Origin of the sequence: Paenibacillus sp. FSL R7-0163 (assembly GCF_037969975.1) — a bacterium.
In the GTDB taxonomy this organism is placed as follows: Bacteria; Bacillota; Bacilli; order Paenibacillales; family Paenibacillaceae; genus Paenibacillus_AQ; species Paenibacillus_AQ odorifer.
In genome coordinates, this window is the sequence record NZ_CP150224.1 from 1,211,099 (window position 1) to 1,326,441 (window position 115,343).

The following is a 115,343-nucleotide window of genomic DNA, read 5'->3' on the forward strand; positions in this document are numbered from 1 at the left end:
ATCCGATTTCTCTGATTGCCATTTGTGACCCCCAGATTGAAGTCCTTAAACATACTAAATCCGCGGGAAATATGGACACGGCCCACGAGGTATATGATTTATCCCCTTACAACCTTTATGAGAATTTGGAGCATATGCTCGAAAAAGAAGAACTAGATGTTATTAGCCTTGCAGTACCTACGTACTTGCATGCTGAAATGGCTTGTTCGCTGCTGGAACGAGGGTATCATGTGTTCTGTGAAAAGCCGATGGCGAGACATTCCGCAGAAGCTTGGAAGATGGTAGCGGCGGCGCAAAGCAGCGGAAAAAAATTGCTGATTGGCCATTGTCTTCGCTTCTGGCCGGGATATGAATATTTGAAGGGGATCATAGCTAGCGGTGAGTTCGGTGAAGTGACAGAGGCTTATTTTTACCGGGGTTCCGGTGCTCCTAAAGGGTGGCTGGTCAATGATGAGCTAAGTGGTGGCTGTATGCTGGATATGCATGTACACGATACGGACATCATCCATCACTTATTCGGAAAACCGGATAAAGTATCAACGCTTGGGCGGAAGGTTTTACCGGGAAGTGGCTATGATATCGTCTCCACTCATTATTTTTATCAGGATGGAAAAGTGGTCAATGCCCAAGCGGACTGGACACTGGAAGGCGACTTTGGTTTTTACATGGGCTATCGGATTAATTTTGAACGGGGGAATGTAGTCTTCGATGGCGCGGAAGTTAAGGTGAATCCTAATTGTCAACCGGGGTTCATTGCGAAGCTTTCTTCGCATACCGGATATTACAGAGAGTTGGTATATTTCTTAAAAGTCATTCAGAACGATGAGCCAGTGACCCTATGTATGCCTGAAAGTGCGGCTCAGTCCATAGAAATCATTGAGGCTGAAATCCAATCGGCTGATCAGGAAGGTACCTGGATACGGATACGTTAAGTGCCATATTTTTAGTAAAGGAGACTTCACGATGTTGAAAATAGGTTTGATCGGTTTTGGATTTATGGGCCGGATGCATTTTGATAATTATGTGCGCTTAACGGAAGAGGGGCAGCCCATTGCCCTTAAAGCCATCTGTGATTTGCGAATTGAGGAATTAAAGGATGGAAAAGCAGCCGGGAATATGAGCACTGCCCAGGAAGTCTATGATTTGTCAGCTTACAATCTATACGATGATCTGGAGAAAATGATAGCCAGTGAGGAACTGGATATGATCGACATTGCGGTTCCTACTTATCTGCATGCGGAAATGACTTGTTCGCTGCTGGAACGTGGATATCATGTATTTTGTGAGAAACCGATGGCCAGAACTTCCGCACAAGCGCTGAAAATGGTGGAGACGGCAGTCCGCTGTGGGAAAAAACTGATGATCGGACATTGTCTCCGTTTTTGGCCGGGGTATGAATATTTAAAAGAAGTGATAGAGAGCGGGCAGTTCGGTCAGGTCACGGAAGGGTGTTTTTACAGGGGATCTGGTGCTCCTAAGGATTGGTTTCTTGATGAGACACTAAGCGGTGGAGGCATTATGGATATGCATATTCACGATACGGATATGATTAACTATCTGTTCGGCAGACCGGATAAAGTATCATCCTTAGGACGTAATGTCCTTCCGGGAAGCGGATATGATATCGCATCGACTCACTATTTTTATAAGGATGCAAAAGTAATTAATGCTCAGGTGGATTGGACGCTGGAAGGTGATTTTGGGTTTTACATGGGGTATCGGGTTAATTTTGAACGAGGAAATATAGTGTTTGACGGCAGCGAGGTCAAGGTCAATCCGAATGACAGGGCAGGCTATATAGCGGAACTTTCGCCGGATGTTGGCTACTATAGAGAGCTTGTATATTTTCTGAATGTCATTATCCAGGATAAGCCTATCATTATTTGTACGCCAGAGAGTACAGCGGAGTCTCTAAGAATCGTGGAAGCAGAAATGAAGTCAGCGGATGCTGAAGGCGAATGGATCGTGCTAGATTAGTTGTGTGCAGAGTGAGTAAGGACGTGAGCTGGAAGAGGATCATTCACAATGACCTTTTTCCAGTTCACGTCCTTTTGTCATCGCTGAAATTTGGTATTGTCTCTTGCATAATGGGATACTGATCCGTCATATCTTCTCAGCCGTACTTGTTCATCAGAGAACAGTTCAACAATTCCTGAAGCAACCTCTGAATACATTCCATCAGGATCAAGCTGTAGCGCAGAAATATAGGTTTGGGATAAGGCAGCTATAAAAAAATCAATGTTTTTCACTAGTGTTTGTGGCATGTTATTCCCTCCGGTGACATCTTGTACATGATGATATATTAAACCATAGGAGTTATTTTACCATGATTTATCGTTGAGTTTTAGGAAGAATTCTTTGGTAAAAGTCGAAAATATGAGAAATTTGGTTGAAAATGTATTTAAGATCATCTTTAATGAAACAAAGAGGGTAATTTTACCACTCTAAATAAATTAAGGGGATTACATAATGAAAGACTATGAAGTGCTGGAAATTAACAAAAAGAGTTTTTTTAAAACGACTATCTATTTTATGATCATTCCTACACTGCTATTGTTTATAGTAGGTTTAGGGATGGTGGTGGTCGGGCTTATCATTAAAGAGACGTTTATGGTTGTTATGGGTATCCCTTATTTGATTATGCCGGTTATTTTGATACTCATTTATGGTTTGGTGGGTATGCTGGTAGCGCTGGTATATAACAAGCTGGCGAAGAGATTCGGAGGACTAGAACTGAAAATAGTGGAGAAAACCCCTCCGGTTGAAGCAAACTATTTACCATAACCCAAAGTTATTAAAGGGCAGGTATTGCGATGATTTCGCTACCTGTCTTTTTTTATCTTTTTAATTTGAAAAGAAACCGGGGAATGGATATGATTTGGATAATGAAAGGATGATTGCCAGATGACGGAACAGACACAAAGAGCCAAGGAGCTGTACATTCAGTTTTTGGGTCATTTTTTAAATATGCATAAAGCAGGAGTGCTTAAGGAGTACAAGAGTTTTGAAATTCCAAGAGAAGTGGAGCTGGAATGGCTGCAGGAATGGGCCACGGAGCACGTCAAGCAGTTGTCGATACGGGACTGGGATGCGATTACGATACTGGAATCCATTTCGCGGAATTATCAGGATAGCTGGATTGTGGAAAAAGTGGCTTCTTTTGCTTCGCGGAATATTATGAGCGCCGATAGTTTGGTTAGACTGATTTATGCGGAAAAAATGCTTGAAATCATTCGTTCTCATAATCAAGTGATCACAAAAGAACTGTTATTTCAAGGATGTAAGGTTGCTGTTCAAATCCTCGAGGATGTAATCTCACAGCCGCTGGTCATTGATCCTGGACACGAACTTAAAGAACATAACCTTAAAGATAAACGTGCGTTAAACAGTCGAGCCCAACAAGGGATTGAAGAGGTAAAGGTACTAATTAATTCTTAGCTGCCAAAGTTGACATACTGTTGTCAAATTGGGTGTGCTACGATTTCCTGATAGAATCACGTTTGCTGATCTAAAGATGAAAATGAGGGATTATCGAATGGCTGAACCTTTAAAAGCAATGTACAATGAACAATTTCTGCGTGAGTTCGGCGAAAAGATTCGTGGCGTACATAGTGTCTTCGATACTGAGGCATTTGTAAGCTCAGCCATGACTGAACCGTGGGATACGCTTGAGCTGAAGGCAAGAATGCGGCGGATCACCGAGACGTTGGGCAGCCACTTACAGCTTCCTTATGAGGAAGCGCTGGCTATCCTATTCGCCATTGCTGAGGAATGTGTAGGATTTCCTTATTTAATTTTTCCGGATTTCGTTGAGGTATATGGCCAAGGAGACGAACATTGGGCGTTGTCTATGCAGGCGCTGGAAAGATTCACAGCGAAATCATCGGCTGAATTTGCAGTTAGGCCGTTTCTTTTGCGGGAACCAGAGCGGATGATGGCTCAAATGCAGATATGGGCGAAGCACCCTGATGAGCATGTACGTAGGCTGGCTAGTGAAGGCTGTCGGCCTCGTCTGCCTTGGGGACAGGCGCTCCCCATGTTCAAGCTTGACCCGGCTCCGGTATTACCTGTACTTGAGCAGCTTAAGGCGGATACATCCCTGTATGTGCGTAAAAGTGTCGCTAATAATTTGAATGATATTGCGAAGGATCATCCGGAAGTGGTGCTCGATACCGCTCGGCGCTGGAAGGGAACACATCCCGATACAGACTGGATTGTGCGGCACGGCTGCCGTTCTTTGATTCGTAAGGCTGAGCCAGAGATTATGGCTTTATTCGGATACGCAGAGCAGACAGACGAAGCTACTCCACTTATAACGAGTGCTTCAATTCTATTGGAACCTTCTATCCTGACCATTGGCGAAAGCTCTGAATTACAGTATAAGCTTCAAGTTCGTGAGGGAGCTCCGGCACGGATTCGGATTGAATACGGAATCTATTTCGTGAAAGCGGCAGGTCGAACCTCTCGTAAATCTTTTTTGTTATCGGATAAGACCGTACCTGGAGGTACAATTCTGTCAGGTAAACGGACACATCGTTGGGCTGATTTAACAACTCGGCGTCATTATCCAGGAGAGCACCGGATTGTGCTGCTGGTAAATGGGCGAGAAGTGGCGGAAGTGGCGTTAGAACTTAAAGGGAGTGCTAATATATGAAAAAAGAAGTTTTGATGTTTCTATCCAATGGCTACGCTGATTGGGAAAGCGGATATATTAGTGCCGAACTAAATAAGCCGGAGAGTGAATTTAAAGTAAGCACAGTTGCTTTAACTAGCGACAATGTCAAATCTATGGGTGGATTTACTGTTGTACCTGACTATACTTTAGACAGTTTACCTGTTCAGTATGAAATGTTAATTTTAATCGGGGGCACAGGCTGGAAAGATAATTCAGCTATTACTCCAGTGATTGAAAAATGTTTGCAGGAGAGTGTACCTATTGCCGCTATATGTGACGCTACAACTTTTTTGGCTGAACATGGCTATTTAGACAACATACCGCATACCGGAAATTCATTGGATTATTTAAAACAAAACGCTCCTAATTATAAAGGAGATGCAAATTATATAGAAAAACAGGCAGTTTCGAGTGAACATATCATTACTGCTAATGGTACGGCTGCTTTAGAATTTGCAAGGGAAGTTATGAAGAAGTTAGAGGGTTTCCCAATCGAAACCGTCGAGGGATGGTACAATTTTTTCAAAGATGGTTTTTATCAAGAATAAAAATGTATATAAAAAAGGTGGTCTCAAGTCTTAACGACTTCAGATCACCTTTTTGGGGTTGAAGCTTATTTTTTCACTTCTGTAACACCAGTTACTTTTCCTTGATCGGATGAATTAAAGGTGGATTTATATTGATCGTTTGCGAAGTAGACATTGCCTTCAACGGTTGCGTTCACCAGGGTAAAACCATCCGCTTCTACGTATACATCTCCAATAAAAGTGCCGCCTTGAATACGGGCGTTTTTACTCTTGATGGTCAATTTTGGAGCAGTCAGTTTGAAGGAGTTGGTGATGTTGTGATCCGCATCTTGTGTGTATAGAGCAATTTTTCTGGCGGGTTCCTCTTTATTCATGAATTCTCCATCCACGACGAGATCTTCGGTGAAGGTTAAGTCTTTAAGTGTGGCAGCAATCCAGGTTCCCTCTGGACTGATGGCGCGTTTGAAGGCTTCTTCATTATCTACTACGGAAGCTGAGGTTACAGCATCTGTGGTGTTATTTTGATTATTAGCGGTGCCTGCATTATTAGTGGTACCCGCGTTATTTGTGTTCTCAGGAGTGCTTGTTGCAGTAGCATTATTAGCATTATCTGTTGCATTTCCACATCCGACCATTAACACAAAAGCAAATACCGCAGCAACACTTGCTATCTTTCTCATCTGTATAACCTCCCTAAGTAATTGTACCGATATCCTTCGAGCTTACTATAGAGTGATTAGTTAGTAATTTACCAATCAATCTACAAATGGTAATATAGGCCTGGACATCTCTGGCGTATAGTATGACCTGAAAAATGTGATTTATCCGATGAATTCACGAGCAATATGGATTACAATAAGTACAGGCAGTAGAAAAGGAGCATTATCCATGGCCAAGCAGAAATATTATGTAGTCTGGGAAGGTAAACAACCGGGAGTCTATAGCACTTGGGCAGAATGCCAGGCACAGACAGATCATTATACCGGTGCAAAATATAAATCCTATGAATCCAAAGCAGCAGCTGATGCGGCATATAAAGCGGGCTGGAAGGGGAATTGGGGAACAGGGGCAGCTGGTGCAGCAAAGTCTAAGGGGACAAGTTCTTTTAAACGCAGTGCTACAGTAGAGACCTCTGAGGAGATTGATTACAACAGTATTTCAGTAGATGTGGGGACTCGTGGTAATCCGGGGCCTGTTGAATATAAGGGTGTAGATACACAAACGGGAGATATCATTTTCTCCTGTGGTCCGATCAAAAAGGGCACTAATAATTTAGGTGAATTTTTAGCGATTGTCCATGCCTTGGCGTTGTTGAAGAAAGAGGGAAGCGATAAAACGGTTTACAGTGATTCTGTAAATGCAATGAAGTGGGTGAAGCAGAAGAAGGTGGCAACAACCTTGCCGCGCGATTCTTCAACAGAGGAAATTTGGGTGCTTATTGATCGGGCAGAGCGTTGGTTGCAAACCAATACATATGACAATAAGGTGCTCAAGTGGCACACAAAAGAGTGGGGCGAGATCAAAGCGGATTATGGTCGGAAATAAAAAACTATATCGCTATGGTTTCGGTTAAAGGAGGAGTTTGGGGATGTTTGGCAACGATTGGGATGAGGTATTGCAGGATGAAATGCAAAAGCCTTATTTTTTAAAATTAATGGATGTACTAACAGAAGAATATAAGGAACATACCGTTTATCCGCCAAAAGAATTATTGTTCACAGCATTAAAACTAACGCCTTATAAGGAGACTCGTGTAGTTATTTTAGGTCAAGATCCTTATCATGGTCCCGGACAAGCTCACGGACTAAGCTTCTCTGTCAATCCGGGGGTACGTATCCCTCCGTCACTGCGCAATATTTATGCAGAGCTGAAGGAGGACGTCGGTGTGCCTGTTCCAAACCACGGCTCTTTATTGCACTTAGCAGAGCAGGGAGTGTTGTTGCTGAACACCGTACTGACGGTACGTGAGGGTGAGGCGGGTTCACATAAAGGTCTGGGCTGGGAGACATTCACAGACACCATAATGCAAAAGCTGAATGAAAGAACTACGCCCATGGTATTTATATTATGGGGGAGTCATGCGCAGAAAAAAGGTGCTTTCATCGACCAAAGCCGGCATAAGGTGCTGCAATCACCTCATCCAAGCCCTCTCTCGTCGCATCGTGGATTCTTTGGCAGTCGTCCGTTTTCGAAGGCCAATCAATTTCTAGAGTCGCAGGGTATGGAAGGAATAGATTGGTTCATTCCGGACTTATAATTTATGGAGTGATGCGAAGGGGAGGTAGCTATGAAGCATTGGGTAGGTAAACCCGTTATAATGTACTGCGGAGAGAAACCTTATACCATTATGAAGGGAATCCTGCGCAAATGGGACCTTTCCGCATCGGTGGCGGTCATTGGCCATCAGGAAATTGCTGTGCCGTTTCGGGATATTGTTGTTATTAAGGCTCTGGCTCCAAAAGAAAGAGCGCTGCCTCCAGTTCTCCATTCCGTGGGTTATGTGATGAGGGATCGGCAGCAATTTGACAATGCAGTGTATTTTAAATCGGCGGTCAGCGTCTGGAAAGAGGATCAGCTTATTGCCTTTAATACGATTATTACCTCACATACGAAAGGTTCAGTTACACTTCAGAACGGCCAAAACCTGATGAAGGGCAATCACATCTTTGTAGTTCGTTCTTTACGAGGGTGATTTCAGGAACCTGTAAAGAATAAAAAAGGGTACGACTCCGAGTGATTGGAGACGTACCCTTTTTTATTTTATAGTTAAGCTCCGCCCGTTCACGAAGTAGATCACAACCGTTATAGCTCCTCTTTTTTGATAGGCTCAGCTTCATCTTTACGGTCTGCAATAATAATCTCATACACACGCAGGAAAACAATTTTTATAATCATATAAACAGGGAGCGCAATAAGAACTCCGATAATACCGTAGAAGTCTCCACCTATAAGGACAAGGATGACCGTAGTCAGTGGATGAACATCCAATGATTTTCCGTAAATAATCGGTGAGAGTACATTATCCTGGATCTGCTGGGCAATGAAAATTATGACTAGAGACCATATGGCCATCGTCGGTGATTCAATGAAACCTACTATTATTACCGGAATCGCTGCTAAGAATGAACCCACATATGGAATGAAGTTAAGAGGCACTGAAATTACGGCGAGCAACAGGGAGTAAGGCAGTCCGATGATAAGGAATCCTATATATAACATAATACCGAGTACGACATTTAGCACCACACGTGTGACGATGAAGCTGCTTAAGGCGCTGTCGATATCTCCAAGCATCTCTTGGCCTTCCTTCCGATATTTTCTCGGAATTAAGCCTTGAAGTTTAGGCGATAGCTTATAGTCATCTTTTAGCATGTAGTACAGAATGATGGGCAAAGTGGCGATTAACACTACAATGCTGGAAACAACGCCAATCAAATTGGACATGGAATTGGTAACCCAGGTAATAGTATCGCTAAGAAATTCTGATAAACGGGCCGCGACGTCAGAATCCCCTTTGAAAAAACGGGACAGTGTCGGATTCTCCCTCAATGCATTGAACTGATCCTGCAAACCTTGCACGAGGTAGGGAGTGTTATCAATAAAGTTCTGAATTTGTTCTTGCAGTGTCGGCCAGACTAGAATCCAGAAGAGAACGAACAAGCCCGCAATCAGAAAATAAATGAGCAGGATGGAGAACGCCCGGTTTAATTTTCTTTTCTCTAGGATTCTTACTAACGGACGCAGCAGGTAGTACATAAACCCTGATAACATCATGGGAACAAGTAATAATTTGAAAATGGCACCTAGTGGCGCGAAGAGAAACATTACTTTGGAGCCTAAGTACAAAATCAGTAAAAAGGCGATAATAGCAAGGCTTGTCCGAAAATACTTCTGTTGTGGCAATAAAAACATCCCCCAAAATTCAAATTTATATCTATGTAGTTTAATAACCCTAATTTACAAGTATTGATTCAAAAGCGTGTAATTCCTTATAGGTAGTTCTTGGCATACCCATATAGAGGTTCTAGTTACAAAGGTTACGCCAAGTAAAAAGATCGCAATATAACAAGGGTATATCACTACTTCGCTGCTTTTTTCGTGGATTATCTTGACTTTCGTTTATGAGATTTTCTAGTGGATAAAGTGAAGATTTCAGGAACTACCTCCTCGCCTCCAGTTTCTTTGGTAACTTGTCTTGCTTTAACAAGAGATAAAAAGGAAAAAATCTCACCTAATGCTACAAGTCCAGCTGCGATGATCTCATAATCCTCAGCGCTAAGTTCTGCGGATTCCACTGGATTAGTGTTATTGGTGGTCCCATTCTTATTAGCATTGCTGTTACCGTTATTTCTCCCACGGTTTCTTCCATTGGCCATTTCTGATCACCCGCTTTTCCCGGTATGTATTATTAATATGTTATAAATGCCGTATATGAGATAGGCAATTGGGATGTAATTTTGCACTGTCTCTTTTTAGCACTTTACATAGGATGAAAACGCTGTTAAAATCATAAACGAGCACAAACGATCAATAACGGTCACATATAATCAATTAACGGTCAAGAAAATTCATAGATGAGCGCAAGGAATTGCACAGGTCGCGCTCTCACATAAAGGAGCGAGCCACGATGATGTTTGAGGAAGAGAGAAAACAAAAAATCGTGCTTTTTGTGGAAAAAAACTCAAGAGCTTCTGTACAGGAGCTAAGTCAGGAAATGGGCGTATCCGAGTCTACTGTGCGCCGTGATCTGAAGGAGCTGGAAGAAGCCAAGCTATTAAAGCGTACTCATGGCGGAGCGGTTTCCTTGCAGAGTGTCAATTTTGAGGCGGCTTATCCTGATAAGGAAGATCATTTATTGGATGAGAAGCAACGGATTGCCCGCAAGGCAGTGGAGATGATTCAGGAGGGTGACGCTATACTGCTTGATGCAGGAACAACAACACTGCAGATTGCCAGAGAGCTGAAGAACTTTTCGAATATCAAAGTCATTACGAACTCGATTATGGCGCTGAATGAGCTGCGGGATTGCCGCAATATCGAAGTCTCAATTACAGGTGGTATGCTTCGCCCGGATACGATGGCTTTTGTTGGACCGATGACAGAACGTTCCTTAGATATGGTGAGAGTGGATAAAACTTTTCTTGCTACTAATGGACTGGATTTGCGGGAAGGCATCACAACCCCGAACATGTTAGAGGCAGCTACAAAACGCAAAATGATCGCAGTCGCCAAGCAAGTTATTCTACTGGCAGATCACAGTAAGCTGGGGCAGGTATCCTTTAGCAAAGTTGCTGATGTGACGGAAATGGATCATTGCATTATAGATTCAGGAGCGTCTGACAAATTCATCCGTGAGATCACGCAATTGGGTGTGGATTTCACGCTGGTATAAATTCTATATAGGATAAGCAATTATGAATTACCGTGTGATCGTTTGGAGAAATTACAGATGCCGTATTTTTGATCGGTAATCTATGGCTTAGAAAACCAACATAATTGAGGGATAATCATGATCTATACTGTAACGCTTAATCCTTCCATTGATTATATCGTGGAAGTGGAAGATTTGAGACTGGGTGACTTGAACCGGATGAAACGTGATTTGAAGCTTCCCGGAGGGAAGGGGATTAACGTATCCCGAGTGCTTAAACAGCTTGGGGTTCAGAATAAGGCTATGGGATTCCTTGGCGGCTTCACCGGCCGATATATTGAGGATTGGTTACACGAAGAATCAATTTCAAGCGATTTCGTGTTTGTTTCTGATGATACGCGGATTAACATCAAGCTCAAGCATGGAGAAGAAACGGAGATTAACGGTGTTGGACCCGCCATTCTTGATCCGGAAGCCGATGCACTATTGCAAAAGCTGGCTGCTCTGAACGCGGAGGATGTAGTGATTTTGTCGGGAAGCGTTCCCCCATCACTGGGTGCAGATTTCTATGACAAGCTTATATCTGTGTGCAAACAGAGTGGAGCGGAATTCGTCATTGACACTACTGGTGCTGCACTTCAAAAAGCGCTGGCGTATCAGCCATTGCTGGTTAAACCGAACCATCATGAGCTTGCAGAGCTATTCGGCGTAACAATAGACACGAGGGAAGAGATTATTACTTATGGACGCAAGCTGCTGGATGCAGGAGCGAAACATGTACTGGTTTCCATGGCGGGTGAAGGGGCTTTGTTCATTACGGAGCAAGGGGTATACCACGCCAACGCACCAAAAGGTAAAGTGAAAAATTCTGTAGGTGCAGGGGATTCCATGATCGCTGGTTTTGTAGGGACACTGTCTTTGACAGGAGACTTGTTGGAGGCGTTCCGTGCAGGCGTTGCCTCGGGTAGTGCAACCGCATTCTCTGATGATTTAGCGGACAGAGAATTCATTGAACAGCTGAGACCGCTGATCCAAATCTCAGAAGTGTAAGCCGACAGCATTCAAAGTACTTAAGGGAGTTGAACATGATGAAAATAACGGATTTAATGATAAAAGAAACTATGATCATGGATCTAAAAGCTACAACTAAGGAAGCTGCAATTGATGAATTGATTGCAAGTCTTGCTGCTAGTGGCCGAATTAATGATCCGATCCTTTTTAAAGAGATGATTCTGAAGCGCGAAGAGCAATCCAGTACTGGGATTGGTGGCGGTATCGCGATGCCGCACGCTAAGACTAAAGCGGTAAATGAAGCGACGGTTGTATTTGCTAAGAGCGCAAAGGGAGTGGAGTTTGAATCCCTTGATGATGAGCCAGCACGTATCTTCTTTATGATTGCCGCTCCAGAAGGAGCAGGCAATATGCATCTTCGTACACTGGCCTCATTGTCCAGACTACTGATCGATAGCGAGTTCATTGAACAGCTTATGAATACTCAGACTCCGGATGAGGTATCAGCTTTGTTTGATGCCAAGCAGGCGGAAGGCGAAGCTAAGGAGAAAGAGAACGAAGCCGCTGAAACTGCCGCAAAGTCAGAGCCTGAACGTGTAATCGTGGGCAACCCGGATTCCCAAGCTTTTGTCGTAGCTGTAACTGCTTGTCCTACAGGCATTGCGCACACTTTTATGGCTGAAGATGCCCTTAAGAAAAAAGCTCTAGAAATGGGAGTTAATATCCGTGTAGAGACGAATGGTTCAGAAGGGGCCAAAAACGTACTCACCCCTGATGAGATTCGGCGTGCAAGCGGTGTAATTGTTGCAGCTGATAAAAAGGTGGAAATGGCCCGTTTTGACGGTAAACCTGTACTGCAAAGACCGGTAAGTGATGGCATCCGTAAGTCGGAAGAGCTTATTCGTAAAGCTATGAATGGGGAAGCGCCGATCTATCACAATGAAGGTCGCGGTGGCAATGACGAAGGGTCTAAAGAGAAATCTGGCAGTATCGGCAGTAAAATATATAAGGACTTAATGAATGGGATCTCCCACATGCTTCCGTTTGTAGTCGGTGGCGGTATTCTGCTAGCAATCTCCTTCCTGATTGAACAAGTAGGTGGAGCAGATCATCCGCTGTTCCAGTTACTGCAGACAATCGGTGGCGGAGATGGTGCCTTCCATTTCCTAATTCCAGTCCTTGCTGGATTTATAGCGCTTAGCATTGGTGATCGTCCGGCTCTGATGCCAGGTATGGTTGGGGGCTACATGGCCTTGAATTCCAATGCTGGGTTCCTCGGCGGGCTGGCTGCTGGTTTCTTGGCGGGTTATGTAATTATCGGACTACGTAAAGTATTTGCAGGTCTGCCTAAAACACTTGACGGACTGAAGCCGATCCTGTTATACCCGGTATTCGGGCTTCTAATTACCGGTGGATTGATGTATTACCTGTTCGATCCGGTCTTTAGCTGGATCAATGTCGGACTGATCGATTGGCTTAATGATCTTGGAACTGTTAATGCTGTTATTCTGGGCCTGGTTCTCGGTGGCATGATGGCCATAGATATGGGTGGACCTTTCAATAAAGCTGCTTATACTTTTGCCATCGGTGTATTCACTACCAGTGGCAATACCAACGGCTTCATGATGGCTGCTGTAATGGCGGGGGGGATGGTACCTCCACTTGCAATAGCACTGGCTTCTACTTTCTTTAAGAATAAATTCACGGAAGAAGAACGTAAATCAGGCTTAACGAACTATGTGCTGGGCTTATCGTTCATTACAGAAGGGGCCATTCCATTCGCCGCAGCCGATCCGCTTCGTGTCCTAACCTCTTGTATTCTTGGTTCGGCCGTTGCTGGAGGTCTTACACAGCTTTGGAATATCAACGTGCCGGCTCCGCATGGCGGGATCTTTGTAGCTGCCCTTTCAAGCCACGCGCTGTTGTTCCTGTTGGCTGTTCTGATCGGTTCGGTCATCTCCGGATTGATGCTCGGATTATGGAAGAAACCGCTTGAAGCAAAGTAACTTTATAAGTAAATTGAACTGCTGGGTGCCAGAATTTTCATTCTGGTGTCCAGCAGTTTTTGCATGGACTTTAATCTACCCCTTTCCTCGCCCATAGGTAGATTTATCTCCATAAATGAGGTTTAATTTTATATAATTGAAAATATATATAATCAGAAGGAAAAGGAGCGAGCGAGATGATATTACATAAGGGGGAAGTCTTGTTCCGCCAAGGAGACAGCTGTGATTTTTTATTTAAAGTAAAAAGCGGGCTGTTCAAGGTCACAAGACTTCATGAGAATGGGAACATGGTGTTATTTAACATCCTGTATCCTGGTGAGATGGTTCCCCATCATTCACTCATTTCGCCAAAGGAGGCGCATGGAACGGCAGTTGCGATGATGAAGAGCGAGGTGGAGGCAGTTCCATCAGCAGAATGGTATCAACAGCTGCGGGATGATCCTGGTCAAGCGATGGAAATCGCCAGACTGCTTCAGGAGAAGGTACGGTTTATGCAAACACGGCTGGATCATCTTACTGTAGGTACACCTGCAGAACGTATGGAATTGCTAACCCGCTGGTTTAATGACTATTCTCATGGCGCAGCGCTAACAGAGTTATTGACCCAGGAAGAAATAGGGCAATTGATCGGTGTAAGACGTGAAACAATCAACCGTTTGCTGCGGAGTACAGAGTGATTCCTGCTTTTTTCTGGCAAACTGTTTAGAGTAGGGTGGCTCCGTGGTATAATGTAAACAGAACTTATCAAATTAGAGAAAGGATCAGGATACCATGTGTCCCCGAAGGACGATTCCCCAAAGGACGATTTGGAAACGTTATGATCTGTCTTATACTTAGCTTCCCTGTAGAAGGTGCGTAAACCGTTGTTACTTGACGAACCGCCTCTGCGAGGGGAAGGAGTATATATATGCGAAGGAGCAATACCTCCGGTTTTACCCGTCGTAGAGGTTGGTGGGACGTCTAGCCGCCATATACGATAAGGGGAGACCTGTATGAGGAACCACAATTACGGAGTGAATGTACTGCTCCGATTGACAGTCATTTTGTTTGGAACATTTTTGCTTGCATTTACTTATTATCACATCAATTTTCAGAATCATTTGTCAGAGGGCGGATTCGTAGGATTATCGCTGCTCGGCAAATACGTATTAGGAATTTCACCTTCGATTTCAACTCTGCTTCTAGACGTTCCAGTACTCTTGATAGCATGGATGTTCAAAGGGAAAGCGTTCGTGTGCAACACTTTTGTTTCTGTAGGAGCTTTTACAATCTTCTATGGTCTCATGGAACGTTATTCCGGTTTGGTCATCAACTTGCAGGACAATTTGGCATTAGCAGCTCTTTTGTCCGGCGTACTGACAGGTTTAGGAGCGGGAATTATCCTGCGGAGTGGCGGGGCTAGCGGTGGAGACGATATTTTGTCGCTGCTGGTTAGTGAATGGAAGGGAATCAAAGTAGGTACGGTATTCATCATGATGGATGTAATCGTTCTGGCACTATCACTCTTTTATATGCCTGTTAAAGAAACGATGTATACAGTGATGGCTGTAGTCGTAGCTGGCTATGTAATCACTTTTACAACCTCTTTAGGCAAACCAAAGCTAGTGAAGTCGCCAAAGATTCAATCTACTTTGCGTAAACCTCATGATGGTACGGTAATGTGAATAAGGCTGTATAAACAGCTTATTTCGGGGATATACTACATTTAAGGTCAGCCAGAATTTCTGGTTGACTTTTTTTTGTTGGATATGACGTATTTTTAAAGGGTGCAGTCCCTAGGGGCGTTGTTCGGACGTTTCGCTCATAACAAAAGGTGGCGTACAGTGAAAATCCTGTACGCCACCTTTTAGTTAACTTAAGACTCACTTGTGCTCGTCTTTGAATCGTGTAGAGACATTTGCAACCAGCTTGTCTTTTATTTAGCCCACGGTATTCGTGATAGCTTCGCATTCGTCCGAACAATGACCACTGTGCTGTGTTTCACAGTCCTCACAGCAAATATGCTGAAGATGACAAGCATCATTGGCGCAATTGATAAATTGGTCAGCTGGCTGACCGCAGTGATGGCAACGTCCGACAACGATATCCTCATCGGTATGATTAATCTGTACGGAGATCCGCTCATCGAAAACATAACATTTTCCATCAAACAGTTGGCCCTGCACCTCAGGGTCTTTACCATAAGTCACAATGCCGCCATCCAACTGGTACACCTGCTCAAAGCCTTCCTTCATCATAAACCCGCTTAATTTCTCGCAGCGGATCCCGCCTGTACAGTAGGTCAGGATTGGTTTATCCTTAAGGTCGCTCATATTCTCGCGAATCCAGTCCGGGAATTCTTTGAAGCTGTCTACTTCGGGGCGGATGGAGCCGCGGAAATGACCAAGATCGAATTCGTAGCCGGTACGACCATCCAGAATCACCACATCGTCGCGCTGCATCATTTCGTAGAAATCTTTAGGCGCCAGATGCTCTCCGGTAATCACGTTAGGGTCCAGTTCATCCTCGACCCGGAACGTCACGAGTTCCTTTTTATAACGAACGAAGATCTTTTTGAAGGCATGAGCATCAGCCTCATCGATCTTGAAGACGATATCGCTAAACAGAGGGTTTGCGCGCAAATCCTTCATGTATTGCTCGGTTTGGGCAACCGTACCTGATAGTGTTCCGTTAATGCCTTCATCAGAAATGAGAATTCGTCCCTTTACATCAAGCTCTTTGCAGTAAGCCAAATGCTCCTGGGCGAATAGTTCTGCATCCGGCACTTTTACAAATTTATAGTATAGCAGAATTGCATATTCCGATTGTGGATTCATTCATTTCACCTTTATCATTAGAATTAGACTACTAAATAAACATTTAAGTATAAAAAGTATTGTAACATATTATCAAGTATTGACAAGAGATGTGGTACAGTAACCTGAAGAAAGCTGGTATAAATATCATTTTTCAGGGATACCAGGATTAAGGTCAGCCAGAACCTCTGGTTGATTTTTTCTGCAGGATATAGGCGGTTTTCATGGATAGTTATGATTAGCGAAACCGTGAATCGCAACGCACGTATATATTTTCATTCATAAGTCACATGATGACTTTAATTATAAGGAGGAACTGCGGGATGAGTGCTCATGAGATTGATTATGCCATTATGGGTGAGGAAATACAGTGTGTAGAGGTGCAGCTTGACCCAGGAGAGAGTGTAATTGCCGAAGCCGGGAGCTTCATGATGATGGATCAGGAAATAACAATGGAGACGATATTTGGTGACGGCAGCGGAGGCTCGCGTGGAAGTGGCTTGATGGGGAAGCTGATGGGCGCGGGCAAACGTCTGTTGACAGGTGAAAGCTTGTTTATGACTGTCTTCACACACAGTGGTTCTTATGGGCGTAAAAGTGTTACCTTTGCTGCTCCGTACCCAGGCAAAATCATCCCGCTCGACTTGCAGCAATACGGTGGAAAAATCATCTGTCAAAAGGATTCGTTCCTTTGCGCGGCAAAGGGCGTTTCAATCGGTATTGAATTTCAGCGTAAGCTGGGTACTGGCTTTTTTGGTGGGGAAGGTTTTATTATGCAAAAGCTGGAGGGTGATGGACTTTCATTTGTACACTCTGGCGGTTATGTTATGGAACGCACACTTCAACCGGGAGAGACGCTTAAGCTGGACACTGGCTGTCTAGTCGCTATGACGTCTTCGGTGGATTACAATATTGAGTTTGTAAAAGGGGTCAAAACCGCGCTGTTCGGCGGTGAAGGCCTGTTCTTCGCAACGTTGCGCGGACCCGGCAAGGTGTGGGTACAATCGCTGCCATTCAGCCGAATGGCCGATCGCATCCTGTCCGCTGCCGGCAACAGCGGTCGGAAAGAAGAAGGAAGCGTGCTTGGTGGGCTTGGTAATTTGCTGGATGGCAGATAAGTCTGCGTGAGCGCATTGCATAGTGTGGAAGTAGAGGATATATGGAATGTGGAGTGAGCGTGGAATTGCTGAGCATATGAGGCAAAGAGCGTATGAGATGTGGAGTGAGCGTGGAATTGCTGAGCATATGAGGCAAAGAGCGCGCGAAATGTGGAGTGAGCGTGGAAATGCTGAACATATGAGGCAAAGAGCGCGCGGAATATGGTGAGCGTGGAAAGCATATGAAGCAAAGAACGTACGAAATGTGGAGTGAGCGTGGAAATACTGAGTATATGAGGCAAAGAGCGCGCGAAATGTGGAGTGAGCGTGGAAATAGTGAGCATATGAGGCAAAGAGCGTACGAAATGTGGAGTGAGCGTGGAATTGCTGAACATATGTAGCAAAGAGCGTACGAAATGTGGAGCATACGAGGTATACAACATTACAAGAGGACGCATCGTTTCAGCGGTGGTGCTATATTGGGATGGTGAAACAAGGGCAGAAATGCCCTTGTTTTGCTGTAAAGGTTTAGTATCGCGCGAAAGAAGGGCAAAATTGCCCTTGATTTACTTCGAATTAGCTAGTGTGGCACGAAAGAAGGGCGAAAGTACCTTTGATTTGCTCGAATGAGCTAGTGTGACGCGAAAGAAGGGTAAAAGTGCCTTTGATTTACTCGATACTGCCAAATGAACGGTATAAATCCCGTAGAATAGAGCCGATCGAGCACCTATAGCCAAATGTACGGTATAAATCCCGTAGAATGGAGCCGATTGAGCACATATAGCCAAATGAACGGTATAAATCCCGTAGAATGGAGCCGACGGAGCACCTATAGCCAAATGAACGGTATAAATCCCGTAGAATGGAGCCGATGGAGCACATATATCCAAATGTACGGTATAAATCCCGCAGAATGGAGCCGACGGAGCACCTACGGCTATATGAACGGTATAAATCCCGTAGAATGGAGCCGATGGAGCACATATAGCCAAAAGAGCGGCACAAATCCCGTAGAATGGAGCTGACGGAGCACCTATAGCCAAATGAACGGTATAAATCCCGTAGAATGGAGCCGATGGAGCGTATACGGTCAGATGTACGGTATAAATCCCGTAGAATGGAGCCGATGGAGCGTATACGGTCAGATGTACGGTATAAATCCCGTAGAATGGAACCGACGGAGCACATTAAGCCAAATGTACGGTATAAATCCCGTAGAATGGAGCCGACGGAGCACATATAGCCAAATGTACGGTATAAATCCCGTAGAATGGAGCCGTTGGAGCACATATAGCCAAATGTACGGTATAAATCCCGTAGAATGGAGCCGACGGAGCACATATAGCCAAATGAACGGTATAAATCCCGTAGAATGGAGCCGACGGAGCACATATAGCCAAATGTACGGTATAAATCCCGTAGAATAGAGCCGATCGAGCGTATACGGTCAAATGTACGGTATAAATCCCGTAGAATGGAGCGGATGGAGTAGTTGCGGCCAAAGGAGCGGTATAATCCCATAGAATAGAGCCGATCGAGCGTATACATCTCTATAAGCGCTATATATCCACAGATAAGTTACTTCAACAAGCAATAAGTTACTTATGTTCGATGGGATATCAACGTTCGGCGTCTGCAATATCAACTCTAAATTGTCCTCCACTACCGTTATCGCTACCACCGCTGCCACCACCACTACCGTTATCGCTGCCACCGCTACCTCGCTACCACCACTGCCACCACCACTACTGTATTCTTAAACCAATTTATAGTTTGTTAAAGCCGTAATGGGCTATGCTCATTTACGGTTTTTTATGTTTTTGTAAGTAATGGTTGGCCGAAGTAGATGACCACTCAGGTAGGATTGGGATAGTTTAATTAATAACTATATAATACCAGTTCATGAGTAGCTGGTTCAGGTATGATGTGTTCAACACTAAATCGTACTTTGGAGGAATGTATATTGGTAATGGACGTGGAATTTGGCAAGGAAATTGGGAATGCTATTAGTTGGGCTAAAGAGCGGATGGGGTCGCAGGAGTATCCGCTGCGTTGTCTTGCTTTTGTTGAAGATGCATATGAAAGAAGCAATGGGATCGAAATGTGGGGAGGCAGCGATGCACGTGAATCCGCTGAGCTGTACGATGCGCACAAGAACACCGGGGCTCCGCCAGCTGGCGCGTTTGTTTTTTATGCTTGCTCAGGTTTGGTGGACGGTGAGCTTAAGGATTGGGGGCATGTAGCTTTGGCCCTTGGGAATGGCGAGGCCATTCATGCCTGGGATAAAGTAAGGATAGATCACTACATGGAAATTTGCCATCTGCAAGCTGCTCCAGGCTGGAGCCAACCAGAACTTATCGGCTGGGCACCTGTAGAGCGAGTTCTTGCCGGGATTCAGAAGAAACAATGGGACTAGTTGATATCCTCAAACATAACTTATCCAAGAACCTAGAAGGTGCCGTAAATAGGTGCTTCATGGGTTCTTTTTTCTTCCTTCTGATTTGACTAACCCTATGCACGGTGTATATATTATTTGGCAGACCCCCTTATATTGTTAAGGCTGGACCGGAGGTATGATATGTTTAAAATATTTATTATAGAAGATGACCGTGGACTTGTGGCTTTGCTGCAGGATTATTTACATAAGTTTGGATATGAAACGCAGGCGGTGAGTGATTTTGAGCGGGTCCGCACTCAGTTTGAAGCGTTCACGCCACATCTGGTGCTTCTTGATGTTAATTTACCAAAATACGATGGTTATTATTGGTGCCGCCAAATTCGCGGAATTTCAACCTGCCCTATTCTTTTTATATCTGCCCGCGATGGCAAAATGGACCAAGTAATGGCGCTGGAAAATGGAGCCGACGATTATATCACTAAGCCTTTTGATTACGAAATCGCGATGGCCAAAATCAAAAGTCAGCTGCGGCGCGCCTACGGCACCTATGCCGGAGGGAATAATGAACGCACACTGAACGTTGCGGGAATGACGCTGGATGTAGAGCGGCTAATCCTTACCCGAGGCGAAGCTAAAGTGGACTTAAGCCACACGGAAGCCAAAATACTAGATGAGCTGATGCAAAAGTCCGGAGTCATCGTTACCCGGGACAGGCTGCTCGAAAAAATCTGGGATGATCAAGCCTTCGTGGATGAAAATACATTAAATGTATATGTTACCCGTGTACGCAAAAAACTTGCTGCTCTCGCTATCACAGATGGACTACAAACCGTGCGCGGTCAAGGCTACCGTTTGATTCCGAATTGGGGGGATGAGGAATGAAGTTGTTTTTAAGGGAACAGTTCCCCCTGATCGTGGTTTATCTAGCCCAGCTAGTCCTGATCACATTAGTGTATCGGCTGGATGGAGGCAGCGGTCTGAATGTAAGTTTATATGCCGCGCTGCTCAGCACTTGTCTACTGATTGGCTACCTCGCTTACCGTTATGTCACCAATCGCACGTTCTACGAACGTTTGGAGACTACGCCCTCCTCTCTCGATGAGGCAGGTGGCCCTGCACAGGATTCTCCGCTAGCCGTAAGCTTGCGAGGTTTACTGGGGTCGCAATTCCGCCTCTACAAAAATGATTTGCACAGCTACCGCCACAAATTAGAAGAACATATTCACTTTATTAATCAATGGGTACATGGCATGAAGACGCCGTTGTCTGTCATTCATCTGATCATTCAGGATAAGGATGGCCCTCCTTTTACGGCAATTGGTGATGAACTGGATCGTCTGAAAAAAGGACTGGATACCGTGCTTTATACGGCCCGTCTGGATACTTTTGAACACGATTTCTATGTGGAACGGCTGAATTTGGAGACAATCGTGCGTGGTGTGACCTCTGAGCAGAAGCGGCTTTTTATTCGAAAAAGAGTTTTTCCAGCTATACAAATAGATGAGCAGATTACCGTAACTACGGATGAAAAATGGCTCACTTTTGTCCTTACGCAGCTGATTACGAACGCTGTACGTTATACGACTGAAGAGGGCAAACATGTTTTTTTTCAAGGGATGGTCACGGAAGATAAGCAGACTGTGCTTGAGATCCGGGATGAAGGAGTGGGCATACCAGCAGGAGATCTGCCGCGCGTGTTCGATGCATATTTTACCGGGGTGAATGGACGAACCTTCCAGGAATCTACGGGGATGGGTTTATATCTCGTGAAGCAGATCTGCGGCAAGCTTGGACATGAGGTGAGTATCCGTTCCGAAGAAGGAAGCGGGACCACCGTGCGGATTGTATTTAGGGAGCAGCATATAACAAACCTTACAAATGTGTAAGGGCATTGTAAGTTTCAGAAATAGCAGCCCATGTGTACACTTTGTATAATGAAGGCAATCCAGTCGAAAGAAGGAGAGGTAACACTTGCCCATTCTAGATGTTCATAATTTATCAAAAATATATGAGGGTAAAGTGTCCACTCAGGCGCTGAATCATATCCGCTTTTCTGTAGAAAAGGGGGAGTTCGTTGGCATAATGGGCCCATCAGGGAGCGGGAAAACAACGCTGCTCAACACGATTGCCACCATCGACCAACCGACCTCCGGTCAGATTCTGATCAACGGCCGAGATCCTAATCTGCTTAGCAGAAAAGAAAAGGCACTTTTTCGCCGTCATGAGCTAGGCTTCGTCTTTCAGCATTTTAATCTACTGGATACGCTCACTGTAGAGGAGAACATCGTATTACCTTTAACGCTTGCAGGTGCCCGTGTCCCAGAGATGGAGAGCAGGCTAAAAGAGGTCACTACCTTGCTTGGTATCGAACATTTACTGAAGAAGCGCACGTATGAGGTCTCAGGCGGACAAATGCAGCGGGCGGCTATCGCCCGGGCGATGATTCATCGTCCAGCGTTAATTTTGGCGGATGAGCCCACAGGCAATCTGGATTCCAAAGCCTCAGGGGAAGTCATGAATATGTTGACAGAGGTGAATAAGGAAGAAGGAGCTACGGTGCTGATGGTCACGCATGACGCAGTGGCTGCAAGCTTTTGCAACCGGGTCATCTTTATTAAAGACGGACGTTTCTATAGTGAAATGTACAAAGGCAGTAATAGAGGCGCTTTCTTCCAAAGTATTATTGATATGTTGTCTCTGCTTGGGGGAACCAGCCATGACCTTTCGGCAATTCGCTTATAGGAATGTAACACGTAATAAACGCAAATATGCCGCTTATTTTGTCGTCAGTGCTTTTTCGGTGATGATCTTTTTCGTGTGCGCTTTGTTTATTTACCATCCGGATATTTCAAAGAGCTTAATTTATAGTACGGCGGCTCATACGATGATGGTGGCAGAGGCAATTATTTATGTCTTTTGTTCTTTGTTCGTGCTCGTATCCGTTGGATCCTTCCTGCAGTCGCGGAAGATGGAGTTCGGAATTTTATTGATGCATGGAATGACGAAGAGACAGCTAAACACCATGGTTTTTCTGGAAAATATGATGATCGGCACCTCTGCCATCCTGACGGGTACCCTTCTCGGGTTACTTCTGGGCAAATTATTTCTGATGATCGGATCCACTTTTTTGGGAATTCCCCTGTTAACCTTTCATCTCCCATGGCAGGCACTTGTGCTTACGATCTGCAGCTTCGTGTTATTGTTTTTTCTGATATCGCTTTGCACCTTTGTTTTTATCGGCAATGAGTCACTGATGCGTCTGTTTCAGGGAGAGCGTAAGGCAGAAGAAGAACCCAAAGTATCCTTTGTATTATCTATTATTACTGCTGTATTGCTGATTAGTGGTTATTATTTGGCGGCTACTGCAAAAGCTGCTTCCGTAGAGAAAGTCATGTTTCCGGTCGTTGCAATTACGGTTATCGGGACGTATCTCTTTTATACCCAGCTAAGTATTTGTGTGGTTAAGCTGCTTAAGGACATTCGGCGCTTGTATTGGCATCGTACGAATATCATCACTTTATCGGGCTTGTCCTACCGCTGGAAAGAGAATGGCCGAATGTTTTTTATGGTGACGATTGTATCCGCAGTCTCCTTCACTTCAGTAGGGGTATTTGCATCGATACATACACTTTCCAGAGAGCTGAAATTGGATTATCCTGCAGCAGTGGGTTATGTAGCTAAAGGAAATCAGGCGGATGAACCCTTTGATCAGCATCTGAACGAAATTAAGGAAGAGCTCAAGACGCACGGACTCCCTTATGAAGCGCTTAGTATCCCGATTAAATATGCTGAGGTCGAAGCTCAGACTGGACCCGATCGCACTTTACGCCTTCCCTTGATTGCTTTTAGTGATTATAATCTCGCCCTGCAGCGTGCAGGTTTCACAACGGCTGAGCGTGCTCTGGTGGGCAACGAAGGTCTGGTGATGATTGGTTCACAGCGGGATCGCAGTTTAACAGAAGGCAGAGTAAAAGCGGTCTATTCCTTGCAGCAAGGACTTGCCATTAAAGAAATAGGTTATACCGCGCAAGTCCCCATTGCTGAATATTTATTGCCGGAGCTGGATGGTAGAGATGGCGGGGATTTTAGTGGTGTCGTGATCAGTGATGAGCTCTACAGCGCTATTGATCCCGTGCAGACGGATCTTTATACAGGTTTTTATGTAGAGGATTTTCCACAGACGGTAGGTATCGCAGATGATCTTGCCCATAAAGGCAAACAGTCCTATGAAAGTGATTCTCCGTATGCGATTGTGATCAGCGGCACGCTGTTTGAGCTTCAGAAAACATTGTATAACACAATGCTTTTTGCTTCATTGCTGGTGGGTACTGTCTTTTTTATCGCGGCAGGCAGCTTTCTTTACTTCCGGTTATATACCGATCTTGATCATGATCGCAATCAATATTCCACTTTGTCCAAGATGGGGCTTACGGATAAAGAACTCAATCGAATAGTCACAATTCAGCTCGCTCTATTGTTTTTTGTGCCGGTCGGAATAGCTATTTTACACAGTGTGTTTGCCTTTATTGCGCTTCAACGGTTGTTCTACTTATCTATCGCAACGGAGACAGGCGCGGTGTTACTCGGATATTTGGCTGTTCAAGGACTATACTTCTTTTTTATTCGCAGCCGCTATTTACGCAACCTGAAGAAGAACTTGATATGAGAAATGGGGGTAACAAGAATGCAAGCATGGATTACAGATTTTATGGAGCAGTTTGGTTACTTCGGTATTTTTCTGATGCTGGCCTTTGAAAATATATTTCCACCAATTCCTTCAGAAGTGATCCTGCCCTTTGGAGGATTTATGACCACTACGACGAGCTTAACGATCCCTGGTGTAATCATTGCTGCCACTGCTGGATCACTACTGGGTGCAGTAATTCTCTATTATATTGGCCGATTATTGGATGTGAGCCGGTTAGAGAAACTGGTTGAACGCTGGGGGGGCCTAATTCGCGTCACTAAAAAAGATATCCACAAGGCTGACGCCTGGTTTGATAAATATGGCTATTGGACTGTATTGTTTTGTCGGATGGTTCCTCTGGTCCGCAGTCTGATTTCGATTCCGGCGGGAATGTCAGGTATGAAATTTGGAGTATTTATGATCTTCACAACGATTGGCACATTGGGATGGAATTTGCTGCTTGTGCTTATTGGCGCGGCTTTGGGCGAATCCTGGGAAGACATTGCCATGTACATGGATGTGTACTCCAATGTGGTCTATGTACTAATTGCTGGCGGATTAGTTATTCTTGGGTTTCTGTACTTCCGCAAACGCAGCCGGAGAATGAACACTGAGGGCTAAGCGGGTGGAGGACTGATAATAGAAATGACTATTAAAAAGGAGGGAAACACATGGAGCTATTAACGATTATTAAAGCCATTATTTTGGGGCTTGTTGAAGGTTTAACCGAATTTGCTCCAGTATCCTCCACGGGTCATATGATTATTGTTGATGATATGTGGCTGAAATCACAGGAGTTATTTGGACAATATACGGCAAATACCTTCAAAATAGTTATTCAACTGGGTTCTATATTAGCGGTTGTTGTGATTTTTAGAAATCGATTCATTGATCTGTTGGGCTTAAGGCGTTTCAGCCGTAAGCAGTTGGATCCTGTAACAGAGAAGCTACCGCAGTTAGAGCAGGGCGGGCACCTCAAGCTGACACAGGTTCTGGTAGGGTTAGTGCCTGCAGGTGTGTTAGGTGTTCTGTTTAATGATTATATTGATGAGCATTTATTCTCTACCTCAACGGTGTTAATTGGTCTAGTGATCGGGGCTATATTAATGATTATTGCGGATCTGTTTGGGCCGAAGAAGATCAGAACTGAGAGTGTAGATCAGATTACATACAAACAGGCACTTGGTGTAGGTCTTGTACAGTGTTTTTCGTTATGGCCTGGATTTTCACGCTCGGGCTCGACGATTTCTGGTGGCGTAATCCTCGGGATGAGCCATCGTGCCGCTGCTGATTTTACGTTTATTATGGCAGTACCCATCATGGCAGGTGCCAGTCTGTTGTCACTGATGAAGAACTGGCAATATTTCACCATGGACGCGCTGCCGTTTTTTATTGCAGGCTTTATTAGTGCCTTCCTATTTGCGCTGTTATCGATGCGTTTCTTCTTAAAACTGATCAATCGTATCAAGCTCTTACCGTTTGCTATATACCGTATAATTCTTGCTGCTGTAGTATATTTCGTATTTTTCTAAGTCCGTTATAAGGAATCGATATAACAGAAGCCCCAGTAATCTATTGCAGATTGCTGGGGCTTTCACGTATGATGACATCAGATTAAGACACTCAAATGATGAATGATATCGGAGACAGGTGCTGACCGGAAAATAGTAATTCGGTAGGCTTAATAGGGAAATTCGGTTCGAAGCCGATGCGGTCCCGCCACTGTAACGGAAGAATCTCGAGCAACAGAGGTCACTGGCAATTTACTACTGCTGGGAAGACTGCTCAAGATGTTGACGCCGCTAGCCAGGAGACCTGCCTGTTTCAACAGCACTGCTTCACCTACGGAAGATAGGGAGGTGTTAGACGTTAACCATGGGTATATCATGGGCGTCTTTCCCTTTGACTTTTTTAGGGAAGGGCGCTCTTTTTTATAGGAAAGCAAGTAGTTTTGGAGTTTGAAATAAGAGATTGAAGAGGGAGTGTATCGAAATGACGAATAAGGTAAAAGTAAGCAATCTTGGATATCCGAGAATCGGAAAGAACCGCGAATGGAAAAAGGCACTGGAGGCATTCTGGCAGGGGAAAATAAATGAGGAGCAATTCCGCTCCGAAATGGCAGCAATCCAGCTGCAGCATTTGAAGACCCAGCAAGAAGCAGGAATTGAGCTTATTCCGGTAAATGATTTTACATTTTATGATCATGTGTTGGATGCGGCTGTTATGTTTGGAATCGTACCTCCACGGTATGCGTATGATGGCGGCGACATCGGGCTTGATCTTTATTTTGCAATGGCCCGTGGTAATGCTGAGGCTACTGCCTGCGAGATGACCAAATGGTTCAATACGAACTATCACTATATCGTTCCAGAGATCGGCACACAAACACCACGCCTGACTGAAAACAAACCTCTAGCGGCTTATCGTTTTGCTAAATCGCAGGCAGGGATTGAAGGTAAACCGGTACTTTTAGGTCTGTATACCTTCCTTAAGCTGTCCAAAGGTTACGCAGCGGCAGATATCGCCAAGATTGCTGCACGTTTTGTTCCAGTCTATGTTCAACTGCTACAGGAACTGAAGCAAGAAGGGGTAAGCTGGGTACAAATCGATGAGCCAGCGATTGTTACAGGCATAAGTAAAGAAGAATTAACACTGCTTAACTCGATATACACAGACATTGCCGGCTCCGTGCCGGGCTTGAATATTATTTTACAGACGTATTTTGAAGCTGCTGAGCCGCTGGAGGCACTGCTAGAGCTGCCTGTTCAAGGCTTGGGTCTTGACTTTGTGCACGATGGTGGAACGAATCTGGCTTCCATCGAACGTCTTGGCTGGCCGAAGGACAAATGGCTGGGTGCCGGAATTATTGATGGACGGAACATTTGGCGTTCCGATTTAGACGCCAAGCTGCAACTGGTAGAAAAGCTCAGCGTTCATGTACCGCTTGATCGTCTTATTCTTCAGCCTTCTTGCAGTCTGCTGCATGTCCCAGTCACCGTTCAAGGTGAAGTGAAGCTGAAGGCGACAGTTAAGAATGCGTTAGCCTTTGCCGATGAGAAGCTTAAAGAGCTTAGTCTGCTCGGAGCAGCCGTCGCAGATAAAGGAGAAGCTTCTCAAGCAGCGCTGGCCGCTAGTCGTGAAGCTATTGCAGCGTTCCGCGCACTACCTGAGCGTGGCCGTAAGGATGTGGCGGAGCAAGTGCTTGCACTTGCAGCTCTACCAGACCAACGCAGTCTGCCTTTTGCTGAGCGCTTAAAGGTGCAGCAAGAGAAATGGCAGCTTCCACTTCTGCCAACCACTACAATTGGTAGCTTTCCGCAGACAGTCGAAGTGCGCCAGGCGAGATTGAAATGGCGTAAAGGGGTCTGGAATCAGGAGCGTTATGATGGATTTGTTCGTGAGCAGATCGCGGATGCAATTACCTTCCAAGAAAAGCTAGGTCTGGATGTTCTGGTCCACGGCGAGTTCGAGCGTACAGATATGGTGGAGTTTTTCGGAGAAAAGCTGGATGGATACTTGTTTACTAGTAATGGCTGGGTTCAATCCTACGGTTCCCGTTGCGTTAAGCCGCCGGTGATCTACGCGGATATTGCATTTATACAGCCTATGACTGTTAAAGAAAGCGTCTATGCACAATCGTTGACGAAGCTTCCGGTTAAAGGAATGTTGACGGGCCCTGTTACTATCCTCAATTGGTCATTTGTACGTGATGATCTCAGCCGGGAAGAGGTAGCCAATCAAATTGCTCTTGCCCTTCGCCATGAAGTAAAAGCGTTGGAAGATGCAGGCATCGAAATGATTCAAGTGGATGAGCCGGCTATTCGTGAAGGACTTCCGCTAAAGGCAGAAGACCGTGAGCATTACCTGAACTGGGCAGTGAAGTCGTTCCGTGTTGCCACGAACCATGTGAAGGCTACGACACAAATTCATACGCATATGTGCTACAGCGAATTTAATGACATGATCGATTCAATATCGGCTATGGATGCTGATGTAATCTCCATTGAGACTTCACGTAGCCATGGTGAGCTGATTATCAGCTTTGAGGAGCAAGCCTATGATAAAGGAATCGGTCTTGGAGTGTACGACATCCATAGCCCGCGGGTTCCAGCTGTCGAAGAAATGACTGCGAATATCGATCGTGCGCTGCGGGTGCTTGACCCTGAACAGTTCTGGATTAATCCGGATTGCGGTCTGAAAACGCGTGGCTGGCAGGAGACAGAGGATGCACTACGTAACATGGTAAGAGCTGCTGCTATTGCGAGGGAAAAGACAGGGGTTATTGCTTCTAAATAGACTTAAATAAATTAGAGCCAGGGTAATTTACCCTGGCTTTTTAGTTCAATTATTTTTTTGTAATCAGCTACTTGATAATAATTCTCAATCTTGTTAGAATGAAAAAGAAAAAGAAGGAACCGTGGAGGGTCCCTTTAGGCATTTACTTATTTACTTTCGAAAGTTTTGCAATCTGTTTCTTCTGCGCGTTTTGGTTCTTGGGAGCTGTGGAAAGCTACGAAGATCGATTCAGCGCTGCATTTGTTCTCTTCTGCCCAGTGGGTGCAGGAGTTAACTTCACAAACTACGTCTTTTGCCATGAGGGTTCACCTCCCCTTTTAGTAATTGACAGTATCATTCAAAGAACGGCTCTGTTCAGCAAGGTGGAGCTTGTCTCAGCAAAGCCGTGTCACGCCCTCATTCATTATGAATAGAGGGTATTTGGATTTTTTTACTAGGTTAGACGTGGTAATTGTACCAAATAATGAGTTTGTAAGCAAATGAGTTCTTTAACTTTCAGGACCCCTCCCACATAAAAAATATGTCCAATAAGAGCCGCAGAAATGCGGCTTTTTGTGTATTTCAACATGAAAAACCAAAAGAAATTTACCGAAATTCCATATTCCAGTGCAACCTTCCAAGTTTTGGGGCGTCAAAGAAATGAGAGACGGAAGAGATCTGTATAGAACATGACATTCCGTAACGTTACAATGCTAGGGATTACCACTACATTTTTGGAGGAATGAGAATGCGCAAATGGGGTCTGCATTACTTATGTTTATTAATTCTTGCGGTGGTATTGGCAGGTTGTGGCTCGGGTGATAACAATTCGGCAGCTGACAAATTAGCTAGTGACGGCGGAAATACGAGTAATTCTGCTGCAGCAACCACTGAGCAATCTTCAAAAGCTACATTAGCGGATAAGAACACCTCAGCAGAGGCTGAGACAGCAGCGGGAGGCAACGAAGCCCCAGTTGAAAAAGGTTTGACACCAGAGAACACGGATCAAGCAAACGCGGGATTCACGGGCAGTGATGTCGTGGAAGGATTGAACAAGAAGCTTATCTATCATGCCAATCTGACTATGGAAGTAGAAGACTACGGTAAAGCTCAGACTGAAATTCGAAACATGGTAACGATGGCTAAAGGATATATTATAGAGTTTAACGAGAACATGTCGCAATATGAGCAAGGGGGGACGTTTATCCTTAAGGTGCCAGCCTCCGGATTCTCTCCTTTTCTGAATAATTTGGAAAAAGTAAAACACGAATCGCTACAGCGCAGCATTCAAGGTCAGGATGTCTCGGAGGAGTATGTTGATCTAGAGTCGCGTCTGAAGGCAAAGCAGTTAATGGAAGCTCAATATACTGAGTTTATGAAAAAAGCAACGAAATCAAGTGATCTGGTCGCCTTTGCAAACGAGCTTGGTTCGATTCAAGAAACGATTGAGCAGATCAAAGGCAGAATGCGATATATAGATCAGAACGTATCCTTTTCAACGGTAGAGCTTAGAGTGTACCAGACGGATGAGAGCTTAGCTGTGAAGGAAAAGGCAGAGCAAGGTCCATTGCTGGAACGCGCATCAGATGCTTTAAAAGGAAGCCTGAACGCACTATCTGTTATGTTTCAGTGGATTTTTGTAATTCTTGCAGGCGCATTGCCGATTCTAATCGGTGTGGGCATTATTTTAGCCATCGTTTGGTTTGCCCGCAAAAATATCCGCGTACGACGGGAGCAGCAGACCCAGCGGATACGGCAGGGAAATCGGGAGCTGAACAAGGAGGTACTCCCTGCACCAGCAGAGCCAAAGGTGAAAACCTCAATAAAGGATAAGAAAGCGAACGAGGACGAGAATAAAGAATAAGCTCCTATGAATTAAAAAGCCTCCAATTCATGGTATACCGTGAATTGGAGGCTTTTCTATAAGACAGTACAGTTTCGCACGTTATCGAAGATTAGGCATGCTGGAAGAGTACACGATACTCGCCATAGCCCTCTTTCTCCAGATCCTCTTTCGGTATAAATCGCAGTGCCGCTGAATTAATGCAGTAGCGCAGGCCGTTTTCCCCTGGACCATCGTCGAAGACATGACCTAGATGGGAATCTGCTACTTTGCTGCGCACTTCTGTGCGAACCATCAAATGGCTGAGGTCCGTCTTTTCCTTCACGACGTAATCGCGGATTGGACGTGTAAAGCTGGGCCAGCCACAACCGGAATCGTATTTATCCTGCGAACTGAATAATGCTTCACCAGATACGATATCTACATAAATGCCTTCTCCGTGGTGATCCCAAAAATCATTTCGGAAAGGTGACTCTGTAGCGCTATTCTGAGTGACTTCATATTGAAGTGGCGTCAGACGTTCTTTCAAGCTTAGTTTATCTTCTTTATGTGTCCAGTGGGTTTCGATAAAATCCTCTCGGCCGGAACCCTTACGGTAACGTTTGTAGTGGCCCGGGTTCTTACGATGGTAGCCCTGATGATATTCTTCGGCAGGATAGAAGGTTGCTGCCGGGAGGATCGGGGTAACAATCGGGTTAGCGAATCGTCCGCTTTCTTGCAAAGCTGCCTTGGAAGCCTCTGCTTGTTGCTTTTGCTCTTCAGAATGGGTGAAGATAGCCGTTCCGTAAGAGGTGCCGCGATCATGGAATTGTCCACCCGCATCGGTTGGGTCAATTTGCTGCCAGAATAACTCAAGCAGCTTGCTATAAGGGAAAATTTCTGGGTTGAACGTAATTTGTACCGCTTCAACATGTCCTGTGGTTTCGGAGCATACCTCTTCATAGGTAGGATTCACTGTATGCCCGCCAGTATAGCCGGAGACGACACTAATAATGCCTGGCAATTCCTCGAACGGCGAGACCATGCACCAGAAGCATCCACCTGCAAAGGTTGCTTTTTCCGCCTTGGAATTTATATGGTTAGTCTGATGTTCACTCATTAATATCCCTCCATTCATGTAATGCAATTAAATAGATCACAATCTAATTATAAAGCAAATAACCACAGCCTGCCAGCTTCCGCCAAATAAGCTCTCTGTTACCTAGTGTTTTTTTACTTCCTGTGAACTGTAACGAAAGCTTAGTCCGGCTATAATAAGCACAATGGCATAAACAACGATGGCTATAATCGCATTTCCAGGGTTCTGGAACAGTTGATCCCCAAGGAAGGCATACAAGGCGATGCCTGGGATTTTTCCAATAGCTGAGGCAGCTAGATAACTCCAGAAGGGCAGCCCGGCTGCTCCGGCATAGATGTTAACTGCGGTCTGCGGGATAATCGGCAAGAGACGTGCTAAGACAATAGAAGCAAAGGGCCGCCGTTCTATGCCTTTTGTGAATTTTTCAAGTAGGGGAATAGAAGTCAGATAAGCTCTCGCTTGATCTTGAAATAAGAACTTCACTACGCCGAAAAGGAATGCGGCAGCAAGGGTTGTAGCTACCCAGCAAATTAAAGCACCAGCCAAACTTCCGCATGCATAACCAAAAAATCCGATGACCGCTTTGTACGGTACAACTGGAAAGAGAGCCAGTAAAGTTGCGATCCCTATAGAGCCAAAAAGATTATGATCCTCTTTCATCCAGCTAAGGATGTCATATCTGTAGATAAACGCAAGGATTGTGCCCGAAACATAAAGAATAATCGAGAACCATTTTCTCATAGCTAATATACCCTTTCTTCCACTCATTCATCTCATCATACGGGATAAAAAGTAAATATTGAAGTGAAGATCATTGTCGGCGAACGCCAAGCAGGTATAATAGCATTTATAGAGAACAAAGAGAGAGATAAATTCTTGAATTATAAAGAGGGGAGTTAGATCAGTGATCGTTTCTGTACGCAAAAGAGTCGCCATCATCGGGATTGGCAATATCGCCCGCAAAGTATATTTGCCACTGCTCTCTCAGCATGGACAAGTTGAGGTAGTGGGGGTTCTCAGTCACTCGTCCACAACAGTAGAGCAAGCTGTTAATGCCTATCGCTTTCCTAAAGGTACGACAAATTTGGACGAGCTGTTGTCTTGGGATCTGGATGCAGTATTTGTGCATAGCCCAACGACGACCCATTATGATATAGTAACAAAATGTCTCGAACAGGGGATTTCGGTGTATGTAGATAAGCCGCTGTCCTATGATCTGGAAGAATCCATAAGGATGGCAGAGCTGGCAGAAAATAAAGGGCTGCTGCTAGGAGTGGGCTTTAATCGGCGTTTTGCCCCAATGTATGTCACCGCCAAGAGTTGGCTCGAGGAAGCTGGAGGCATTAGCCATTGCCACGCGATTAAACATCGCACGAAGCTGCAATTAGGCAGCAGCCGTGAGACTGTACATGACGACTTGATTCATATGCTTGATCTGCTGTTATGGTTATGTGGAGATCAGTATGAGCTGCTTCGCAGTAATCTTCAATCCAATGGAGAGGGGCGACTTGTCCAGGCATCTGGAATGCTGGGTTGGGAGCAAGGCTCAGTGGGGATGTATAGCATGGTTCGTGAGGCTGGTGTTGATTTGGAGAAGCTGGAGCTGCACGGTAATGGCCGTTCGGTGGAAGTGGCAGATCTGGACCAAGCCATCCTATATGAAAAAAATGCTTTGCCACGGACCCAGAGCTTTGGAAGCTGGGATACGGTGCTGGATAGAAGAGGTTTCGGTGGAGTGGTAGATCATTTCCTGAACAATATAAATACACCAGAGTTATGCAGTATTGCTGCTTCAGCAGTTCTGCCTAGTCATAGATTGGCAGCTCAGCTTGCTGAATGAGGTCTCTAAGAAAGGAGTAAAATATGGAAGACAACCGTAAATTAGTGGAGGAACAAATCATCGAAAGCTATAAGCGGGAGGAAGAGATGATGATCCTTGTATTCGCCCAGTGGTGCGTGAATCAAGGACTCGACCCGCACAGTTTATATTTGCAGGCTTATCCACAGCAAGAAGGGAATGAAGCCTTGCGAAAAGCGCTTGCCCTAACGGTTTCTGCGGAGGAAGCAGGGGATATTTCCGATGACACAGTTCTCGGCGTACTCTCCTTATTCGGAAATGATGACTTGGCGCAAATCGTGACAGAAGCGATTGCTCAAAGGGAATCTAAAGCACATACAGGGGATTGACAACGAGGATATAATGATAATGTCAGATGAACTTTTTTTAGTAAACGATGTTCATCAGGGATGAAATGTGTTAATATTATATATACTAACTAATAGTAAGTTTCGCTAGTGAGAGGTGAGAACAATGGAAGAACATCAAATTTCGATGTGTCCCAGATTTGAGACAGCCTTCTCTTTCTTAGGCAAACGTTGGAATGGACTTATTATTCAGACATTGATGAGTGGACCGAAGCGGTTTAAAGATATTTCCGGCCTCATTCCTTCAATGAGCGATAAGATGCTGTCCGAGCGGATGAAGGATTTGGAAGGTGAGGGTATTCTGGTTAGACATGTATACCCGGAAACACCTGTACGTATTGAATATGAACTAACAGACAAAGGCCGTGCGCTGGAGCCTGTTATGCAGCAGATTCAGTCTTGGGCTGAGAGCTGGGTAGAGTAGAAATCAAAGTCGTGTTTTGGCCCTTTTTCCTGAAGAACGGAGGAGGGCTTTTCAATTTTTAAATAAAAACCTTGCACAGATCGAAAAAATCTGTAATATAATAGAAAAAACGTTGTATGTTCCTTGAATGGAAACGCTTGCAATATTGGTTTTTGCTCAAATCTACTCAGCTGGAGTACAGGCATAGCAAAACTATTAGGAGGCGAGGGAGATGAAGACCACCCTGTATTCCCGGGAAATAACGTATGGAAAAAAGGATGTTACTGAGCTGGAGAACGCTTCGATCAAAGTACAGCTCATCTATGACAAGACGTTGTTCATGCTGCATAGCCATCTTCCAGATTCCTTATGGGATGCGTGGATTGGTGTGCCTTACAGCATTATCTCTTCACTCTACAAAGGCAACAATGATAGCGGGACTATTTTTCAAAAATGGATTCAAAGTCCTTCTGGCTGGAAATGTATCGGCTGTGAACGGCATTGTCTGGAGTCGACGGAACCTCTTCAAGAAGTGAATGTGGCGAGTAATCAACGACAATATAAGTTCCATAATGGCATTCGCCAAAGCATGGTGCTACAAGCCCTAATTTGGTCCATGTACGAGAATACCGTATTATTCAAACCCTTTTTAGGGGATGAGCCCTTTTTTGATGAAGATGATTTGCATACGATATCCTCTTATTTCGTGCCAACTTATCTTAACGATCTACGTCTACTGGAGCAGTCTAAGCCTTGTAAAGAGTACAAAGATCAGAATATACAGATTTATCAGGAATGGATATCCGCCCCTGACCTTGTCCTCAAATGGAATGGTGGCCTGACAGAAGGCAGATGGATGACCGGTGTTTATATGGATCACTCCCGCTTTGCTGGTTTAGGACCTTATTTAAAGGACGCAAAGGGTAAGCGAACGTATATGCAGGCTTATGTTCAATAAAAGATACAGATTTGGTGTGACCGAATAGATAAATGTAAGACAAATAACATTACTGATGCCCGTGTGGTAAACAAAAGACAGGTCGATTGTGGGGATATATCTCCATGATTGACCTTTTTCGTTCAACAAAGAGATACAATTTTCGTGAGTACAATCACAAGTCAAAACTCCTTTCAGGGTTAAGGTGAACAGGTAGAAAAGATTTTTTCAGAACCTGATCACATATCCCGAGGAGGAACTATTATGGAAACTAAACAACCTAATGATAGAATTTCAGATTTACAGCATAAGCAATCGGTGCAACCTGGATTTACTCCAGATGCCCTTGTAAAAGATATTGTGCTGCAATTCCCAAAAGCTGCGGATTATTTCAAGTCCAAACGGATTGATTTCTGCTGTGGAGGCGCCAAACCTCTTGCTGAAGCAGCTGTAGAGCGTGGACTAGATCAAGAGATGATCATTAGTGATCTCAACAAGCTATTCGAGGAATATCCGGTACCACAAGAAGAACTCGCATGGAACACAGCACCTTCTGCAGAGTTAATCGACCATATAGTGAGTAAACATCACCATTACCTGCGGGAAGAGCTGCCCCTAATTAGCCAAAATGTAACTAAGGTATACCGGGTTCATGGCGGAGATTCACCTCATTTAGAAGAGTTATATAGCTTGTTTAATACACTTAAGGAAGATCTGCTTCAGCATACAGCTAAAGAAGAGGAAGACGAGTTTCCAAAATTATTAGCGTATGATGCCAATCCAAGTGAAGAAGGGCTGACCATACTTCGTGAGGCATTAATTGACCTTGAGAGTGAACATGACACAGCAGGCGATATATTGAGACAAATACGCAAAATAACAGATGATTTCACCCCACCGGCTCATGCTTGTACAACCTATCGTTTGACTTATGCCCGGCTAGAGGAGCTGGAGAGCATGACTTTTGAACATGTTCATCTGGAGAATAATATATTGTTCCCTAGATTCCAGTAGAAAAAATGAGTTTTCAAAGAGTCCCTTAGGGGACTTTTTTTATATTTGAGAACAAAGCTTATTTACGTTATTCTTAAATAGACAGTATGCATAACTTACTACAAGCCTGAGACGCTGTGTGGTCATTAGGCGGGACAAGGCGGTGTCACTATGCCCACGAAATATATGTGGAGGTTGTTACTAGGATTAGTCATCGTATTCATAATAGGTGGATGTTCGACTCTTGCTGACGTTAATAATGAAGGGAATAATGGCTTAGCAGGATCAGACGGGCCTACGCTTTCGCTTATCGTTGCGGGAAATGACTTGCTGACCAACCCTTTGGACAAGCAGCTTAGCGAGAGCTACAGAAAAGGGATAACGATCTTTGACCTACTGAAAGGTAGTGGGAAGGCCACCTTTTCTGAGGATAACACAAGCATTCTAACGGTAAATAATATTTCACTCAGTCCAGGAATGAATTGGGAGCTGCAAATGGATGGGGAGACCATTGGATCTGAGGATTGGGGTCGAACCGTCGGGCATGAATCAAAATTAGTAATTACGGCGATGTCTAAGGAACAAGAGGAACCCCTTCAAATTGTGTTGTTGACCGTGAATGGCGGAAGTGAGCAAGTGAATTTGAATCATTCATATGTTATGGGATTTACTGAAGATTTAACAGTGAGAGGTTTGTTGAAGAACAGCAGTGTGGTGCAGTTGACCGAAGACAACAAAAAGGTGTTATCCATTGGTGATTATACTCCTCTTAGCAATGAAGTTTGGAAGATGAAGGTGAATGGGAAGCAGCTGCTTGAGAATGGAATGGACATGAAGCTTAGAGTGCAGGATGAATTGGAGATTTTATTGGCTATACGTTAAAAAAAGTACATAAATGCCAGATCTACGGTTATTCAGAACCTGTGATCTGGCTTTTTTTATTAGAATTTAGAACCTAACAAAATTGTCTTATTTTTTATGTGAAAACATTCACATTTAATGTGACTGTAATCACAATCTCTCTTAAATTTTGAAATGTATAATTTCATTATGTAGAAGATAAGTTGAAGCAAAGTTCAACAAGAACGGATAAGACTGAGGAGGCACCTAACTATGGCAGCGAAGAGAGAAAAATTAGTATTAGTCGGCAACGGTATGGCAGGCATAGGTACGCTAGAGCAAATATTGAAGCTAGGTGGAGCTTATGACATTACGGTCTTTGGAAGCGAACCTCACCCCAATTATAATCGGATCATGTTGTCCTATGTTCTCGAAGGCAGTAAAACCATCAACGATATCATCCTAAACGACTGGAACTGGTATGAAGATAACAACATTACCTTGCATACAGGAACAACAGTTACGCGAATTGACGAGCATTCCAAGCAAGTAATTGCGGATAACGGTATGGCTGTTTCTTACGATAAAGTGATTATTGCAACGGGTTCGAATTCATTTATTTTACCTGTACCTGGTTGTGATAAGGAAGGCGTAGTGGGTTTCCGGGATATTGCAGATTGTGATGCGATGCTAGCTGCGGCTAAACAATACAACAAAGCGGCGGTAATCGGCGGGGGCTTACTTGGATTGGAAGCGGCAAAGGGTCTTGTGAACCTTGGCATGGACGTTACTGTAGTGCATCTGATGGAAGATCTAATGGAGCGCCAGCTTGATCGTAATGCCTCCTCTATGTTGCAAGCTGAGCTAGAGCGTCAAGGCGTGAAATTTGCCATGGGCAAACAAACAGTAGAATTGACTGGGGAACAGAGAGTAAGTGGTTTACAATTTAGTGATGGCACTACACTTGCAGCTGATTTTGTAGTTATGGCTGTAGGCATCAAACCGAATATAACTGTGGCAAAAGAAAGCGGAATTGCTGTTAATCGTGGAATTGTAGTGGACGATTATTTGCAGACCTCTATGCAGAATGTATATTCCATTGGCGAATGTGCCGAACATCGCGGAGTTTGTTACGGATTAGTAGCGCCGCTCTTCGAGCAGGGTATGGTTCTAGCTAAACATCTCTGCGGAAGCGATACAAATCCATATGAAGGTTCTGTTGTCTCCACCAAATTAAAAATTTCCGGTGTGGATGTATTTTCTGCAGGTGAGTTTATGGATTCCCCTGAGCACACTGTAATCTCAAGCAAAGATGAATGGAAGCGAACCTATAAGAAAATTCTGCTCAAAGACAATGTCATTGTTGGTGCAGTCCTGTTCGGGGATGTGACGGAATCGGCTAACCTGCAAAAGTTAGTAAAACAAGGTGCTGTAATGACTGATGAGATTTATACAGAGGTCATGGGTACGGGCTGCTGCGGAAGCGGAGCCAAAAAGAGCACATCTGTAGAAGCTATGGCGGACGAAGAAATCGTTTGTGGCTGTAATGGGGTTACGAAAAAAGCGATTGTGGATGCGGTCATAGAAAATGGTTTTACTACTGTGGACGAGATCAAAGCATGTACAGGAGCGACGCGTTCTTGCGGAGGTTGTAAACCGGTTGTAGAACAAATTTTACAATTTGTCCTGGGTGATAGTTTTGAGCAGTCTGCCAAGCAAGGTATCTGTAGCTGTACAACGCTTAGCCGGGATGAGATTGTTGCTGAGATTACAGCTAAAGGTCTTAGTACTACTAAAGAGGTTATGCATGTACTGGGTTGGAAACAAGAGGAAGGCTGCTCTAAATGCCGTCCGGCGATTAACTATTATCTGGGGATGCTAAATCCGGATACACATCAAGATGAGAAGGAATCACGTTTTGTTAATGAACGTATGGGAGCCAATATTCAGAAAGACGGAACCTATACCGTTATTCCACGCATGTACGGCGGGGTAACGACACCAGAGGATTTGAAGAAAATCGCTGATGTCTCCCTTAAATATGATGTAAAAGTTGTGAAGGTGACTGGTGGGCAACGCCTGGATCTAATCGGGGTGAAAAAAGAGGATCTGCCGAAGGTATGGGAAGAGCTCGATATGCCATCAGGTTATGGTTATGCCAAATCGCTACGTACGGTTAAGACTTGTGTGGGTTCACAGTTCTGCCGTTTCGGTACACAGGATTCGCTGGGAATGGGCGCGCTCATAGAACGTAAGTATGAACGTCTTGATTTTCCTGCCAAGTTTAAAATAGCTGTCAACGGCTGCCCACGTAACTGTGCGGAATCCTGCACGAAGGATATTGGCATCGTCGGTAATGACGGCGGTTGGGAAGTATTTATCGGTGGTAACGGTGGGATCAAACCACGGATTGCTGATTCCTTCTGCAAAATTAAGACCGATGAAGAGTTGATCGAAGTGTGCTCCGCTGTGATGCAATATTATCGTGAGACCGGTAATTATTTGGAGAGAACCTCCGAGTGGGTTGAGCGTATGGGACTTGAGCAGATTCAAATGGTCATTTTGAATAATGAAGATAACCGCAAAGAGCTGGCCGCACGGATTGACTTTGCTCTGACTCAGGTGACGGATCCTTGGAAAAAAATGCTTAATGACAGTAGCACTCGTACTGCGCTTTTTGAAGAAACAAGAGTCTAGCGGATATAACGCACACAGAAGGGGAGAGACCAATGAATAAGACCACACAAACGTATGCAATAGGCTCAGTACAGGATTTCCTGCTGCAGATTGGCCGTGTAGTGATTGCTGGAGCTGTTGAACTGGCTGTATTTCGTGCCTCTGACGGAGCCATCTATGCAGTAGAGAATCGTAGTCCTCATCCTAAGGGTGGCCCGCTTGCGGAAGGGATCGTGTCAGGTCACTATCTGTACGATCCGCTGTACGATTGGAAAATCGATCTGCGCACGGGTGAGGTGCAGGCTCCAGACCAAGGTAGTGTTGTGACTTATCCAGTCACACTGGACGGAGAGAAAGTTACAGTGAGCGTGTAGACACCGAAGAGTGTAGTAATAGATTTAATAGAAAACGGTGGGGTGGAGTATTATGTTTACGCAAAGTGTGGAGAGCATCGTAGAGACGGCAGTCAGTAAGCGGGACAAAATGAATGAAAGCTTGCTAAGATATTTTCTAGCAGCCCTGTTGGCAGGTGCTTATGTAGGCATTGGGATTATCCTTATTTTCTCTCTAGGAGCACCGCTAGCAGCTGCTAAATCACCTTTCCAACCGCTTATTATGGGTACATCCTTCGGCATCGCCTTGACGCTTGTAGTATTTGCAGGCTCAGAACTGTTTACTGGGAATAATATGTTTTTTACTGTAAGTACACTGGCAGGCAGAACCAGTATCTGGGATACCGTTAAGAACTGGATCCTTGTATTCATCGGGAATGTGGTGGGTGCAGTGATTTTAGCGCTTTTAATTCGTGGGACTGGGTTATTCAGTGCTGCGCCGCCAGAGCATTTGATCTTTACAGCCGCTGCTAAAAAAATGAGTCTCCCGTTCTCTGAGCTGTTTTTTCGTGGAATCCTATGTAACTGGCTGGTCTGTTTAGCGCTATGGATGTCCTCACGTGCTAAAAGTGAATCTGCTAAGCTAATTTTAATCTGGTGGTGTCTGTTCGCCTTTATCGCAAGCGGATATGAGCATAGTGTGGCTAATATGACTCTGCTTAGTGTTGCTGTGTTGCTTCCGAATCATCCGGAAACCATTACGATAGCTGGATGGCTGCATAATATGATCCCTGTAACTTTGGGGAATATCATTGGTGGGGGCGTATTTGTCGGCATGGCCTATTGGCTGATCTCACCAGTGCGTGGTACTCGCAATAACCGTTAAATCCATTTTTAATTAACTATATTAGAGCTGAACCGATCTTGGGTTTAGCTCTTTTTTTGTTGAATATAAAAAAAAGACACCTGCATTAGGCGCCTTGGACCACTCTATTTTATATTATGCAGAATAATTGGGTCATGTATGTTTCATTGAGGTGAATAGAGGGTATATTATAACGGAATTAGATCCGGCAGATTTCGTTCGGACACAGTTCGCAGTGGCAAATTTCTTGCAGCATGCCAAGGTCCTTGATGACAATCATACCGTTCTCATACTCAACAGCATCTTTTTTACGCAGGTCGCTCAGCATCCGGTTAACACTTTCACGAGTGGCACCGATCATGTTGGACAAATCTGTATGCGTAATTTTTTTGTTGATAAGGATATTCTCACCATCGCTGCTCTTCTCACCATAGGTATTGCCAAGACGAATGAGCGTGGAGCATAGTGCACCAGGTTTGCCGTACATCATTAGATCACGGAATTTAGTTTGGGTGAGACGGTGATGAATACCCATCCATTTCATAAAGTCGATAGCAAAATCACAATGTTGGCAAATGAGAATTTCTAGATCCTTTTGTTCGATGACGCCAACTTCACTTTCTTCAATCACTTCGGCTGTAAAGCTATGCTTAGTGCTGAAGAATGGATCTGCTTGACCTACCATATCGCCAGCTTGATACATATAAAGAATGAGTTCTTTACCTTCATCAGTAGATTTAGTTAATTTCACACGTCCACGTTTGATATAAAACAATTTATCCGAGTAGTCGCCTTCCCAGAATAGATGTGAACCCTCTGGAACTATGCGCTCTTTCATTGTAACTAGAAGTCTGTTGAAATTCTGTTCGGAGAAACAGTTTGTATTTCCGTGGGCTTCGATAACATTGTAATGTTCTTTTAGCATAATCGACATCCCCTTTATTCCCTCAGTTTTTCAGTAAATTTTAAATTAATTATACCTTGAAAATCCCTCGAATTGGTTATAAAAAATCGTTTAAAAGTGTCGAATTTTCAACATTGTGATAAATTTCACTTCTAAAGTGTTCGATGTAATATTCTTTTTAACTAAAAAAGAGTAAGTGATCTCACGTTTATGATATATGAACAGCGGCTATCCATTATTCTCAAATACTGGGTTAATCGCTGTTTTTTTGCGTCCCCGTTAGATTGTAACATATAACACAGTTGAAATTCATGTTAAAGAAATTAGTTTTATCTCAACTCCGTATAAATGCACACATCTTCATTACGGTCGGACATTGGCTCTATTGCTATGCAGCGATATCCTGAAATTGGAGCAAAAATCAGGAGAAGGAGAAATCATATATGGCTAAAGTAGCAGACAAATATCTTAAGGTTGATCCGTGGGCAATTATTGAAGAGGGCTTTGATCCAGAAAGAAATCGGACTTCGGAATCTATTTTTTCATTGGGTAATGAATACATGGGTGTACGCGGATATGCAGAGGAAGGGTATTCAGGTGACACCCTGCAAGGAAGTTATTTTAATGGATTAAATGAACAATTGGATATTGGCAATCACTATAAAGGGATTATTCGCTCGCTGAGATATATGGTGAATGCGGTGGACTGGCTGTATACACGTCTATCTATAGATGGTGAACAGCTTGATTTAGCAAAAAGCAACGTAACAGATTATGTGCGCAAGCTGGATCTTCGTAAGGGTACGTATCGGAGAGAGCTAATCTGGCATCTAAACGATGGCAAGTCGCTAAAAGTAGTCTTTACACGTCTGGTCAGCATGACTATGTCTCATTTGGGGTTGCAGCGGGTGGAGTTTGAACCCCTTAATTTCTCAGGGAGCGTGGACATTTGTGCAGGTCTTAATTTCGGCATTATTCATGAAGAACGCGGCGAATGTATGTGGAACAGTCTCCGCAGCGGAGTAAGTGGAGCGTCCTCTGCTATTATGGCCAGTACAGTGAATACTGGGAATAAGCTGTTCTCAAGCTTTACCTTACAATCCTCGCAGCCGTTGCAGCTCACTGCTACTGAGAGTGATAAGTTTATTGGACAAAATTTCACTCTGGACCTTACGGAAGGAGAAGTTTCCTATTTTACCAAACTGGTTATGAACTATTCGGATAGTGATTCTGCCCATACAGCTGAAGAGCTGTGGAACAAAGGTCTGTCTCTTGCTGAAACAGCAAGCCAATTGACAGATACCCAAATAATCGCTGATCAGACAGCTTATTGGAAGGGCATCTGGGAGACAAGTGATATCCGAATTGAGGGCGATCCTGAGAATCAGCAGGGTATTCGTTTCTGTATCTTCCAGCTTTATCAGACCTATCATGGCGATCATCCCGGATTTAATATTGGTGCCAAAGGGCTGACGGGTGAAGTATATCGTGGGTTGGCTTTTTGGGATACAGAATCCTATTGCTTACCGTTCTATATGTTCAATAATCCAAAGGCTGCCCGGAGCTTATTGGAATTCAGATATAAAACATTGCCGCAGGCTATGCAGCGCGCTAAAGAGGTGGATTGTGAGGGAGCCTGCTATCCAATTGCTACTATAGATGGAACAGAAAGCTGTGATCTCTGGCAGCACTCTAATCTTCAGCTTCATGTAGGGACTGCTGTTTCTTATGGCATTTGGCATTATGTCAAAAATACCGGTGATAAAAGCTTCCTGCACAGTAAAGGGGCTGAGATGCTGATTCAGATCAGCAGATTCTATGCTACACGTGGCCAATGGGGGCAACGCAGCGGGGAATATGGTTATTTTGGCGTTATGGGCCCTGATGAGTTCCAATTGATGGTCAATAACAACTGCTACATTAATCTGATGGCTCAACAATCTTTTGAATACACCCTAGAGACTCTTCGGGAGATGAAAGAACAGGCTCCTGCTGCTTTTGCAGCTGTGGTAGAGAAAACAGAACTTCATGACGAGGAACTCACCGATTGGGAAAACAAGGCGCAGCATATGCGGATTCCGGTTGACGAAGTGACAGGAGTTTATGAAGAGCATGATGGGTTCTTCGATATGCCACATATTGATATTCATTCGATTCCTGTTACAGAATTCCCGTTATATTCGAACTGGTCATATGATCGTTTGTATCGCTATGACATGATTAAGCAGCCGGATGTACTTATGTTTATGTTCTTGTACAGCGGACAATTCTCTAAAGAAGCGAAGCTGGCGAACTATGAATATTACGAGCCTAGATGTATTCATGAGTCTTCGCTGTCACCTTCGATCCACTCCATTTTGGCGAGTGAAATCGGCAAACCCGAGGAAGCATATTCGTTTTTTGAATTTGCTACTCGACTGGATTTAGACAACTATAACCGTAATACCCGTGAAGGGCTGCATACTACCTCAATTGCAGCTGCTTGGATGAATATTGTTTACGGCTTTGGTGGAATGCGTTCGGATGGAGCACGTCTGTCCTTTCAGCCAACCCTGCCAGAACGCTGGGATAAATATAGCTTCCAAGTATTGTATGAAGGAGTGCTTCTGAGAATTGTGGTCGACAAAAATTCAGTAACAATCACTGCGGTTAATGGTGGAAGTACCGAAATTATAGTGTACGGACAGTCGATTACAGTGGATGCTTCCGGGAAGACGCTTCCGCTAGGCGAAGGGATGCTGGCAGGATGAACTGGATCGTAAAGGAGAGTTGTTTTGATAAACAGCTTGTGACGACGAACGGTAACAAATATATGTTAGGCAACGGCTACATGGGGTATCGCGGCACACTGGAGGAATTCAGTAAAACTGAGCTAGTAGCTGTCACCCTCGCAGGACTATATGACAAAGAGGGGGACAAATGGAGAGAACCAGTTAATGCCCCTAATGGATTGTTGACCAAAGTTTTCTGTAATGATCAGCTCTTAAGTGTGCTTGACTGTGAACCGGTCGCTCATACTCAGGAGCTGAATATCCGAAATGCCATTCATCATCGGAGCACTGAATATGCTGTATCTGACGGTGGGGCGTTGACGTTTACCGCAGATCGTTTCGTAAGCCAGGATAATCTTCACTTGCTCGTTAGTAAATACTCTATTCGCAGTACTCAAGACTGCCGAGTAGCGATTGAGACGGGAATTGACGTAGATGTGTGGGATATCAATGGGCCTCATCTTTACGGACAAAAGGTACAGCTCAAGGACGAGGTGCTGATCTCTTCTTCTGTTAGCGGAGAATTGAAGATTCCGGTTGTTGTGGCGGAGAGGGCGGTATTCAGTTTTGGTGAGGAGCTACTGGAAGATGGGGCTGCTGTTCGCCGGATTTCTTTTGATGCCCGTGCGGGTGAGACGTATGAATGGTTTAAGTATGTAGCAGTCTATACTGGACTTGATGCTGATCAGCCGGAGTCGGAAGCTGTTAAATCTGTCCATGCTGCTGAGGCGCTGGGTTTTGAGGGGTTATTTAAGGCTCATCGTCTGTTATGGGACGAGAGATGGTCACACAGCGATGTAATCATCGAAGGTGATGAAGCTGCCCAATTTGCCTTGAGATATAGTATCTATCAGCTGTTAATCATTGCCCCTACAGTTTCGGAGAAGGTGTCTATTCCAGCCCGGGGATTATCGGGTCAGGTATATAAGGGAGCTGTATTCTGGGATACGGAAATGTTTATGTTGTCGTTTTTCCTGCACAGTGATCCTAAGGTAGCGCGGAACTTGATGATGTACCGGATTCATACATTGGATGGTGCTCGCCGTAAGGCAGCGGAATATGGATTTTTGGGCGCATTTTATGCTTGGGAAAGTCAGGATACGGGAGACGATGCCTGTACGCTGTTTAATGTGAACGATGTATTTACAGGCCGGCCGATGCGGACCTATTTCCGCGATAAGCAGGTTCATATCAGTGGTGACGTTGTGCATGGGATCTGGAAGTATGTTCAATTCACAGGCGATGAAAGTCTGCTTACTAGTGGAGGAGCTGAGGTGATCTGGGAATGCGCTCGCTTTTTCTACTCTTACGCTTACTATAATTCGGTTAAACAGCGGTTTGAGATTCTGGATGTAACAGGTCCGGATGAATATCATGAGCGTGTGAACAATAATGCTTTTACCAATGCACTGGTTAAAGAGACGCTGGAGATTGCCTTGCATACGGCAGCTTTGCTGCAAGAGAAGTATCCTGAGGCCTACGGTCAATTGTCCGCTCCGTTTAGCTCAGGGCCATTCCTGAAGGAGTTCAAAACGATGCTGGATAGCTTTTATGTTCCACAGCCTGATCCTGCCAGTCTTGTTATTGAACAATTCGACCGGTACCTCACCTTGGAGGATGTAGAACTAACAGAACTGAAATCACGTGTGCTTAATAAAAATGAGTATTTTGGCGGCGGCAATGGCTTAGCTACCACCACAACCATACTTAAACAAGCAGACGTTGTGTTGATGCTGAATCTGTTTAAACACTCCTTTAGCAAGGAAGTGAAACAAGCGAACTGGGGATTTTACGAACCGCGTACGGAACATGGATCAAGCTTAAGCCCTTGTATCTACGCTTTGGTAGCTGCTGATATTGGTTCACCGGATTGGGGCTATCCGTATTTTATGCGTACGGCTACCGTCGATCTCACCGGCGAATCTAAGCAATATGTAGGGGATCTCTACATCGGAGGGACTCATCCAGCTGCGAATGGTGGTGCTTGGATGGCTGCGGTTCTTGGCTTTGCTGGGCTGGACTACGACGGAGGGGTTGTGCACATCAATCCATCTCTGCCGCAACATTGGCAGTCCGTTCAGCTTCCGGTTACACTGCGCGGCGATACCATCCAACTGCGGATCAGTAAGGATGAAGTCACTGTGATCACAGCTGCTGATTACAGTGGAGACTTAGTATTCTCGGTGCAAGGCGGAGAAGGCAAGTCGTGCTCTGCTGGTGAGAACCTTCGACTGGCTTTGTCGAAACGGGAGTATAAATATTAATACACAACGGAGAGGAAGCAAATCAATGTTGGAAAATATGAAAGGCGCCATCTTTGATCTGGACGGCGTGATCGTAGATACAGCCAAATATCATTATTTGGCGTGGGCGAGTCTTGCAGATGAGCTTGGCTTTAAATTCACGGAGGAGGATAATGAACGGCTTAAAGGTGTGAGCCGGATGAGATCGCTTGATATCCTGCTGGAAGTGGGTGGCCTGGAATTTGAGGAAGCAGAGAGGCAGGCAATGGCGGAGAAGAAAAACCGCCTGTACGTAGAATACATTTCTCGACTCGAGGAATCGGAGCTGCTGCCTGGAGTGAAAGAATACCTAACAGGATTGAGATCACGTGAGATTGGGATTGCGCTAGGATCAGCCAGTAAGAACGCTGAGTTTATTTTGAATAAGCTGAACATTACAGACTTATTTGATGCAGTTGTTGACGGCAACAAAGTGTCACTAGCCAAACCTGACCCAGAGGTGTTCCTGATCGCGGCTCAAGAGATAGGCTTGCAGCCGGATGAATGTGTTGTGTTTGAAGATGCTGAGGCGGGCGTTCAAGCAGGTAAAGCTGCTGGGATGAAGGTTGTAGGTATCGGCAAACATGAGGTGCTGAAGGAAGCTGATCTGGTCGTAAAAGGGTTGTATGAGCTGCTGACAGACTGAAGTTCTAAATAAACAAGGGACCGACTCCAAAGTAGCGGATGACTTTGGGGGCGGTCTTTTGTTGTGCAAAGTCTCTGTATTTAGCTAGCTCAGACTGTCTATCGGACCTCATAGTCGCTATTGGCCATAATACGGCTCATTTGCGAACCTATCGGACTCCATGAAGCTAGAATAAAAAGTGGACAGTAGTTAACAGACTGGCGATAATGAGTCCACGGAGGTGTGTTCACATGGGAGAACATCGACAACGGTATAACGAAGAATTTAAAAAACAGACAGTGCAGTTCATTCAAGAGCAAACAAAGACAGTGGGCGACTTGGCGGAAGAGCTCAACATCCCAAAAAGTACCCTGCATCAATGGATGAGTCAGTATCGAGAACTAAAGAATGAACCGGCAGCTAGCGTGGATCGAGTACGGGAACTCGAGGCACAGTTGAAAGAAATGAGCCGACAACTTCAAGAAAAAGATAACAAGATTGCTGATGTGGAAGAGGAATTAGCGATCGTAAAAAAAGCAGTGCACATCTTCAGCAAACCAAGGAACTGAGATTCCAGTTTATTGAAAAACATCGCTCCGAGTTTCTCTTGGAGAAGATGTGCATGACCCTACATGTGTCACGGAGCGGGTACTACAAGTGGCGGACAGAAAAAACCAGTACGCATATGCTTCGTAAGGCTGCGATAATGAAGCGAATTCAGTATCATTTTGCAGACCATCAAAAGCGGTATGGGAGTCCGAAGATCACCCGCCTGTTGCATCAAGAAGGTTATACCGTTACCGAACGCACGGTGAGTGTGTACATGCGACATATGAAGCTTCGCTCCATTGTCTCCAAAACGTATCGCGTACAGACCACCGACTCCAATCATGACCATCCGATTGCCCCGAATACGCTGAACCAGCAATTTAAAATACTCAAACCCAATTCAGTATGGGTTACCGACATTACGTACATTCCTTGCCGGGGAGGGCGCTTGTACCTGGCTAGTGTGATGGACCTTTGCACGCGTGAAATCGTGGGGTGGCGCTTGGAGGACCATATGGAAACTAGCTTAATTTCGGGCGCCTTACAAGATGCTTACGAAGCTAAACAACCGGAAAAGGGTCTATTACATCACTCCGATAGAGGTTCTCAATATACTTCTCATGAATATACGAAGCAGTTGAAAGCGTATGGCATGGAGTCCAGCATGAGCCGCAGAGGTAACTGTTATGATAACGCCTGTATCGAGTCGTGGCACAGCATTTTGAAAAAGGAGCTCATTTATTGTAATCCACGATTCAAAACTAAGGAGCAAGCCTACCAGACACTTTTTCAATATATTGAGTTTTATTATAACCGCAAGCGAATGCATGGCGCGCTGGGGTATCTTTCTCCAGTTCGTTTTGCTGAGCAATTGACTAGAATGTCTATTGCGTGACTGTCCACTTTCTTGACAGAGGTCCACCATAGTCGCTATTGGCTCGAAAAGCCCTCATATCGCGCATGTTTGGAACGAATAACGCCTCTGGAGTCCGAAACTCCCCGTAAAAGCCAAAAATCAGCCAAATAGCAGCATCTGAGTCCGATCGCTCATCGTGAAGGGGTGTGTGGGAATGTAAAACGCCGAATAAGTAGTTAGCTACACATTAAGTAATCCAAAAGTTAGTATTAAGCTCAGACGGTGATCGGACCCCATAGTCGCTATTAGCCGTATAGTAAATAATTCAGAAGGTTAGTCAAAAAGCTCAACAGTTTATCGGACCTCATAGTCTCTATAAGTAATAATACGGCTCATTTGCGAACCTATCGGACTCCATAGTCGCTATTGGCTCGAAAAGCCCTCATATCGCGCATGTTTGGAACGAATAACGCCTCTGGAGTCCGAAACTCCCCGTAAAAGCTGAAATTTGACCAAATAGCTGCATCTGAGTCCGATCGCTCATCGTGAAGGGGTGTGTGGGAATGTAAAACGCTCAACAAGCAGCAAAGCCGCACATCCGGTAATCCAAACGCACAACAAGCAGCAAAGCCGCACATCAAGTAATCCAGACGCCCAACAGCAAAGCACATTCAAGTATTGAAGTACTTGAGTGTTCAAGTGTTCAAGAACATACATCGCACTTCTTCCATATAGAGTTCATTCCTCCTAGCCCCACGCAGTGGTCTTTACGCCGTCCGCCCCTTTTTCTGTTTGCGGTTTTTAAGAGTTCGTTGATAGAGTTGCGAAGTGGAGGTTTGGAGCTGGAGAAACGCCAGTGGTCGCCTTTATCCTCGGATTTCTACCGCTCAGCGGTATAAAATCAGGAAATCTGAGGATAACAGAGATCGTAAGCCCAAACGCTCCACGTATGGCGAACATATCATCGTGCTCTTTTTATCCGTCCAACAGAAAAAACTACATACAAATGAACATAAAAAACTTTAAAATAAACATATGTAAGCGTTTATCACTTTGATATAGTTATTGAACCCGGAGGTGCATCTCGATGTTGTCTAGGCTGATTCGGCCGATTCTGAAGCTGAACGTCAAACAGCAGCTTATCCTGCTGTTTCTGATTATGATCTCGCCCATTCTGTTTTTGAACATTTACGGGAATATGAAGGCTGAGCAAATTCTGAAGCGCCATGTGACGAATGCTTATGTAGAGCTGAACAAGCAAAACTTCACCATCATTAACCGAGATATTGATACCGTAAATAAAATTACTACCACTGTAATTCAAAACCCTCTGATTCAGCAGATTAATATGACGGGTTCGGATACCATCCTGGAGCGGGTTAAACGCTATGAGACGATAGAGAAGCTGTTGGTCAGTTACTCGCAGGGAGCTGAGCGTGGGGACGGCATCTATTATTCCCTTTATATATACGATCCCGAGGATTATTATTTTTTTGCACCCAATTTCCCACAGGTTAAGAAGGCGGGAGTATATTTCTTTTCCAAAGCGGAAGAGCCATATTGGTTCGAGGAGGTTGTCCAGAAAAAGGGCCGCGGATCTCTAAAATTCACAGGGAAGCTAAGTGCGCAAGCGGAAAACTTGAAGACTCTTACCTATATGAGAGCTGTCAATAACATCTCCAGGAAAGCTGAGACTATTGGGGTCTTAGTCATTACCAAGATGGACGCGAAAATCGGAGAATCCCTCAAATCCATATCGTTGCCTGATGGTGATATTTACTTAACGGATCTGGATAATCGTGTACTCGCTTCTACTACGAATAATACTGGTGAGATCATTACATTGCCGGAAACGGTCATTGCTGAGGATTTGGAAGGTACCGTGGATGTTATTACCTCGGATTTTATTTATGTGGTCAATAATAACCACGCCTTAGGACAGAAGCTAGTCTACAAAATCGCCGTAAAAGCACTGCTGCAGCAACAAAACGAAATGAAAAGTGTGATTCAATACATAACTGTGGCCTATGCTGTTTTTGGATTAATCATGATTACTTATTTCTGGCGTTCATTAATGACGCCTTTGCAAAAGTTAGCCTTTTTCGTCCGAAAGTTTGAGCCAGGCAATCGTGTCCCTGAGACGCCAAAAAGAGGGAGCAACGATGAGGTCAGTGTGCTGATTGGATCTACCTATGACATGGCCCGCAGGCTTAATGGACTAATTACTTATAAATATCAGATGGAGCTAAAACAGAAGGAATCACAGCTTCAACTGCTCTATCAACAGATCAATCCGCATTTGCTCTACAACACTTTGGAGAGTATTTACTGGAAAAGCTCGCTGGAAGGTAACGTTGAATCCGCCGAGATGATCAAGGAATTATCCAAGCTTATGAAGATTAGCCTCAGTCGGGGAAGGGAGCTGATTAGCCTTGAAGAAGAGCTGGAGCATGCAACGGCCTATATCAAGCTGCAGCAGCACCGGTATGATTATATATTTCGTGTTGTAATGGAGATTCACCCAGATACGAAAAGAAATCTAATTCCTAAAATTACCCTGCAGCCGTTAATTGAGAATGCTATTATTCATGGTGTCAAAAATATGGGCGAGGATGGGGAAATCATCATTAGCGCAGTTTGTGTGGACGATACCGTCGAGATCACTATTGAAGATAACGGATATAAGTCTGTTGATTATCAGGCCATTGAAGCTGTGCTGAATGACGACAGTCCAAATCCGGCCAGCGGTTACGGGATTCGCAACATTAACCAGCGCATACATTTACACTTTGGCTCTGATTATGGCATCAGCTATACGCCTCGTAAAGAGGGCGGTACATTGGTGACGGTTAAGCTTCCGAAATCAGAGAATCAGGACTAAGGAAGGGGAGCATACAGATATGTTCAATATATTAGTTGTGGATGACGAACCCTTGATTTGTAAAGGGCTGAGCAATTTATTAGCTTCTTCGGGGTTAAACATAGACCATATTTATACAGCAAACAGTGGTTTTGAAGCGCTGGACTGCATTCGGATGGAGGAAATAGACCTGCTCGTTACTGATATTCAGATGGGCGCAATGAGCGGGATTGATCTGATGCAGCATGCAAAATTGGCCAAACCCTGGGTACAGACCATCGTGATTTCTGCACACGAGACGTTTCAATATGCGCAAATGGCGGTTAGGCTTGGCGCGAAGGATTATTTGATCAAACCTTTGAACAGTGAGCAATTTCTGGATTCGGTGCGAAATGTGCTGCTTAAGATGGGGAAACCATCACCAGAATTGGACATTTTCATGTCAGGAATTAATGAAAGCTTTCGGCTGGAAGAGCCGCTTCCGGAATACAGCAAGTTATTAAATGAGCTGCTCAATGAGCCTGAAGGTGTACTGTGTGATGCAGAACGCTTACAAAAGCTGGATAACCTGAAGCTGCAAGGGCCGTATTTTTCCGTCTTAAAAATTAAGGTGCCTCTGGCTGGAATGAATCAGGAGAAGCACTACACCCTGCGGGACAGACGGCTTCTTTGTTATGCCGCGCTGAATATCGCCAAAGAGCTGATGGATCAGGAGTGGAACTCGACAGCCTTTTACGCAGAGGATGAAGAAATAACGATCATTATTCAATGGGATGAAAAAAGCTATGAAGATTCGTCTGCCAGTCAAATCAATAGGCTAGATATTCTTGGCCGCAGTCTTCATTTTAATATTCAAAAATATCTGCACTTAAATGCAGTCATCGGCATCAGCCAGATTCTCAAGGGTCTATCATTTATGGCTGTATTGAACCGTCAAGCCTCCAAAGCCATTCTTTGGAATAATGAACATAATGACCATTATGTGTTTTACTACGGGGATTTTAATTGGAACAGCTACACAACCGATCCTTCAGTAGAAGAGCTTCATACACGCAGCAATCTGATTGTAGAGAAAGCGAGAGAGTATATTGACGAGAACTATGCGCAAAAAGGATTAACCATCCATGAAGTGGCTAAGAAAAACCATGTCAGTCCCAATTATTTGAGCTATCTGTTTAAGAAAAATACAGGTTACAACCTGTGGGAATATGTAATTAAGCTGCGGATGGAAGAAAGCCGGGAGATGATTTTGAACACAGATCTTCGCAGATACGAAATCGCCGAGCGTGTAGGTTATGAATCACCGGAGCATTTTAGTAAAATTTTCAAAAAATATTATGGGATTAGCCCCAGTGAATTGAAGAAGTAAAAACACATACTACTTCGGTAGATTTAGACATGTTCAGTACAACCCTCATTTTCTACAATTTAAGGTAGGAAGCATTTTGCGAAAAATGCTGAAAGAAAAATGGAATGAGGGAGCCTGATGAATCAAACCGCAGTTGTATCCGAAAATCCGCCGGCGCTGAAGGGTACACCTTACAAGCAAAACCGCTGGAAGAAAAACTTTTGGGGATATATGTTCCTCGTACCTGCTGTGATTATTTTTGTAATGTTCCTGTGGGTGCCAATTTTTAAAGGCTTGTTGTACAGCTTCTACCATGTTGATTTTGTAAAAGGGAATAGCTTTGTTGGCTTTGAGAACTACGCTAGAGCCCTTAGTGATCCAGATGTTTTGACCGCGTTAAAAAATACGGGGTATTACATGCTTCTATGTCTTATTATCGGGTTCTGGGTTCCGATTGCTTTTGCCATTATGATCTCGGAGCTGAGAAGGTTTGGGGGCTTTGTACGGGTAGCGGCTTACCTTCCTTTCGTTATGCCTGGTGTGGTTCTATATGGACTCTGGAGATGGATTTATGATCCGGTGGGCCCAATCAATGCGGTATTAAGCTCGCTTGGTGTGGACCAGGTTGCCTTCCTGACAGATACAAGGTGGTCGATGATTTCTCTTGTTTTTATGGAGACGTGGCAGCAGTTTGGATCAGGGATGTTAATATACTTGGCTGCTGTACTCAGCATTCCGCGGGATTGGTATGAAGCAGCTGAGATTGATGGGGCGGGTGTGTGGGCACGTATAAAGTACATCACATTGCCTTCGCTACGTAATTTGATCATTTTGATGTTGATATTACAGATTATCGGGACTTCACAAGGGTATCAGTCACAAATGGCGCTGCTTGATGGTGGACCGAATAATACTACGCTTACCTATGCGCTGCTGATCGTAAAATATGCTTTTACGCGACTCGATTATGGAACGGCGACTGCGCTTGGCATGCTAATGTTCATTGTCCTAGGTGGTTTGGGCATTTTACAGTTCAAGCTTAACAAGGAGGACAACTAAGATGAAGAGCGCAGACAGAGGGATTCTCTCAGAACATGATTTGAAAAAAACAAGCAATAAGATCGTTTATGGCTTGATGTGCGTGGTTATTTTGATTATGGTGTTCAGCATGCTGTATCCGATCTGTATGACGTTATTTAACGGACTGAAATCGAATCAAGAGGTGAACTCATTCCCACCGCATTTTTTCCCGCAGGAATGGCACTTCAGCAACCTTAAGGAAGCGATGAATTACATTGATCTGCTGATGTTCCTTAAAAACACCATTTATATTTTTGTGGGGAATATGGTCGTGACACTAGTAGTATTGGGAATGTCTGCTTTCAGCATTTCTCGTATGAATGTCCCTTACAGAAAGGCAATTTATTTCTTTTTCCTGATGACATTGTTTATTCCGGCGACCAGCTATATGATTCCCAACTTTGTCAATCTAAAAGAGCTTGGATTACTGAATCAGTACGCTGCTTTTTGGCTGCCTGCTGGTGCGAATACATTCTATTTTCTACTCTTAAAGAACTTTTTTGATGGGATACACCCTGAAATTTTTGAAGCAGCGCGGATTGACGGTTCCTCTGAGCCGAGAAGCTTTTTCTCCATTGCAGTGCCATTGTCGGTTCCGATTTTTGCTACGCTGGCGATCTTTATCTTTTCTACCGCATGGAATGACTGGTTCTGGCCATCTCTGGTTATGCACAGTGAAGAGAAATATACGCTCGCGACAGCAATCTATAAATACGTTATTAATGTAAAGGCACTTAATACGAATATTAAATTCGCCATCCTATTTATCGTATCGTTGCCGCCGATCCTTGTCTTCCTGATCTTCCAAAAGTTCATTATGCGTGGCGTCGCATTATCAGCAGTTAAGGGATAAGCGCGGATCGACGGATTTAGTCACGGATCGTAAACATGCACATGAAAGGAATATAAATGCACCTCGTTTGTAAACGATTTCTCTTTTATGATCGATATGTAAGATAACTATGAATTGAAAAGGGGAGTTTCAATGCGTAAGTACTCTAGCGTGCTACTAAGCCTCCTTGTGGCCGGATCGTTGTTAACCGCTTGCGGCGGTAATAACAATAACGGAAACACGACAGGAAACAAGGAAGGGGAAGCGACTACTGCGCCAACGAATGCTGCAACAGATAATGCTGGCAGTGCTACAGCAGCGCCAACTGATGATATCACACAAAGAAAAGTGACCATCAAAATTCACTATCCAACCCCTGACCTAACCGAAGTTAGAGCACAGGAAGATGACAAGATCAAACGTTTCCAAGAGGAATATCCGAATGTTGAAATCGTCAAAGACGATTGGCAGTACAATGTAAGTGAAATCGGCATCAAAATGGCAGCGAATGAAGCTCCAACCTTCTTTAACACCTACGCTACAGAAGCAAAATTCCTAGTTGAAAAAGGCTGGGTAGCTGACATTACGGATCTGTGGAATAAATACGAATTTAAGGATCAAATTAACCCGGTTCTCCAAAATCAATTTATCATTGACGGTAAAGTCTTCGGCGTAACTCAAAAGGGTTATGTAACAACCACAATGATCAACAAAAAAATGCTGGACGAAAAAGGTGTTGCTGTTCCACCTATGGATTGGACTTGGGATGATATGCTGAATACCGCCAAAGGCGTAGCTGATACCAAAAAAGGGATTTCCGGTATTGCTCCAATGGGTAAAGGGAATGAAGCAGGCTGGAACTGGACCAACTTCCTGTTCGAAGCTGGCGGTGAAATTCAGAAGATTGAAGGCGGTAAGGTTGTAGCTACTTTTAATTCTGAGGCTGGGATTAAAGCGCTGGATTTCTACAAGAAACTTAGATGGGAAGCAAACGCGATTCCTCAGGACTGGGCACTGGGCTGGGGTGATGCTGTAGGCGCATTCCAACAAAGTCGTACAGCAATGGTAATGGCTGGATCTGACGGTGTTATTGAGCAAGCGTTGAATCAGGGCGGTCTGAAACCAGAAGATGTACTTACGTATCCAATGCCTGCAATGGAAAAAGGCGGAAAACACACCGGGGTACTTGGTGGTGACTACCTTGTAATCAATCCAAATGCAACACCAGACGAGCAAGAAATGGCATTCCGTTATATTACATTTGATTACTTCTCCGATAAAGGTCTAGAAGCACTGGATGCGGTTCTGCAACAACGTACAACGGATGGTAAATACTTTATTCCGCCGCTCTTAGATTACTATTCTGCAGATTCTGACTTCGGCAAGAAAACGAAAGCTGTGTATGATAAATATACAAATGTATATCAATACAGCCCTGATATTTTAGGTTTGCTGGACGGTAAACCGGAAGCGCAATACAATACACAGGACTACTACGCAACCATGTCCAATGTAATTCAAGAGCTGTTCTCCAAAAAAGGAACAGATTCCAAGACACAGCTTGAAGCTGCTGCCAAAACAGTGCAAGAGAAATTCTTCGACACAATTAAAGTAGAATAGCTAGGAAGAACAGAACCGGCTCCTTAGGAGTCGGTTTTTTTATGTTTATATTATTGATATTTTTATAAATCAACACGACGGGGGGCATCCCACTATTTTTTAGAGGGTCATGAGAAAAATAGAGTGTCAACAAAATTAGGTTTGCTTTTTTAAAATATTTTTGCGAGCGGAAAGGTAGAAAATGGGTATCAGTTCTTGTCTTTTTAAACATAAACTTTAAATTTAAGAAATAATAAATCATAAATAATGGTAAAAAAGCTATAATATGATCGAATGAAAGCGCTTTGAAAACAAATCAAAAAAACTTTATACTTTGTGAAAGATTTCACTATACAAGGTGGAAATGATGTGATAAGATAAATGTGTAGAGAAAAACAACCTAAAAATTGACAGGAGGACGAGGGAGATGGCAGTTAAGAACGAAGTCGCCGCCCAAGTTAAACAAACTACCGCTGAAGAGTATATTCAGACTTTAGTGGATAAAGCGAAAAAAGCACATGAGGCATTCATGGCGCTGGATCAAGAGCAAGTTGACACAATCGTTCATGCAATGGCGTTGGCTGGACTCGACAAACATATGTACCTCGCTAAATTGGCTGTAGAAGAAACTGGCCGCGGGGTTTACGAAGACAAAATTACTAAAAACATCTTCTCGACAGAATATATCTGGCACGGAATTAAATACGATAAAACAGTAGGCGTTATTGAAGACAATGCTTATGAAAGCTTCCAAAAAATTGCTGAGCCCGTCGGAATTGTAATGGGTATCACACCGGTAACCAACCCTACATCCACCACGATGTTTAAAGCGTTGATTTCGATTAAGACACGGAACCCTATTATATTCGGTTTCCACCCATCTGCGCAAGAGTGTAGTGCAGCAGCTGCTAGAATTCTTCATGATGCGGCTGTAAAAGCTGGCGCACCTGAGAATTGTATCCAATGGATTGAAATGCCAACGATGGACAAAACAAACGCTTTGATGAACAACCCTGACGTTGCACTTATTCTCGCAACAGGCGGTTCTGCAATGGTAAAAGCAGCTTATAGCTGTGGTAAACCAGCTCTTGGCGTAGGTCCTGGTAACGTACCTGCATTCATCGAAAAGAGCGCGGATATCGATCAAGCCGTAACGGACATCATTCTTTCCAAAACATTTGATAATGGTATGATCTGTGCTTCCGAGCAAGCTGTTATTATCGAAGAACCAATCTTTGATCAAGTGAAAAAGAAAATGATCGCTAATGGCTGCTACTTTGTTAACAAAGAAGAAGCTGCCAAACTTACTAGCGGCGCTATGAACGTTGATAAATGTGCGGTTAACCCAGCAATCGTTGGACAATCCGCAGTGAAAATTGCTGAAATGTGCGGCATTCAAGTTCCTGCCGGCACTAAGATTCTGGTAGCAGAACTTGAAGGTGTAGGCACTAAATATCCATTGTCCGCTGAAAAATTGAGTCCTGTGCTTGCTTGCTACAAAGTTAAAAACGCAGATCAAGGTATCGAACGCGCAGCACAAGTTGTTGAATTTGGTGGTATGGGCCATAGTTCGGCTATCCACTCCAACAACGAAGAAGTAATCATGAAGTTCTCCAACCGTCTGCAAACAGGACGTATTCTCGTTAACTCGCCTTCCACTCATGGTGCGATCGGCGATATCTATAACACTAACATCCCTTCGTTGACGCTGGGCTGCGGATCTTATGGTCGTAACTCCGTGTCGCAAAACGTTACAGCAATTAATTTGATCAACGTGAAAAGGGTGAATCGTCGTACCGTGAATATGCAATGGTTTAAAGTACCTGACAAGATCTATTTCGAAAAAGGCGCTACTCAGTACCTGACCAAAATGCCTGATATCACACGTGTCGCAATTATCACTGACCCAATGATGGTTAAGCTCGGATATGTTGAGAGAGTTGAACATTACCTGCGTCAACGCCAAACTCCTGTAGCGATCGAAGTGTTCTCGGAAGTTGAACCAGATCCATCGACAACTACAGTTGAAAAAGGTACAGCAATGATGAACAGATTCCAACCGGACTGCATCATCGCACTTGGTGGTGGTTCCCCAATGGATGCTGCAAAAGGAATGTGGTTATTCTATGAACATCCAGACGCAGACTTTAACGGTCTGAAACAAAAATTCATGGATATCCGTAAACGGGTTTACAAATTCCCTAAACTTGGAAACAAAGCTAAGTTTGTAGCGATTCCTACTACTTCGGGTACGGGTTCGGAAGTAACATCTTTCGCAGTTATTACCGATAAAACAACTGAACAACACACTAAATATCCTTTGGCTGACTACGAGCTAACTCCAGACGTAGCTATCATTGATCCAGAGTTCGTATATAGCTTGCCAAAAACTGCTGTTGCTGATACAGGTATGGACGTATTGACACATGCCATCGAAGCTTATGTATCTGTTATGGCGAGTGACTACACTGATGGTCTGGCAATTAAAGCAATCCAATTGGTATTCCAATACCTTGAAAAATCGGCGCTTGAAGGCGACAGAGTTGCCCGTGAGAAAATGCATAACGCATCAACACTTGCTGGTATGGCCTTTGCTAATGCTTTCCTGGGTATTAACCACAGTTTGGCGCATAAATGGGGCGGTCAATATCACACTGCTCACGGTCGTACTAATGCGATCCTTATGCCACACGTTATTCGTTACAATGCTAAGAAACCTACGAAGTTCGCTTCGTTCCCTAAATATTCACACTTCGTAGCTGACGAGCGTTATGCAGAAATCGCCCGTATTCTGGGATTGCCAGCTCGCACAACTGAAGAAGGTGTAACTAGCCTGATCAATGCTATTCGCGATATGAACAAAAAACTGGGTATCGAAGAATCCTTCCAACAACTGGGCTTTGATCCTAAGGATTTTGAATCCCGTGTAGATTACTTGGCTGACCGTGCATTTGAAGATCAATGTACAACTGCCAATCCTAAGCTGCCACTGGTATCTGAACTTGCAGATGTGTACCGTAATGCTTTCTACGGAAGATTTGATAATTAATATTTGGTTAAGTAGATAATAGGATGGTTGTGGACTAGATATAAGTGACAAATATCACCGGAAAGGTGATATTTGTCACAGTCTATTTATAGAAAATAAACTAAAATGTTTATATAAACAACGGTCCCATACATGGAACAATGATTGTGAATTTTCGAACAACCATATCTTTCTTGGGATCACGAGACACGGGATCAACCTTCAAGCCCGCGATCTCTACAAATATTATAAATATAGATGGAGGGATTTAGCATGTCGGTGATTGAAAAAGATGTACAAGAAGTGAAATCCGGTTGGAGAAGTTTTACAAAAGGTAAATGGTCCAGAAAAGTTGACGTTAACAACTTTATCGCAAGTAACATTAAGCCTTATGAAGGAAACGAAGAATTCCTCGTAGGACCTACTAGTAACACAACTGAACTATGGAAGATTATTTCCCAATTGAGCAAGGAAGAAAGAGAAAGAGGCGGCGTATGGGATGTTTCCCTAGATACTGTCTCCACAATCACTTCACATGCTCCAGGCTACATTGACAAAGACAAGGAACAAATTGTAGGCGTACAGACTGACGCTCCTTTCAAACGTTCCATCCAGCCATTTGGCGGGATCAAGATGATGGTTGATGCTACGAAGGCTTACGGCTTCGAGCTTCCACAAAACATCGTTGACATGTTTACGAACATTCGCAAAACGCATAACCAAGGCGTATTTGATGCATATACACCAGACATGAGAGCTGTGCGTAAATCCGGCGTAATTACAGGTCTTCCTGATGCTTACGGCCGCGGACGCATCATCGGCGACTACCGCCGCATTGCTCTGTACGGTATTGATTTCCTCATTAAAGACAAAAAACAACAACAAACTGAGCTTGAAGTTGATTCCATGACTGAAGATATTATTCGTTTGCGTGAAGAGCTGTCCGAGCAAATTCGTGCACTTGGCGAATTGAAAGAAATGGCAGCCGCTCATGGTATGGATATTTCCAGACCAGCGACCAACTTCAAAGAAGCTACTCAATGGGTATACTTCGGGTATCTGGCAGCAGTTAAAGAGCAAAATGGTGCAGCGATGTCCCTAGGCCGTGTGTCCTCTTTCTTGGACATCTATGCAGAACGCGATATTGCTGAAGGTACTTTGACTGAAGAACAAGTACAAGAAATCGTCGATCATTTCGTAATGAAACTGCGTATCGTGAAATTCTTGCGTACACCTGACTATAATGATCTGTTCTCCGGTGACCCAACATGGGTAACTGAATCCATCGGTGGTATGGCTGAAGACGGAACAACTCGTGTTACCAAGAACAGCTTCCGTTTCTTGAACACCCTGTACAACTTGGGTCCAGCTCCGGAACCAAACTTAACTGTACTGTGGTCCGAAAAATTGCCTGAAGCCTTCAAAAAATATTGTGCTAAGGTTTCCATTGAAACTAGTGCAATTCAGTATGAAAATGACGATGTAATGCGTCCATACTGGGGTGAAGATTATGCGATTGCTTGCTGCGTATCTCCAATGCGTATCGGTAAACAAATGCAGTTCTTCGGCGCTCGTGCCAACCTGGCAAAAGCATTGCTGTATGCTATCAATGGTGGTATAGACGAAAAATCCGGAGCACAAGTTGGACCGGAATTCCCAGCGATCACTTCTGAATATCTGGATTATGACGAAGTAATGAAACGTTTCAAACCGATGATGGAGTGGTTGGCTAAAACTTATGTTAACACTTTGAACATCATTCACTATATGCATGACAAATATTCTTACGAACGTATCGAAATGGCGCTGCATGACCGTGACATTCTGCGTACGATGGCTTGTGGTATTGCTGGGCTGTCCGTTGCAGCTGACTCACTAAGCGCAATTAAATACGCCAAAGTAAAACCTATTCGTAACGAACAAGGTATTGCGATCGACTTCGAAACCGAAGGCGAATTCCCTTGCTACGGTAACAATGACGATGCTGTAGACAGCATCGCAGTAGAATTGGTTGAAACCTTCATGACTATGATCCGTAAAAACAAAACATATCGTGATTCTGTGCCAACTCAATCGGTACTGACCATTACTTCGAATGTAGTGTACGGTAAGAAGACAGGGACTACACCTGACGGACGTAAGAAAGGTGAACCTTTCGCACCGGGTGCTAACCCAATGCACGGACGTGACAAGAAAGGCGCCTTGGCTTCCCTGAACTCTGTAGCTAAACTGCCTTACTCCGATGCACAAGATGGTATCTCTAACACGTTCTCCATCGTACCTAAGGCACTTGGTAAAGACGAGGATTCCCGTAAGTCTAACCTGGTACACATGATGGATGGATACTTCCATAACAACGCTCAGCATTTGAATGTTAACGTATTTAACCGTGAACAGCTGATGGACGCTATGGAGCACCCAGAGAACTATCCACAATTGACTATTCGTGTATCCGGCTATGCAGTTAACTTCATCAAGCTGACTCGCGAACAACAAATGGATGTAATCAACCGTACATTCCACGGTTCGATGTAATTTGTTTCTGTCATGAAGATCTTTGAATTAGTACTACATTGAAATAATTGCAAGGAAGATACCGCCCTTGTCTCAAGGGCGGTAATATCTTGTTCGAGAATTGTTAAAATTTTAAATTTTATAGCCGCGATTTAGGGATATGACAGTCTCAAAGACAGGAAGCTTCATCGTTGAAAGAGGGACTGTTAGTCTGTCGTGGCGAAAGGATGACATCCTATGATTAAAGGTCGCATACACTCTTTGGAAACCTTTGGAACCGTTGATGGACCTGGTATTCGATTTGTCTTGTTTATGCAAGGCTGCTTGCTGAAATGTCAGTATTGCCATAACCCTGATACTTGGGCTTTAGATGAAGGTAAAGAAATGACTCTAGAAGAAGTGCTTTCGGAGATCGAGCCATATATAAACTACTATCGTTCATCCGGTGGCGGGTTAACTGTATCCGGTGGAGAACCAACCTTGCAGGCGCAATTTGTAAAGCAGTTATTCACGGAAGTGAAAAAACGTTGGAATCTGCATACCACATTAGATAGTAATGGCTACAACGAAGGTGACAAGATTAATGACTTATTGGACGTTACAGATTTGGTTATGCTTGATCTGAAGCATATTGATGAAGAAGCGCATATCAAGTTAACTGGTAAATCCAATGATCGAACTTTGAAGCTTGCACGCTGGCTCTCAGACCATAATCGTAAGATGTGGATCCGACATGTGTATGTACCTGGTATTCATGATCGTGAAGAGGATCTCATTAACTTAGGTCGTTATATTGGAACCTTAAATGGCGTCGAGAAATTCGAAATCTTACCTTATCATCAGATGGGTATCTATAAATGGGAAATGCTCGGCAAAGCTTATGAACTGGATGGAGTACCTTCTCCAACAGAAGAAGAAGTGCAACGGGCATATCGCTTGGTAGAAGAAGGTCGTAAGCAAACGGCATTGGTATAATAGATATATATTTTTAAGAGAGACCGTACCCTCAGTGGTTGATCACTGAAGGTGCGGTTTTTTGTTATGAGGAAGTAAAAAGGGAGGGGATAAAGCTCCTCTGAGGGGGTAGTTTTATACTATTCCTAATAAAGACATGCTATAGTTACACGTGGTTAATGGGATGGATAATAAATGAATATGTCAGGTAATGTGACTATTTGGATGTTTTATTAATTGTTTCTAGAGTGAAAACAAAGTTTTGTGATGAGAAAAACAAATAAATTAAGCGATTTAACATTTTTGTGTTATGTAATATAACTTATAATGTAGTTGATTCCGCTTACATTAGAGATTTTTATCCCTATAGTGGATGAATCTTAACCTTACGATAATGAAGTCTGTTTTCTATAATAAGAAGTGTAAAGCACATCAATATATAGGGAGGGTCACAAGAAATGAAAAAAAGTATGACTTTGCTATTGTCCCTGATTTTCGTATCATCAGCTTTACTGACTGGTTGCGGAGGCAACAACAATGAGTCTTCTAACAAAGGAGATGGAAACGCTACCGCGACTAATTCAGCCGCTACAAATGCTCCTGCAACAGAAGAACCGGTAAATAACGAGCCATTTGAAATGACGATTCGTCACACTCAAATCGGTGCAGACAAGCAGAAACGTCTGGCTATTCTCGAAGAAGTAGTTAACAAGGTACAAGAGGATGTACCGGGTCTGACCTTTAAACTCGATGGGGTAGATTCAGATGTAAACCGTAAAGAAAAATTGCGTGGTGAAATGGCTGCGGGTAATCCGCCGGAAATCTTCGATCTGTTCGGTAGTCCTGACTCCAAGATCTATGCTAAAGAAGGTAAATTACTTGACCTGACTCCAATTCTTGAGGAACTTGGAATTAAGGATAAATTCTCAAATCTTGATCCTTTCACTTATGAAGGAAAAATCTATGGATTGCCTATCGGTGGTTCTGGAGAAGGCTTCTTCTATAACAAAGAATACTATACAAGCAAGGGCTGGAAGGCTCCAACAACGTTTGCCGAATTGGAACAACAATTGGCTGATATCAAGGCTGATGGAAAAGTACCTTTGGCTGGTGCATCCAAAGCTGGTTGGGTACCACTTATGTTAGCTAACCACTTGTGGTCACGTTATGCAGGTCCAGATGTAACTGCTAAATTTGCAACAGGCGAAGCTAAATGGTCTGATCCAAATGTAGTAAAAGGATTTGCGAAATATAAAGAATGGGTTGATAAAGGCTACTTCAAAAAAGGCGAACTTGGCTTTGAATATGCTGAATACACAACACAATTTACTAGTGGTGAAGCGATCCTGCTGTATGATGGTACTTGGAAATCCTCCGTATTTAAAACTGGCCAATCTGGCGAAGGTTTGATCGGTAAAGTTGGCTTCTTCAATATCCCAGCAGTTGAAGGCGGAGCGGGCGACCAAACTGCATTGATGCGCGATGTGAACAATGGTTATGGTTTCTCTGCATCTGCTGAGAAAGATCCACGTCAATTGGCTGCTGTGAAATCTTTTATTAAAAACTTATTTAATGAAGAAATGCAATTGCGTGGACTTGTTGAAGATGGTGTATTGCCAGCAATGAAGATTGACCAAAACGTATTGAATGAGAATATTACTGATGATCTGATGAGCGAAATCGTAGGTGTACTTAACAACTCACAATCTTCGTTCCCAGCATTTGACTCTCTTGTTCAAGCTGATGTAACTACAGAAATCAGTAACATTCAAATTCAAAAACTGATTGGCGATCAGACGACTCCTGAGAAAATGGGCGAAGCTTTGCAAAAGGTACAAGAAGAAGCAAACGCAGCAGTTGAATAAATAGCTGCAAACTGAATGTACCCTGGTGCTAAATCCAGGGTACATTTTTAAAATCAAAGAAAATATGTGTTTGCACTTGATCTGAAGCATTCACTATTCGCCAGATGTCAAAGCAACCGGAGGTAGTCATGAATAAAGCATTAAGAAATCCAGTGGTATTTTTCCTTTTCGTTCTTCCAGCATTGATATTGTTCACGATGTTTTTCATTTACCCCATTTTCAGTTCTATTTATTACAGTTTTACCAGTTGGAACGGTGTATCGGAGACGGTTAAATCAGCCGGATTAAGTAATTATGAGAAAGCATTAGGAGATGAACGATTCTGGATATCCGTTAAAAACAACGGTTGGTTTATTCTTTTCTCCGTATGTATCCAGGTACCGTTGATCGTATTCTTCTCGTTATTGATTTCTAATGTGAAGAAGTTAAAAGGCTTATATAAGACAGCAGTCTTTATGCCTTCCATTATGTCTACAGCAGTTATCGGTATTCTCTGGGGGTTTATCTATGAGCCCAACATTGGACTTTTTAATAAGCTCCTTAGTCTAGTAGGAATTAATCCTATTTACTGGCTGTCAGATGAGAGATTTGCAATGCTTTCTATTTTGTTGACGAATGCTTGGCAGTGGACTGGATTTTATATCGTTATGGTCCTAGCGGCGATTCTAGCTATTCCTGGTGAATTGGATGAAGCTGCAGCCATTGACGGCGCAACCGGATTTCAACGCGCTACCCGTATCACGCTCCCACTAATCGTACCGATCATCTCGGTTGTAATTATGCTATCCATTGCTGGAGCAATGAAAGCGGCGGATATTGTCATCGTTATGACTAAGGGGGGACCTGCAGGTTCAACCGATGTAATGGCAACATACATGATTAAATATGCGATCACGAACTTTAAGTATGGATACGGAAATGCCATCGCTGTCCTGATCTTTGCGTTTACACTGGTGGTTACAGTCCTTTATCAGCTGCTGATTGCACGTCGTACAGAAAGGATTGAATACTGATGCCACGCGCCCTGAAAAAGAGTCTGCCACATATTGCCCTTTTATTCTATTTGTTAGTGATCCTGTTTCCTTTCCTATTCGTATTATTCTCTTCTGTGAAAAAGGATAATAATGAGATTGCGCTTAATCCTTTTGGCATTCCAAAGGAATTCGTCTTCAATAACTACGTCGAAGCTTGGGTAAATGCCAAGATCAGTACTTACTTTTTCAACAGTTTGTACATTTCGATACTTGCTTCTGTAGTGTCCATTCTGCTTGCGTCTATGTTTGCTTTTGCGGTTACGCGGATGCGTCAGGGGAAATGGAATACTATTTTGTTCTCACTGGTTTTAGTAGGAATGCTCATTCCGAATAATGCTTTAATGCTGCCGATTTATACGATTGTACGTAAGTTAGGAATACTGAACACCCACTGGGCGTTGATCATTCCTTATATCGCCAATGCGATTCCATTTACCATAATTATTTTAGCAGCATTTATGCGAAATTTACCTAGAGAAATAGAAGAAGCTGCGGTCATGGATGGCTTGAAGGCACCGGGTATCTTTGCTAGAATTATTGTACCTCTAACGGTTCCGGCTATGGTTACTGTATTCATTGTTAATTTCCTGGGAAATTGGAACGAGTTCTTGCTAGCTAACTACTTCCTGTCGAATGACGAGCTGCGAACGCTTCCAGTAGGTATGGTCCAATTCCGTGATCAATACCAAATGAACTATGCACAAATGTCAGCCGGTATCGTCTTCAGCGTCCTGCCGGTAATTATCATTTATGCTATTCTGCAGGAGAAGATTATTGAAGGTGTAACAGCGGGCGGCGTAAAAGGATAACTTTATTCTCAGTCAGGAGCACTAGCCGATGAATTTGCGCTATAAATTATTTACGGCATTTTTGGGCCTGATTATCATTCCTTTATTTATTCTAGGCATGCTTATGTTTTTTGTGACTTATAATTCTATTGAGAAAAAGTACAGCCAGCAGTCGGAATACTCACTTAAAGCGATTAGCTACAGTATTTCTAATGTACTAAAAGATATGGATAACGTTACAGACAACGGAATTGCTACCTCGGTATTTCATATGGCCCTTAGTGCAGATGATCCTACCAATCAGGATTTGACTGATGCTGAGCAACTGAATCTGAATGCGAGCCAGCGCAATTTCCGTAGTCTGTTGTTTAATCATCCATCGATCAGTTATGCGTTTTTGTACAATTTTAACGGTAGAGGTAACTCTGAAATCGTGTCGCTTTTTAACAAGGAAAATTTCCGAACGCTACCCTATGATACATTCAAAAAAAGTGATCTGTACCAGGAAGTTATGGACTTGAATGGTGTGCCGAAATGGCTGGCTCCTCACGAGTATCCCGAGCTTACGGGTACTGAACCTGTGTTTACACAAATTCGCTTAGTGAAGGAATTGAGCTTCTTTCAGAACATAGGTATCCTAGTTGTGCAGATCAAGAATTGGGAGTTCGAATCCATATTTCGCAATCTAAAAATTGGGGATAGCAATCAGGATGTTTCCTTTATGCTTGTAAATGATGATGGAATGATTCTTTTTGACCCAGATCAAAAGCTGGATGGACAGGACTTCCAGTCTTTCGCGGATAAAGAGATTACCTTTAAAAAAGGGTTTCAGAGTTTCAAAACAGAGTACAACGGGGAGAAAAGCATTCTTTCCATGTATCACTTGAAGGACTATCCATGGAGTCTGGTATCTGTGACTTCTTGGAATACGTTGTCTCACGAAGTTACAGTATTTGCTCGCTGGTTCGTCGCTGTGATTTTCCTTTGCTTATTGGCAGCTGTGATCTTCAATTTATTTTTTATGAACCGGATTACCGGCGGCATCGCCGTCATTGTTCGTTTTATGCGCCGGGTTGAAGACGGAGATCTGACCACTAGGGTAGAAGTTAAAGGAAATGATGAGTTAACGCTGCTTGCTAAGGGATTTAATGATCTTATGGATAAAATTAATGGGTTATTTAACAGAATTCATGTGGAGCAGCGTCGCAAGAATCAAGCTGAGATGCGTGTTCTGCAGGCACAGATTAAACCACATTTTTTATTCAATACATTAGAATCAATCAATGTTCTCGCTATACAGAATGAAGGTAAAAAAGTTAGTGAGATGGTCTACAGGCTGGCCAGTATTTTGCGAATAAGCATTCAGGATCGGGAAGAGATTACGCTGGATGAAGAAGTTAAACATTTGCGCAATTATTTGGATATACAAAAATTCCGCTTTGAAGATTTGTTCGAATATGAGATCGATATTCCGAATGAATTGATGAGTTGCGGTATCCTTAAACTCACTTTACAACCGCTTGTAGAGAACAGCATTCAACATGGATTTGAGGGCATTGATTACAAAGGTCATGTTTCTGTGAAAGTTTGGGAGAAGCAGGGGGATTTGATTTTACGTATTGAAGATAATGGTATTGGTATTACACCGTCTCAGTTAGCTATTTTTCAATATATTGTGAATGATCCTGTGGAGCAAGAAGTTAAGGTTGAACGGGATAACCGGATGAATCTTGAACGCAGAGGTCTTGGTATTCGCAGTGTAGCAGATCGCATCCGCATTGAATACGGTGACAGGTACGGAATATTTATCTGTTCTAGTCCAGGTCATGGTACTATTATCCAATGTGTCATACCTAAATACGAGCAGGGGGAAGATCATTATGCTAAAAGTATTATTGGTTGATGACGAAGCCCCAATTCTGAATAATCTGAACAGGGTGTTGCCTTGGCAGGAGATGGGGATGGAGGTTGTCGGTATGGCGCGAAGTGGAATGGATGCTTTGCGTATTGCCGAGGAGAAACAGCCTGATCTTGTGTTATGTGACATCCGTATGCCAGTGATGGACGGGTTAACTTTTATCGGTAAGTTGCGGGAGATGGGATTGGATAGCGAGGTGCTGCTTCTTACCGGATATCAGGAGTTTGATTATGCACGGGAAGCGATTCGGCTAGGTGTTAAAGAGTATATTTGTAAGCCGATACATTATGAAGAGCTTGGCAATAAGGTACGGGAAATTGGGGCTAAGATCCGTAGTAAGCAGTTTAAGAATAAACTGTATAATAGCATTCCAATTTTTCAGGAAATCCCTGAAGGTGAAGATGATTCTGGCAAAAAAACACCGGATCAGCTGATGAACCAAGCAGCTAAGTACATCACAGAACATCTCCATTCTGATATTGGGATTGAGGAAGTGGCGAATAAGATCGGGATTAGTGGCAGTTATTTCTGTCTCTTATTTAAGAATCGTTTTGCTATGACTTTTGTGGAATACGTGACCCTACAACGAATTGAAGCTGCTAAGTTTATGCTAACTAACAGCGATAAGAGTATTACGATGATTGGCTCGGGAGTTGGTTATCAGGAGCGGCGTTATTTTACCAAGGTATTTCAGAAGCAGACGGGGATGTCGCCTAAGGAGTATCGCGACCGATGCCGGACCGAAGTGCAGTGAGGTCGGCGTCGCTCTGAGGAATGTTTGTTGCTGAGTGGTGAGTGGTGAGGTTAGCGTCGCTCCAAGGAATGTTTGTTGCTGAGTGGCGAGGTTAGCGTCGCTACAAGGAATGTTTGGACTTCCGGTCGCTGTTATCCTCAGATTTCTTGATTAGAAACCGCTATTAGCGGTTGAAATCCGAGGATAAAGGCGAACGCTACGCTCCTACAGTTCCAAACTTCCTCTCCGTTCCTTCTCCCTCACCCCTCTTCGTAGTAGTATAGGGGCCGGCCCACACCTACGGATGTGGGCCTCTCTGAGAACACAAGGGCTGATTGCCTAGTTAATCTAAGACAGGAATTATCGACCATAAAGTACGAAGATTATCAACCAGCCTTGGCTGTGCTGAAGAGAAAAGATTATCGACCAGCCCTTGGCTGTGATAAAGAGTAAAGATTATCAACCAGCCCTTGGCTGTGATAAAGTACGAAGATTATCAACCAGCCCTTGGCTGTGATGAAGTACAAAGATTATCGACCAGCCCTTGGCTGTGATGAAGTACAAAGATTATCGATCAGCCTTTGGCTGTGATAAAGTACGAAGATTATCAACCAGCCTTTGGCTGTGATAAAGAGCAAAGATTATCGATCAGTTCTTGGCTGTGATAAATGCGATTAAGGTACATAAGCTATGATTAATTAAATTTTTTGCCTCTATTTAGAGGCTGAAGAGATGGTTTTCCTTGATTTTCGAGGATAATCGTCTCTTTTTTTATAGAAATATAATATGTTCCCTATACTCCCATAAATTATCATATGTTTTAATTAGAGTGTAAGGAGGATACGCAAAACGTTAGGCAAGCAAGAGTATTTGGGACTTAAGAATGGGATGATGGAGAATGGGGGAACCAAAAATGAGTGTGACGAATCCTTCCGTCAGCTTGTCAGAAGTAAAGAAACCAGGCAGGGGAAGAACGCCGAATTTTCTTAGAGTAATGAAGAAATATTGGGTGTTCTATTTGATGATGTTACCTGCGATAGTGATTTTAATCATCAATAACTACATACCGATGTTAGGAACGGTAATTGCATTTAAGGATATCAATTACCAAAAAGGGATTCTAGGTAGTGATTGGGTCGGGTTAGCAAACTTCAAATATTTAATCTCGACGGAGACGGCCTGGATCATTACGAGGAATACGTTATTGTATAATACGGCGTTTATTATACTGACGCTATTTTTTTCGCTAGCTTTCGCAATTATGTTTAATGAAATGCGTAGCAGATGGCTATCGAAATTCCATCAAAGCGCTATGTTTCTCCCTTATTTTCTCTCTTGGGTCGTCGTAAGTTACTTAGTATACGGCTTTCTGAGTGCAGAGCATGGGTTCATGAACAAGACATTACTCCCGTTCTTTGGGGTAGATCCTATCGAATGGTATTCACAGTCTAAATATTGGCCTGGGATTCTTGTAATTGTGAAGATATGGAAAGAGATTGGGTATACAACGGTTATTTATATGGCCGCTATCATTGGAATAGATAATGAATATTATGAGGCGGCACTTATTGATGGAGCTTCTAAATGGAAGCAGATTCGAAAAATCACGCTGCCCCTGATCAGTCCAGTTATTATAGTAATGACGCTGCTGCAGATAGGTAGGATTTTTAACGCAGACTTCGGATTATTCTTTCAGGTTACGAGAAATGCAGGAGCGTTATACTCGACGACGCAGGTTATCGACACTTATGTATATCAGACCTTCCTTGCAATCGGTGATATAGGAATGTCTTCAGCCGCGGGTCTCGTTCAATCTGTTGTAGGATTTCTATTGATTTTCTTGGCGAATCTAGCAGTGCGACGAATCAGTAAAGATGATGCTTTATTTTAAAGGGAGGTGGGAGTGTTGAGCCAGACAGAAACAGCAATAGGGTCGTCACGGCGTACAGGAAAGCGCACAAAACGGCAAAGACAACCCAATGAAATATCTAATATATCTAATTTGCTAATTAATATATTCTTTTGGATATACACAGCGATTTGTGTGGTGCCGCTGATCCTCGTAGTTATTGTATCGTTTTCGGACGAGAATTCCGTTATTCAGAACGGGTACAGCTTTTTTCCTAACAAGTGGGATATTTCTTCTTATGAATTTCTGTTAAAAGATTATTGGCAAATTATCGATGCAGCTTCCGTTTCGTTATTTGTGACTGTGGTGGGCACGATTCTGAGTCTTATCATTATGGCTATGTACGCTTACCCTATCTCACGTGGAGATTTTCCACATCGTAATTTCTTCTCATTTTTTATGTTTTTTACAATGTTGTTTAATGGTGGCCTTGTGCCTTGGTATCTGGTCTACACGCGAATGATGCATATGAAGGATACGTTATGGATTCTAATTATGCCGCTGCTGGTTTCTGCTTTCTTTGTTATCATCTTACGGACCTTTTTTGCCAATACCATACCGCCAGCTTTAATCGAATCTGCTAAGATCGATGGGGCACCAGAATTCCGGATCTTCGTTCAAATTATTTTGCCTTTGTCTATGCCAGTGTTAGCTACAGTAGGTTTGTTTCAGACCCTGGCCTATTGGAATGATTGGTACCTTAGTTTGATCTTTATCTCACCCGAAGGTCATGTCAATTTACAATACCTAATGTATAAGACGATGCTGAATGTTCAGTTCCTGACTGCAAGTCCTCAGGCGATGGCTGCCTTAGCTGCACAAGGTGTAGAGATCAATATTCCGACAGAAACGGTAAGAATGGCGATGGCTGTTATTGGTATTGGACCTATCGTGTTTGTATATTCCTTCTTCCAGAAGTATTTTATTAAAGGGCTTACCGTGGGTGCTGTCAAAGGTTAAGGACGATTGTCATGGCTTAATTCGGCCGCTTTATGCTAAGGTGTGAACGGCCGATTCAGCATATATAAATATTTTGAGGGAGGTTATGGTGTATATGAAAGCTGTTAGAAAAAGCGCACTAATGACACTATTGCTAACGATGGTACTGAGTCTTAGTTTAGCAGGCTGCGGTGGGAATAACGGGAATAATGAAGCAGCTTCACCTGCTCCAAGCGAAAATGCAACCGCTACCAATGCTGCTGCTACGGATGAGCCGGCTGCAGATCCTACTGCCGAACCGGCAAAAGAATTGGAGCCTTATACCGTCAAGTTAATCTATGTCGGCGCAGTGCAAAAGGATGAAAAAGCAGTAGAAGATGAAATCAATAAGTTATTGGAACCTAAAATCAACGCCAAATTGGATATCGCACCGATCGATTGGGGTCCATGGGACAATGATGTCAATCTGAAAATTGCGAGTCAGGAAAAATTCGATATCATCTTTACAGCTCAATGGAAGAACTACGTAACGAATGCAGCTAAAGGCGCTTATCTCCCGATTAATGACGATAGCGGCAAATATGGTAATCTCCTAAATGAATACGGCCAAGGGATTCTAAAAAATCTGGATCCACAATTCTTAAAAGGTTCAGCGATCAATGGTGTGAATTATGCTGTTCCTACAAACAAGGAGCTGGCTGCACAAGGTGGGGTAGTCTATCGCTCCGATATTGCGGATGAACTGGGCATCGATATGTCGAATGTGAAATCCATTCAAGATCTGGATGCAGTTCTCAAAGTAGTGAAGGAGAAAAGACCTGACCTGACTCCATTGTATTTCAAACAAGGTGAGACCTTTAACTCACAGTACATGGCACAATACGATACCCTTGGTGATGCTGCCATTCCTGGTGTTCTGCTTAAAGATTCCTCAGATACTAAGATTCAATCGATGATTGAGATGGATCGTTATAAAGAAATCATTAAACTTACTCGTGAGTATATGAAAAAGGGTTACATTAACAAAGACGCCGCAGTTGCTACGAATTCGACTCAGGATGCAATGAAGGCTGGCAATGTCTTTATGACAGTGCAATCGCTTAAACCAGGTAAAGATAGTGAGCTGGCGAATGCTACCGGCTTGGTTGGCAAGCTGAAACAAATTGCATTCAATGATCCAACGATTTCTACAAGTGATGCTGCTGGATCTATGCTTGCGATCTCTGCTTCCTCTGGTGATCCGGCCCGGGCTATGATGGTGCTAGATATTCTGCACACAGATAAAGATATCAACAATCTGCTTGTTTTCGGTATAAAAGGTGTTCACTATGAAGTCGTAAGTGGTGATACGATCAAAGCTACAGACAAAACAGCTGATTATAATACGGCTGCAGCTTGGATGCTTGGAAGTCAATTCCTGAACCCCGTGTGGGAAAGTGAAGCTCCAGACAAATGGGAACAATTCAAAGCCTTTAACTCTAAAGGTAAAGCTTCTGTAGCGCTTGGTTTCAACTTCGACGCCTCCGCGATGAAGACTGAAATGGCTGCTTGTAAAGCTGTAATGGATGAATACGACATCAGTTTGGATACGGGTTCTGTTGATCCTGATACCGTACTGACTAAGTATGCTGATAAGCTGAAAAAGGCAGGGCTCGATAAGATTATTGCAGAGAAACAAAAACAGCTGGATGCTTTCCTGGCTGCGCAAAAATAAAGCGAAAATGATTTAAAAAAAGGCTCTCCCCAGCAGGCTAATTTAGCCGGGGAGAGCCTTTTTTATGATATTACTTAGCGGAAGGAGCTGTCTATTTGCTTTGCGGCTTGAACAGCAAGGGTCCAAGCCAGTTCAGGAGTTAGCTCGCCTTTTTCAGCTTTGGTCAAGTATTCGAGCATGCTTGTCTCCACGTCAGCGTGATGAGGGCCGTAATAGGTCGGAATTACTGCTTTTGCTGCTGACGAAAGGGTCAGACCAAGCTCTGAATTAGGAAAATAAGGATCATGCAGATCGTGGATCTCTGGGTCATCATAGATTTCGGGGGTGGAAGGGAAAGCCCCTTGTACCTTGAACGAAACCAATTGCTGCGTTGGTTCGGTTAGCCATTTAATAAGAGCAAAGGATTCATCAGGATGATTACCTGTCTTTGGTAAGGTCAGAACGGAGCCTCCGCGATTAGCGCTGTTTTCTGGGATTTGTGTTACATTCCATAAACCGCTGGCAGTTGGAGCACTGCTCTTGATATGACCAATCATCCAAGCCGGACAGAGCATGACTGCAAAATCTCCGTTGAGCAGGCCAGCACCCCAGCGTTGCGTATCCACTGCAATACTGGCGGACAGATTTAGCTTAAGGGCTTGAATTGAGAAGTCCCAGGCTCGTTTGACCGCTGGATTATTGTCGAGGATCAATTCTTGCGTTGTGGGACTGTAATATTGAAGCTTGGATTGACGTAGAAGGGTGAGATAGAGGTTCTCCAAGTCATTTACAAAAGCTTTTCCTGTTCTCTCCTGTACTTTGCTGCCCGCTTCAAGGAATTGCTCCCAAGTTTGGATTTCTTTAGCCACTTCCTCTGGTTTAGTAGGGAGACCTGATAATGCGAATATATCCGTTCGATATAACATGGCATAGGGTCCAATTTCCGTTGGTAATCCGAAAATAAAATCATTACCCAGCACCTCCTGCCACTTCCAATTCAGAAATTGGTCCTTCAGATTGTCAGCTTCAAAAGTTTTTAGGTTATAAAAATAATCAGGGAACTGTTTGAAGCGATCCAAATAGCTAATATCAATGGCAGCCACGTCCGGGGAACTATAACCTGCTGCGAATGAAGTCTGTAGCTTGGCTGGAAGCTGCGTGGAGGTGGAGGTCTGAATATGAATCTCTAGCTCGGGATGTTGAGATTGATATTGGTCAATGAGCAACTCAAGACCTGATCCGGCAGTGAGCCAGATGTTCAGCTGTATCGGGTCTTGTAAAGCGGTATCTTCCTTGGAAGGGGAGAGCTGACAACCACTTGTATTAAGTAACAAGCCAAATGTTAATAGGACAGTAATCAACTTACCATTTACATTCAAGAGAAACACACCTCTACTTTATTTGTTGTGCTTCTGAAATTCCTGAGGAGTCATCCCCATGTATTTCTTAAAAATAAGGCTGAAATATGCAGGATCCTTAAAGCCTACTAATTCGCTAACCTCATATACCTTGAGAGTAACATTCTCTAATAATTCAGTAGCTTTTTGAATACGAAGTTTGGTAAGGAAGCTAGAGAAAGGTTCCCCTACATCATCTTTAAACAATCGGCCGAGATAGGTAGGATTCATATACAGTTCATCTGCGATCATTTTGAGGGAGAGATTCTCTTGGAGCCGGGAATTCATAACCTCAATCATCATAGAGATTACCCTGCGCGTTGCCTTTACTTGTAATTGTTCAGCGAGCTGTGGAGAAGCCGAATGTATGGTGAGGTCTCTGAAAAAGATAACGGATGGCGTACTCTCTTTTTTGACCTGCTGACAAGCTTCCAGACTCTCGTGATAGGCGGTCGCGAGTGCCCCCAATTGATAGTGAGGGTTGGAGACCCCTGCACAGAATGGCGATTTCAGAATACCCGACAGCTTATGCAGCAGTTCTTGTGTCAATACCTCATCCACGCCGTTAGGCTGCTCAAGAGGATAGAATAATAGCATGATGGCTTCCTGCTCCTCTTGAATACCAACAACATTGGCGTATAGCGCAAAACATTCTTCTAATATATTAACGACCGCTGCATACATGGCTTGTTCCGACCAGTTCTGCGGCATGCCTACTCCAAGATGGTTTACGGTTATGACTACAAAGGAATGAAAAGGAGGAATAAGTTGTTCTTCAAAATAGGGTAACGGGATACCGTAAAGAAGATCAGATAAGCGTTTCTCCCGAAGGTTTTTTTCTCTCAGCTGCGTTAATTGCCTCTGCTGTTTCTTCAATTGAAGACGTTCATATACGCCTGTTGCGACTTCAAGAATATGTTCTACTGAATTTGGTTTAACCAAATATTCCTTTACACCATAACGGATGGCTTGACTAGCATAGGTGAAATCCTGATAACCTGTGAGCAGCACGGTTTCAGTGTCTGGATAACATTCATGGATATGCTTTGCAAGTTCCAGTCCATCCATGCCGGGCATTCGTATATCGGATATCACCAGATCAACCATATGCTCTTTTAACAGTTGCACAGCTTCTAAACCGTTCTCTGCCGAGCCAATAATGCTAAAGTTATGATTCGCACTTCCCAGCATTTCTGACAGAGAACGGCGAACAAAACTTTCGTCGTCCACGATTAACACATTCATCGTTGTGCCTCCTTAACTTTGATCATACTGTAATGGAACAGTGACTTTCACAAATAAGCCACCAAGCTCGCTTGTTGATAGCTGTAGACCAAATTCCTGTCCGTAGATCAGCTCTATGCGATGATTTAGATTGGATAGTCCAATTCCGGTATGAAGCAGCTTCTCCGGATTAACCTCACCGCCGACTAATGCGTCTGCCATACTTTCCTCGCTCATGCCGTCCCCGTTGTCTTCTACAGTTAACACCAGAGATGTTCCTTCACTATAGGCACGTATGCGAATTAGCCATACTTCCCGAAGTGTGGGTTCAAGTCCATGAGTAATGGCATTTTCGACAAGTGGCTGAAGGGTTAATTTCATAAGCTGGCCATTCATAACCTCAGGATTTACAAAAAGATCAATCTGCAATTTGTCCTCGTAGCGCAGCTTCTGGAGAAAAATGAACCGTTCTAATTGCTTTAAATCCTCCTCAACTGTAACGAATTCGGATCCGCGGTCAATGCTATAGCGGAGCAGGTCACTTAGAGCGAGTACCATTTGGGACTCTTCCTGCATGCGTTTGTTGGCGAGCGACCAATAGATTGTATTCAAAGTGTTATAAAGGAAATGCGGGCGGAATTGCGCTTTGAGTGCTACGATCTGAGCTTGCTTTTCACTGATCTGCTTGCTGGATAGGTCAGCGATAGTATGATCCAGGTTTTGGAGCATCGAATTATAGCTTGAATAAAGGATAGCCATTTCTTTGTTCATGGTTGTTTTTACAAAAGGTAAAGTAGTTCCCCGTTCGACATTGCTCAGCTTGGTTGCCAGATTACGAAGGGGCTTGGATAGGGTCCAAGAGAAAAAGAAAGTGAATAGTAGGGCAGCGCCCATCCCCAGCAGGCCAATTAAAATAATATTCCGGCGAATCGTATTTAAATCTTTGACAGCGTCTTTAGAATCAATGTAAGCAAAAACGCTCCACTCGCTATAGTCGGAATAGGCATAGGATACGAATAGATTGCGTGAGTTTATTTTTTGTGGAATGATTCTGGCTTTATGATTGCTGAATTGTTTTAGAAGCCCGTCGTTCATATAGAGTCCAATTTCTTTTGGATCTGTGGAATAGACAATGGTATTAAATGAATCAACAACTTGGATTTTCTCATTTTTGCCGAGGTGAAATTGGCTGACAGCGTTATGGATAACCTCGACAGGGAGGACAAGAAACAGGGTTCCTAACCGGTTTAGATCATTCCAATCATTAATTTGTCTGGCACCCATCACCACAGGGATATTACCGTTCTGCCATACATCTACACCGAACCAGACCATTCGGCCTTTATTCTGTGCTATAGCCGGAAACCAATAAGCATCACGGATTTCCTTTTCGCTGTCCCAGATGACCTTTAAGGAACTGCTGTTGGTATACACCTGATCATCGGACAGCCCGAGCAGCTTGAACTGGATGTCAGAGTTTATGGAACGTGTCTGTTGATCTATGTAACGAGTAATTTCCATGGCGTCTGTACGAGGTGAACGTGACAACGCTAAGTCTCCCAAGGTTTCTTGAATCAAGGGACTGAACATGATCGTAGAAGAAAGCTTATCGTTATCCTGAAGAATTGCGTCCATTTTACCTTGAAGTTGCTTGACGGATTCCAGGATATATTGGTTGGAGCGGTTTAAAACAGCTTGAGAGGAAGAGCGGTAGGACAAAAAAATGGTGAATCCTACGATGGTGAAGATGATTAGAGAGAAGCCCATGATTAATTGAACGAGGATGGAGATTTTTTTGGACATGTTATCCCTCGCATGTAAAAGATATTCTTCCATACATTGTAACAAAAGCAAATGAAAGCGAATATAGTCAGACGAAAAATAAACATATTTATAGAAAAAATCTCATTTTTTTCAGGGGAAACAGCGTGGTTGTAGAATGTTATTTAATACAGCGTTAATCTTTCTTTACTTAATAATGAAACTTTTTATAGTGGCATGCGTCTAATACTATGTTTGTTATGACGATCGTGGCAAAAGCTTTTTGCCGCCCTATCGTGGGTGGTAGCATTTTGCGGGGAATATAAGAGGAGTATGAAAAAGATAGAGTCCTACTTATATTTACAAATAGGAGCAGAGGAGTTATATCATGGATTTGAAAAAGTTAACGTTAGTTGCTGTTTTGGCTGTATCTCAGGCCGCATCGGCAGTGCCGGCTTTTGCTGAAGCTGTCAATAATACCCCAAGTAATACTACTGTAATAGGGACAGTTGTTTCAGCTGCGCCGGAGGTAATGCCAGAATCTACCGATCCATTGCCGCCATTGCCGACGGAGACGCCAGGAGGAGTAGTGTCACCAACACCAACTCCTATTCCTGCAGAGACAGTTGATCCTACGACTACTGTTGAACCTACAGCAACAATTGAACCTACTGCAACACCGCTTCCAACTGCAACACCTGGAGTTACTACAGAACCTACTACAACAACAGATGGTGCTCGTGCTGCGGCTAGCAATCAGCTTATCCTTATGATGAACAGCAACAAAATGTATCAGAACGGCCAGGAATATTTAGCTAATCAGCCTATGGCAGTGAAAAACGGCGTGTCCTACGTTTCGATCCGGGCTATGGTAGAACGTGTAGGTGTGAAATACGTTTATGATTATAAAACGAAAGAAACCATTGTTACCAAGGGAAGCGACGTTATGCGCTTTAAGACCGACAGCAAGGTCTATACAGTTAATGGTGAAAAGAAGACAATGAAAGGTCCAGCTTACCAATACAAGGGTACTTTCATGGTTCCATTGACATCCATAACTGGGGCACTGGGCATTCCTTACACCGTTGATAATGTACAAAAGCGGGTAATCCTTACATTAAACAACAAACCTAAAGCTTCTTTCACAGTGCCAACTGAAATTTACGCCGGCGAACCAGTGACCTTCGTTACCTCCAGCTCGTCACCAAATGGTGTAGCTATTGTGGATGAAAGCTGGGGAGGTAACAAGCAGGATATCTATGATCAACCAGGATATTATGTAGTAACCTATTCCGTAATGGATGCGAATCAACAGTGGAGTGATCCTTACTCCATGACCATCACAGTGCTTAAACCTAATACACCTCCAGTTGCTAATTTCACTACAGACAAGGATTCATATAAGATGGGTGAAATGATTACTTATACCGATCTAAGTAACGATCCTGATGGTGATGAAATTACCGTAACTTGGACGAACAAAGCAGAAGCTTTCTTTACTCCGGGTCCAGCGACAATTGCTGTCCAAGTAAAAGATTCACATGGCGCGATCAGTACCTTTGAGAAAACCGTTAATATTTCGGATGAAATCTTGTACAGTAAAGAAGATTTCAACAGATTATTTGCATCTCCGGGCAGTGTGTTTAGCATCGATGGATCGATGGTTCCTACTTGGCAGCAAGTAGCTTATAATCTTTCTTCCGAGCCTTATAAACTAATTCGCAGCAACAGCCCAGAAACGGTGTATACAGAAGGTGTTACTTACCGTGAGACTTCATTAGGTAAAACCCGCTTCTTGATTCACCACAAGAATAACCTGAATATTAAAGCTAAAGTGTATGTGATTGCTACGAATAACAATCTTTACCCAACTACGCTTACAACAGAATATGTTGGCTTTGCAGGCCCAAGCACATATCCTGAAGGTACAGGTAAAATGTCTGTAGAACGTTATTGGAAATCTATGCTTACAAATGAGCATTATAAAACGATTGTTCTGCAACCCGGGGAAAGCGTCTCAATTCTGACGGATCTAAACCAAATTGCGATGAAACCAAGTGAAATTGTTTCACTGCAAGCGGACTTATTTAGTGATTATCCAATCGATTATAATGTCATGTTAATTGATGCGAATAAAGATCCACTGACTACACTTCCAACACTTCCAGTTCTGGATCAAGACGGAGTGCATAATCGGGGAACTTACGAAGATTCTACTCGTATTATCACGGTTACCGATGAGGTAGGAAAAACCCCTGCAAAACTTCTGCTAGGCGATAATTCCAGTGATAAGAACCTGGCTGGCGTAGACCCAATGGCAGGTAAGGAAGCATCCAATGCCGGTAATTTCGGGGTATTATACAAGATCAGATTCGAAAATGTTGCACCAAACTCCTTGATTACGTTTAATCCACGTGGCGGTAACTATATGGGGCCGGTTATGGTTAATAATCAAATCGTGCATATGCCAAGCGTGGGAAGTCTTGCTAATGCTGATATGAACAGTGTGGTTTATCGTAGTGGTGAGTATGGCGGCAGTGTGGAGATTTTGTTCACAGCAGCTTCAGGCAGTAACTTGCCGGTCAATTTCCTCATCACTCCACTTCCAGCAAAGAAATAACAGAATAGGAATATCCCTATAAGCTCTATTGGGGAATTATCTACAATAAAGGCCCGGCTGAATATTCCGTAAAGGAATACGCAGCCGGGCTTTTGTTTAAATATAATAATTCATTGGTTATGTAGGGGTGCTTCATTGTGCTTCATTGACGGGGCATTTATTTTGGGGCATTATTAAGAGAGTGAAATATAAATGAACTGATCTTATGGGAGATGAGCGTATGCTGTCGACAGAACAAATATTAGAAGTCATGTCGGGGCAAGGACTGCGAATCACCGACCAACGCAAAACGCTTGCCCAGTTATTCGGCGAGAATAAGGGATATTTGTCAGCGAAGGATGTATATGAGCATATGGGCCGCAAGTATAGCGGGCTTAGCTTTGATACGGTGTACCGCAATCTTCGTGTAATGGAAGAGCTTGGTGTGCTTGAACAGATTGTCTTTGAAGACGGAGTGAAGTTCAAGGGAAGCTGCAATCATCAGGATCATCACCATCATATGATCTGCCTTCAATGCCAAAAGACCTACCCGATTAATTTCTGCCCGATGAATTTAACGGATACACCCGATCAATTCCGGGTAGTCAAGCATAAATTTGAGGTGTTCGGTTATTGCAAAGAATGTGAAGAGAACCGGGAAGAAGAACTAGTTGCAGCATCAGATAAACAAAAGGGACTTTAGAAATGGTGACCCTACGCAGAACGATTCAGGCGCCTATTCGGGTGTACCGCAGGTACATTTCCCCTATTAAACCAGCAACCTGTCGCTTCTATCCAACCTGCTCTGCCTATGCCTTGGAAGCCATTGAAGTCCATGGTCCACTGAAAGGCTCATGGCTTGCAGCTAAGCGGATTGCCAGATGTCATCCCTTTCATCCTGGAGGACTTGATCCTGTGCCGCCGCTTCAAGATGAATCTGCTGAGAAGGATTCTGCCCCTGCGACTTGACATGGTGCCTTACCTTTGGGTATATTCACAAGTAATAGTATGAATTCCGAAGAACGGATAAGTAAATCGTTACGTCCAATACAGAGAGCCGGAATGTGCTGAAAGCCGGTATGGAGCGTTAGATTGAATATGGTCCGGGAGGAACTGTGTTCGAGCGGGGACTGCAATTGAGGTTCACGTAAGATAACAGCGTGATCCAGCGTTAATGGACAGTTCCCGCGAGGGAACTGGCGAAGCCTGTGCTCTGTGAAGAGACAGGAAATTTGGGTGGTATCGCGTGAGTTATACTCTCGCCCCATTATGGGGACGGGAGTTTTTTGTTTTTTAATAAGAAAGGATGATTACCGAATGAGTGAGAAAAAAACGTTTTACCTAACGACACCAATTTATTATCCGAGTGACAAGCTACATATCGGACATGCTTATTCAACCGTGGCAGGAGACGCAATGGCCCGTTACAAACGTCTGCGCGGCTACGAAGTGCGTTATCTAACCGGTACAGACGAACATGGACAAAAGATTGAGCGGAAGGCAGAGGAAGCAGGAAAGACCCCTCAGCAGTTCGTAGACGACATTGTTGTTGGTATTAAGGAGCTATGGCGCAAGCTGGACATTTCGAACGATGACTTCATCCGTACTACGGAAGAGCGTCATAAAAAAGTGGTACAGGATATTTTTGATCGGTTGCTGCAGCAAGGAGATATCTATAAAGGTGAATATGAGGGCTGGTATAGTATCCCAGATGAAACCTTTTACACAGAAACGCAATTAGTTGATATTGTGCGTGATGATAACGGTGTGATTACTGGTGCAAAAAGCCCAGATAGCGGCCACCCGGTTGAGCTGGTGAAGGAAGCAAGTTATTTCTTCCGGATGAGTAAATATGCGGATCGGTTACTGCAATTTTACGAGGAGAATCCAGAGTTTATTTTGCCGGAATCCCGTAAGAACGAAATGATTAACAATTTCATCAAGCCCGGACTGGAAGACCTGGCAGTTTCCCGCACAACCTTTGATTGGGGTGTGAAAGTTAAGGGCGACGAGAAGCATGTCGTGTACGTGTGGATTGATGCTTTGACTAACTATATTACTGCTCTGGGTTATGGTTCCGAGGATCGCACCTTGTATGACAAGTTCTGGCCCGCGGATGTACACATCGTTGGTAAAGAAATTGTTCGTTTCCATACAATTTACTGGCCGATCATTCTGATGGCGCTTGGTGAACCCCTTCCGAAAAAGGTATTTGCCCATGGCTGGTTGCTCATGAAAGATGGAAAAATGTCGAAATCCAAAGGTAACGTAGTTGATCCTGTGACACTGATTGATCGTTATGGCTTGGATGCATTACGTTATTACCTGCTGCGCGAGGTACCATTTGGTTCTGATGGCACGTTTACACCGGAAAGTTTTGTAGACCGGGTTAACTATGATCTTGCCAACGACCTGGGTAACTTGTTGAATCGTACAGGGGCTATGGTTGAAAAGTATTTTGCAGGCGAGATTCCGGCATATGAAGGAAATGTAACAGCATTTGATGGTGAGCTTCAAGCTGCAGCTGAGAATACTTATGCCAAAGTAGAAGAAGCTATGGAAAAAATGGAGTTCTCCGTGGCGCTGACAGCTATCGGAACATTCATTAGCCGCACCAACAAATATATCGATGAGACCCAACCTTGGGTACTTGCCAAAGATGAAAATAGAACTGCCGAGTTGGCTTCTGTGATGAGACATCTTGTGGAAGGTCTGCGTACTGCTTCAATCCTGCTGCAGCCGTTCTTGACACAAACACCAGCGAAGATCTGGGAACAGCTGGGTATTGAGCCTGATGAGTTAACGACTTGGGATAGCGGTAAGACTTTTGGCCTGATTCCGGCGGGAACAAAGCTGGTGAAAGGCAATCCAATCTTCCCGCGTCTGGATGTGGAGCAAGAGGTAGCTTATATTGCCGAGGCTATGGGCGCTGGCAAAGCTGCGGCTGAAGTGGCGGAAGCGGCTGCTCCTGCTGCTGCGGACTCCGAGCCAGTGGAAGAGCATAAAGAGGAAATCGGCATTGACGATTTCGCTAAAGCAGAGCTGCGTGTTGCTCAAGTTATTGCTGCAGAGCCAGTGAAAAAAGCTGACAAGCTGCTGAAGCTGCAACTGGATCTGGGTTATGAACAACGTCAAGTGGTTTCTGGTATCGCGAAATTCTATACACCGGAAGAGCTGGTGGGACGTAAAGTGATTTGTATCGTAAACCTTAAACCGGTGAAGCTGCGTGGGGAGTTGTCCCAAGGGATGATTTTGGCGGCTTCTAAAGGTGACCAGCTAACGATCGCTACCGTGCCGGACAGCATGCCAAACGGAGCAGTAGTGAAATAAGACAATACTGTTGTAGAAATTTTTTAATGAGGTTGCTTGAACAAGAGAATGCTCCTTCAGCCGGGTTGGTTGTGGGAGCATTCCTTTTTTATTAAAGGCGATATTGCCGTTTCTTTTTGGATACTTTGTTGACTTATCGTAACGATTACTATTATACTACTAATAGTAAAATTTACGATTTGAGGGGTAGATCAATATAATGGCAGCAATGAAATCGCGTATAATTTTGCTCGTCCTTGCACTGGTACTGGTATTTACACTAAGTGCATGCGGACCTAAGAGCAGTGGAAGTATAGTTGAAGGGAAAGTAAATGTAGTTACAACCTTTTATCCTATTTACGAGTTTGCTAAGGAGATTGGCGGGGAAGATATCAATGCTATTAACCTGCTTCCAGTGGGTGTGGAGCCACATGATTGGACACCGCGCAGTCAAGACATTATCAACACTTCTAAGGCACAGCTATTTCTATATAACGGTGCAGGCTTAGAAGGCTGGGTCCCTAACTTTTTAAAAGGCCTTGATAGCAGCAGTAAAGTTAAGGCGGTTGAAGTAAGCCAAGGTATTGATTATATCATGACCGATGAAGATGACGGGCATGATCATGGGGCAAGTGAGGAAGAGTCTCATCAAAATGAGGATACGGATCATAACAGTAACGCCTCAGGAGACAGCCTGCATACGGACCCGCATACTTGGGTAAGTCCAAAATCAGCCATTACTATGGCTCAGAATATTAAAGAAAGCCTTCAGTCCGTGGATCCTGAGCATAAAGAAGGTTATGAAGAGCGTTACAATAAGCTTGCTGAACGTCTGCAGGCATTAGATAGTAAATTCAAAGAGGAGCTTGCTAAGCTGCCCAACCATAAGATCGTAGTATCACATCAGGCTTTCTCTTACCTTGCCCGTGATTATGGATTGGATCAGCATGCGATTATGGGACTTTCGCCGGACGCCGAGCCGCGCGGACAGGATTTAGTGAAGCTTGCGAAAATGGTAAAAGATGAAGGTATTAAGTATATCTTTTTTGAAGAGCTTGTCTCCGATAAACTGGCTAAGACACTTGCAGCCGAAGCGGGCGTTTCCACTATGGTGCTTAATCCGGTAGAGGGACTTACTGCAGAGCAAGAGAAGAACGGAGATAATTACTTCACTCTGATGGAGAAAAATTTGCAAAATCTGATTATGGCCTTACAATAATAAGGAAAGTATAAGGGAAAGGCGGTACTTAAGCATGCAATCGGTATCCTTGGACTGCCATCAGCATATCATCGATATACAGGATCTTTCTTTTTCATATGGGGAACAGAAGGTGATATCGAATCTTAACTATAGTGTAAGAGAACGAGATTTCCTTGGTATCATTGGTTCTAATGGTGCTGGTAAAACAACATTGATGAAAATGATCGTCGGCTTGCTTCCGGCGAGCAGTGGTGAAATTAAATTATTCGGAACGCCTGTCCGCAAGTTTAAAGACTGGGAACGGATCGGATATGTTCCGCAAAAAAATGCCTTCAACCCATTGTTTCCAGCAACGGTGCGTGAAGTAGTTCTGTCAGGTCTATATAATAACAAGAATCTGATCCGCAGAGTATCTAAGGCTCAGCATCGTCAATGTGAGGATGCACTTGAAGTCATGCGGATACAAGATATTGCGGAGAAAAGAGTAGGCCAGCTGTCAGGCGGTCAGCAGCAGCGTGTTTTTCTGGCTCGGGCGCTGATTAACCATCCTGACCTGCTGATTTTGGACGAACCTACCGTGGGTATTGATGCCGAATCACAAGCGGGATTCTTTGAATTAATTACGCATATGCATGCTCATCATCATATGACCTTCCTGATGGTGTCGCATGATATCGACATGATTAAAAATTATTTAGGTCATGAGCCCGTGCAGACAAATGGTAAAATCAACTTTTACTCCCGCCACTCACATGATCTCCAGAATTGCACAGAAGAGAACCTGCAGCACACGCTCTCTTAAGTCATAATTGAACTCTGAACAGGGGTGCCTCTGTTCTCAGGGCATACATAACTTGCGTGTGGAAGTTAGTCAGTAGACATGGTTTTATTAAGAGGTATTTTAACCTTGTTCCTATTTCTTATTTTCTCTTACCTAAGCACCACCAAAGTACAAGCGTGTCCCTTTAGGGACGAAAGCGATCTTTCCCCGACCTATCTATGTTCAGTAACACTAACTCCTACGCTAGTTGCACTTAACGGGTGTCCAGAGGGCAGAGCCCTTGGGGCCCTCCCTTGGAAGGGAGGGTTTGGGAGGGATCGAAAAGGTTTGAAAAAGGTTTTAAAATGGTTTGAGTTTTGTATGAAGGAGAGTTTAAGTTGGAAATACTATTTAGCGATTTTTTTCAGCGGGCGCTTGCGGGCGGACTGCTGATTGGTATAACGGCGCCGCTTATAGGCGTTTTTCTTGTGCTTAGACGATTATCCATGATTGGTGATACGCTGGCTCATGTTACTATAGCGGGGGTAGCACTCGGTTTTCTAACAGGATTTTATCCGCTGGGCGCAGGCCTTATCTTTGCAGTGGTAGCGTCCTTCGCGATTGAAAAGCTTCGCAAGGCTTATAAGAGTTATGCGGAGCTGTCGATTGCCATTATAATGTCGGGCGGAGTGGCGTTGGCTTCACTCTTTTTCACCTTAGGAAAAGGGTATAATGCGGACGTAATGAGTTATTTGTTCGGCAGCATTTATACGCTCGATAATACTGATTTGATCGTGGTAGGCATAGTGACTATAGCTGTTGTAGTAGTAGTATCGATGTTCTTTAAAGAGTTCTTTTTGCTTAGCTTTGAAGAGGATGCAGCAAGTGTAAGTGGGCTGCCGGTGAAGCTGCTTAACATGCTGATCACCATCCTGACAGCACTTGTGATTAGCACAGCGATCAAGATTGTGGGCTCGCTATTAGTATCTGCTTTGTTGACTATTCCGGTCGCAATCAGCTTATTGCTATCTCGTAGCTTTAAATCCTCGGTCATCCTGGCGGTTATCATTTCGGAGATTGCCGTTGTAGGAGGACTAGTAGTAGCTGGAGTGTGGAATTTGGCTCCCGGTGCAACTATTGTGCTTTTGCTCATATCATTATTGGTATTAACCTTGATCGGTAAAAAGGGATTGCCAGCATAAACAGCGAATTAAGTAATCGGTATCGCATTAGGCAAGCGTAAACGCCTTCGGTGTCCTTGTAAGGACGATAAGCGTTTAGGTGTGAATATAAGAAAAGTAATAATGAGAAATTAATCCTTTCTTATATTAAAAAAAGGAGCCATAAGCAGCTCCATGAAGTGACTCGAATGCCGGAAGGAGAGCCGCTATTTTGTCTAATATCAATGCAGGAATTGCTTTAGCCGCAGGGGTGGCATCGTTTATATCGCCATGCTGCTTACCGCTGTACCCCTCTTATTTATCGTACATTACCGGGTTATCCGTTCAACAATTAAAATCAGGCAGCAACTCTAAAGAGGTTCGTGTACGCACCCTGACTCATACATTGGCATTTATATTAGGTTTTTCTGCTGTTTTTTACACACTTGGTTTTGGGGCTGGGTTATTCGGGCAATTCTTTAATGGCCAGCGTGATCTGATCCGGCAATTGTCGGCGATTCTAATTATTGTAATGGGTTTATTTTTGATTGGGATTTTTCAGCCCCAGTTTCTACTTCGCGAACGGAAGCTTGATTTAAAATGGAAACCGGCGGGTTATGTGGGCTCCTTTATTTTCGGAATTGGTTTTTCTGCTGGTTGGTCACCTTGTATCGGACCGATTTTGACGGCAATTATTGCACTGTCGGCAAGCGATCCAGGCACTTGGTTTACATTGATTACCGCGTATAGCATCGGATTTGCTTTGCCATTTTTTCTTTTAGCCTTTTTCCTTGGCGGAGTGAAGCGTATCCTCAAGTATTCGAATCTGCTGATGAAGATTGGCGGCGTCCTAATGGTATTTATGGGTGTTTTGCTGTTCACGGATCAAATGTTCCGGATAACAGTGTGGCTACAAGGAATAACGCCGGATTGGCTAATTTTTTAAAATACAAGAATTTTTAGAGCTTAGGTGAAGTAATCAATACCTGCTTCAGGAAAATGCTCGAAAATCCGCTCTGTGATAAATTCTCGCAGGGCGGTTTGCTGTTCATCCGGATAGACATATTTGTTCTGTCCCCAGCGGCCCCATTTCTTTTTACGTTTCTCCATGTCCATTTCTAGTTTAGATTTCGGATAACGTTTCTCAATTACAGTTTTGGCTGTTTTGGTGAATCGGTGCTGAATCATTTCAAAGGTTAGACCTTTTCCTATTTCCGGCGGGAGGGTCTTGGCTAATTTGGCCAGCAGCTCCGCGTAGCCTTCCTGCCAGCCGTCATACCAAATAATTGGGGCAATGATGAAGCCCAGTGGATAGCCGGCACGTGCGACCTTTCCAGCCGCTTCAATTCGCTCTTCAAACCGCGAGGTAGCAGGCTCGAAATTTTTGATCACATAGTCAGCATTTACGCTAAAACGAATTCTGGTATGTCCGTTATGCTGCAAATCGAGTAGAGGTTCAACATGTTGGTATTTGGTCACAAAGCGCAGGCGGCCAAGGGGCTCCGCTGCCATGAATGTGATGAGTTCTGACAGAGATCCGGTAATATGCTCCAGTCCTAATGGATCTGAGGTACAGGCTGCTTCAAAAGTCGTGATTTCAGGGCTACGTTCCTCGATATATTTTTTGGCGGCGTCAATGATGTCTTCGGTGTTTACATATACACGAATGTAAGGCTTTGCACCTAAAGTAGTCTGCAAATAACAATAATGGCAGTGGCCCATGCAGCCAGTTGCGATCGGAATTGCATAATCTGCGGAGGGTTTGGATTGGTCAAACTTTAAGGTTTTGCGCAGGCCGACTACAAGTGTTCTTTTGGCAATTTTATATTGCTCGACCTCTGTGTCACCCGGGAAATTCATTATGCGGTTATGCGATGTAGTCATGCGATAGGGAATATTGTTAGCCTTCACCCATTCCATGATCCGTTCACCTTTCGGGTAATTTAAAGCATCCGGCTCGAAGAAAACAAGCTCGGGGACAAAAAGGGCTGTAGCTTTTCTGGTTCTCTTTACGGGAGGGGTCTCAGGTGTCACTATAGTCATGAATTCACGCTCCTTCTGAAAGATGAGTAAGTTTATTATGCCTAACTGAGTCTCATTAGAAGCATGGCAATCATGGGTAACTCCTCAGCATGTTCTCTTGAAGGACTTGCCAAGGGGCGTTAGAAACATGTATCATTGTTAGAGCAAGGTTTGGCTCGGCGCCAGGTTCATTATAGAAAAGAGGTAAATTTTAATGCCAACACCCAGCATGGAGGATTATTTGGAGCGCATATATAAGCTCATTGATGAGAAAGGTTATGCGCGGGTCTCGGATATTGCCGAGGGACTGGAAGTACATCCCTCCTCTGTGACCAAGATGATCCAAAAACTGGATAAGGACGAATATCTCATCTATGAGAAATATCGTGGGCTTGTCCTAACCAACAAAGGGAAAAAAGTAGGGAAACGTCTTGTTGATCGTCATCAACTATTGGAAGAATTCCTCGGTTTGATCGGAGTACAGCAGGAATTTATCTATAATGATGTTGAAGGGATCGAGCACCACCTAAGTTGGGATTCGATTACACGTATCGAAACGTTGGTGGAATATTTCCGCCGCGATGAAGAACGTCTGCAGACTTTATATGCTATTCACAATGAACTGGCAAGCGATTCTTGAAATGTTTTTTCCCGAAACGGATACCGTCCTTAAAGTTATGCCCAGCAAGGCTTTGGTGAGCATAAACTACTTGATGGTATAGCCGTTTCTATTTTGTTTAGTGCAACCTTTCCCAGTTTTTAGCGTCAAAACGGATAAGTCCTTTTTCTGGCTGAGATTGATACCGCTCTTTTGAAGGGTGGAATCGGTACATCAACTTGGAGGATTGATCCGTTTTTTCTTTTTTTATTGGATACATATTATTTTAGATTTGGGGAGGAATTATGAATTATCGTAAATGGATGTTGGGATTGCTAGTATTAGTATTGTTTCTGCCTTTATGGTCTCCTGGGGCACGTGCGGCAGCTGTGCAGATTACCATTGAACTGGATGGCGAGGCGCTGGCAAGCGATGTGCCGCCGTATATCACAGCTTCGAATGTAACGATGGTGCCAATTAGCGTCATTAGTAAAGGGTTGAGTGCTGGAGTAGTTTGGAATCAAAGCAGTAAGACAGTTACAATCACGCAAGGAGATACAGAGATCAAGCTGACCAGTGGCCAGAAAAGTGCATTAGTTAATAATGCTTCTGTAGCCCTCGACACCTCAGTACAGATTAAGCAGGGACGGGTTATGGTGCCGCTTCGTTTTGTAAGTGAGCAATTGGGGTTACAGGTTATCTGGGATCAGACTACCAAACATATTTCTTTGTACTCTAATACAGAGCCGCCGCAGGCTGCTGATCCGGAAACGCCAGCAGTACCTACAGCGACTCCAGTCGTTACGCCAACGCCGACCCCAGCCCCTACAGCGACTCCAAAACCGACCTCGCCAACAGTTCCAAGTATCCCTGGTGCGTCGGCTAACAAGGAGATGAAGGGAGCCTGGATCTCTACAGTATTTAATCTGGACTGGCCTTCAGTAGCTTCTGCAGGTAACGAAGCGAAACAAAAACAAGAATTTGATAATCTGCTGGACAAGCTAAAAGCTGTTGGTTTTAATGCTGTTTTTGTACAGGTTAGAACCTCAGCAGACAGCCTGTACCCTTCTGTTCTAGTTCCTTGGTCTAAGGTGCTGACCGGCACCCAAGGAAAAAATCCGGGTTATGACCCGTTGAGCTATATGGTCAGCGCTGCACATTCACGCGGTATGCAGTTCCATGCATGGTTCAACCCATTCCGCGCGACAACGGATGCTTCTACATCCGCATTAGCAAGTAATCATGTGGCTAAGTCAAATCCGGAATGGATTGTAGACGCAGGAGGTAAAAAATACATCAATCCAGGGATCCCAGCAGCCCGCCAGCATATTATCGATACAGTGTTGGAGGTCGTCAAAGGCTATGATGTAGATGGTGTCCATTTGGATGATTATTTCTATCCTTCAGGTGTATCTTTTGCTGATGATACTGCTTATAAGACTTATAACACGAAGAACCTGTCCTCTAAGGTGGATTGGCGCCGCGATAATATTAATGAATTCGTCCGTCAATTGGGAGAACAGATTCATAAGGTGAAACCGAAGGTTTCTTATGGAATTAGTCCGTTTGGTGTATGGCGTAATATCAAAAAAGACAGCACAGGTTCGGATACCACAGCTGGAGTTACCGCTTATGACGATATGTACGCCGATGTTCGGACATGGATCAAGCAAGGCTGGATTGACTATGTCGCACCGCAAATTTATTGGAGTCTGTCCTTTAGCACTGCCCGCTACGATAAGCTAGTAGATTGGTGGGTTAAAGAGGTAGAGAATACGAATGTTAAGCTCTATATTGGGCAAGCTGCTTATAAGGTTGGAGCAAGTGACCAGAAAGCAGAATGGCAAAGTGGCGACCAAATCATCAACCAGCTTAAATATAATGAGAAATATAAAGAGGTTGCAGGCAGTATTATGTTCAGAGCAAATGACATTGTAGTCCGCAATCCGTTTGGATTATCAAATTTGCTGACCTTTTATTTTCAGTCCAAATAAGATAACTGTTCTAGATAAGGAGTCATGAATACTCCCCCGTGCTCATAGATAAGCAATAGAATCTATGGGAAACGGGGGATTTTTGTGTATGGAGATTAACGCTGTGTTTGAAGGAGGGGGAGTAAAAGGGATTTCTCTCGCTGGAGCAGTTGAAGCCACGGAAAGGGCGGGGCGAACTTTTGAAAGGGTCGCTGGAACCTCCTCAGGCGCGATTGTAGCGACTTTACTGGCTGCGGGTTATGAAGGTGAGGAAATGAGTCGGATTATCCAAGGAACTTCTTTTTCATCGTTTATGAAGCGAGCTCCCATTTATAATACGGCTTGGGTAGGTCCTGCACTGCGAGTGTTATTGAAGAAGGGATTGTATTCGGGTGAAGCCTTGGAATCGTGGATGAGATCGCTTTTGCTTAAAAAGGGAATTATCACTTTTCGTGATCTGCCTCCTGGCAAACTATCTATAATTGCTTCTGACATTACCAATGGCCGGATATTGGTCTTACCAGATGGGTTGGAACAGTATGGAATCTCTCCTGAACATTTTGAGGTGGCTAAGGCTGTCCGTATGAGCTGCAGTATTCCTTATTTTTTTGATCCAGTGATGCTCAGGTTAAATGGACAGTCCGCTAGAGGGAAGTCTTTTATTGAGCAATTTGTATACGTTGTGGACGGAGGATTATTAAGCAATTTTCCTTTATGGCTATTTGACGGGATGAATGAGAATAGTAAAGTGCCGGGGAAAAGAATCCCTACGGTAGGGTATCAAACAGTAGGTAAAACCGACCCGCAGCCCCACAGGATTAGGGGACCATTCAGTATGCTGCAAGCTATGGTCAGTACCATGCTGTCTGGTCATGATGAGAAATATATTGAAAATGATAAATATGTCCGCACAGTAACCATCCCAACGCTTGGTATCGGCACGACCCAATTTAATATTACGAAGATGCAAAGCGACGAATTGTATGCCGCCGGACTGAAAGCAGGGGAAGACTTCTTTAAGGAATGGCGCCCCCGATAACAAGCAAGCTTCATAATATCAGAAAAAAAGCATCCCGCACGTTATTTTGAAACGTGGGGATGCTTTTTGGTGTTTGTCATAATTTAGTTAATGGTACTTCGGAAGCTGATCATCGTTTTTCCCTTTATTTCCTTCGATGACTTGGAAGGGATAACTTTTGCGTTTGCCTGGTGCTGCTTGTGTCTTGCGAATCCCAGCTACCTTGGTCATGGTTTTCTGCGAAGGTTTGACTTTGATTCTAGATCCATTACTGCTGCGAGCGTATTTCCCTGGTCCCATTTTGTAAGCATAATAGATAATCGCTAACAATACTAAGGGGAGAATCAGCTTCGACAGCGTGTAGAAAGGCTCAGTCAAGACTCCAATCACAAAACCGAATATTGCAAGAATTACTGAAATCCAAAAAATTAAAGCATGCCTGATCATAGGACACTCATCCTTTCGCAGGATCCAATATGCCGCCTGACACACTTGCCTCCGTATATCCTCTGGCTTCAATCTCTGCATCAAGCTCACGCATACGATTGAAAGAGGCGATGGATACTTCTACCTGATCATCCTTTGGTTCTTTGGTAGTGAGCAGCTGCAGCCATAGTCCAGGATATCCCAAGTATTTGAGACCTGGAATTTCTCTTACTGCGTTGGTACCCTTCAGAACCTCAAACGAAACACCGATTACGACAGGCAACAGAATAATCCGTTGGATCACACGTTCCCAAAGATTATCCCATGGTACTACGGAGTAAATAATAACGCCGAGGATAATCGTCAGCATCATAAAACTGCTTCCGCAGCGGTAATGCAGACGGCTGTATTTCTGAACGTTCTGGACAGTCAGCTCTTCGCCTGCTTCAAAGGCGCTGATGACTTTGTGTTCCGCACCGTGATACTGGAATAGCCGCTTGATCACAGGTGTTTGCGAAATCGCCCATAAATAGACCAGCAAGAGGACCATTTTAATGCCGCCTTCTATGAGGTTGTGCAGTACATAGTTATCAAATGCATTCTTGAATAAAAAATCTTCGACAAATACTGGGACAAGCGTAAAAATGAGCTTTCCGAATAAGAAGGAGAGAATACCCATTACAGCAACGCCAAAAATCATTCCGAGGCTCCAGCCTTCGTCCTTTTTCTTCGGCTTAGCTTTCTCTTTCGCCAGTTCTTCGGGTTCCAATTCATCTTCGGCATAGGATTCAGCTGAATAGTTCAAGTGCTTAGAGCCTTTGGCGCTGGCATCTATAATACTGACAAGGCCGCGAAGCAGCGGAATCTTGCGCAGTTTAGTGACCCAGCTCTTATCGCTTCTTGGCACCTCCAAAAATGTAATCTCCTGATTCTTTCGTCGCACGGCTGTTACATTAATATGCTTGCCGCCGAACATGACGCCTTCAATGACGGCTTGGCCGCCATAGCTGGGAGTTTCCTGGGACAACCAATTCACCTTCCCGTAATTAATATGATTTATATAATACATTGTAACTAATTTTTGAAGACATTACTAGTTGGATCGCCTTTTGCTGCACATACTACCTTATAGGGACAAGGAGAGACAAATCGGTATTAAAATACGGAAAGCGAGGCAATTCTATGAGCAAATCACATCAACAACAATCAGATCATACTAATATTTGGTTTTTTGCGCTCGAATTAGGTTTTTTCGCAGGTTTGATTTGGGGAGGGCTGCACTGGTTAATCTACTGGTTCAGCTTTACCAAGGTTAGTCCTGGTTATTTAGCAGAGCCGTTTTTTAAACATACTTTTCTGACAACAATGTATGGACATCTCGTGGGTTATTTGTTTTTCATCTTATTTTCAGTGATAGCCTCACTGCTATATGTGCTTATTCTGCGCAAGCTGAAGGGACCTTGGCCAGGATTGGTTTATGGTGTTTTGTGGTGGGTAGTTATATTTATTCCCGGCTCGCAAATGTTTCTTATGCAGCCGCCTTTTAAGCTGCCGTGGAACACTGTGATTAGTGAGTTCTGCCTTTTTTTACTTTGGGGGATGTTCATTGGATACACAGCGGCGATTGAGTATACCGACGAACGAAAGCGTGAGCAAGCGACTGCACTTGCCTAACGGCTCGAAAAAACTTCTCAAGGGGATATCCCTATGTTAAAATACAATGTGGCTATTTCGAGAGGAGAATGAAAATGGGTAACGAGCGCGTCTCCAAGCTGCGTAAGGTTTTGCAGGATAAAGGATTGGAAGCAATGTTGATAACCAGCGGTTATAACCGCCGCTATTTAAGTGGATTTACCGGATCGTCCGGTTATGTATTGGTGACAAGCGATGATTGTTATCTGCTAACTGACTTCAGGTACATGACACAGGCTGCGGATCAAGCGGTAGGAGTTAAGGTTGTAGAGCATGGTCCTAAATTTATTGATACAGTACGCGAGTTGCTGCCAACAGGCAGTGAGGTACGTGTTGGTTTCGAACAGGATGATGTCTCATTCAGCGCTTATACCTCATATGCGGAAGCCCTTAAGCCGGCAGTGTTAGTTCCAGTTTCCAAAGCCGTGGAAGACCTCCGTATGTTCAAGGATGCTGAAGAGCTTGCTGTTATGCAACGTGCAGCTGATCTGGCTGATGCTACATTCAATCATATTCTGAATGTGATCAAACCAGGCATGACTGAAAGAGACGTCGATTTGGAAATGGAATTCTATATGCGTACCCACGGGGCAACTGCGTCATCTTTTGATACGATTGTTGCTTCAGGTGAACGTTCGTCCATGCCGCATGGCGTAGCAAGCAGCCGTGTAATTCAAGGTAATGAATTTATTACGCTTGATTTCGGCGCATTACTCGATGGATACTGCTCAGATGTGACTCGTACCATTGCACTCGGAGCTCCAGATCCGAAGCTGAAAGAAATCTATGATATTGTGCTGGAAGCTCAGCTACATACGTTGGCACATATCAAACCGGGTATGACTGGACGGGAATGTGATGCACTGGCACGTGATATCATCGCTAGCTACGGATATGGTGATCAATTTGGACATAGTACGGGTCATGGACTTGGAATGGAAGTTCATGAATGGCCGCGTTTGTCCAAGCTGAGTGACGATATAATGCAGCCGGGAATGGTGGTTACTGTGGAACCAGGTATCTATTTGCCGGGGATTGGCGGAGTACGTATTGAAGACGATATTGTGATCACCGAGAGCGGAATATCGCTGCTGACCCATTCGTCCAAAGAATATACAGTACTGTAAGTATGAAAAAGTAGTGGTTTAATTATCGAATTCAGGAGGGATTTTTAGTGATTTCAGTAAACGATTTTAAGACAGGCTTGACCGTAGAGGTGGACGGTGATATTTTTACCGTTCTTGATTTCCAGCACGTTAAACCAGGTAAAGGTGCAGCGTTCGTTCGCTCTAAGCTGAAAAACCTGCGCAATGGTAACACTGTAGAGCGTACTTTCCGTGCAGGTGAAACTATTGGCCGTGCTATTATTGAGAACCGTGGCGTGCAATATTTGTATGCAAGCGGATCTGAGCATGCTTTCATGGACAACGAAACCTATGACCAATTCGAATTGTCCAGCAAGCAGCTTGAATGGGAATTGAACTTCCTTAAAGAGAACATGACTGTAAACATCATCAGTTACCAAGGTGAAATCCTTGGGATCAACCTGCCTACCAGTGTAGAGCTGAAGGTTGTTGAAACTGAGCCAGGTGTGAAGGGAAATACAGCTCAAGGCGCTACTAAATCGGCCAAGCTTGAAACAGGTCATTCTGTACAAGTTCCTTTGTTCATCAATGAAGGAGATGTGCTGCTTATTGATACTCGCGAAGGTAAATATATCTCCCGCGCGTAGGAAGCATCATACTTGCTGAACTTATAACCAATCAGCCTCCCCCGTTATTACGGTGGGGGGTTTTTGGTATATAAACGAGGATGCATGAGGAACAGTATAGGTGTGGGATATTATACTTACGAATTAAAGGATTAGAAGGAGGCGCATATGAGAAAATTAATTATATCTGAGTTCATATCCCTTGATGGTGTTATGGAAAATCCACAATGGACCTTCTCATTCGGAAGTGAAGAACAGGAGCATTTCAAATTTGCTGAACTGAAAGCTGCTGACGCTCTAATGTTAGGACGGACAACCTACGAAGGTTTTGCAGAGGCTTGGCCAAATATGGTTGAGCAGACGGGTGAGTACGGTGAAATGATGAATGGATACGCTAAGTACGTAGTCTCCACAACTCTCGAAGAAACAACATGGAGCAATTCAAGCTTGATCAAGGGCGATCTTGTTCAGGAGGTGTCCAAGCTGAAGGAGCAGCCGGGGAGAGATATTCTCGTTTTTGGCAGTCGTACGCTTGCGCAGAGCCTCATGCAGCTTGGCCTTGTCGATAAATATCAGCTTCTGGTCTTCCCGATTCTGCTGGGTAGCGGTCAGCGACTGTTCGATAACGTTGGTGAAGAGAAGACGTTGGAGCTAGTGGACTCCAAAAGATTCAGTTCTGGAGTGATGGCCTTGACTTATCGACCAGCTTCCCATTGAAATATTGGAAGACGAGTGAAATGAGGTCAGCTAGTGTGTTGAAGCTGACCTTATCTTTTTGTTAGCTTCTGGAAAATCAATAATTTTTTAATGAAATCATTAACGCATTACGCTATTTTCGTATTATACTGGTTTAAAGCGGGAAACCGATTAGAAGCAACTACATAGACCGATATGGGGAGTGAGTGGGACTTTGTCACTTTATGTTATGAAATTCGGAGGCAGCTCCGTCGGCGACACAGAACGCATGCAACGTGTTGCCAAGCGCATCGCAGACAAGCAGGATGAGGGACATCGCTGCGTTGTAGTTGTATCTGCTATGGGGGATACAACAGATGATTTGATCGATACGGCGAAGCAATTAAACGGGCAGCCGCCTGCACGTGAAATGGATATGCTGATGACAACAGGAGAGCAGATTTCCGTTGCTCTTTTGTCCATAGCTCTTCATGGGATCGGGCGGAATGCAGTATCTTATACAGGATGGCAGGCCGGGTTCCGTACAGACGAAACCCACGGTAGAGCTCGTATCAATGATATTGATCCACACCGTGTAGTAGCGTCTTTGGAACGCGAACAGATCGTTATCGTTGCCGGTTTCCAAGGTATGACTTTGGATGGTGAGATCACTACCCTGGGCCGCGGAGGATCGGACACGACAGCTGTAGCCCTTGCGGCTGCTATTCAAGCAGATGTATGTGAGATTTATACCGACGTTGATGGTATCTATTCTACAGATCCACGCATTGTGAAAACAGCCCGTAAGCTGAACGAAATCTCTTACGATGAGATGCTAGAGCTTGCCAATCTGGGAGCGGCCGTACTACATCCGCGTGCAGTGGAGTATGCTAAGCGTCATCAAGTTAAGCTGGTCGTTAGATCGAGCTTTAATCATAATGAAGGTACTGTTGTGAAGGAGGAAGCAAGCATGGAGCAAGGTGTCGTAGTTAGTGGGATTGCTTATGATAAGAATGTAGCGCGTGTCAGTATTCTAGGAGTACCTGATGTACCGGGTGTACTCGCTCAAGTCTTCGGCAAGCTGGCTGAAGAAGGCGTAAACGTAGATATCATTGTACAAAGTGGTGTGCAGAATGAGCAGGCTGACTTCTCATTTACAGTTTCACTTGATGAACTGGATCGTGCGAAGGAAGTAATTAAAGAAATCCATAAAACTTTACCTTACCGTGAAGTGACGTCCGAGGATAACCTCGTGAAGGTTTCTATTGTTGGCGCGGGTATGGTTAGCCATCCTGGTGTTGCAGCTCAAATGTTTGATGTACTCTCCCAAGAGGGCGTAAGCATTAAGATGGTCAGCACGTCAGAGATTAAGGTTTCTTGTGTAATCGAATCCGGCAATTTGCCATCGATCATTCAGGCGCTTCACACCGCTTATAATCTGGATACAACTGAGCAGGCCTTTGTTGGTGGTCCTAAGGATCGTCGTTAAGAGCCGTTTAATCAATAAAAAGGGAGATCCTACAGCTACTTAGCTACGGGGTCTCCTTTTTGGGCATCAGCTATAAATGAAAAGGAACGCTGCAGGTTTGAATGCAGCGTTCCTTTTTACATCTATATGGGTATTTATCCTAAACGTCTAAATCGGCCTAGAATTTCAACAGTCTCAAGTACATTGACGAAAGAGCTTGGATCCGTCTCAAGGATAGTCTTACGCAGCTCTGACAGCTCATAGCGGGTCGTTACGGTCATCAGCATTGTATTGCCCTCGTGACTGTAACCGCCCTCTGCGTTGACTACTGTGATGCCATGAGGCAGCTCTCTAAGACGATTCAGCATTTTATCCCGTTCCTTGGTAACAATGAAGCAGGTTAGCTTGACATGACGAATATGAATCATATCAACCACTCTGCTTTTCACAAAAATACAGAGCATAGCGTATAAGGCTGAGTCCCAGCTTTTAAAGAAGCCTAAACTCAGAATAACGATCCCATCCATTACGAAGAGTACATTCCCAATAGGAATATCCCGCTTACGTGTAATAATCGAGCCTAATATATCAAATCCTCCAGATGAGCCCCCGGCACGGAGAGAAAATCCAACCCCGCCAGCAATAATTACGCCGCCAAAAATACTAGCCAAAATCGGGTCTTTGGTCACTTTCACCGCAGGAATAATTGTCATGAACCAGGTGGTAGCTAAAACGGAAAGCATGCTTAGTAAGATGTACTTTTTCCCCACTGCAATAAATCCCCAGATCAGAACAGGAAGGTTTATCGCAAAATAAATGATTGAGATGTACTTCGGATTAGTTACATACCCGATGACTGAAGCCACCCCCGCTACCCCGCCGCTTAGCAGTTGATGAGGAATTAGAAATAATCTCATCCCTGCGGCGACTAAAAAAGCTGAAAAAATAATGATTGCCGCTTCTCTTACTGGTCTGACTACGGACCGCATGCTGAGCGGTAGCTCGTAATTTCGAACGTGCATGACACAAATCCCCTCTTTTTCTTATGTCTTTTTAGTTTGCCTTTTTTTGAAAATATAAACTCACTATATTTCCAATTAAAAAGGATACCACAGATGAAGGCGTTCGTAAAAATTATTTTATCGTACTGATTATATTTATTTATGAACCCACTCACTATGAATTCTTTCACAGTCTGATCTGTAAATCTGTCATTTCTCATTGTCTAAAGTGAAAAAGCCACGCATATCCATGAATAATAGAAAGCTAAACAAGCCTCAGATGTCTTTTGGTATGAATGAATTAGTAAAAGGAGTTGAGTTGATTGGACAAGTATGTGAGTTGGATGGCGACTCTGCGGTTGTTCTCGGGCAGTGCAGAGATTATAGCTGCCCTGATAATGCTCAGATTAAATCAGGTCGATAAGGCACTCGCTGTCAATTCTGGACTGGCTTTGGTAGGCCCGACCATATTGATATTGACGACAGCAATTGGCCTGACTGGGATGGCGCAGCAGCTGTCATGGAGCAAATTAGGCTGGGTGGGCTGCGGTGTAGCCTTTCTCTTAATCGGGATTTTGAAAAAATGATAGATGATAGGCATATTGGGCGCGTACAAGCATAAATATGGAATAAAGCAATTAAGTAGAGGACAGCTTGGGGGTACTTTGTATGGCAGATGACTGGCTGCAATTGTTTCCTGAAAAAGTAAGAGCACTGTTAAAGTGCCTTCCCCTTCCGCTGCTAGGAATGGTGGAGGAGATTCGTGTCCGTGAAGGTCGTCCGCTGGAAATTAACTACTCTGGTAAATATCACTTTCTAAGAGTGAATGGCAGTTTGACGCAGAGGCCTGAAGAAGCTTACAAGCCGGATCGGGAAGACACTCATCGACTGCTAGATCTGATCAGCAACCATTCGCTATATACGATGGAAGAAGAGCTGAGAAAAGGATTTATTACGATTCCCGGCGGTCATCGGATAGGACTTGCTGGTCGGACAGTACTGAGTGGCGGAGGTGTAGAACATCTTCGTGATATCACTGGCTTTAATGTCCGTATTGCTCGTGAAGTACCTGGAATCGCAGATGGAGTGCTGCCTTATTTACTGGACAAGGGGCGGCAGCGAATGATGCACACCTTGATTCTCTCCCCTCCACAACATGGCAAGACTACCCTACTCCGCGATCTCGCAAGACAAATCTCCTTAGGGGAATTGGGCAAGCGCGAAGGGAATAGACCGGGGCTGAAGGTGGGAATTGTTGACGAACGGTCTGAAATTGCTGGCAGCCGGCGTGGTGTTCCGGCCTTTGACGTGGGTCCGCGGACAGACGTTCTTGATGGGTGTCCCAAGGCAGAAGGCATGATGATGATGATCCGGTCGCTATCTCCAGATGTATTAATCGCGGATGAGATTGGCCGTCCTGAAGATGCCGAAGCGGTTACCGAGGCACTGCATGCCGGAATATCTGTCATTGCTTCCGCTCACGGAAAAGATGTAACAGAGTTGGCTCGTAGGCCGGGTCTTGGAGGACTGCTGGAACAAAAGATGTTCGAGAGATATGTCATACTCCATCGTTCAGAAGCAGGCCTCACGTTTCGTATTCTGGATGGCCAGAAAAGAGGAATGCTGCTTATCTCTCCCGGGGATCGACTAGGTGGTGATTTGCATGCTTAAGCTGTTCGGTGCTGTGCTCATTGTGGTGGCTGGTACGCTTGCAGGTCTCCAGTTTGCTCGTCAATATGCAGACAGGCCCAGACATATCAGAGGTTTAATAGCAGCACTACAGCGGTTGGAAACAGAGATCATGTACGGCTTCACCCCACTGCCGGAAGCCATGCGGCGGATTGGGAATCAGTCTAAGGACCCGCTGAAATCGTTGTTTGTCAAAACAGCGGAGGAGATGAGCCCTCCCTATGACAGAAGCGCCCAGGATGCCATCCAGCGGGCGATGGAAGCATATTGGAAGTCTACCGCTATGAAGGGGACAGAAAAAGAGATTCTTCGCCAGCTCAGCTGTACTCTCGGCACAAGCGATAGGTCGAATCAGAGCACTCATATCGCGTTAGCATTGCAGCAATTGAAGCAGGAGGAGTCGGTGGCCAGAGAGGATCAAGGCAAATATGAAAAGTTAAGTAAAAGCCTGGGTCTGCTGCTTGGAGTACTGATCGTCATTTTGATCTTTTAGCGAGGTGCCAGGAATGAATATTGAAGTCAATGCGATTTTTCAAATTGCCGGCATTGGCATAATTATCGCCATGATACACACGGTGCTCAAACAGATGGGAAAAGAGGATTTTGCACATTGGGTAACCGTGATCGGGTTCGTAGTCGTGCTGTTCATGGTGATTCGTATGCTGGACGGGTTGCTGCAGGAAATAAAAACGATCTTTCTTTTTCAATAGGCGTGCTATGGAGATTATTCAAGTTGTTGGGATTGGGCTGATATCGACCATATTGATTCTCGTACTGAAGGAACAAAAACCGATGTTCGCCTTTCTTCTTGCTACTACAACAGGAATTCTAATTTTTATGTTTCTGATCGGCAAGATCGGAATGATCCTCTCTACACTGGAGCGGGTGGCTGAGTCATCGGGGATGGAAATGATTTATTTGAAGACTGTTTTCAAAATCATCGGCATTTCCTATATCGCGGAGTTTGGTGCACAGATTGTACGAGATGCCGGTCAGGAATCGATTGCTTCCAAAATAGAACTCGCTGGCAAAGTGCTAATTATGGTACTAGCCGTACCCATTATCAGCATCATTATCGAAACCGTCATGAAACTACTGCCTGCTTAAAGCAATCGTAAAGAGAGCTGAGCAACGAATCGGGAGGAGAAATTATGCAAGAGCGCAGTGTTTTCCGTCCTCCAAAACTAAAAATAATACTGCTGCTGCTTCCATTCTTTTTCATTCTATGGTTTGCAGGTACAGCTCAGAGTGTGCAAGCTTCCTCAACACCAGAATCCGGCAGTTCTTCCCCGGTAGACCAGTGGGTCAAGAGCCAGGTGAATAATTTGCCAAAAGATAAAGTGGAGTCGTATTGGGATCAGCTGATGAAGGATTATGGTGGTTTTTTCCCGGACGGGGCCACACCTACGCTAATGGACATGCTGCTTCCAGGAGATAAGGGGCTCAGCTTGAAGGGTGTGTTATCTGGGCTTCTAGGCTTTATGTGGCATGAGGTGCTGTACAACGGAAAGCTGCTCGTGACGATTGTGATGATCAGTGTGCTCAGCATGATTCTGGAGACGCTGCAAACCGCTTTTGAGCGAAAAACGGTCAGTAAGGTCGCTTATACGCTCTGTTATATGGTGGTGCTGGTAATTGCCGTGAACAGCTTCAATATCGCTATTGGTTATGCAAAGGATGCTATCGACCGGATGATCGATTTCATGATGGCGATGATTCCACTGCTGTTCGCGCTGCTGGCTTCGATGGGGAATATCGTTACGGTCTCTGTCACCCATCCGTTAATTGTTTTTATGATTCATACGGTTGGCACCATGATCCACACCCTTGTTTTTCCGCTTCTGTTCTTCTCGGCTGTGCTGCATCTGGTCAGCGCATTGTCGGAGAAATATAAACTAACCCAGCTGGCTAACCTGCTGCGAAACATCGGTGCTGGACTGTTAGGTGTACTGCTAACTGTGTTCCTAGGTGTAATTTCCGTTCGAGGGATAACAAGCTCAGTAACGGATGGAGTCACCATTCGGGCCGCTAAATATATTACAGGGAATTTTGTTCCGGTCATCGGCAAAATGTTCGCGGATGCCACAGACACAGTAATCTCAGCTTCACTGCTGGTGAAGAATGCGATCGGGTTATCGGGTGTCATTATCATATTGTTCCTGTGTGCTTTTCCGGCAATCAAAATCCTGGTGCTTGCCCTTATCTACAACATAGCCGCCGCTGTGATGCAGCCGCTGGGAGAGACACCGATTGTAGTCTGTCTCCAGACGATTGGAAAAAGCATGGTGTACGTATTCGCTGCTTTGGCTGCTGTTTCCTTAATGTTTTTTATGGCGGTTACGATCATGCTGACTGCGGGCAACTTGACCGTAATGATGAGGTGAAGCAACAAAACCTTTAGGAGGGAAACCATGAGCTGGTTGGGCGGTTGGCTGCGGGAGATCATCCTGGTTGTGCTGTTGGCGTCATTTGTTGAATTGCTGCTCCCAAGCAAATCCATGGAGCGTTATGCAAGATTGGTGCTAAGTCTCCTAATCCTGCTCACGATGCTCAGCCCTATCGTCTCTCTCCTGAAAGGTGATGCAATCTCCGAACTGAGTGTCGCTATGGGACAGCAAGAGAAAGAAGGCGGTTTGTTCACTGGCGGAGGGAAGGGAGACCCATCCTTGGAACAGATTCTGGCAGATGGGCAAAAGCTTGCACAAGGCCGTCAGGAACAGAGTCTGCAGCTCGCTGCCGAAGAGGTGGCGGGTCAGATGAAAGAGCAGATTATCAGCGAGACCGGCAAACGCGGGGTTAATGTCACCGTAACGCTGGGCATGGGGAAGTCTGGCGGCACCGGTAACGAAGATGTTCCTGTCATTTCTAATGTAAAGGTCTCTATGCCTCAGACATCGGCTAACTCCCCGGGTACTTCCGGAGCTTCCTGCACAGCGACTACAGCACCCATTACAATCACTCCTGTAGCACCTGTAGAAGTTAAAATTGGCGCTAATCCGGCAGATAACGTAGAGAGTGAAGCAACATCATCAGATGAACCTAATAAAGCAGTGAACGGAACTGTGGCGGAAGACAGCGCGTCCTCGAGTGAAATGGAGTCCATTGTAAAGCTGCTGGAACTGAAGTGGGATTTGGATCCCAAAGTCATTCAGGTGGATGGCAGCGTGGCTAGTAACGTCAAATCATGAGCTTGCAGTTTCTAAATAACTATAATTTTTAGGAGGGATGGGAGTGGGCAATTGGCTGAAAAAGCTTGAGCAGTGGGCTGGGGGTGGGGCCGGCAGTCCAAAGAGAAGCCATACCTTTCGCTGGCTGATCATTCTGGGTCTGCTGGGCGCAGCGATCATGCTATTCAATTCCTTCGTCAATGTGAAGAGGATTGATAACGAGAATACAGGGCGCGAGCCGCCGCTGAATCAGTCCTCACAAACGGCGCTGGTGCAGAGTGATCCAACCACAACAACCAATTCGTTCGACAGCATCGAACTAGCGATGGAGAACCGGATGAAGGAGATTTTGGAGAAAATCGTTGGCGTCGGTACGGTCGATATCATGGTTACAGTGGAGTCTACAGAAGAAATTGTCGTGGTGCGTAATATGAATGACTCCCAGCAGCTTAGTGAAGAGACGGATGCCAGTGGGGGGAAACGTCATACGACACAATATACGAGGGATGGCGAAATCGTAACCTACTCGCAATCAGGGGACGAAACACCCATTGTGACGAAGCGGATTAAACCTCAGGTACGCGGCGTACTGGTGGTTGCCAAAGGGGCAGAGAACAAGGTTGTTCGTGGACTCGTCGAGCAGGCTATAGAAAAAGGCTTGAACGTCCCGATCCAGCGCATTTCAGTAGTACCACGCAAACAAGAGTAGCAGGAGAAAGTCAATAAGTGAGTGCTTCCGAAGCAGCCACTAGATTAAATTTTAGGAGGAATATGGAATGAACGGCAAAAGACAAACGATATGGTTGGTTTCTATGCTCAGCTTGATGGTGGTCCTCTCTGCATACTATTTATTCACTGAAGACTCAGGTGCTTCGATTCCAAAAGACACGGCTGGCACAATGCAGGTTGATTCCCTGAAAGACACAGCAGGTGCAGCGTTGCCCACGGTTGGTGACAAAGGTGTTGTTGTGAACGAAGTTGTTAGTCAAGGCGATGTTGTTGCTGATGAAGGCGTTGTAGATAGCACTACTGGCGCCGCTACTACGGACGACAGCGCTACTGCCGCCAAAACGGATGACAGTGCTGCTACCGCTAAAACGGATGATAGCACTACTACTGCTAAAACGGACGACAGTACAACTACAGCTGCTAAGGACGATAGCAGTAAAGCTGCCGCAAATAGCAGTGACTCAGAGAAGGCAACAACCGACACTGCTGCTAAAGATGCCGCGAAAACAGATACATCTGCTAAAGATACAGCCGCAAATACAACCACCAAGACTCCAGCCAAAAATGACAAAGAAATTCTCGATGAAGTAGCTTCTCAAAGTGTATCGGCGAGCAGCATGTTCACTAACTACCTTTATGAACGTGAGCAAAAGAATCTTAAGAACCAACAAGACTTGCTTGCTTTGATTAATGACATGGATAAAACACCTGCTGATAACGCAGTCGCTCAAGAACAACTTCTCAATCTTGAAGAAAAAGAATCCAAAATTACCGGTATCGAAGAACAGCTTCAACAAAAATATGGAGAAGCGATTGTAAAGGAAGAAGCTGGAGACAGCTACAAAGTAGTCGTTCTCAGCGACAAACTGGATGTAAAACAAGCGGTTAGTATCGTGGATCTCGTAATGAAGGAACTGAGCGTGTCTCAAGATAAAATTAGTGTACAATACGTTTCCGAGCAATAATAAGCTGTAAAATTAAAAGAAAAATGACGAAAGAGCTCGGGTTGCCCCGGGCTCTTTCCATTTTTACCGATTGTGATATAATACATAAAGTTATCTTGTCCGCTTAAGAAGTGGCTTCGAGAGAAAGCTGAAGGAGTGAACTGATATATGTTCAAGTTGAGCGAAATTAAGGAATTGATTAAATTGCTGGACCAGACCTCCTCTGTACATGAGTTGGAGATCGAAAGCGAAGGAATGAAGCTTGCAATTCGCAAACCGGATCGCCCTGAAGCTGATGGAACAGCAGTACAGGCGACTCCTTATGCTGCCTATCCCTTTACGCCTGCCCCGCAGCCGCAGAGCGTACCGCAAGTATCCTATCCGGTAGTTGGTGAAGTTCCTCCAGCGCAGCAGCCACAAGCAGCTGATGAAGGCAAACTACATAAAATTGTGTCTCCAATGGTGGGGACCTTTTATAGTGCCGCTTCTCCGGAAACGCCTTCGTTTGTTAATGTTGGAGACCGTGTAAGTGAAAAATCAACGGTTTGCATTATCGAGGCGATGAAACTGATGAATGAGCTGGAAGCGGAGATCAAAGGTGAAATCGTGTCTGTACTTGCTGAGAACGGTCAGCTTGTAGAATATGGTCAACCACTATTCTTGGTTAAACCGGAATAAATACCGCAGACTACTTAAGGAGCGGAAGCTTCGCAAAACTTTGGGAGGAAACGCATGAACATTCAAAAAGTGTTGATTGCCAACCGCGGCGAAATCGCGGTCCGCATTATTAGGGCCTGCCGTGAACTGGGCATTTCCACCGTCGCGGTCTATTCGGAACCCGACCGGGATTCACTGCATGTCCGGTTGGCTGATGAAGCTTACTGCATCGGTCCGATGCCGGCCAAGGACAGCTATCTGAACTTTACAAATATTATGAGTGTAGCCACCTTAACGGAATGTGATGCCATCCATCCTGGCTATGGATTTTTAGCTGAAAATGCGGATTTTGCAGAGATTTGTGAATCTTGCAATATTATCTTCATAGGACCTTCTCCAGATGCCATAAACCGTATGGGTGACAAGGCTGTAGCGAAGGAAACCATGAAACTGGCTGGAGTTCCGATTATCCCGGGCTCAGATGGTCTTGTAGGCGATGTAGAGGAAGCTGTCATGCTGGGCCGCGATATTGGTTACCCAATCATCGTTAAGGCTACTGCAGGTGGCGGAGGTAAGGGAATACGGATTGCTGAGGACGAGGAATCTTTGGTGAAGCAGATCACTGCTGCACAACAGGAAGCACAAAAGGCGTTTGGTAACGCTGGTGTATATCTGGAGAAATTCCTAACAGGCATGAAGCATGTGGAGATTCAGATTATTGCAGATAAACATGGCAATGTAGTGCACTTAGGTGAACGGGACTGCTCCGTGCAGCGTCGTCGCCAAAAGCTGATTGAAGAGGCACCTTGTTCAGTGCTCACACCTGAAATTCGTGAAGCAATGGGTAAAGCAGCTGTTCGAGCAGCGCTTGCCGTGAATTATTCGGGAGCCGGAACACTTGAATTCCTGCTTGGACCGGATGGACAGTTTTACTTCATGGAGATGAATACTCGTATTCAGGTCGAACATCCAGTAACGGAAATGGTTACAGGCGTGGATTTGATTAAGGAAATGATTTCTGTAGCAGAAGGCAATCCGCTGTCATTCACTCAGGAAGATATCGTGATTAATGGCTGGTCGATTGAATGCCGTATAAATGCTGAAGATCCAGAGCGTAATTTCATGCCTTCACCAGGAAAAATCGGCTTTTATTTGCCACCCGGAGGCCTTGGCGTTCGTGTAGATAGTGCGGCGTACCCAGGATATACGATTTCCCCTTTCTATGATTCTATGATTGCAAAACTGATTGTATGGGCTCCTACACGTCAGGAAGCGATTGCGAAGATGAAGCGCGCCTTGGCTGAATTCGCCGTGGAAGGGATTCATACTACCATCCCTTTCCATCAGAAACTGTTGGAGCATCCTGTATTTTTGGATGGTAACTTTGACATTAAGTTTCTTGAAGAGTATGAAATTTAGGACGACTTCGGTTTGTTTGTCATAAAGTTCGTCAAATGATATAGTATGTTTAATAAGAGACGTGCTTTACGCTTGAAATCATGAACAATCTTTCTTGAAAGGTGTGAAGTCTAAAATGAGTACATTGCCGACAGAATACGAACGGACGGAAATCGGTGAAATCCAGATTGCTCCTGAAGTAATCGAGGTTATTGCAGGTCTGGCGACCGTTGAGGTTAAAGGTGTAGCAGGTATGAGCGGCGGATTCGCCGGTGGTATTGTTGAACTTCTTGGACGTAAGAATCTGTCCAAAGGAGTTAAAGTAGAGGTTGGACAACGTGAAGCTGCGGTGGATGTTTCTGTAATTATTGAATATGGCAATCGCCTTCCTGAAGTGGCTGCTGAAATTCAACGTAATGTTAAGCGCTCCATCGAGACTATGACTGGTCTGACTGTTGTGGAAGTGAATGTGCATATTCATGATGTGCAATTCAAGAACAACAACACTGTAGACAAGAACGAAGAAACTGAAACGATTCTTCGTGTGAAATAGCAGTCATCGTTCTTCCATAAACCCCCGACAGCAAAGTCGAGGGTTTACTCTAATTTAAGGAGGTTATGAGACTCGTGGCAAAAATTTTGGACAGACTTTTGCTGTTTGTCTACAGTTTAAGTATCGGAATACTATCTGTTATTGCCATCCTCCTCTTAAGCGGTGCGATTCCTAGAACTTTGGAGATTGAGAATGGACCAGCAGCTTATATTACAGCAATAATAGTAGCAGTTGTCTTGTTCCTTCTGAGTATCCGATTTTTCTACATCTCTCTGCGCCGTGATCGCGCTTCATTGCCTTCGGTCGATCAGCGTACAGAGTATGGGGATATCCAGATTTCAATGGAAACTATTGAGAATCTGAGTCTTAAGGCTGCTGGTAAAGTGAAGGGAATCAGAGATCTCAAGTCACGTATTCGTGTCTCTCAGGCTGGCCTTGAAATTACAATTCGTGCAGTAGTGGACGGTGAGCATTCATTACCGCTGCTTACGACAGAAGTACAACGTCAGGTGCATGATTTCGTGCAGGAGACAACCGGCATTCCGGTTGCTGATGTGTCTGTATATATTGCTAACCTCACGCAGTCTCCAAGCTTCAAAAGTCGAGTGGAATAGAGGTGAGTTTCCCTTATGTCTTGGAAAGAAGTATGGGAAAGTCACGGGGGTAGAATCGCCGGAGTGACTTTCGGCATTGGTCTGGGTTTGATTTATTTAATTTGCGGTTTTTGGGATATGCTGTTCTTTGCACTGGTAGTGTTCATCGGATATACGCTCGGCAAAAGAAAGGATACCGCGCAAGCGCCCCTGTTTCAATGGCAGGAGTTGGTTTCGCGATTATCCGGACGCTGGCGTCCCTTTAAGTGAACCGCGATAGTCTTTTTCCCGGAGCAGGAAACCGTAAGTTTGTGTTGTCCGTTGCCCCCGGAAGAAAGGCATTGCGGTTTTTTTGCGACAAGGGACAGGTATATTTGCGAGCTTCCTCTGAAGGTATCTTCGCTTTGTGCAATAATCCTCACAGGATTAGGGAAAGAATGAATAAGTGTGAAGCGATATTTAGGTCGTAGACGTTGTTGCAGTACAAGTGAATATTTTAATGCGATATAAGATTTTAGGAGGAACACATGAAAAGACGTATAGCTAGAGAGATTATTGTCCAAAGCCTGTATCAGATGGAAATGAACGATGTGGAAAGCGCGGAAGCCGTAGAAATGCTGCTCGAGGAAGCTTCAGAAGAGAATGAAACCGAACGTGTAATCACGGACGAGATTCAGCTTAAACACTATGTGGTAGAGCATGTGAATGGGGTATGGGAGCACAAGGTAGCGATCGACGATATACTTGAACATTACCTGAAGGGCTGGCAAATGAGCCGTCTGTCACGTGTGGATCGTCAGATTCTACGTTTAGCAGCGTATGAAATGGTGTTCGCTAATGATGTGCCTGCGAAGGTTGCGGTGAATGAAGCGATCGATTTGGCCAAGCATTTTGGAACGGATGATTCCGGGAAGTTTGTTAACGGAGTACTCGGCAAGATGATCCAAGAGATAGATGCTATTAAAGCTGACCATTCTTAATTTATAAACCATAGTAAAGTATATAAAAGGGGAGAGACTAACATGACAGCAGCAATCATCAGTGGTAAACAAGTATCCGAGGAAATTCGTATTAGCATTGCCCAAGAGGTTGCTGAACTGGCGAAACGCGGCGTAAAGCCCGGTTTGGCTGTTATTCTAGTAGGTGAAGACCCGGGATCTCAGGTTTATGTTCGCAATAAGGAGAAATCTTGTATCAGCTTAGGATTCCATTCGGAAGTGCATAAATTGGATGAATCCACTTCTCAAGAAGAACTTCTGGCACTGGTAGCAGAGCTAAACGGACGCGATGATATCGACGGAATTCTGGTTCAACTCCCATTGCCTAAGCATATCGAGGAGAAGGCTGTTATTGATGCAATCTCCGTGGAAAAGGATGTAGACGGCTTTCACCCTGTCAATGTAGGCAACCTGGTCATCGGTGCCGACAGTCTTCTTCCATGTACTCCTGCAGGAGTAATCGAACTGATTAAACGTACAGGAACAGGTATGGCAGGTAAACATGCCGTTGTAATTGGTCGTAGCAATATTGTAGGAAAGCCAGTTTCCCTCTTGTTGCAACGCGAAAATGCTACCGTAACTATGTGCCATTCCCGTACAGCTAATATGCAAGAGATTAGCCGTCAAGCGGATATTTTGGTTGTAGCGATCGGACGAGCTAATTTCATTGATGCTTCCTATGTGAAGCCGGGTGCTGTTGTCATCGATGTGGGCATGAACCGTCTGGATAACGGTAAACTCGCAGGTGACGTTGATTATGAAAGTGCAAAAGAAGTTGCCGGATACATCACGCCTGTTCCAGGCGGGGTTGGACCGATGACTATTACAATGCTGATGAGCAACACGCTGATTGCGGCTAAACGCCGTCACGGCCTGGAATAGGGGTAAGATTCATGGCGGCAGAGCGGCAGGTTTATTCGATAAAAGAACTCAACCGTTATATCCGCATGAAGCTAGACTCGGATAATTTACTTTCGGATGTGTGGATTCGCGGAGAGATTTCCAACTTTACACATCATGGCAGCGGGCATATGTACTTCACACTTAAGGACGAGAGCAGCCGTATTAAAACGATTATGTTCGCTTCTCATAACCAGCGGCTGCCCTTTATTCCGAAAGAAGGCGCTCGGGTAATTGCCAGAGGCAATGTGACCGTTTATGAACGGGATGGGCAATACCAGTTCTATGCCACACATATGCAGCCTGATGGGATTGGCAGTTTATATCTGGCCTATGAGCAGCTGAAGAGCAAGCTTGAAAAAGAAGGCCTTTTTGCAGAAGCTCGCAAGCGTTCGTTGCCGCGGTTCCCGAAGTGTATTGGTGTGATTACATCCCCAACAGGAGCAGCTGTACGAGATATTGTGATTACGCTTCAGCGGCGGTTTCCGCAGGTAGTTATTGTAATCTATCCCGTACTGGTGCAAGGCAAAGGCGCTGCGCCTTCGATAGTGAAGGCGATTGGCGCGCTGAACGCCATGGGTGAAGCCGACGTGCTTATCGTCGGCCGCGGCGGCGGTTCGCTGGAGGAGCTGTGGGCGTTCAACGAGGAGGAAGTCGCACGAGCGATATCGGCATCAAGGATTCCGGTCATCTCGGCCGTCGGCCACGAGACCGATTTCACGATTGCCGATTTCGCCGCCGACCTCCGCGCGGCTACGCCCACAGCGGCCGCTGAGCTGGCCGTGCCTCACGCCGGCGAGCTAGCTGCGCAGCTTCGCCAGCTGCAGCAGCGGCTGCGCCAAGCGCTGCAACAACGCGCCCAGCGTGGACGCGAGCGCCACTCGGTGCTGCAGCGCTCGCTGGCGCTGGCAGGCCCGCGCCGGACGCTGATTCAGCACACGCAGCGGCTGGACATGCTGCGTGAGCGGCTCCAGCGCTCAGCGGATGCACGGCTCAGCCGTTCCCGCGAGCGTAAGGCGGTGCTGCATCACAGTCTGCAGCGGTTCCATCCGCGCGACAGTGTTGCCGCAGCACGTCAGCGCACGGACAGCATGCGCCGTGAGTTAATGGGCGCTATGCAGGCTCGTTTGCAGGAGAAGCGATCTCGCTATGTGGCAGAGATTCGTCACCTGGATGCGCTGAGCCCGCTAAAAGTAATGTCGCGCGGCTACAGCTTAGTGTATGACGAGGCGGAAGAACATTTAATCAAATCGCTGACCGAAGTGCAGCTTGGCGATCTTGTGGTGATAAAGATGAATGACGGACAGCTGAACTGCCAAGTATGGGGGATGAAGGAGGATGGCAAAGACGATGACGAAGGAAGCGGAACTTGATTTTGAAGGCGCTATGGACCGACTGGAGGAAATCGTTCGTGAGCTTGAACACGGCGACGTTCCTCTGGAGAAGGCCATCGATTTATTTCAGCAGGGCATGAAGCTGTCGCAGCTTTGCGGCAGCAAGCTGGAACAAGTAGAGCGTAAGATCGAAATGATTACCCAAGAGGACGGAGAACTGCGCAAAAAGCCGTTTGGTGCACGTCTGGAAGGGGACGCCGATGAATCGCTTTGAGAATGATCTGGAGGGAAGGTCCGCAAGTGAAAGCATGCGGCAGCCGCTGGAGGATTACATCGCATCGATAAGTGATTTGCTCTCACAGGAGCTTGAGACTATTCTTCCCGCAGCATGGACGGTTCCGGAAAATTTACAGCAAGCGATGAAGTATTCGCTAATGGCAGGGGGCAAACGCCTCCGGCCGCTGCTTGTGATCGCTGCTTGTGAATCACTGGGAGGCAGCCGTGAAGCAGCCTTGCCTATTGCTGCTGCTATTGAGATGGTACATACCTACTCGTTGATTCATGATGATCTGCCTGCCATGGATAATGATGATTATCGGCGCGGCAAGCTGACGAATCATAAAGTCTTTGGTGAAGCGTCAGCTATTCTTGCGGGTGATGCGCTTTTGACCCATGCTTTTTACAGTGTGGTACAAGCCTCCCGTAAATTTGGCATCCCTGCTGATAATGTTTTATCCATAGTGGAGGATCTGGCGGAAATGGCGGGTCCACGCGGCATGGTCGGCGGTCAGATAGCAGATATGGAAGGCGAGCAAGGACTAACAGATCTTGCACAGCTGAAGTATATTCATCTGCATAAAACCGGAGATTTAATTATCTTTTCGTTGTTAGCCGGCGGACGTATCGCAGGGGCAACAGAGAAGCAGCTTGAAGCTCTGCGTGATTTTGGCACAAGCATCGGACTCGCTTTTCAAATTCAGGATGATATTCTTGATTTGGTTGGAGATGAAGGCAAGCTTGGTAAAAAAACAGGCAGCGATATCAAACAGCAGAAGGTAACCTACCCTTATTTTATTGGGTTAGAGGAATCTCGTGCTGAGGTGAAGCAGCTTACAGAAGCAGCTCAAAATGCTGTGCTGAATGGCGGTTTTTACGACAACCAGCGCCTGCTGGAAATTGCAGATTATTTAATGGCACGTGATCACTAAGTATGAACTTTCGAAGCGGCTGTATTTCGACAGCCGTTTCGTTTGTGTTATAATGGTTTTTATATATTTTACAACATCTAGGAAAGCGGGGAACTATTCGTGCTGCTTCCACAAATAAATGATCCACAACAACTGAAATCACTGTCAGTCGAAGAATTAACTACTCTTGCAGAGGAAATTCGACGATTTCTGATTGAGAAGCTTACAGCAACCGGCGGGCACCTCGGTTCTAATCTGGGGGTGGTGGAGCTCACGCTGGCCTTACATTATTGCTACAACAGTCCTCGTGACAAAATGATCTACGACGTTGGCCACCAAGCCTATGTCCACAAAATACTGACCGGCCGTCAAGATCGCTTTGATACCCTGCGCAAATATCAGGGATTGTGCGGCTTTGTTAAGCGCTCTGAAAGCGAACATGATGTGTGGGAAGCTGGACATAGCAGCACCTCTTTGTCGGCAGCGATGGGGATGGCTATGGCTCGTGATCTTAAAGGCGAAGACAACAAGGTAATTGCCGTGATTGGTGACGGTGCGCTTACCGGCGGGATGGCTTTTGAAGCGCTTAACCACATTGGCCATGAGAAGCGTAAGCTGATGGTTATTTTGAACGATAATGAAATGTCGATTGCTCCGAATGTAGGGGCGATGCACAATTATTTAAGCAAAATTCGTTCGGACCGTCATTATTTGCGTGCTAAAGACGAGGTTGAAGGGCTGCTTAAGAAGATTCCGGCCATCGGTGGACGATTAGCGAAAACCGCTGAACAGTTAAAAAACAGTCTTAAATATATGATGGTACCCGGAGTATTGTTTGAAGAGCTTGGCTTTACGTATCTTGGGCCAGTGGATGGACATGATCTGGAGAAAATGATCGACACCTTCCATCAAGCAGATAACGTGGCGGGTCCTGTGCTTGTGCATGTGCTGACGACCAAAGGCAAGGGCTACAAACCGGCTGAGACTGATTTCTATAAATCGCATGCCATTTCCCCTTACAAAATTGAGTCGGGTCAGGCACTTAAAGCTGTAGGTCCTCCAATGTATACCGAAGTATTTGGCAGTACGCTGATTGAGCTGGGA

107 protein-coding genes, 1 riboswitch and 1 other annotated feature (2 of these 109 running past the window's edge) are annotated in these 115,343 nt (G+C 44.4%); of the genes, 90 read left to right on the forward strand and 17 right to left on the reverse strand.

Annotated features, from left to right (window positions below):
* Together NST45_RS05155 and NST45_RS05160 are read left to right on the forward strand one after the other, a co-directional pair.
* A protein-coding gene (locus NST45_RS05155) for a Gfo/Idh/MocA family oxidoreductase (RefSeq protein ID WP_339825097.1) crosses the window boundary here: on the forward strand, positions 1-932 show its 3' portion. It extends 82 nt beyond the left edge of the window; 932 of the gene's 1,014 nt are visible here — the last part of the coding sequence; its start codon lies beyond the left edge, outside the window; its stop codon occupies positions 930-932.
* A 31-nt stretch (positions 933-963) separates the two neighbouring features.
* On the forward strand, positions 964-1,977 hold the full coding sequence (locus NST45_RS05160) for a Gfo/Idh/MocA family oxidoreductase (protein ID WP_339809644.1): 1,014 nt from the start codon (positions 964-966) through the stop codon (positions 1,975-1,977).
* Between the two features lie 77 nt (positions 1,978-2,054).
* Here NST45_RS05160 and NST45_RS05165 read toward each other — a convergent pair whose 3' ends face one another.
* Entirely contained in the window at positions 2,055-2,264 is a 210-nt protein-coding gene (locus NST45_RS05165; RefSeq protein WP_036683023.1) for a hypothetical protein, read from the reverse strand.
* Positions 2,265-2,469: 205 nt separating this feature from the next.
* On the opposite strand from NST45_RS05165, the gene NST45_RS05170 reads away from it, so the two are divergent.
* From NST45_RS05170 to NST45_RS05185, 4 genes are all read left to right on the forward strand, one after another.
* Positions 2,470-2,784, forward strand: coding sequence for a hypothetical protein (locus NST45_RS05170; protein ID WP_076273031.1), 315 nt, complete (start codon positions 2,470-2,472; stop codon positions 2,782-2,784).
* 120 nt (positions 2,785-2,904) lie between these two features.
* Positions 2,905-3,438: a hypothetical protein gene (locus tag NST45_RS05175; RefSeq protein WP_036683019.1), complete on the forward strand. Its 534-nt coding sequence runs from the start codon at positions 2,905-2,907 to the stop codon at positions 3,436-3,438.
* Between the two features lie 97 nt (positions 3,439-3,535).
* Positions 3,536-4,654, forward strand: coding sequence for a hypothetical protein (locus NST45_RS05180; RefSeq protein ID WP_076104355.1), 1,119 nt, complete (start codon positions 3,536-3,538; stop codon positions 4,652-4,654).
* Positions 4,651-5,223, forward strand: coding sequence for a type 1 glutamine amidotransferase family protein (locus NST45_RS05185; RefSeq protein ID WP_038572592.1), 573 nt, complete (start codon positions 4,651-4,653; stop codon positions 5,221-5,223). The genes NST45_RS05180 and NST45_RS05185 overlap by 4 nt, the downstream gene beginning before the upstream one ends.
* Positions 5,224-5,288: 65 nt before the next feature.
* Here the strand turns inward: NST45_RS05185 and NST45_RS05190 are convergent, their stop codons facing one another.
* Complete coding sequence (locus NST45_RS05190) at positions 5,289-5,882, reverse strand: hypothetical protein (protein ID WP_036683014.1); 594 nt, start codon at positions 5,880-5,882, stop codon at positions 5,289-5,291.
* 208 nt (positions 5,883-6,090) lie between these two features.
* Between NST45_RS05190 and NST45_RS05195 the strand changes: the two genes are divergently transcribed.
* Genes NST45_RS05195 through NST45_RS05205 form a run of 3 tightly spaced genes read left to right on the forward strand, consistent with a single transcriptional unit; the run spans position 6,091 to position 7,894 of the window.
* Positions 6,091-6,747: a ribonuclease H family protein gene (locus tag NST45_RS05195; protein WP_038572590.1), complete on the forward strand. Its 657-nt coding sequence runs from the start codon at positions 6,091-6,093 to the stop codon at positions 6,745-6,747.
* 43 nt (positions 6,748-6,790) lie between these two features.
* Entirely contained in the window at positions 6,791-7,459 is a 669-nt protein-coding gene (gene ung / locus NST45_RS05200) for a uracil-DNA glycosylase (protein ID WP_036683009.1), read from the forward strand.
* A gap of 30 nt (positions 7,460-7,489) precedes the next feature.
* Positions 7,490-7,894 carry a hypothetical protein gene (locus tag NST45_RS05205; protein WP_036683006.1) on the forward strand — a complete coding sequence of 135 codons (405 nt, stop codon included), beginning with the start codon at positions 7,490-7,492 and terminating at the stop codon, positions 7,892-7,894.
* A gap of 110 nt (positions 7,895-8,004) precedes the next feature.
* Here the strand turns inward: NST45_RS05205 and NST45_RS05210 are convergent, their stop codons facing one another.
* A complete protein-coding gene (locus NST45_RS05210; protein ID WP_036683003.1) occupies positions 8,005-9,114 on the reverse strand; it encodes an AI-2E family transporter in 1,110 nt (369 codons plus the stop codon).
* Between the two features lie 191 nt (positions 9,115-9,305).
* The gene (locus NST45_RS05215) at positions 9,306-9,578 is read right to left on the reverse strand and encodes a hypothetical protein (protein WP_036683002.1); all 273 of its coding nucleotides are present in this window, start codon (positions 9,576-9,578) and stop codon (positions 9,306-9,308) included.
* Positions 9,579-9,829: 251 nt separating this feature from the next.
* Here NST45_RS05215 and NST45_RS05220 point away from each other — a divergent pair, with 251 nt between their 5' ends.
* From NST45_RS05220 to NST45_RS05240, 5 genes are all read left to right on the forward strand, one after another.
* Positions 9,830-10,594, forward strand: a complete 765-nt coding sequence (locus NST45_RS05220; protein ID WP_305953507.1) for a DeoR/GlpR family DNA-binding transcription regulator — start codon at positions 9,830-9,832, stop codon at positions 10,592-10,594.
* A gap of 117 nt (positions 10,595-10,711) precedes the next feature.
* Positions 10,712-11,623 (forward strand): 1-phosphofructokinase, encoded by a 912-nt coding sequence (gene pfkB, locus NST45_RS05225; RefSeq protein ID WP_038572588.1) that lies wholly within the window; start codon positions 10,712-10,714, stop codon positions 11,621-11,623.
* A 38-nt stretch (positions 11,624-11,661) separates the two neighbouring features.
* A complete protein-coding gene (locus NST45_RS05230) occupies positions 11,662-13,590 on the forward strand; it encodes a fructose-specific PTS transporter subunit EIIC (RefSeq protein WP_038572586.1) in 1,929 nt (642 codons plus the stop codon).
* 176 nt (positions 13,591-13,766) lie between these two features.
* Positions 13,767-14,267, forward strand: coding sequence for a Crp/Fnr family transcriptional regulator (locus NST45_RS05235; protein ID WP_036682996.1), 501 nt, complete (start codon positions 13,767-13,769; stop codon positions 14,265-14,267).
* 315 nt (positions 14,268-14,582) lie between these two features.
* Entirely contained in the window at positions 14,583-15,254 is a 672-nt protein-coding gene (locus tag NST45_RS05240; protein ID WP_036682994.1) for a YitT family protein, read from the forward strand.
* Between the two features lie 255 nt (positions 15,255-15,509).
* Here NST45_RS05240 and NST45_RS05245 read toward each other — a convergent pair whose 3' ends face one another.
* A complete protein-coding gene (locus NST45_RS05245; protein WP_036682991.1) occupies positions 15,510-16,406 on the reverse strand; it encodes a rhodanese-related sulfurtransferase in 897 nt (298 codons plus the stop codon).
* A gap of 302 nt (positions 16,407-16,708) precedes the next feature.
* Between NST45_RS05245 and NST45_RS05250 the strand changes: the two genes are divergently transcribed.
* Positions 16,709-17,503, forward strand: a complete 795-nt coding sequence (locus NST45_RS05250; protein WP_038572584.1) for a TIGR00266 family protein — start codon at positions 16,709-16,711, stop codon at positions 17,501-17,503.
* 648 nt (positions 17,504-18,151) lie between these two features.
* On the opposite strand, the gene NST45_RS05255 is transcribed toward NST45_RS05250, so the two are convergent.
* Entirely contained in the window at positions 18,152-19,030 is an 879-nt protein-coding gene (locus NST45_RS05255) for a hypothetical protein (RefSeq protein ID WP_339825103.1), read from the reverse strand.
* Positions 19,031-19,451: 421 nt separating this feature from the next.
* Between NST45_RS05255 and NST45_RS05260 the strand changes: the two genes are divergently transcribed.
* The 8 genes from NST45_RS05260 to metE all read left to right on the forward strand — a co-directional run bounded on the left by NST45_RS05260 (position 19,452) and on the right by metE (position 28,863).
* Complete coding sequence (locus tag NST45_RS05260) at positions 19,452-19,898, forward strand: NlpC/P60 family protein (protein WP_076141647.1); 447 nt, start codon at positions 19,452-19,454, stop codon at positions 19,896-19,898.
* A 162-nt stretch (positions 19,899-20,060) separates the two neighbouring features.
* Positions 20,061-20,762: a response regulator transcription factor gene (locus tag NST45_RS05265; protein ID WP_038572574.1), complete on the forward strand. Its 702-nt coding sequence runs from the start codon at positions 20,061-20,063 to the stop codon at positions 20,760-20,762.
* Positions 20,759-21,766 (forward strand): sensor histidine kinase, encoded by a 1,008-nt coding sequence (locus tag NST45_RS05270; RefSeq protein ID WP_036682982.1) that lies wholly within the window; start codon positions 20,759-20,761, stop codon positions 21,764-21,766. The genes NST45_RS05265 and NST45_RS05270 overlap by 4 nt, the downstream gene beginning before the upstream one ends.
* 85 nt (positions 21,767-21,851) lie before the next feature.
* On the forward strand, positions 21,852-22,622 hold the full coding sequence (locus NST45_RS05275) for an ABC transporter ATP-binding protein (RefSeq protein ID WP_036682980.1): 771 nt from the start codon (positions 21,852-21,854) through the stop codon (positions 22,620-22,622).
* A complete protein-coding gene (locus NST45_RS05280) occupies positions 22,597-24,546 on the forward strand; it encodes an FtsX-like permease family protein (protein ID WP_076098617.1) in 1,950 nt (649 codons plus the stop codon). The genes NST45_RS05275 and NST45_RS05280 overlap by 26 nt, the downstream gene beginning before the upstream one ends.
* Positions 24,547-24,564: 18 nt before the next feature.
* Positions 24,565-25,188, forward strand: a complete 624-nt coding sequence (locus NST45_RS05285; protein WP_036682974.1) for a DedA family protein — start codon at positions 24,565-24,567, stop codon at positions 25,186-25,188.
* Between the two features lie 50 nt (positions 25,189-25,238).
* Positions 25,239-26,099 (forward strand): undecaprenyl-diphosphate phosphatase, encoded by an 861-nt coding sequence (locus NST45_RS05290; protein ID WP_036682972.1) that lies wholly within the window; start codon positions 25,239-25,241, stop codon positions 26,097-26,099.
* A 99-nt stretch (positions 26,100-26,198) separates the two neighbouring features.
* Positions 26,199-26,405: riboswitch (cobalamin riboswitch) on the forward strand.
* 154 nt (positions 26,406-26,559) lie between these two features.
* Positions 26,560-28,863 carry a 5-methyltetrahydropteroyltriglutamate--homocysteine S-methyltransferase gene (gene metE, locus NST45_RS05295; RefSeq protein WP_076104363.1) on the forward strand — a complete coding sequence of 768 codons (2,304 nt, stop codon included), beginning with the start codon at positions 26,560-26,562 and terminating at the stop codon, positions 28,861-28,863.
* Between the two features lie 146 nt (positions 28,864-29,009).
* Here metE and NST45_RS05300 read toward each other — a convergent pair whose 3' ends face one another.
* Positions 29,010-29,162 (reverse strand): DUF1540 domain-containing protein, encoded by a 153-nt coding sequence (locus NST45_RS05300; RefSeq protein WP_076098619.1) that lies wholly within the window; start codon positions 29,160-29,162, stop codon positions 29,010-29,012.
* Between the two features lie 428 nt (positions 29,163-29,590).
* Between NST45_RS05300 and NST45_RS05305 the strand changes: the two genes are divergently transcribed.
* On the forward strand, positions 29,591-30,706 hold the full coding sequence (locus NST45_RS05305) for a DUF4349 domain-containing protein (protein ID WP_076215331.1): 1,116 nt from the start codon (positions 29,591-29,593) through the stop codon (positions 30,704-30,706).
* Between the two features lie 91 nt (positions 30,707-30,797).
* Here the strand turns inward: NST45_RS05305 and msrA are convergent, their stop codons facing one another.
* A complete protein-coding gene (msrA, locus tag NST45_RS05310; RefSeq protein WP_076215328.1) occupies positions 30,798-31,784 on the reverse strand; it encodes a peptide-methionine (S)-S-oxide reductase MsrA in 987 nt (328 codons plus the stop codon).
* Between the two features lie 102 nt (positions 31,785-31,886).
* Positions 31,887-32,504 (reverse strand): VTT domain-containing protein, encoded by a 618-nt coding sequence (locus tag NST45_RS05315; RefSeq protein WP_076215325.1) that lies wholly within the window; start codon positions 32,502-32,504, stop codon positions 31,887-31,889.
* Positions 32,505-32,667: 163 nt separating this feature from the next.
* Between NST45_RS05315 and NST45_RS05320 the strand changes: the two genes are divergently transcribed.
* From NST45_RS05320 to NST45_RS05360, 9 genes are all read left to right on the forward strand, one after another.
* Complete coding sequence (locus NST45_RS05320; RefSeq protein WP_076215322.1) at positions 32,668-33,603, forward strand: Gfo/Idh/MocA family oxidoreductase; 936 nt, start codon at positions 32,668-32,670, stop codon at positions 33,601-33,603.
* 23 nt (positions 33,604-33,626) lie between these two features.
* Positions 33,627-33,950, forward strand: coding sequence for a hypothetical protein (locus tag NST45_RS05325; protein ID WP_036682960.1), 324 nt, complete (start codon positions 33,627-33,629; stop codon positions 33,948-33,950).
* 124 nt (positions 33,951-34,074) lie between these two features.
* Complete coding sequence (locus tag NST45_RS05330) at positions 34,075-34,392, forward strand: helix-turn-helix domain-containing protein (protein ID WP_036682958.1); 318 nt, start codon at positions 34,075-34,077, stop codon at positions 34,390-34,392.
* Between the two features lie 211 nt (positions 34,393-34,603).
* Positions 34,604-35,329, forward strand: a complete 726-nt coding sequence (locus NST45_RS05335) for a hypothetical protein (RefSeq protein WP_076215319.1) — start codon at positions 34,604-34,606, stop codon at positions 35,327-35,329.
* 297 nt (positions 35,330-35,626) lie between these two features.
* Positions 35,627-36,322: an iron-sulfur cluster repair di-iron protein gene (ric, locus tag NST45_RS05340; RefSeq protein WP_076215358.1), complete on the forward strand. Its 696-nt coding sequence runs from the start codon at positions 35,627-35,629 to the stop codon at positions 36,320-36,322.
* Positions 36,323-36,472: 150 nt separating this feature from the next.
* The gene (locus NST45_RS05345; protein WP_036682955.1) at positions 36,473-37,183 is read left to right on the forward strand and encodes a hypothetical protein; all 711 of its coding nucleotides are present in this window, start codon (positions 36,473-36,475) and stop codon (positions 37,181-37,183) included.
* A 231-nt stretch (positions 37,184-37,414) separates the two neighbouring features.
* The gene (gene nirB / locus NST45_RS05350) at positions 37,415-39,838 is read left to right on the forward strand and encodes a nitrite reductase large subunit NirB (protein ID WP_036682952.1); all 2,424 of its coding nucleotides are present in this window, start codon (positions 37,415-37,417) and stop codon (positions 39,836-39,838) included.
* 32 nt (positions 39,839-39,870) lie between these two features.
* Positions 39,871-40,191, forward strand: coding sequence for a nitrite reductase small subunit NirD (nirD, locus tag NST45_RS05355; RefSeq protein WP_036682949.1), 321 nt, complete (start codon positions 39,871-39,873; stop codon positions 40,189-40,191).
* Positions 40,192-40,243: 52 nt separating this feature from the next.
* Positions 40,244-41,035: a formate/nitrite transporter family protein gene (locus tag NST45_RS05360; RefSeq protein ID WP_076216110.1), complete on the forward strand. Its 792-nt coding sequence runs from the start codon at positions 40,244-40,246 to the stop codon at positions 41,033-41,035.
* Between the two features lie 178 nt (positions 41,036-41,213).
* Here NST45_RS05360 and NST45_RS05365 read toward each other — a convergent pair whose 3' ends face one another.
* Complete coding sequence (locus NST45_RS05365; protein WP_036682945.1) at positions 41,214-41,939, reverse strand: Crp/Fnr family transcriptional regulator; 726 nt, start codon at positions 41,937-41,939, stop codon at positions 41,214-41,216.
* A 422-nt stretch (positions 41,940-42,361) separates the two neighbouring features.
* On the opposite strand from NST45_RS05365, the gene NST45_RS05370 reads away from it, so the two are divergent.
* From NST45_RS05370 to NST45_RS05470, 21 genes are all read left to right on the forward strand, one after another.
* On the forward strand, positions 42,362-44,668 hold the full coding sequence (locus tag NST45_RS05370) for a glycosyl hydrolase family 65 protein (protein ID WP_076216113.1): 2,307 nt from the start codon (positions 42,362-42,364) through the stop codon (positions 44,666-44,668).
* Complete coding sequence (locus NST45_RS05375) at positions 44,665-46,953, forward strand: glycosyl hydrolase family 65 protein (protein ID WP_076216116.1); 2,289 nt, start codon at positions 44,665-44,667, stop codon at positions 46,951-46,953. The genes NST45_RS05370 and NST45_RS05375 overlap by 4 nt, the downstream gene beginning before the upstream one ends.
* A gap of 25 nt (positions 46,954-46,978) precedes the next feature.
* Positions 46,979-47,617, forward strand: a complete 639-nt coding sequence (gene pgmB / locus NST45_RS05380; protein ID WP_076216120.1) for a beta-phosphoglucomutase — start codon at positions 46,979-46,981, stop codon at positions 47,615-47,617.
* A 230-nt stretch (positions 47,618-47,847) separates the two neighbouring features.
* Entirely contained in the window at positions 47,848-48,165 is a 318-nt protein-coding gene (locus NST45_RS05385; protein ID WP_036683594.1) for a transposase, read from the forward strand.
* Between the two features lie 11 nt (positions 48,166-48,176).
* Positions 48,177-49,040 (forward strand): IS3 family transposase, encoded by an 864-nt coding sequence (locus NST45_RS05390; RefSeq protein ID WP_339279724.1) that lies wholly within the window; start codon positions 48,177-48,179, stop codon positions 49,038-49,040.
* Between the two features lie 1,048 nt (positions 49,041-50,088).
* Positions 50,089-51,882, forward strand: a complete 1,794-nt coding sequence (locus NST45_RS05395; RefSeq protein WP_036682936.1) for a histidine kinase — start codon at positions 50,089-50,091, stop codon at positions 51,880-51,882.
* Between the two features lie 19 nt (positions 51,883-51,901).
* Positions 51,902-53,230, forward strand: a complete 1,329-nt coding sequence (locus NST45_RS05400; RefSeq protein WP_076146780.1) for a response regulator — start codon at positions 51,902-51,904, stop codon at positions 53,228-53,230.
* Positions 53,231-53,347: 117 nt separating this feature from the next.
* Positions 53,348-54,268 carry a sugar ABC transporter permease gene (locus NST45_RS05405; RefSeq protein ID WP_076141626.1) on the forward strand — a complete coding sequence of 307 codons (921 nt, stop codon included), beginning with the start codon at positions 53,348-53,350 and terminating at the stop codon, positions 54,266-54,268.
* Between the two features lies 1 nt (position 54,269).
* On the forward strand, positions 54,270-55,142 hold the full coding sequence (locus NST45_RS05410) for a carbohydrate ABC transporter permease (RefSeq protein ID WP_036682930.1): 873 nt from the start codon (positions 54,270-54,272) through the stop codon (positions 55,140-55,142).
* Positions 55,143-55,274: 132 nt separating this feature from the next.
* Complete coding sequence (locus NST45_RS05415) at positions 55,275-56,741, forward strand: extracellular solute-binding protein (protein WP_036682927.1); 1,467 nt, start codon at positions 55,275-55,277, stop codon at positions 56,739-56,741.
* Between the two features lie 406 nt (positions 56,742-57,147).
* Positions 57,148-59,769, forward strand: a complete 2,622-nt coding sequence (adhE, locus tag NST45_RS05420; RefSeq protein ID WP_038572553.1) for a bifunctional acetaldehyde-CoA/alcohol dehydrogenase — start codon at positions 57,148-57,150, stop codon at positions 59,767-59,769.
* A gap of 252 nt (positions 59,770-60,021) precedes the next feature.
* Positions 60,022-62,283 carry a formate C-acetyltransferase gene (pflB, locus tag NST45_RS05425; RefSeq protein WP_036682923.1) on the forward strand — a complete coding sequence of 754 codons (2,262 nt, stop codon included), beginning with the start codon at positions 60,022-60,024 and terminating at the stop codon, positions 62,281-62,283.
* A 216-nt stretch (positions 62,284-62,499) separates the two neighbouring features.
* Positions 62,500-63,237: a pyruvate formate-lyase-activating protein gene (gene pflA, locus NST45_RS05430; RefSeq protein WP_036682920.1), complete on the forward strand. Its 738-nt coding sequence runs from the start codon at positions 62,500-62,502 to the stop codon at positions 63,235-63,237.
* A gap of 437 nt (positions 63,238-63,674) precedes the next feature.
* Positions 63,675-65,081: an extracellular solute-binding protein gene (locus tag NST45_RS05435; protein ID WP_036682919.1), complete on the forward strand. Its 1,407-nt coding sequence runs from the start codon at positions 63,675-63,677 to the stop codon at positions 65,079-65,081.
* 128 nt (positions 65,082-65,209) lie between these two features.
* Positions 65,210-66,094 (forward strand): sugar ABC transporter permease, encoded by an 885-nt coding sequence (locus tag NST45_RS05440; RefSeq protein ID WP_036682917.1) that lies wholly within the window; start codon positions 65,210-65,212, stop codon positions 66,092-66,094.
* Positions 66,094-66,924, forward strand: coding sequence for a carbohydrate ABC transporter permease (locus tag NST45_RS05445; protein ID WP_036682912.1), 831 nt, complete (start codon positions 66,094-66,096; stop codon positions 66,922-66,924). Before NST45_RS05440 ends, NST45_RS05445 begins: the two co-directional genes overlap by 1 nt.
* Before the next feature lie 28 nt (positions 66,925-66,952).
* On the forward strand, positions 66,953-68,806 hold the full coding sequence (locus NST45_RS05450; protein WP_036682911.1) for a sensor histidine kinase: 1,854 nt from the start codon (positions 66,953-66,955) through the stop codon (positions 68,804-68,806).
* Complete coding sequence (locus NST45_RS05455) at positions 68,784-69,575, forward strand: response regulator (protein WP_036682908.1); 792 nt, start codon at positions 68,784-68,786, stop codon at positions 69,573-69,575. The genes NST45_RS05450 and NST45_RS05455 overlap by 23 nt, the downstream gene beginning before the upstream one ends.
* 892 nt (positions 69,576-70,467) lie before the next feature.
* Positions 70,468-71,445: an ABC transporter permease subunit gene (locus NST45_RS05460; RefSeq protein ID WP_235219484.1), complete on the forward strand. Its 978-nt coding sequence runs from the start codon at positions 70,468-70,470 to the stop codon at positions 71,443-71,445.
* Positions 71,446-71,460: 15 nt separating this feature from the next.
* Positions 71,461-72,423, forward strand: a complete 963-nt coding sequence (locus NST45_RS05465; RefSeq protein WP_235219483.1) for a carbohydrate ABC transporter permease — start codon at positions 71,461-71,463, stop codon at positions 72,421-72,423.
* 94 nt (positions 72,424-72,517) lie between these two features.
* Positions 72,518-74,116 carry an ABC transporter substrate-binding protein gene (locus tag NST45_RS05470; RefSeq protein ID WP_038572551.1) on the forward strand — a complete coding sequence of 533 codons (1,599 nt, stop codon included), beginning with the start codon at positions 72,518-72,520 and terminating at the stop codon, positions 74,114-74,116.
* A 74-nt stretch (positions 74,117-74,190) separates the two neighbouring features.
* On the opposite strand, the gene NST45_RS05475 is transcribed toward NST45_RS05470, so the two are convergent.
* From NST45_RS05475 to NST45_RS05485, 3 genes are read right to left on the reverse strand one after another with little or no spacing between them, the layout of a single operon-like run.
* Positions 74,191-75,474 (reverse strand): extracellular solute-binding protein, encoded by a 1,284-nt coding sequence (locus tag NST45_RS05475; RefSeq protein WP_339825113.1) that lies wholly within the window; start codon positions 75,472-75,474, stop codon positions 74,191-74,193.
* Between the two features lie 18 nt (positions 75,475-75,492).
* Positions 75,493-76,737: a response regulator gene (locus tag NST45_RS05480; RefSeq protein ID WP_036682902.1), complete on the reverse strand. Its 1,245-nt coding sequence runs from the start codon at positions 76,735-76,737 to the stop codon at positions 75,493-75,495.
* Between the two features lie 12 nt (positions 76,738-76,749).
* Positions 76,750-78,519, reverse strand: coding sequence for a sensor histidine kinase (locus tag NST45_RS05485; protein ID WP_036682901.1), 1,770 nt, complete (start codon positions 78,517-78,519; stop codon positions 76,750-76,752).
* Positions 78,520-78,865: 346 nt separating this feature from the next.
* On the opposite strand from NST45_RS05485, the gene NST45_RS05490 reads away from it, so the two are divergent.
* The 8 genes from NST45_RS05490 (at position 78,866) to NST45_RS05525 (ending at position 88,452) form a co-directional block, all read left to right on the forward strand.
* Positions 78,866-81,097 carry a stalk domain-containing protein gene (locus NST45_RS05490; protein ID WP_076223563.1) on the forward strand — a complete coding sequence of 744 codons (2,232 nt, stop codon included), beginning with the start codon at positions 78,866-78,868 and terminating at the stop codon, positions 81,095-81,097.
* A 220-nt stretch (positions 81,098-81,317) separates the two neighbouring features.
* On the forward strand, positions 81,318-81,779 hold the full coding sequence (locus NST45_RS05495; RefSeq protein ID WP_036682896.1) for a transcriptional repressor: 462 nt from the start codon (positions 81,318-81,320) through the stop codon (positions 81,777-81,779).
* A 2-nt stretch (positions 81,780-81,781) separates the two neighbouring features.
* A complete protein-coding gene (gene yidD / locus NST45_RS05500; RefSeq protein ID WP_036682893.1) occupies positions 81,782-82,045 on the forward strand; it encodes a membrane protein insertion efficiency factor YidD in 264 nt (87 codons plus the stop codon).
* Between the two features lie 40 nt (positions 82,046-82,085).
* Positions 82,086-82,346 (forward strand) — a binding site (T-box leader).
* A gap of 47 nt (positions 82,347-82,393) precedes the next feature.
* A complete protein-coding gene (metG, locus tag NST45_RS05505; RefSeq protein WP_076223560.1) occupies positions 82,394-84,406 on the forward strand; it encodes a methionine--tRNA ligase in 2,013 nt (670 codons plus the stop codon).
* Positions 84,407-84,605: 199 nt separating this feature from the next.
* Positions 84,606-85,604 carry a zinc ABC transporter substrate-binding protein gene (locus NST45_RS05510; protein ID WP_051491262.1) on the forward strand — a complete coding sequence of 333 codons (999 nt, stop codon included), beginning with the start codon at positions 84,606-84,608 and terminating at the stop codon, positions 85,602-85,604.
* 34 nt (positions 85,605-85,638) lie between these two features.
* Positions 85,639-86,388: a metal ABC transporter ATP-binding protein gene (locus NST45_RS05515; RefSeq protein ID WP_036682888.1), complete on the forward strand. Its 750-nt coding sequence runs from the start codon at positions 85,639-85,641 to the stop codon at positions 86,386-86,388.
* Positions 86,389-86,744: 356 nt separating this feature from the next.
* A complete protein-coding gene (locus NST45_RS05520; protein ID WP_036682884.1) occupies positions 86,745-87,548 on the forward strand; it encodes a metal ABC transporter permease in 804 nt (267 codons plus the stop codon).
* A gap of 190 nt (positions 87,549-87,738) precedes the next feature.
* Positions 87,739-88,452 (forward strand): cytochrome c biogenesis protein CcdA, encoded by a 714-nt coding sequence (locus NST45_RS05525; RefSeq protein WP_076146793.1) that lies wholly within the window; start codon positions 87,739-87,741, stop codon positions 88,450-88,452.
* A 20-nt stretch (positions 88,453-88,472) separates the two neighbouring features.
* Here the strand turns inward: NST45_RS05525 and splB are convergent, their stop codons facing one another.
* On the reverse strand, positions 88,473-89,549 hold the full coding sequence (splB, locus tag NST45_RS05530; protein WP_036682882.1) for a spore photoproduct lyase: 1,077 nt from the start codon (positions 89,547-89,549) through the stop codon (positions 88,473-88,475).
* Between the two features lie 193 nt (positions 89,550-89,742).
* On the opposite strand from splB, the gene mntR reads away from it, so the two are divergent.
* From mntR to NST45_RS05545, 3 genes are all read left to right on the forward strand, one after another.
* Entirely contained in the window at positions 89,743-90,168 is a 426-nt protein-coding gene (gene mntR / locus NST45_RS05535) for a transcriptional regulator MntR (RefSeq protein ID WP_036682880.1), read from the forward strand.
* A 263-nt stretch (positions 90,169-90,431) separates the two neighbouring features.
* On the forward strand, positions 90,432-92,120 hold the full coding sequence (locus NST45_RS05540) for a family 10 glycosylhydrolase (protein WP_076223558.1): 1,689 nt from the start codon (positions 90,432-90,434) through the stop codon (positions 92,118-92,120).
* 88 nt (positions 92,121-92,208) lie between these two features.
* Positions 92,209-93,138, forward strand: coding sequence for a patatin-like phospholipase family protein (locus tag NST45_RS05545; RefSeq protein WP_339825121.1), 930 nt, complete (start codon positions 92,209-92,211; stop codon positions 93,136-93,138).
* 87 nt (positions 93,139-93,225) lie between these two features.
* On the opposite strand, the gene NST45_RS05550 is transcribed toward NST45_RS05545, so the two are convergent.
* Together NST45_RS05550 and NST45_RS05555 are read right to left on the reverse strand one after the other, a co-directional pair.
* Positions 93,226-93,564 (reverse strand): hypothetical protein, encoded by a 339-nt coding sequence (locus NST45_RS05550; RefSeq protein WP_036682871.1) that lies wholly within the window; start codon positions 93,562-93,564, stop codon positions 93,226-93,228.
* Between the two features lie 7 nt (positions 93,565-93,571).
* Positions 93,572-94,570, reverse strand: a complete 999-nt coding sequence (locus NST45_RS05555) for a DUF1385 domain-containing protein (protein WP_036682868.1) — start codon at positions 94,568-94,570, stop codon at positions 93,572-93,574.
* 155 nt (positions 94,571-94,725) lie between these two features.
* Here NST45_RS05555 and NST45_RS05560 point away from each other — a divergent pair, with 155 nt between their 5' ends.
* The 5 genes from NST45_RS05560 to NST45_RS05580 all read left to right on the forward strand — a co-directional run bounded on the left by NST45_RS05560 (position 94,726) and on the right by NST45_RS05580 (position 99,110).
* Entirely contained in the window at positions 94,726-95,217 is a 492-nt protein-coding gene (locus tag NST45_RS05560) for a YqhR family membrane protein (protein ID WP_036682865.1), read from the forward strand.
* A gap of 74 nt (positions 95,218-95,291) precedes the next feature.
* Complete coding sequence (locus NST45_RS05565) at positions 95,292-96,362, forward strand: Xaa-Pro peptidase family protein (RefSeq protein ID WP_036682862.1); 1,071 nt, start codon at positions 95,292-95,294, stop codon at positions 96,360-96,362.
* A gap of 47 nt (positions 96,363-96,409) precedes the next feature.
* Positions 96,410-96,967: an elongation factor P gene (efp, locus tag NST45_RS05570; RefSeq protein ID WP_038572538.1), complete on the forward strand. Its 558-nt coding sequence runs from the start codon at positions 96,410-96,412 to the stop codon at positions 96,965-96,967.
* Positions 96,968-97,114: 147 nt separating this feature from the next.
* Positions 97,115-97,663 (forward strand): dihydrofolate reductase family protein, encoded by a 549-nt coding sequence (locus NST45_RS05575; RefSeq protein ID WP_076223549.1) that lies wholly within the window; start codon positions 97,115-97,117, stop codon positions 97,661-97,663.
* Between the two features lie 193 nt (positions 97,664-97,856).
* A complete protein-coding gene (locus NST45_RS05580; RefSeq protein ID WP_036682855.1) occupies positions 97,857-99,110 on the forward strand; it encodes an aspartate kinase in 1,254 nt (417 codons plus the stop codon).
* Positions 99,111-99,244: 134 nt separating this feature from the next.
* Here NST45_RS05580 and NST45_RS05585 read toward each other — a convergent pair whose 3' ends face one another.
* Positions 99,245-100,111 (reverse strand): YitT family protein, encoded by an 867-nt coding sequence (locus NST45_RS05585; protein ID WP_080742551.1) that lies wholly within the window; start codon positions 100,109-100,111, stop codon positions 99,245-99,247.
* A 323-nt stretch (positions 100,112-100,434) separates the two neighbouring features.
* Here NST45_RS05585 and NST45_RS05590 point away from each other — a divergent pair, with 323 nt between their 5' ends.
* The 20 genes from NST45_RS05590 to dxs all read left to right on the forward strand — a co-directional run.
* Entirely contained in the window at positions 100,435-100,677 is a 243-nt protein-coding gene (locus NST45_RS05590; protein ID WP_036683194.1) for a YqhV family protein, read from the forward strand.
* A gap of 82 nt (positions 100,678-100,759) precedes the next feature.
* The gene (gene spoIIIAA, locus NST45_RS05595) at positions 100,760-101,761 is read left to right on the forward strand and encodes a stage III sporulation protein AA (protein ID WP_038572536.1); all 1,002 of its coding nucleotides are present in this window, start codon (positions 100,760-100,762) and stop codon (positions 101,759-101,761) included.
* Positions 101,754-102,272: a stage III sporulation protein SpoIIIAB gene (gene spoIIIAB / locus NST45_RS05600; protein WP_036682851.1), complete on the forward strand. Its 519-nt coding sequence runs from the start codon at positions 101,754-101,756 to the stop codon at positions 102,270-102,272. Before spoIIIAA ends, spoIIIAB begins: the two co-directional genes overlap by 8 nt.
* 13 nt (positions 102,273-102,285) lie before the next feature.
* Positions 102,286-102,489 (forward strand): stage III sporulation protein AC, encoded by a 204-nt coding sequence (gene spoIIIAC, locus NST45_RS05605; protein ID WP_036682849.1) that lies wholly within the window; start codon positions 102,286-102,288, stop codon positions 102,487-102,489.
* A 7-nt stretch (positions 102,490-102,496) separates the two neighbouring features.
* The gene (gene spoIIIAD, locus NST45_RS05610; RefSeq protein WP_036682847.1) at positions 102,497-102,886 is read left to right on the forward strand and encodes a stage III sporulation protein AD; all 390 of its coding nucleotides are present in this window, start codon (positions 102,497-102,499) and stop codon (positions 102,884-102,886) included.
* A gap of 44 nt (positions 102,887-102,930) precedes the next feature.
* The gene (spoIIIAE, locus tag NST45_RS05615; protein WP_036682845.1) at positions 102,931-104,163 is read left to right on the forward strand and encodes a stage III sporulation protein AE; all 1,233 of its coding nucleotides are present in this window, start codon (positions 102,931-102,933) and stop codon (positions 104,161-104,163) included.
* Positions 104,164-104,190: 27 nt separating this feature from the next.
* Entirely contained in the window at positions 104,191-104,967 is a 777-nt protein-coding gene (spoIIIAF, locus tag NST45_RS05620) for a stage III sporulation protein AF (protein WP_339825126.1), read from the forward strand.
* Positions 104,968-105,010: 43 nt separating this feature from the next.
* Positions 105,011-105,655, forward strand: a complete 645-nt coding sequence (gene spoIIIAG, locus NST45_RS05625; protein WP_036682839.1) for a stage III sporulation protein AG — start codon at positions 105,011-105,013, stop codon at positions 105,653-105,655.
* A gap of 67 nt (positions 105,656-105,722) precedes the next feature.
* Positions 105,723-106,640, forward strand: a complete 918-nt coding sequence (locus tag NST45_RS05630) for a SpoIIIAH-like family protein (RefSeq protein WP_036682837.1) — start codon at positions 105,723-105,725, stop codon at positions 106,638-106,640.
* 147 nt (positions 106,641-106,787) lie between these two features.
* Positions 106,788-107,297, forward strand: a complete 510-nt coding sequence (accB, locus tag NST45_RS05635; protein ID WP_036682835.1) for an acetyl-CoA carboxylase biotin carboxyl carrier protein — start codon at positions 106,788-106,790, stop codon at positions 107,295-107,297.
* Positions 107,298-107,351: 54 nt separating this feature from the next.
* Positions 107,352-108,695 carry an acetyl-CoA carboxylase biotin carboxylase subunit gene (accC, locus tag NST45_RS05640; protein ID WP_038572530.1) on the forward strand — a complete coding sequence of 448 codons (1,344 nt, stop codon included), beginning with the start codon at positions 107,352-107,354 and terminating at the stop codon, positions 108,693-108,695.
* Between the two features lie 115 nt (positions 108,696-108,810).
* Positions 108,811-109,227: an Asp23/Gls24 family envelope stress response protein gene (locus NST45_RS05645; protein ID WP_076129649.1), complete on the forward strand. Its 417-nt coding sequence runs from the start codon at positions 108,811-108,813 to the stop codon at positions 109,225-109,227.
* Positions 109,228-109,301: 74 nt separating this feature from the next.
* Positions 109,302-109,841 (forward strand): alkaline shock response membrane anchor protein AmaP, encoded by a 540-nt coding sequence (gene amaP, locus NST45_RS05650; protein WP_036682827.1) that lies wholly within the window; start codon positions 109,302-109,304, stop codon positions 109,839-109,841.
* A 15-nt stretch (positions 109,842-109,856) separates the two neighbouring features.
* Positions 109,857-110,090, forward strand: coding sequence for a DUF2273 domain-containing protein (locus tag NST45_RS05655; RefSeq protein WP_036682825.1), 234 nt, complete (start codon positions 109,857-109,859; stop codon positions 110,088-110,090).
* Between the two features lie 257 nt (positions 110,091-110,347).
* Entirely contained in the window at positions 110,348-110,800 is a 453-nt protein-coding gene (gene nusB / locus NST45_RS05660; RefSeq protein ID WP_339825129.1) for a transcription antitermination factor NusB, read from the forward strand.
* Positions 110,801-110,842: 42 nt separating this feature from the next.
* Positions 110,843-111,700 carry a bifunctional methylenetetrahydrofolate dehydrogenase/methenyltetrahydrofolate cyclohydrolase FolD gene (folD, locus tag NST45_RS05665; protein ID WP_036682821.1) on the forward strand — a complete coding sequence of 286 codons (858 nt, stop codon included), beginning with the start codon at positions 110,843-110,845 and terminating at the stop codon, positions 111,698-111,700.
* Between the two features lie 11 nt (positions 111,701-111,711).
* Complete coding sequence (gene xseA, locus NST45_RS05670; RefSeq protein WP_339825132.1) at positions 111,712-113,091, forward strand: exodeoxyribonuclease VII large subunit; 1,380 nt, start codon at positions 111,712-111,714, stop codon at positions 113,089-113,091.
* A complete protein-coding gene (xseB, locus tag NST45_RS05675; RefSeq protein ID WP_036682818.1) occupies positions 113,069-113,326 on the forward strand; it encodes an exodeoxyribonuclease VII small subunit in 258 nt (85 codons plus the stop codon). Before xseA ends, xseB begins: the two co-directional genes overlap by 23 nt.
* A complete protein-coding gene (locus tag NST45_RS05680; RefSeq protein WP_052097217.1) occupies positions 113,313-114,260 on the forward strand; it encodes a polyprenyl synthetase family protein in 948 nt (315 codons plus the stop codon). The genes xseB and NST45_RS05680 overlap by 14 nt, the downstream gene beginning before the upstream one ends.
* A gap of 99 nt (positions 114,261-114,359) precedes the next feature.
* Positions 114,360-115,343, forward strand: the 5' portion of a protein-coding gene (gene dxs / locus NST45_RS05685; protein WP_038572528.1) for a 1-deoxy-D-xylulose-5-phosphate synthase. The gene runs 921 nt beyond the window's last position; the window shows 984 of its 1,905 coding nt (coding positions 1-984); its start codon is at positions 114,360-114,362; its stop codon lies beyond the right edge, outside the window.

Excerpts from the sequence above, each read along its gene's own strand:
- NST45_RS05515 (WP_036682888.1), top strand. The coding sequence starts at position 85,639 with ATGCAATCGGTATCCTTGGACTGCCATCAGCATATCATCGATATACAG.
- metE (WP_076104363.1), top strand. The coding sequence starts at position 26,560 with ATGACGAATAAGGTAAAAGTAAGCAATCTTGGATATCCGAGAATCGGA.
- NST45_RS05645 (WP_076129649.1), top strand. The coding sequence starts at position 108,811 with ATGAGTACATTGCCGACAGAATACGAACGGACGGAAATCGGTGAAATC.
- NST45_RS05170 (WP_076273031.1), top strand. The coding sequence starts at position 2,470 with ATGAAAGACTATGAAGTGCTGGAAATTAACAAAAAGAGTTTTTTTAAA.
- pgmB (WP_076216120.1), top strand. The coding sequence starts at position 46,979 with ATGTTGGAAAATATGAAAGGCGCCATCTTTGATCTGGACGGCGTGATC.
- NST45_RS05260 (WP_076141647.1), top strand. The coding sequence starts at position 19,452 with ATGGACGTGGAATTTGGCAAGGAAATTGGGAATGCTATTAGTTGGGCT.
- spoIIIAC (WP_036682849.1), top strand. The coding sequence starts at position 102,286 with ATGAATATTGAAGTCAATGCGATTTTTCAAATTGCCGGCATTGGCATA.
- NST45_RS05285 (WP_036682974.1), top strand. The coding sequence starts at position 24,565 with ATGCAAGCATGGATTACAGATTTTATGGAGCAGTTTGGTTACTTCGGT.
- spoIIIAD (WP_036682847.1), top strand. The coding sequence starts at position 102,497 with ATGGAGATTATTCAAGTTGTTGGGATTGGGCTGATATCGACCATATTG.
- NST45_RS05480 (WP_036682902.1), bottom strand. The coding sequence starts at position 76,737 with ATGAATGTGTTAATCGTGGACGACGAAAGTTTTGTTCGCCGTTCTCTG.
- pflB (WP_036682923.1), top strand. The coding sequence starts at position 60,022 with ATGTCGGTGATTGAAAAAGATGTACAAGAAGTGAAATCCGGTTGGAGA.
- NST45_RS05470 (WP_038572551.1), top strand. The coding sequence starts at position 72,518 with ATGAAAGCTGTTAGAAAAAGCGCACTAATGACACTATTGCTAACGATG.
- NST45_RS05215 (WP_036683002.1), bottom strand. The coding sequence starts at position 9,578 with ATGGCCAATGGAAGAAACCGTGGGAGAAATAACGGTAACAGCAATGCT.
- NST45_RS05440 (WP_036682917.1), top strand. The coding sequence starts at position 65,210 with ATGAATAAAGCATTAAGAAATCCAGTGGTATTTTTCCTTTTCGTTCTT.
- xseA (WP_339825132.1), top strand. The coding sequence starts at position 111,712 with ATGGCGGCAGAGCGGCAGGTTTATTCGATAAAAGAACTCAACCGTTAT.
- NST45_RS05315 (WP_076215325.1), bottom strand. The coding sequence starts at position 32,504 with ATGAGAAAATGGTTCTCGATTATTCTTTATGTTTCGGGCACAATCCTT.
- NST45_RS05565 (WP_036682862.1), top strand. The coding sequence starts at position 95,292 with ATGGGTAACGAGCGCGTCTCCAAGCTGCGTAAGGTTTTGCAGGATAAA.
- ung (WP_036683009.1), top strand. The coding sequence starts at position 6,791 with ATGTTTGGCAACGATTGGGATGAGGTATTGCAGGATGAAATGCAAAAG.
- NST45_RS05510 (WP_051491262.1), top strand. The coding sequence starts at position 84,606 with ATGGCAGCAATGAAATCGCGTATAATTTTGCTCGTCCTTGCACTGGTA.
- NST45_RS05415 (WP_036682927.1), top strand. The coding sequence starts at position 55,275 with ATGCGTAAGTACTCTAGCGTGCTACTAAGCCTCCTTGTGGCCGGATCG.
- mntR (WP_036682880.1), top strand. The coding sequence starts at position 89,743 with ATGCCAACACCCAGCATGGAGGATTATTTGGAGCGCATATATAAGCTC.
- NST45_RS05335 (WP_076215319.1), top strand. The coding sequence starts at position 34,604 with ATGAAGACCACCCTGTATTCCCGGGAAATAACGTATGGAAAAAAGGAT.
- NST45_RS05160 (WP_339809644.1), top strand. The coding sequence starts at position 964 with ATGTTGAAAATAGGTTTGATCGGTTTTGGATTTATGGGCCGGATGCAT.
- NST45_RS05190 (WP_036683014.1), bottom strand. The coding sequence starts at position 5,882 with ATGAGAAAGATAGCAAGTGTTGCTGCGGTATTTGCTTTTGTGTTAATG.
- NST45_RS05345 (WP_036682955.1), top strand. The coding sequence starts at position 36,473 with ATGCCCACGAAATATATGTGGAGGTTGTTACTAGGATTAGTCATCGTA.
- NST45_RS05400 (WP_076146780.1), top strand. The coding sequence starts at position 51,902 with ATGTTCAATATATTAGTTGTGGATGACGAACCCTTGATTTGTAAAGGG.
- NST45_RS05290 (WP_036682972.1), top strand. The coding sequence starts at position 25,239 with ATGGAGCTATTAACGATTATTAAAGCCATTATTTTGGGGCTTGTTGAA.
- spoIIIAF (WP_339825126.1), top strand. The coding sequence starts at position 104,191 with ATGAGCTGGTTGGGCGGTTGGCTGCGGGAGATCATCCTGGTTGTGCTG.
- NST45_RS05300 (WP_076098619.1), bottom strand. The coding sequence starts at position 29,162 with ATGGCAAAAGACGTAGTTTGTGAAGTTAACTCCTGCACCCACTGGGCA.
- spoIIIAE (WP_036682845.1), top strand. The coding sequence starts at position 102,931 with ATGCAAGAGCGCAGTGTTTTCCGTCCTCCAAAACTAAAAATAATACTG.
- NST45_RS05265 (WP_038572574.1), top strand. The coding sequence starts at position 20,061 with ATGTTTAAAATATTTATTATAGAAGATGACCGTGGACTTGTGGCTTTG.
- NST45_RS05330 (WP_036682958.1), top strand. The coding sequence starts at position 34,075 with ATGGAAGAACATCAAATTTCGATGTGTCCCAGATTTGAGACAGCCTTC.
- folD (WP_036682821.1), top strand. The coding sequence starts at position 110,843 with ATGACAGCAGCAATCATCAGTGGTAAACAAGTATCCGAGGAAATTCGT.
- NST45_RS05575 (WP_076223549.1), top strand. The coding sequence starts at position 97,115 with ATGAGAAAATTAATTATATCTGAGTTCATATCCCTTGATGGTGTTATG.
- accB (WP_036682835.1), top strand. The coding sequence starts at position 106,788 with ATGTTCAAGTTGAGCGAAATTAAGGAATTGATTAAATTGCTGGACCAG.
- NST45_RS05550 (WP_036682871.1), bottom strand. The coding sequence starts at position 93,564 with ATGATCAGGCATGCTTTAATTTTTTGGATTTCAGTAATTCTTGCAATA.
- NST45_RS05590 (WP_036683194.1), top strand. The coding sequence starts at position 100,435 with ATGGCGACTCTGCGGTTGTTCTCGGGCAGTGCAGAGATTATAGCTGCC.
- NST45_RS05560 (WP_036682865.1), top strand. The coding sequence starts at position 94,726 with ATGAGCAAATCACATCAACAACAATCAGATCATACTAATATTTGGTTT.
- NST45_RS05325 (WP_036682960.1), top strand. The coding sequence starts at position 33,627 with ATGGAAGACAACCGTAAATTAGTGGAGGAACAAATCATCGAAAGCTAT.
- nirB (WP_036682952.1), top strand. The coding sequence starts at position 37,415 with ATGGCAGCGAAGAGAGAAAAATTAGTATTAGTCGGCAACGGTATGGCA.
- adhE (WP_038572553.1), top strand. The coding sequence starts at position 57,148 with ATGGCAGTTAAGAACGAAGTCGCCGCCCAAGTTAAACAAACTACCGCT.
- NST45_RS05205 (WP_036683006.1), top strand. The coding sequence starts at position 7,490 with ATGAAGCATTGGGTAGGTAAACCCGTTATAATGTACTGCGGAGAGAAA.
- spoIIIAA (WP_038572536.1), top strand. The coding sequence starts at position 100,760 with ATGGCAGATGACTGGCTGCAATTGTTTCCTGAAAAAGTAAGAGCACTG.
- NST45_RS05210 (WP_036683003.1), bottom strand. The coding sequence starts at position 9,114 with ATGTTTTTATTGCCACAACAGAAGTATTTTCGGACAAGCCTTGCTATT.
- NST45_RS05230 (WP_038572586.1), top strand. The coding sequence starts at position 11,662 with ATGAAAATAACGGATTTAATGATAAAAGAAACTATGATCATGGATCTA.
- pfkB (WP_038572588.1), top strand. The coding sequence starts at position 10,712 with ATGATCTATACTGTAACGCTTAATCCTTCCATTGATTATATCGTGGAA.
- spoIIIAB (WP_036682851.1), top strand. The coding sequence starts at position 101,754 with ATGCTTAAGCTGTTCGGTGCTGTGCTCATTGTGGTGGCTGGTACGCTT.
- NST45_RS05365 (WP_036682945.1), bottom strand. The coding sequence starts at position 41,939 with ATGCTAAAAGAACATTACAATGTTATCGAAGCCCACGGAAATACAAAC.
- metG (WP_076223560.1), top strand. The coding sequence starts at position 82,394 with ATGAGTGAGAAAAAAACGTTTTACCTAACGACACCAATTTATTATCCG.
- NST45_RS05185 (WP_038572592.1), top strand. The coding sequence starts at position 4,651 with ATGAAAAAAGAAGTTTTGATGTTTCTATCCAATGGCTACGCTGATTGG.
- NST45_RS05360 (WP_076216110.1), top strand. The coding sequence starts at position 40,244 with ATGTTTACGCAAAGTGTGGAGAGCATCGTAGAGACGGCAGTCAGTAAG.
- pflA (WP_036682920.1), top strand. The coding sequence starts at position 62,500 with ATGATTAAAGGTCGCATACACTCTTTGGAAACCTTTGGAACCGTTGAT.
- NST45_RS05680 (WP_052097217.1), top strand. The coding sequence starts at position 113,313 with ATGAATCGCTTTGAGAATGATCTGGAGGGAAGGTCCGCAAGTGAAAGC.
- NST45_RS05445 (WP_036682912.1), top strand. The coding sequence starts at position 66,094 with ATGCCACGCGCCCTGAAAAAGAGTCTGCCACATATTGCCCTTTTATTC.
- NST45_RS05245 (WP_036682991.1), bottom strand. The coding sequence starts at position 16,406 with ATGAATCCACAATCGGAATATGCAATTCTGCTATACTATAAATTTGTA.
- NST45_RS05175 (WP_036683019.1), top strand. The coding sequence starts at position 2,905 with ATGACGGAACAGACACAAAGAGCCAAGGAGCTGTACATTCAGTTTTTG.
- NST45_RS05485 (WP_036682901.1), bottom strand. The coding sequence starts at position 78,519 with ATGTCCAAAAAAATCTCCATCCTCGTTCAATTAATCATGGGCTTCTCT.
- NST45_RS05410 (WP_036682930.1), top strand. The coding sequence starts at position 54,270 with ATGAAGAGCGCAGACAGAGGGATTCTCTCAGAACATGATTTGAAAAAA.
- NST45_RS05540 (WP_076223558.1), top strand. The coding sequence starts at position 90,432 with ATGAATTATCGTAAATGGATGTTGGGATTGCTAGTATTAGTATTGTTT.
- NST45_RS05385 (WP_036683594.1), top strand. The coding sequence starts at position 47,848 with ATGGGAGAACATCGACAACGGTATAACGAAGAATTTAAAAAACAGACA.
- NST45_RS05455 (WP_036682908.1), top strand. The coding sequence starts at position 68,784 with ATGCTAAAAGTATTATTGGTTGATGACGAAGCCCCAATTCTGAATAAT.
- NST45_RS05180 (WP_076104355.1), top strand. The coding sequence starts at position 3,536 with ATGGCTGAACCTTTAAAAGCAATGTACAATGAACAATTTCTGCGTGAG.
- NST45_RS05220 (WP_305953507.1), top strand. The coding sequence starts at position 9,830 with ATGATGTTTGAGGAAGAGAGAAAACAAAAAATCGTGCTTTTTGTGGAA.
- nusB (WP_339825129.1), top strand. The coding sequence starts at position 110,348 with ATGAAAAGACGTATAGCTAGAGAGATTATTGTCCAAAGCCTGTATCAG.
- xseB (WP_036682818.1), top strand. The coding sequence starts at position 113,069 with ATGACGAAGGAAGCGGAACTTGATTTTGAAGGCGCTATGGACCGACTG.
- NST45_RS05495 (WP_036682896.1), top strand. The coding sequence starts at position 81,318 with ATGCTGTCGACAGAACAAATATTAGAAGTCATGTCGGGGCAAGGACTG.
- NST45_RS05585 (WP_080742551.1), bottom strand. The coding sequence starts at position 100,111 with ATGCACGTTCGAAATTACGAGCTACCGCTCAGCATGCGGTCCGTAGTC.
- NST45_RS05375 (WP_076216116.1), top strand. The coding sequence starts at position 44,665 with ATGAACTGGATCGTAAAGGAGAGTTGTTTTGATAAACAGCTTGTGACG.
- NST45_RS05655 (WP_036682825.1), top strand. The coding sequence starts at position 109,857 with ATGTCTTGGAAAGAAGTATGGGAAAGTCACGGGGGTAGAATCGCCGGA.
- NST45_RS05370 (WP_076216113.1), top strand. The coding sequence starts at position 42,362 with ATGGCTAAAGTAGCAGACAAATATCTTAAGGTTGATCCGTGGGCAATT.
- NST45_RS05195 (WP_038572590.1), top strand. The coding sequence starts at position 6,091 with ATGGCCAAGCAGAAATATTATGTAGTCTGGGAAGGTAAACAACCGGGA.
- NST45_RS05250 (WP_038572584.1), top strand. The coding sequence starts at position 16,709 with ATGAGTGCTCATGAGATTGATTATGCCATTATGGGTGAGGAAATACAG.
- NST45_RS05490 (WP_076223563.1), top strand. The coding sequence starts at position 78,866 with ATGGATTTGAAAAAGTTAACGTTAGTTGCTGTTTTGGCTGTATCTCAG.
- NST45_RS05235 (WP_036682996.1), top strand. The coding sequence starts at position 13,767 with ATGATATTACATAAGGGGGAAGTCTTGTTCCGCCAAGGAGACAGCTGT.
- NST45_RS05450 (WP_036682911.1), top strand. The coding sequence starts at position 66,953 with ATGAATTTGCGCTATAAATTATTTACGGCATTTTTGGGCCTGATTATC.
- NST45_RS05435 (WP_036682919.1), top strand. The coding sequence starts at position 63,675 with ATGAAAAAAAGTATGACTTTGCTATTGTCCCTGATTTTCGTATCATCA.
- splB (WP_036682882.1), bottom strand. The coding sequence starts at position 89,549 with ATGACTATAGTGACACCTGAGACCCCTCCCGTAAAGAGAACCAGAAAA.
- NST45_RS05270 (WP_036682982.1), top strand. The coding sequence starts at position 20,759 with ATGAAGTTGTTTTTAAGGGAACAGTTCCCCCTGATCGTGGTTTATCTA.
- NST45_RS05240 (WP_036682994.1), top strand. The coding sequence starts at position 14,583 with ATGAGGAACCACAATTACGGAGTGAATGTACTGCTCCGATTGACAGTC.
- NST45_RS05545 (WP_339825121.1), top strand. The coding sequence starts at position 92,209 with ATGGAGATTAACGCTGTGTTTGAAGGAGGGGGAGTAAAAGGGATTTCT.
- NST45_RS05255 (WP_339825103.1), bottom strand. The coding sequence starts at position 19,030 with ATGTATACGCTCGATCGGCTCTATTCTATGGGATTATACCGCTCCTTT.
- NST45_RS05280 (WP_076098617.1), top strand. The coding sequence starts at position 22,597 with ATGACCTTTCGGCAATTCGCTTATAGGAATGTAACACGTAATAAACGC.
- NST45_RS05305 (WP_076215331.1), top strand. The coding sequence starts at position 29,591 with ATGCGCAAATGGGGTCTGCATTACTTATGTTTATTAATTCTTGCGGTG.
- NST45_RS05395 (WP_036682936.1), top strand. The coding sequence starts at position 50,089 with ATGTTGTCTAGGCTGATTCGGCCGATTCTGAAGCTGAACGTCAAACAG.
- NST45_RS05405 (WP_076141626.1), top strand. The coding sequence starts at position 53,348 with ATGAATCAAACCGCAGTTGTATCCGAAAATCCGCCGGCGCTGAAGGGT.
- yidD (WP_036682893.1), top strand. The coding sequence starts at position 81,782 with ATGGTGACCCTACGCAGAACGATTCAGGCGCCTATTCGGGTGTACCGC.
- NST45_RS05630 (WP_036682837.1), top strand. The coding sequence starts at position 105,723 with ATGAACGGCAAAAGACAAACGATATGGTTGGTTTCTATGCTCAGCTTG.
- NST45_RS05165 (WP_036683023.1), bottom strand. The coding sequence starts at position 2,264 with ATGCCACAAACACTAGTGAAAAACATTGATTTTTTTATAGCTGCCTTA.
- msrA (WP_076215328.1), bottom strand. The coding sequence starts at position 31,784 with ATGAGTGAACATCAGACTAACCATATAAATTCCAAGGCGGAAAAAGCA.
- NST45_RS05460 (WP_235219484.1), top strand. The coding sequence starts at position 70,468 with ATGAGTGTGACGAATCCTTCCGTCAGCTTGTCAGAAGTAAAGAAACCA.
- nirD (WP_036682949.1), top strand. The coding sequence starts at position 39,871 with ATGAATAAGACCACACAAACGTATGCAATAGGCTCAGTACAGGATTTC.
- accC (WP_038572530.1), top strand. The coding sequence starts at position 107,352 with ATGAACATTCAAAAAGTGTTGATTGCCAACCGCGGCGAAATCGCGGTC.